The organism is Nocardia sp. NPDC003482 (assembly GCF_053588115.1).
In genome coordinates, this window is record NZ_JBSFPI010000002.1 from 343057 (window position 1) to 454668 (window position 111612).

Annotated in this window: 108 protein-coding genes, 4 tRNA genes, 1 other RNA gene and 1 riboswitch (2 of these 114 cut by a window edge); of the genes, 69 read left to right on the forward strand and 44 right to left on the reverse strand. The window is 69.4% G+C overall.

Going from position 1 to position 111612, the window contains the following annotated elements; genetic code table 11:
• A protein-coding gene (gene hisC / locus ACWDSJ_RS04715) for a histidinol-phosphate transaminase (protein ID WP_450029237.1) crosses the window boundary here: on the reverse strand, positions 1 to 115 show its start. It extends 959 nt beyond the left edge of the window; only the first 115 of its 1074 coding nucleotides appear in the window; its start codon is at positions 113 to 115; the stop codon falls past the left edge of the window.
• A 125-nt stretch (positions 116 to 240) separates the two neighbouring features.
• Here hisC and ACWDSJ_RS04720 point away from each other — a divergent pair, with 125 nt between their 5' ends.
• From ACWDSJ_RS04720 to ACWDSJ_RS04750, 7 genes are all read left to right on the forward strand, one after another.
• A complete protein-coding gene (locus ACWDSJ_RS04720; RefSeq protein WP_450029238.1) occupies positions 241 to 936 on the forward strand; it encodes a dienelactone hydrolase family protein in 696 nt (231 codons plus the stop codon).
• 86 nt (positions 937 to 1022) lie between these two features.
• A tRNA-Ser gene (locus ACWDSJ_RS04725) sits at positions 1023 to 1112 on the forward strand.
• A gap of 20 nt (positions 1113 to 1132) precedes the next feature.
• Positions 1133 to 1205, forward strand: a tRNA-Arg gene (locus ACWDSJ_RS04730).
• Positions 1206 to 1372: 167 nt separating this feature from the next.
• On the forward strand, positions 1373 to 2512 hold the full coding sequence (locus ACWDSJ_RS04735) for a DNA cytosine methyltransferase (protein ID WP_450029443.1): 1140 nt from the start codon (positions 1373 to 1375) through the stop codon (positions 2510 to 2512).
• Between the two features lie 30 nt (positions 2513 to 2542).
• Positions 2543 to 2959 (forward strand): very short patch repair endonuclease, encoded by a 417-nt coding sequence (locus ACWDSJ_RS04740; RefSeq protein WP_450029239.1) that lies wholly within the window; start codon positions 2543 to 2545, stop codon positions 2957 to 2959.
• A gap of 73 nt (positions 2960 to 3032) precedes the next feature.
• Complete coding sequence (locus ACWDSJ_RS04745) at positions 3033 to 3857, forward strand: DUF998 domain-containing protein (protein WP_450029240.1); 825 nt, start codon at positions 3033 to 3035, stop codon at positions 3855 to 3857.
• Between the two features lie 115 nt (positions 3858 to 3972).
• Positions 3973 to 4734, forward strand: a complete 762-nt coding sequence (locus tag ACWDSJ_RS04750) for a maleylpyruvate isomerase family mycothiol-dependent enzyme (RefSeq protein ID WP_450029241.1) — start codon at positions 3973 to 3975, stop codon at positions 4732 to 4734.
• A 9-nt stretch (positions 4735 to 4743) separates the two neighbouring features.
• Here the strand turns inward: ACWDSJ_RS04750 and ACWDSJ_RS04755 are convergent, their stop codons facing one another.
• On the reverse strand, positions 4744 to 5007 hold the full coding sequence (locus ACWDSJ_RS04755; protein WP_450029242.1) for a putative quinol monooxygenase: 264 nt from the start codon (positions 5005 to 5007) through the stop codon (positions 4744 to 4746).
• Between the two features lie 111 nt (positions 5008 to 5118).
• Between ACWDSJ_RS04755 and ACWDSJ_RS04760 the strand changes: the two genes are divergently transcribed.
• The 3 genes from ACWDSJ_RS04760 to ACWDSJ_RS04770 all read left to right on the forward strand — a co-directional run bounded on the left by ACWDSJ_RS04760 (position 5119) and on the right by ACWDSJ_RS04770 (position 9664).
• Positions 5119 to 6981, forward strand: coding sequence for an ABC transporter ATP-binding protein (locus tag ACWDSJ_RS04760; RefSeq protein WP_387358799.1), 1863 nt, complete (start codon positions 5119 to 5121; stop codon positions 6979 to 6981).
• Entirely contained in the window at positions 6935 to 8824 is a 1890-nt protein-coding gene (locus ACWDSJ_RS04765) for an ABC transporter ATP-binding protein (RefSeq protein ID WP_450029243.1), read from the forward strand. Before ACWDSJ_RS04760 ends, ACWDSJ_RS04765 begins: the two co-directional genes overlap by 47 nt.
• Positions 8825 to 9067: 243 nt before the next feature.
• Complete coding sequence (locus ACWDSJ_RS04770; RefSeq protein ID WP_387359203.1) at positions 9068 to 9664, forward strand: putative glycolipid-binding domain-containing protein; 597 nt, start codon at positions 9068 to 9070, stop codon at positions 9662 to 9664.
• 10 nt (positions 9665 to 9674) lie between these two features.
• Here the strand turns inward: ACWDSJ_RS04770 and ACWDSJ_RS04775 are convergent, their stop codons facing one another.
• On the reverse strand, positions 9675 to 10616 hold the full coding sequence (locus tag ACWDSJ_RS04775; RefSeq protein ID WP_450029244.1) for a prephenate dehydrogenase: 942 nt from the start codon (positions 10614 to 10616) through the stop codon (positions 9675 to 9677).
• 58 nt (positions 10617 to 10674) lie between these two features.
• On the opposite strand from ACWDSJ_RS04775, the gene ACWDSJ_RS04780 reads away from it, so the two are divergent.
• From ACWDSJ_RS04780 to ACWDSJ_RS04805, 6 genes are all read left to right on the forward strand, one after another.
• The gene (locus ACWDSJ_RS04780) at positions 10675 to 11211 is read left to right on the forward strand and encodes a tRNA adenosine deaminase-associated protein (RefSeq protein WP_387358805.1); all 537 of its coding nucleotides are present in this window, start codon (positions 10675 to 10677) and stop codon (positions 11209 to 11211) included.
• A 4-nt stretch (positions 11212 to 11215) separates the two neighbouring features.
• The gene (locus tag ACWDSJ_RS04785; RefSeq protein WP_450029245.1) at positions 11216 to 11671 is read left to right on the forward strand and encodes a nucleoside deaminase; all 456 of its coding nucleotides are present in this window, start codon (positions 11216 to 11218) and stop codon (positions 11669 to 11671) included.
• 46 nt (positions 11672 to 11717) lie between these two features.
• Positions 11718 to 11808 (forward strand) — tRNA-Ser (locus tag ACWDSJ_RS04790).
• Positions 11809 to 12157: 349 nt separating this feature from the next.
• The gene (locus ACWDSJ_RS04795) at positions 12158 to 12343 is read left to right on the forward strand and encodes a hypothetical protein (protein WP_450029246.1); all 186 of its coding nucleotides are present in this window, start codon (positions 12158 to 12160) and stop codon (positions 12341 to 12343) included.
• A gap of 204 nt (positions 12344 to 12547) precedes the next feature.
• The gene (locus tag ACWDSJ_RS04800) at positions 12548 to 13021 is read left to right on the forward strand and encodes a hypothetical protein (RefSeq protein WP_450029247.1); all 474 of its coding nucleotides are present in this window, start codon (positions 12548 to 12550) and stop codon (positions 13019 to 13021) included.
• Positions 13022 to 13123: 102 nt separating this feature from the next.
• On the forward strand, positions 13124 to 13540 hold the full coding sequence (locus ACWDSJ_RS04805; protein ID WP_450029248.1) for a hypothetical protein: 417 nt from the start codon (positions 13124 to 13126) through the stop codon (positions 13538 to 13540).
• A gap of 152 nt (positions 13541 to 13692) precedes the next feature.
• Here the strand turns inward: ACWDSJ_RS04805 and ACWDSJ_RS04810 are convergent, their stop codons facing one another.
• The 3 genes from ACWDSJ_RS04810 to ACWDSJ_RS04820 form a co-directional block, all read right to left on the reverse strand.
• Positions 13693 to 13959, reverse strand: coding sequence for a DUF6968 family protein (locus ACWDSJ_RS04810; RefSeq protein WP_450029249.1), 267 nt, complete (start codon positions 13957 to 13959; stop codon positions 13693 to 13695).
• Positions 13956 to 14264 carry a DUF6968 family protein gene (locus ACWDSJ_RS04815; protein ID WP_450029250.1) on the reverse strand — a complete coding sequence of 103 codons (309 nt, stop codon included), beginning with the start codon at positions 14262 to 14264 and terminating at the stop codon, positions 13956 to 13958. The genes ACWDSJ_RS04810 and ACWDSJ_RS04815 overlap by 4 nt, the downstream gene beginning before the upstream one ends.
• Before the next feature lie 205 nt (positions 14265 to 14469).
• Positions 14470 to 14658 carry a DUF6374 family protein gene (locus ACWDSJ_RS04820; RefSeq protein ID WP_387358813.1) on the reverse strand — a complete coding sequence of 63 codons (189 nt, stop codon included), beginning with the start codon at positions 14656 to 14658 and terminating at the stop codon, positions 14470 to 14472.
• Positions 14659 to 14767: 109 nt separating this feature from the next.
• Here ACWDSJ_RS04820 and ACWDSJ_RS04825 point away from each other — a divergent pair, with 109 nt between their 5' ends.
• Entirely contained in the window at positions 14768 to 15700 is a 933-nt protein-coding gene (locus ACWDSJ_RS04825; RefSeq protein ID WP_450029251.1) for an LLM class F420-dependent oxidoreductase, read from the forward strand.
• 16 nt (positions 15701 to 15716) lie between these two features.
• Here ACWDSJ_RS04825 and ACWDSJ_RS04830 read toward each other — a convergent pair whose 3' ends face one another.
• Both ACWDSJ_RS04830 and ACWDSJ_RS04835 read right to left on the reverse strand, forming a co-directional pair.
• A complete protein-coding gene (locus ACWDSJ_RS04830) occupies positions 15717 to 18017 on the reverse strand; it encodes an MMPL family transporter (RefSeq protein ID WP_450029252.1) in 2301 nt (766 codons plus the stop codon).
• A 356-nt stretch (positions 18018 to 18373) separates the two neighbouring features.
• A complete protein-coding gene (locus ACWDSJ_RS04835) occupies positions 18374 to 20731 on the reverse strand; it encodes an MMPL family transporter (RefSeq protein ID WP_387358819.1) in 2358 nt (785 codons plus the stop codon).
• Positions 20732 to 20934: 203 nt separating this feature from the next.
• Here ACWDSJ_RS04835 and ACWDSJ_RS04840 point away from each other — a divergent pair, with 203 nt between their 5' ends.
• From ACWDSJ_RS04840 to tgt, 5 genes are all read left to right on the forward strand, one after another.
• Positions 20935 to 21552, forward strand: a complete 618-nt coding sequence (locus ACWDSJ_RS04840; protein WP_450029253.1) for a TetR/AcrR family transcriptional regulator — start codon at positions 20935 to 20937, stop codon at positions 21550 to 21552.
• On the forward strand, positions 21536 to 22009 hold the full coding sequence (locus ACWDSJ_RS04845) for an RrF2 family transcriptional regulator (protein WP_387358823.1): 474 nt from the start codon (positions 21536 to 21538) through the stop codon (positions 22007 to 22009). The genes ACWDSJ_RS04840 and ACWDSJ_RS04845 overlap by 17 nt, the downstream gene beginning before the upstream one ends.
• Positions 22010 to 22073: 64 nt before the next feature.
• On the forward strand, positions 22074 to 23810 hold the full coding sequence (locus tag ACWDSJ_RS04850) for an ABC transporter ATP-binding protein (RefSeq protein ID WP_387358825.1): 1737 nt from the start codon (positions 22074 to 22076) through the stop codon (positions 23808 to 23810).
• Entirely contained in the window at positions 23807 to 25747 is a 1941-nt protein-coding gene (locus ACWDSJ_RS04855; protein ID WP_450029254.1) for an ABC transporter ATP-binding protein, read from the forward strand. Before ACWDSJ_RS04850 ends, ACWDSJ_RS04855 begins: the two co-directional genes overlap by 4 nt.
• A 491-nt stretch (positions 25748 to 26238) precedes the next feature.
• Positions 26239 to 27498, forward strand: coding sequence for a tRNA guanosine(34) transglycosylase Tgt (gene tgt / locus ACWDSJ_RS04860; RefSeq protein WP_450029255.1), 1260 nt, complete (start codon positions 26239 to 26241; stop codon positions 27496 to 27498).
• Between the two features lie 19 nt (positions 27499 to 27517).
• Here the strand turns inward: tgt and ACWDSJ_RS04865 are convergent, their stop codons facing one another.
• A complete protein-coding gene (locus tag ACWDSJ_RS04865) occupies positions 27518 to 28279 on the reverse strand; it encodes a queuosine precursor transporter (RefSeq protein ID WP_450029445.1) in 762 nt (253 codons plus the stop codon).
• 61 nt (positions 28280 to 28340) lie between these two features.
• On the opposite strand from ACWDSJ_RS04865, the gene ACWDSJ_RS04870 reads away from it, so the two are divergent.
• Positions 28341 to 28856: a DUF4190 domain-containing protein gene (locus ACWDSJ_RS04870; RefSeq protein ID WP_450029256.1), complete on the forward strand. Its 516-nt coding sequence runs from the start codon at positions 28341 to 28343 to the stop codon at positions 28854 to 28856.
• Positions 28857 to 28918: 62 nt separating this feature from the next.
• On the opposite strand, the gene ACWDSJ_RS04875 is transcribed toward ACWDSJ_RS04870, so the two are convergent.
• Genes ACWDSJ_RS04875 through ACWDSJ_RS04885 form a run of 3 tightly spaced genes read right to left on the reverse strand, consistent with a single transcriptional unit; the run spans position 28919 to position 31123 of the window.
• A complete protein-coding gene (locus ACWDSJ_RS04875) occupies positions 28919 to 29683 on the reverse strand; it encodes an RDD family protein (RefSeq protein WP_450029257.1) in 765 nt (254 codons plus the stop codon).
• Positions 29684 to 29732: 49 nt separating this feature from the next.
• A complete protein-coding gene (gluQRS, locus tag ACWDSJ_RS04880) occupies positions 29733 to 30650 on the reverse strand; it encodes a tRNA glutamyl-Q(34) synthetase GluQRS (protein ID WP_450029258.1) in 918 nt (305 codons plus the stop codon).
• A gap of 2 nt (positions 30651 to 30652) precedes the next feature.
• The gene (locus ACWDSJ_RS04885) at positions 30653 to 31123 is read right to left on the reverse strand and encodes a DUF309 domain-containing protein (protein WP_450029447.1); all 471 of its coding nucleotides are present in this window, start codon (positions 31121 to 31123) and stop codon (positions 30653 to 30655) included.
• Between the two features lie 353 nt (positions 31124 to 31476).
• On the opposite strand from ACWDSJ_RS04885, the gene ACWDSJ_RS04890 reads away from it, so the two are divergent.
• On the forward strand, positions 31477 to 31686 hold the full coding sequence (locus ACWDSJ_RS04890; RefSeq protein WP_450029259.1) for a DUF397 domain-containing protein: 210 nt from the start codon (positions 31477 to 31479) through the stop codon (positions 31684 to 31686).
• 274 nt (positions 31687 to 31960) lie between these two features.
• On the opposite strand, the gene qcrB is transcribed toward ACWDSJ_RS04890, so the two are convergent.
• Entirely contained in the window at positions 31961 to 33583 is a 1623-nt protein-coding gene (gene qcrB, locus ACWDSJ_RS04895) for a cytochrome bc1 complex cytochrome b subunit (RefSeq protein ID WP_450029260.1), read from the reverse strand.
• 120 nt (positions 33584 to 33703) lie between these two features.
• Here qcrB and ACWDSJ_RS04900 point away from each other — a divergent pair, with 120 nt between their 5' ends.
• Positions 33704 to 35044, forward strand: a complete 1341-nt coding sequence (locus ACWDSJ_RS04900) for a hypothetical protein (protein WP_450029261.1) — start codon at positions 33704 to 33706, stop codon at positions 35042 to 35044.
• Positions 35045 to 35095: 51 nt separating this feature from the next.
• Here the strand turns inward: ACWDSJ_RS04900 and ACWDSJ_RS04905 are convergent, their stop codons facing one another.
• From ACWDSJ_RS04905 to ACWDSJ_RS04920, 4 genes are all read right to left on the reverse strand, one after another.
• Positions 35096 to 35617, reverse strand: a complete 522-nt coding sequence (locus ACWDSJ_RS04905; RefSeq protein ID WP_450029262.1) for a hypothetical protein — start codon at positions 35615 to 35617, stop codon at positions 35096 to 35098.
• Positions 35618 to 35718: 101 nt separating this feature from the next.
• Positions 35719 to 36513: an immunity 49 family protein gene (locus ACWDSJ_RS04910; protein WP_387358845.1), complete on the reverse strand. Its 795-nt coding sequence runs from the start codon at positions 36511 to 36513 to the stop codon at positions 35719 to 35721.
• Between the two features lie 70 nt (positions 36514 to 36583).
• Positions 36584 to 36668: transfer RNA gene (locus ACWDSJ_RS04915), tRNA-Ser, on the reverse strand.
• Positions 36669 to 36721: 53 nt separating this feature from the next.
• Complete coding sequence (locus ACWDSJ_RS04920) at positions 36722 to 37672, reverse strand: hypothetical protein (protein ID WP_450029263.1); 951 nt, start codon at positions 37670 to 37672, stop codon at positions 36722 to 36724.
• 134 nt (positions 37673 to 37806) lie between these two features.
• Between ACWDSJ_RS04920 and ffs the strand changes: the two genes are divergently transcribed.
• Both ffs and ACWDSJ_RS04930 read left to right on the forward strand, forming a co-directional pair.
• Positions 37807 to 37901: signal recognition particle sRNA small type (gene ffs / locus ACWDSJ_RS04925), an RNA gene on the forward strand.
• Between the two features lie 104 nt (positions 37902 to 38005).
• Entirely contained in the window at positions 38006 to 39292 is a 1287-nt protein-coding gene (locus ACWDSJ_RS04930) for an aminotransferase class I/II-fold pyridoxal phosphate-dependent enzyme (RefSeq protein WP_450029264.1), read from the forward strand.
• Positions 39293 to 39335: 43 nt separating this feature from the next.
• Here the strand turns inward: ACWDSJ_RS04930 and ACWDSJ_RS04935 are convergent, their stop codons facing one another.
• Positions 39336 to 40151 carry a methyltransferase domain-containing protein gene (locus ACWDSJ_RS04935; protein WP_450029265.1) on the reverse strand — a complete coding sequence of 272 codons (816 nt, stop codon included), beginning with the start codon at positions 40149 to 40151 and terminating at the stop codon, positions 39336 to 39338.
• Positions 40152 to 40254: 103 nt separating this feature from the next.
• Here ACWDSJ_RS04935 and ACWDSJ_RS04940 point away from each other — a divergent pair, with 103 nt between their 5' ends.
• Entirely contained in the window at positions 40255 to 40830 is a 576-nt protein-coding gene (locus tag ACWDSJ_RS04940) for an HhH-GPD-type base excision DNA repair protein (protein ID WP_387358853.1), read from the forward strand.
• Here ACWDSJ_RS04940 and ACWDSJ_RS04945 read toward each other — a convergent pair whose 3' ends face one another.
• Positions 40831 to 41982 (reverse strand): LLM class flavin-dependent oxidoreductase, encoded by a 1152-nt coding sequence (locus ACWDSJ_RS04945; RefSeq protein ID WP_450029266.1) that lies wholly within the window; start codon positions 41980 to 41982, stop codon positions 40831 to 40833.
• Between the two features lie 169 nt (positions 41983 to 42151).
• Between ACWDSJ_RS04945 and ACWDSJ_RS04950 the strand changes: the two genes are divergently transcribed.
• Positions 42152 to 42856: a hypothetical protein gene (locus ACWDSJ_RS04950; protein ID WP_450029267.1), complete on the forward strand. Its 705-nt coding sequence runs from the start codon at positions 42152 to 42154 to the stop codon at positions 42854 to 42856.
• An 83-nt stretch (positions 42857 to 42939) separates the two neighbouring features.
• On the opposite strand, the gene ACWDSJ_RS04955 is transcribed toward ACWDSJ_RS04950, so the two are convergent.
• Positions 42940 to 43299, reverse strand: a complete 360-nt coding sequence (locus ACWDSJ_RS04955; protein ID WP_450029268.1) for an Rv2640c family ArsR-like transcriptional regulator — start codon at positions 43297 to 43299, stop codon at positions 42940 to 42942.
• A gap of 98 nt (positions 43300 to 43397) precedes the next feature.
• Here ACWDSJ_RS04955 and ACWDSJ_RS04960 point away from each other — a divergent pair, with 98 nt between their 5' ends.
• The 11 genes from ACWDSJ_RS04960 to ACWDSJ_RS05010 all read left to right on the forward strand — a co-directional run bounded on the left by ACWDSJ_RS04960 (position 43398) and on the right by ACWDSJ_RS05010 (position 52966).
• Positions 43398 to 43844 carry an ArsI/CadI family heavy metal resistance metalloenzyme gene (locus ACWDSJ_RS04960; RefSeq protein WP_450029269.1) on the forward strand — a complete coding sequence of 149 codons (447 nt, stop codon included), beginning with the start codon at positions 43398 to 43400 and terminating at the stop codon, positions 43842 to 43844.
• 56 nt (positions 43845 to 43900) lie between these two features.
• Entirely contained in the window at positions 43901 to 44275 is a 375-nt protein-coding gene (locus ACWDSJ_RS04965) for an ArsR/SmtB family transcription factor (protein WP_450029270.1), read from the forward strand.
• Complete coding sequence (arsB, locus tag ACWDSJ_RS04970; protein ID WP_450029271.1) at positions 44272 to 45315, forward strand: ACR3 family arsenite efflux transporter; 1044 nt, start codon at positions 44272 to 44274, stop codon at positions 45313 to 45315. The genes ACWDSJ_RS04965 and arsB overlap by 4 nt, the downstream gene beginning before the upstream one ends.
• Positions 45312 to 45743, forward strand: a complete 432-nt coding sequence (locus tag ACWDSJ_RS04975; protein ID WP_450029272.1) for an arsenate reductase ArsC — start codon at positions 45312 to 45314, stop codon at positions 45741 to 45743. Before arsB ends, ACWDSJ_RS04975 begins: the two co-directional genes overlap by 4 nt.
• Positions 45744 to 45774: 31 nt before the next feature.
• Positions 45775 to 46992, forward strand: a complete 1218-nt coding sequence (locus ACWDSJ_RS04980) for an acyl-CoA dehydrogenase family protein (RefSeq protein WP_450029273.1) — start codon at positions 45775 to 45777, stop codon at positions 46990 to 46992.
• Positions 46989 to 48419: an LLM class flavin-dependent oxidoreductase gene (locus tag ACWDSJ_RS04985; RefSeq protein WP_450029274.1), complete on the forward strand. Its 1431-nt coding sequence runs from the start codon at positions 46989 to 46991 to the stop codon at positions 48417 to 48419. The genes ACWDSJ_RS04980 and ACWDSJ_RS04985 overlap by 4 nt, the downstream gene beginning before the upstream one ends.
• Positions 48420 to 48489: 70 nt before the next feature.
• Positions 48490 to 49863, forward strand: a complete 1374-nt coding sequence (locus ACWDSJ_RS04990) for a styrene monooxygenase/indole monooxygenase family protein (protein WP_450029275.1) — start codon at positions 48490 to 48492, stop codon at positions 49861 to 49863.
• Between the two features lie 95 nt (positions 49864 to 49958).
• Positions 49959 to 51080 (forward strand): dimethylsulfone monooxygenase SfnG, encoded by a 1122-nt coding sequence (gene sfnG / locus ACWDSJ_RS04995; RefSeq protein WP_387358904.1) that lies wholly within the window; start codon positions 49959 to 49961, stop codon positions 51078 to 51080.
• Positions 51077 to 52288 (forward strand): SfnB family sulfur acquisition oxidoreductase, encoded by a 1212-nt coding sequence (locus tag ACWDSJ_RS05000; RefSeq protein WP_450029276.1) that lies wholly within the window; start codon positions 51077 to 51079, stop codon positions 52286 to 52288. Before sfnG ends, ACWDSJ_RS05000 begins: the two co-directional genes overlap by 4 nt.
• 14 nt (positions 52289 to 52302) lie before the next feature.
• Positions 52303 to 52821, forward strand: a complete 519-nt coding sequence (locus ACWDSJ_RS05005) for a flavin reductase family protein (RefSeq protein ID WP_450029277.1) — start codon at positions 52303 to 52305, stop codon at positions 52819 to 52821.
• Entirely contained in the window at positions 52808 to 52966 is a 159-nt protein-coding gene (locus ACWDSJ_RS05010; protein ID WP_387358908.1) for a hypothetical protein, read from the forward strand. The genes ACWDSJ_RS05005 and ACWDSJ_RS05010 overlap by 14 nt, the downstream gene beginning before the upstream one ends.
• A 1-nt stretch (position 52967) precedes the next feature.
• Here the strand turns inward: ACWDSJ_RS05010 and ACWDSJ_RS05015 are convergent, their stop codons facing one another.
• The gene (locus ACWDSJ_RS05015; protein ID WP_450029278.1) at positions 52968 to 53585 is read right to left on the reverse strand and encodes a hypothetical protein; all 618 of its coding nucleotides are present in this window, start codon (positions 53583 to 53585) and stop codon (positions 52968 to 52970) included.
• A 111-nt stretch (positions 53586 to 53696) separates the two neighbouring features.
• Entirely contained in the window at positions 53697 to 54293 is a 597-nt protein-coding gene (locus ACWDSJ_RS05020) for a hypothetical protein (RefSeq protein ID WP_450029279.1), read from the reverse strand.
• Between the two features lie 160 nt (positions 54294 to 54453).
• On the opposite strand from ACWDSJ_RS05020, the gene ACWDSJ_RS05025 reads away from it, so the two are divergent.
• Positions 54454 to 55089, forward strand: coding sequence for an LppU/SCO3897 family protein (locus tag ACWDSJ_RS05025; protein WP_387358913.1), 636 nt, complete (start codon positions 54454 to 54456; stop codon positions 55087 to 55089).
• On the opposite strand, the gene ACWDSJ_RS05030 is transcribed toward ACWDSJ_RS05025, so the two are convergent.
• The gene (locus tag ACWDSJ_RS05030; RefSeq protein ID WP_387358915.1) at positions 55047 to 55931 is read right to left on the reverse strand and encodes an SDR family oxidoreductase; all 885 of its coding nucleotides are present in this window, start codon (positions 55929 to 55931) and stop codon (positions 55047 to 55049) included. The genes ACWDSJ_RS05025 and ACWDSJ_RS05030 overlap by 43 nt on opposite strands.
• A 147-nt stretch (positions 55932 to 56078) precedes the next feature.
• Positions 56079 to 56172: riboswitch (SAM riboswitch) on the forward strand.
• A 12-nt stretch (positions 56173 to 56184) separates the two neighbouring features.
• On the opposite strand from ACWDSJ_RS05030, the gene ACWDSJ_RS05035 reads away from it, so the two are divergent.
• From ACWDSJ_RS05035 to ACWDSJ_RS05095, 13 genes are all read left to right on the forward strand, one after another.
• Positions 56185 to 57120 carry an amino acid ABC transporter permease gene (locus tag ACWDSJ_RS05035; protein ID WP_450029280.1) on the forward strand — a complete coding sequence of 312 codons (936 nt, stop codon included), beginning with the start codon at positions 56185 to 56187 and terminating at the stop codon, positions 57118 to 57120.
• Positions 57117 to 57881: an amino acid ABC transporter ATP-binding protein gene (locus ACWDSJ_RS05040; RefSeq protein WP_450029281.1), complete on the forward strand. Its 765-nt coding sequence runs from the start codon at positions 57117 to 57119 to the stop codon at positions 57879 to 57881. Before ACWDSJ_RS05035 ends, ACWDSJ_RS05040 begins: the two co-directional genes overlap by 4 nt.
• Positions 57882 to 57911: 30 nt before the next feature.
• The gene (locus ACWDSJ_RS05045; RefSeq protein ID WP_450029282.1) at positions 57912 to 58985 is read left to right on the forward strand and encodes an LLM class flavin-dependent oxidoreductase; all 1074 of its coding nucleotides are present in this window, start codon (positions 57912 to 57914) and stop codon (positions 58983 to 58985) included.
• Entirely contained in the window at positions 58982 to 60586 is a 1605-nt protein-coding gene (locus tag ACWDSJ_RS05050; protein WP_450029283.1) for an ABC transporter substrate-binding protein, read from the forward strand. Before ACWDSJ_RS05045 ends, ACWDSJ_RS05050 begins: the two co-directional genes overlap by 4 nt.
• A gap of 4 nt (positions 60587 to 60590) precedes the next feature.
• Positions 60591 to 61544 (forward strand): ABC transporter permease, encoded by a 954-nt coding sequence (locus ACWDSJ_RS05055; protein WP_450029284.1) that lies wholly within the window; start codon positions 60591 to 60593, stop codon positions 61542 to 61544.
• Complete coding sequence (locus tag ACWDSJ_RS05060) at positions 61541 to 62416, forward strand: ABC transporter permease (RefSeq protein WP_450029285.1); 876 nt, start codon at positions 61541 to 61543, stop codon at positions 62414 to 62416. Before ACWDSJ_RS05055 ends, ACWDSJ_RS05060 begins: the two co-directional genes overlap by 4 nt.
• A complete protein-coding gene (locus ACWDSJ_RS05065; RefSeq protein ID WP_450029286.1) occupies positions 62413 to 64029 on the forward strand; it encodes a dipeptide ABC transporter ATP-binding protein in 1617 nt (538 codons plus the stop codon). The genes ACWDSJ_RS05060 and ACWDSJ_RS05065 overlap by 4 nt, the downstream gene beginning before the upstream one ends.
• Positions 64030 to 65106: an LLM class flavin-dependent oxidoreductase gene (locus ACWDSJ_RS05070; protein WP_450029287.1), complete on the forward strand. Its 1077-nt coding sequence runs from the start codon at positions 64030 to 64032 to the stop codon at positions 65104 to 65106.
• Positions 65107 to 65114: 8 nt separating this feature from the next.
• Complete coding sequence (locus ACWDSJ_RS05075) at positions 65115 to 66479, forward strand: NtaA/DmoA family FMN-dependent monooxygenase (protein ID WP_450029288.1); 1365 nt, start codon at positions 65115 to 65117, stop codon at positions 66477 to 66479.
• Positions 66476 to 67282: a DUF1684 domain-containing protein gene (locus ACWDSJ_RS05080; protein ID WP_450029289.1), complete on the forward strand. Its 807-nt coding sequence runs from the start codon at positions 66476 to 66478 to the stop codon at positions 67280 to 67282. Before ACWDSJ_RS05075 ends, ACWDSJ_RS05080 begins: the two co-directional genes overlap by 4 nt.
• Positions 67279 to 68412, forward strand: coding sequence for an LLM class flavin-dependent oxidoreductase (locus ACWDSJ_RS05085; RefSeq protein ID WP_450029290.1), 1134 nt, complete (start codon positions 67279 to 67281; stop codon positions 68410 to 68412). Before ACWDSJ_RS05080 ends, ACWDSJ_RS05085 begins: the two co-directional genes overlap by 4 nt.
• 37 nt (positions 68413 to 68449) lie before the next feature.
• Positions 68450 to 68737, forward strand: a complete 288-nt coding sequence (locus ACWDSJ_RS05090) for a hypothetical protein (RefSeq protein WP_450029291.1) — start codon at positions 68450 to 68452, stop codon at positions 68735 to 68737.
• A gap of 444 nt (positions 68738 to 69181) precedes the next feature.
• On the forward strand, positions 69182 to 70351 hold the full coding sequence (locus ACWDSJ_RS05095; RefSeq protein WP_450029292.1) for a helix-turn-helix domain-containing protein: 1170 nt from the start codon (positions 69182 to 69184) through the stop codon (positions 70349 to 70351).
• Here the strand turns inward: ACWDSJ_RS05095 and ACWDSJ_RS05100 are convergent.
• Positions 70330 to 70989, reverse strand: a complete 660-nt coding sequence (locus ACWDSJ_RS05100; RefSeq protein WP_450029293.1) for an HAD family hydrolase — start codon at positions 70987 to 70989, stop codon at positions 70330 to 70332. The two genes, ACWDSJ_RS05095 and ACWDSJ_RS05100, sit on opposite strands and share 22 nt — an antisense overlap.
• A 93-nt stretch (positions 70990 to 71082) precedes the next feature.
• Between ACWDSJ_RS05100 and ACWDSJ_RS05105 the strand changes: the two genes are divergently transcribed.
• Both ACWDSJ_RS05105 and ACWDSJ_RS05110 read left to right on the forward strand, forming a co-directional pair.
• On the forward strand, positions 71083 to 71655 hold the full coding sequence (locus ACWDSJ_RS05105) for a dihydrofolate reductase family protein (protein ID WP_450029294.1): 573 nt from the start codon (positions 71083 to 71085) through the stop codon (positions 71653 to 71655).
• Positions 71656 to 71800: 145 nt separating this feature from the next.
• Entirely contained in the window at positions 71801 to 73234 is a 1434-nt protein-coding gene (locus tag ACWDSJ_RS05110) for a glyceraldehyde-3-phosphate dehydrogenase (protein ID WP_450029449.1), read from the forward strand.
• On the opposite strand, the gene ACWDSJ_RS05115 is transcribed toward ACWDSJ_RS05110, so the two are convergent.
• Genes ACWDSJ_RS05115 through ACWDSJ_RS05145 form a run of 7 tightly spaced genes read right to left on the reverse strand, consistent with a single transcriptional unit; the run spans position 73165 to position 80563 of the window.
• A complete protein-coding gene (locus ACWDSJ_RS05115) occupies positions 73165 to 73848 on the reverse strand; it encodes an alpha/beta fold hydrolase (protein WP_450029295.1) in 684 nt (227 codons plus the stop codon). The two genes, ACWDSJ_RS05110 and ACWDSJ_RS05115, sit on opposite strands and share 70 nt — an antisense overlap.
• Positions 73849 to 73854: 6 nt before the next feature.
• Positions 73855 to 76569, reverse strand: a complete 2715-nt coding sequence (locus tag ACWDSJ_RS05120) for a fumarate reductase/succinate dehydrogenase flavoprotein subunit (RefSeq protein WP_450029296.1) — start codon at positions 76567 to 76569, stop codon at positions 73855 to 73857.
• A 4-nt stretch (positions 76570 to 76573) separates the two neighbouring features.
• A complete protein-coding gene (locus ACWDSJ_RS05125) occupies positions 76574 to 77326 on the reverse strand; it encodes an ABC transporter ATP-binding protein (protein WP_450029297.1) in 753 nt (250 codons plus the stop codon).
• Positions 77323 to 78177, reverse strand: a complete 855-nt coding sequence (locus ACWDSJ_RS05130) for an ABC transporter permease (protein ID WP_450029298.1) — start codon at positions 78175 to 78177, stop codon at positions 77323 to 77325. Before ACWDSJ_RS05130 ends, ACWDSJ_RS05125 begins: the two co-directional genes overlap by 4 nt.
• Positions 78174 to 79541 (reverse strand): ABC transporter substrate-binding protein, encoded by a 1368-nt coding sequence (locus ACWDSJ_RS05135; RefSeq protein ID WP_450029299.1) that lies wholly within the window; start codon positions 79539 to 79541, stop codon positions 78174 to 78176. The genes ACWDSJ_RS05130 and ACWDSJ_RS05135 overlap by 4 nt, the downstream gene beginning before the upstream one ends.
• Before the next feature lie 29 nt (positions 79542 to 79570).
• On the reverse strand, positions 79571 to 79798 hold the full coding sequence (locus ACWDSJ_RS05140; RefSeq protein ID WP_280269230.1) for a 4Fe-4S dicluster domain-containing protein: 228 nt from the start codon (positions 79796 to 79798) through the stop codon (positions 79571 to 79573).
• On the reverse strand, positions 79799 to 80563 hold the full coding sequence (locus ACWDSJ_RS05145; protein ID WP_450029300.1) for a GntR family transcriptional regulator: 765 nt from the start codon (positions 80561 to 80563) through the stop codon (positions 79799 to 79801).
• A 481-nt stretch (positions 80564 to 81044) separates the two neighbouring features.
• On the opposite strand from ACWDSJ_RS05145, the gene ACWDSJ_RS05150 reads away from it, so the two are divergent.
• A complete protein-coding gene (locus ACWDSJ_RS05150) occupies positions 81045 to 82307 on the forward strand; it encodes an ROK family protein (protein WP_387358955.1) in 1263 nt (420 codons plus the stop codon).
• Positions 82308 to 82475: 168 nt separating this feature from the next.
• Here ACWDSJ_RS05150 and ACWDSJ_RS05155 read toward each other — a convergent pair whose 3' ends face one another.
• A complete protein-coding gene (locus tag ACWDSJ_RS05155) occupies positions 82476 to 83426 on the reverse strand; it encodes an FAD-dependent oxidoreductase (protein ID WP_450029301.1) in 951 nt (316 codons plus the stop codon).
• 96 nt (positions 83427 to 83522) lie between these two features.
• On the opposite strand from ACWDSJ_RS05155, the gene ACWDSJ_RS05160 reads away from it, so the two are divergent.
• Positions 83523 to 84077: a TetR/AcrR family transcriptional regulator gene (locus tag ACWDSJ_RS05160; protein WP_450029302.1), complete on the forward strand. Its 555-nt coding sequence runs from the start codon at positions 83523 to 83525 to the stop codon at positions 84075 to 84077.
• Here the strand turns inward: ACWDSJ_RS05160 and ACWDSJ_RS05165 are convergent.
• Positions 84074 to 85672, reverse strand: coding sequence for a DUF2207 family protein (locus tag ACWDSJ_RS05165; protein WP_450029303.1), 1599 nt, complete (start codon positions 85670 to 85672; stop codon positions 84074 to 84076). The two genes, ACWDSJ_RS05160 and ACWDSJ_RS05165, sit on opposite strands and share 4 nt — an antisense overlap.
• Before the next feature lie 77 nt (positions 85673 to 85749).
• On the opposite strand from ACWDSJ_RS05165, the gene ACWDSJ_RS05170 reads away from it, so the two are divergent.
• Positions 85750 to 86895, forward strand: coding sequence for a neutral zinc metallopeptidase (locus tag ACWDSJ_RS05170; RefSeq protein ID WP_450029304.1), 1146 nt, complete (start codon positions 85750 to 85752; stop codon positions 86893 to 86895).
• 231 nt (positions 86896 to 87126) lie between these two features.
• Positions 87127 to 88083 (forward strand): neutral zinc metallopeptidase, encoded by a 957-nt coding sequence (locus ACWDSJ_RS05175; RefSeq protein WP_450029305.1) that lies wholly within the window; start codon positions 87127 to 87129, stop codon positions 88081 to 88083.
• A gap of 1 nt (position 88084) precedes the next feature.
• On the opposite strand, the gene ACWDSJ_RS05180 is transcribed toward ACWDSJ_RS05175, so the two are convergent.
• From ACWDSJ_RS05180 to ACWDSJ_RS05195, 4 genes are all read right to left on the reverse strand, one after another.
• Positions 88085 to 88768, reverse strand: coding sequence for a TetR/AcrR family transcriptional regulator (locus ACWDSJ_RS05180; protein WP_450029306.1), 684 nt, complete (start codon positions 88766 to 88768; stop codon positions 88085 to 88087).
• The gene (locus ACWDSJ_RS05185) at positions 88765 to 90999 is read right to left on the reverse strand and encodes an MMPL family transporter (RefSeq protein WP_450029307.1); all 2235 of its coding nucleotides are present in this window, start codon (positions 90997 to 90999) and stop codon (positions 88765 to 88767) included. The genes ACWDSJ_RS05180 and ACWDSJ_RS05185 overlap by 4 nt, the downstream gene beginning before the upstream one ends.
• 88 nt (positions 91000 to 91087) lie before the next feature.
• Positions 91088 to 92380: an ammonium transporter gene (locus tag ACWDSJ_RS05190; RefSeq protein ID WP_450029308.1), complete on the reverse strand. Its 1293-nt coding sequence runs from the start codon at positions 92378 to 92380 to the stop codon at positions 91088 to 91090.
• Positions 92381 to 92428: 48 nt separating this feature from the next.
• Positions 92429 to 93253: a hypothetical protein gene (locus tag ACWDSJ_RS05195; RefSeq protein ID WP_450029309.1), complete on the reverse strand. Its 825-nt coding sequence runs from the start codon at positions 93251 to 93253 to the stop codon at positions 92429 to 92431.
• 420 nt (positions 93254 to 93673) lie between these two features.
• Here ACWDSJ_RS05195 and ACWDSJ_RS05200 point away from each other — a divergent pair, with 420 nt between their 5' ends.
• The 4 genes from ACWDSJ_RS05200 (at position 93674) to ACWDSJ_RS05215 (ending at position 103478) form a co-directional block, all read left to right on the forward strand.
• Positions 93674 to 96106 carry a DNA polymerase III subunit gamma and tau gene (locus tag ACWDSJ_RS05200; RefSeq protein ID WP_450029310.1) on the forward strand — a complete coding sequence of 811 codons (2433 nt, stop codon included), beginning with the start codon at positions 93674 to 93676 and terminating at the stop codon, positions 96104 to 96106.
• 233 nt (positions 96107 to 96339) lie between these two features.
• Positions 96340 to 97551, forward strand: coding sequence for an acetyl-CoA C-acetyltransferase (locus ACWDSJ_RS05205; protein ID WP_387358975.1), 1212 nt, complete (start codon positions 96340 to 96342; stop codon positions 97549 to 97551).
• A gap of 35 nt (positions 97552 to 97586) precedes the next feature.
• Positions 97587 to 99746, forward strand: coding sequence for a 3-hydroxyacyl-CoA dehydrogenase NAD-binding domain-containing protein (locus ACWDSJ_RS05210; RefSeq protein WP_387358977.1), 2160 nt, complete (start codon positions 97587 to 97589; stop codon positions 99744 to 99746).
• 168 nt (positions 99747 to 99914) lie between these two features.
• Positions 99915 to 103478, forward strand: coding sequence for a protein kinase domain-containing protein (locus tag ACWDSJ_RS05215; protein ID WP_450029314.1), 3564 nt, complete (start codon positions 99915 to 99917; stop codon positions 103476 to 103478).
• A 12-nt stretch (positions 103479 to 103490) separates the two neighbouring features.
• Here ACWDSJ_RS05215 and ACWDSJ_RS05220 read toward each other — a convergent pair whose 3' ends face one another.
• Both ACWDSJ_RS05220 and ACWDSJ_RS05225 read right to left on the reverse strand, forming a co-directional pair.
• On the reverse strand, positions 103491 to 104807 hold the full coding sequence (locus tag ACWDSJ_RS05220) for a class I SAM-dependent methyltransferase (RefSeq protein ID WP_450029316.1): 1317 nt from the start codon (positions 104805 to 104807) through the stop codon (positions 103491 to 103493).
• Positions 104804 to 106237, reverse strand: a complete 1434-nt coding sequence (locus ACWDSJ_RS05225) for an FAD-binding oxidoreductase (RefSeq protein WP_450029318.1) — start codon at positions 106235 to 106237, stop codon at positions 104804 to 104806. Before ACWDSJ_RS05225 ends, ACWDSJ_RS05220 begins: the two co-directional genes overlap by 4 nt.
• Positions 106238 to 106445: 208 nt before the next feature.
• On the opposite strand from ACWDSJ_RS05225, the gene ACWDSJ_RS05230 reads away from it, so the two are divergent.
• Positions 106446 to 106880: an SRPBCC family protein gene (locus ACWDSJ_RS05230; RefSeq protein ID WP_387358985.1), complete on the forward strand. Its 435-nt coding sequence runs from the start codon at positions 106446 to 106448 to the stop codon at positions 106878 to 106880.
• A 6-nt stretch (positions 106881 to 106886) separates the two neighbouring features.
• Here ACWDSJ_RS05230 and ACWDSJ_RS05235 read toward each other — a convergent pair whose 3' ends face one another.
• From ACWDSJ_RS05235 to ACWDSJ_RS05245, 3 genes are read right to left on the reverse strand one after another with little or no spacing between them, the layout of a single operon-like run.
• On the reverse strand, positions 106887 to 107234 hold the full coding sequence (locus ACWDSJ_RS05235; protein WP_450029320.1) for a VOC family protein: 348 nt from the start codon (positions 107232 to 107234) through the stop codon (positions 106887 to 106889).
• Positions 107235 to 107251: 17 nt separating this feature from the next.
• A complete protein-coding gene (locus tag ACWDSJ_RS05240; protein ID WP_450029322.1) occupies positions 107252 to 108064 on the reverse strand; it encodes a MerR family transcriptional regulator in 813 nt (270 codons plus the stop codon).
• A gap of 42 nt (positions 108065 to 108106) precedes the next feature.
• Positions 108107 to 108676, reverse strand: a complete 570-nt coding sequence (locus ACWDSJ_RS05245; RefSeq protein ID WP_450029324.1) for a hypothetical protein — start codon at positions 108674 to 108676, stop codon at positions 108107 to 108109.
• A 122-nt stretch (positions 108677 to 108798) separates the two neighbouring features.
• On the opposite strand from ACWDSJ_RS05245, the gene ACWDSJ_RS05250 reads away from it, so the two are divergent.
• From ACWDSJ_RS05250 to ACWDSJ_RS05260, 3 genes are read left to right on the forward strand one after another with little or no spacing between them, the layout of a single operon-like run.
• Entirely contained in the window at positions 108799 to 109134 is a 336-nt protein-coding gene (locus ACWDSJ_RS05250) for a YbaB/EbfC family nucleoid-associated protein (protein ID WP_387358993.1), read from the forward strand.
• Positions 109135 to 109146: 12 nt separating this feature from the next.
• The gene (recR, locus tag ACWDSJ_RS05255; protein WP_387358995.1) at positions 109147 to 109755 is read left to right on the forward strand and encodes a recombination mediator RecR; all 609 of its coding nucleotides are present in this window, start codon (positions 109147 to 109149) and stop codon (positions 109753 to 109755) included.
• Positions 109756 to 109773: 18 nt separating this feature from the next.
• Positions 109774 to 110391, forward strand: a complete 618-nt coding sequence (locus ACWDSJ_RS05260) for a LysE family translocator (RefSeq protein ID WP_450029326.1) — start codon at positions 109774 to 109776, stop codon at positions 110389 to 110391.
• Here the strand turns inward: ACWDSJ_RS05260 and ACWDSJ_RS05265 are convergent, their stop codons facing one another.
• Positions 110392 to 111036, reverse strand: a complete 645-nt coding sequence (locus tag ACWDSJ_RS05265; RefSeq protein WP_450029328.1) for a hypothetical protein — start codon at positions 111034 to 111036, stop codon at positions 110392 to 110394.
• On the reverse strand, positions 111033 to 111251 hold the full coding sequence (locus ACWDSJ_RS05270; RefSeq protein WP_387358999.1) for a hypothetical protein: 219 nt from the start codon (positions 111249 to 111251) through the stop codon (positions 111033 to 111035). The genes ACWDSJ_RS05265 and ACWDSJ_RS05270 overlap by 4 nt, the downstream gene beginning before the upstream one ends.
• Before the next feature lie 263 nt (positions 111252 to 111514).
• Here ACWDSJ_RS05270 and ACWDSJ_RS05275 point away from each other — a divergent pair, with 263 nt between their 5' ends.
• Positions 111515 to 111612, forward strand: partial view of a hypothetical protein gene (locus tag ACWDSJ_RS05275; RefSeq protein ID WP_450029330.1) — the 5' portion only. Its footprint extends 700 nt past the window's final position; 98 of the gene's 798 nt are visible here — the first part of the coding sequence; the start codon lies at positions 111515 to 111517; its stop codon lies beyond the right edge, outside the window.

Genomic DNA, 111612 nt, shown 5'->3' on the forward strand with positions numbered 1-111612 from the left:
TCGGCAACGGGCCCAGGGTGGTCTCGTTGCTGGCCAGTTTCACCGCGCCGGGATTGCTCCGGCCGGGGGTGTATGCCGGAATCGAGTCGAGGTCCGGGCGGATACGAGCGGTCACAGCAACCACCCTAGAACGTGCCGGAGGAACCGGATCAGAGTGTGGTCGCCGCCGGAAATTTTCCGTGGACCACCCCTCACATGCGACTTCTCCCGAAATTTATGAAGGCGAACTACCCTGAACGCATGTCGGGCCTCTACCGAGATCACGCGCCGGTGCGTTCCGCCGCGGCACCGGCTTCGGTCCCCATCACCGTGCACGAACCGGACGGTCCCGCGCGCGGCGGCATCGTCGTCCTGCACGAATCCCGGGAGTTCGCCGACGCATTGCTGGCCTTCATGCGGGCGCTCGCGGGGGAGGGCTGGATCGTGGTGGCGCCCAATCTGTTCCACCGCGACGGCCAGACCGCCGAGAAGGTGTTCGGCGACGAGCTGTTCGACGATTTCGACGCCTGTTTCGACTGGCTGATCCGCCGCGGCGTGATCGCCGACTGCGTGGGCGTGCTCGGTTTCGACTCCGCCGGAACGGCGGCCCTGCTGGTGGCGACCGACCGCCGGATCGGCGCCGCGGTGAGCGTGGCCGCGCCCGGCATCGCCGAACCGCTGACCGACCCGGCCACCGCGCTCGTGCGCGCCGCGCCGCGCCTGCAAGCGCCCTGGCTCGGGCTCTACGGCGAGTCGGACGCCGCCACGCCGCCGGAGGAGGTCGAGAGCCTGCGGGACGCCGCGGGCAGCGCGGCGGTCGCCACCCTCGTGGTCACCTATCCGGGTCTGCACCACCGCGCCGACGAACCGAATCTCGAGGCGCACGCCGACGACGACGGCACCGCGATCGACGCGCGCACGCGCATCTTCGACTGGTTCGACAGCCACCTGCGATGACCAGCCGTTTTGCTTGTTGAGCGGTCGATCTGTACTCTTGCGTCTCGGCGGTTCGAAAGGACCGGGCCCTCGACGAGAAGGCTCCAGGAGGCGTGCCAGAGCGGCCGAATGGGACTCACTGCTAATGAGTTGTCCCTTCACGGGGACCGGAGGTTCAAATCCTCTCGCCTCCGCCACACAACTGAACATTGATCTTGCGCCCGTAGCTCAACGGATAGAGCATCTGACTACGGATCAGAAGGTTGGGAGTTCGAGTCTCTCCGGGCGCGCCTCACCACTGTCCCCCCTCGGTCGAATCCGATGGGGGACAGTCGTTTTCGCGGAAAGTCCCGGTGTCGATCGCCACCGGCGGCCACCGGCTCGAGTAACGTGCTTGCGCGGGCGTCGCGGGCGCCCTTCGGACTCGGGCGAAAGGACAGGCGTGACGGGCGCGCGGATGGTCGGGCTGTTCGCCGGGATCGGCGGTCTCGAGCTCGGGCTGTCCGCGCACGGCTGGTCGACCGAATTGCTGTGCGAGATCGACCTCGGCGCGCGGGTCGTGCTCGGGGCGCGCTTCCCCGAGGTCGAATTGCACAGCGACGTCACCCGATTACGGGCGCTGCCGTCGGGCACCGAACTCGTCGCGGCCGGATTCCCCTGCCAGGATCTGTCCCAGGCCGGGCGGACCGCCGGAATCACCGGCGCCCGTTCCGGTTTGGTGGACGAGGTGTTCCGGCTGGTGCGCCGCCGCCGGGGTCCGCGCTGGCTGCTGATCGAGAACGTGCCGTTCATGCTGCAACTGGGTCGCGGGCAGGCCATGCGGCACATCACCACCGCGCTCGAGGAACTCGGGTACACCTGGGCCTACCGGGTCGTCGACGCGCGCGCGTTCGGCCTGCCGCAGCGGCGGCAGCGGGTGCTGATGCTGGCCTCGCGCACCGAGGATCCGCGCCCGGTGCTGTTCGGTCCCGACTCCGGGCCGCGCGCGGTCGGCGATCCCGGCGTCGACCCGTGCGGGTTCTACTGGACCGAGGGCGTGCGCGGGCTGGGCTGGGCGGTCAACGCGGTGCCCACGCTCAAGGGCGGATCCGGGCTGGGCATCGCGAGCCCGCCCGCGGTGCGCCTGCCCTCCGGCGAGATCGTCACCCCGGGCATCACCGATGCCGAACGGCTGCAAGGCTTTTCCCGGGACTGGACCGAACCGGCGGTGCGCGCGGCGGGCGTGCGGCCCGGGCACCGCTGGAAACTGGTGGGCAACGCGGTGAGCGTGCGGATGGCGTCCTGGGTGGGCGGCCGGTTGGCCGCGCCCGCCGACGATCCGCTGCCCGACGAGCTGCCCCTGTCCGGGCCCTGGCCCACCGCCGCCTGGGGCCGCGGCGGGCAGGCGTATCGCGTACCCGTCTCGACCTGGCCGGTGCACGAGCCGTACGAGGATCTGCGCTGGTTCCTCGACGACGCCCGCCTGCTGTCGGCGCGGGCCACCGCCGGATTCCTGCGCCGGGCGGCCCGGGGCAGCCTGCGCTTCCCGCCCGGGTTCCTCACCGACGTGGAGAATCATCTGCTGCGGATGGGAGGCTTTCCGCAGGAGGCCGCCTGAGCCTCGCCCGATCTCGACCCCAGGACGTGTATGAGCCCCGGACGACCGGCCACCGACGCGGCGACCAGCGCTCGGATGTCGCGGCAACGCCGGGTGGGCACCGCCCCGGAAACCGCGCTGCGCAAGGAGTTACACCGCCGCGGCCTGCGCTTCTTCGTCGACCGGGCGCCGCTGCCCGGCCTGCGCCGCCGCGCCGACCTGGTCTTCCCGCGCCGCAAGGTGGCCGTCTACGTGGACGGTTGCTTCTGGCACAGCTGCCCGCGGCACGCGACCCGGCCGAAGAACAACGCCGAGTGGTGGGCCGAGAAGCTGGCCGGGAACGTGGCCCGCGACCGCGACACCGACGCGCGGCTCACGGCCGCGGGCTGGGTGGTCGTCCGGGTGTGGGAGCACGAGAACGCGTCCGACGCGGCCGATCGGGTACAGGCGGTGATGTCGGGCCGATAGGCCATGATGGAAAGGGAGGAAACGGGCCGACCAGTCTCGGGTCGGTCGCCGCGACGCCTCAGGGACGAGGGCAATGACGTCGAGCGAGTACCACGGCGCGAGTGTGGCGGTCCTGCAGCGTCCGCTGCCGGATCGCGACCGCCCGCGGGTCCTGCGCTGGTGCATCGCGGCCGCGATCGCCCTGGCCGGCATCTGCTACTCGTCCTGGGTGCTGGAGTTCGTGTTGCCGCTGGGGTTGGATCCGGTCACGTCGTTCCTGAGCGAACTCGACGCCGAGGGCCGCCCGTATCGCTGGGTGTTCTCCGTCGCCGACACGGTCAGCGGGACGCTGGCGCTGCTCGCCGCGATCGGGGGGCTGTTCGCGTTCTCCCGGCGTCCGCTGTCCACCGTGGGCTGGGTGGCGCTGGGCTGCTTCGGGGCCGCGACGATCGCCGACGCGCAGTGGCCGCTGCGGCCGTGCTCGAACTGCGGCGGGGACAGCGGGCTGTTCCCGCAGCTGCATCAGGTCCACGCCCTGACCAGTACGTTGGCCGTGACGTCGATCTTCGTCGCGATGATCGGATTCAGCGTGGCGGCGTTCCGCTACCGGCGCTGGCCGATCCTGCGGCATTCGGGTTTGTGGATTCTCCTGCTGGGTTCGGCGGTCACCGCGTGGCTGCTCATCGCCGACAACCTGCCCGGCAACTACGCGCTCGGCGTCGCCCAGCGCATCCAGGTCGGCGCGATGTCGCTGTGGCTGATCGCGCTGGCCGTGCAGATCTGGGTCGCCGACCGCGCGCTCAACGACGCCGAATCCGCACCGCCACCAACGACTTCGGCGCGGCGGACGCGAGCGCCTCGGAGGCGGCCATGGCGGCGAACACCGCCAGCACCAGGGACAGGACGACAACTTCGATAACCGTGCTCATATCCCCACGATGGGCGCCGCGGCTGGCAGGGGTCCGTGGTGAAGATCGGAAAAACCTGAGAGTCCGTGGCGACCGCCGCCGTGCCCGTGGGTAATCTCGACATCCGTGACCAGCGACACGCCGGACGACCTGCTCGATACCGTCGCGGCGGCGACGCAACGCCTGACCGACGCGGTGGCCGCGCTCACCGACGCCGACGTGCCCGAACCCTCCCTGCTGCCCGGCTGGACCCGCGGCCATGTGCTCGCCCATCTGTCCCGCAACGCCGACGGCCTGCTGAACCTGCTGCTGTGGGCCCGCACCGGCATCGAAACCCCGCAGTACGCGAGCCAATTCCTGCGCGACTCCGATATCGAGGCGGGCGCACCCCGCCCGCTCGCCGAACAGCTCGACGACCTGCGCGTCACCGCCGACCGCTGGCTCGCCCTGGCCCGCGCCATGCCCGCCGACCGCTGGTCGGCACTCGTGCGCGCCCGCACCGGCAAACAGTTGCCCGCCGCGACGATCCCGTGGCTTCGCCTGCGCGAGATCGAGATTCACCACGTCGACCTCGCCATCGGTTACGGCCCGGCGGACTGGCCCGCCCCCTTCGTCGCCCGCATGCTCACCGAGGTCACCGCGGGCCTCGATCGCGCGACCGAGAACACCCGCCCCGCCGACGCCAAACCTATGACCTCGGATCCGGCCCATCCCGCCCCGGCGAGTTTCACGGTCCGGACCACCGACACCGGTTTCACCGCGACCGTCGGCACGGCCCCGGCGACCGAGATCAGCGGTCCGGCCGCGAGCGTGCTGGCCTGGCTGATCGGCCGCTCCCACGGGGGCGACCTGACCGGCGACCTGCCGCGGCTGCCCGCCTGGCTCTGACTCCGAACCTCAGTCCGGGCAGTCGAATTCGCGCACGTCCGCCGAGACGATCCGGGCGATGAAGAACTCACCCGGTCCCTCCCGGAAGGCGTCCAGCGCGGCGCGGCCGGTCCAGCGCTCGTAGACGTTCACCCGATCCGCCTCGAGCAGATCCGCGCCGAGCGCGTAATCCAGGCAGCCGTCCGCGGCCCGCGCGGCGGCCACCACCTCGTGGCACATCTCGAGATACCGCTCCCGGTCGAGGACGCGAAGATGCCCGGCGACGATCAGCATCCGGGCAGTGTACTGCCGCGAGGATCACCGGCGAGCCGGAAAATCGGTTGGCGGAAACCGGGACAGCTGGCAGCCTGGACTCATTCCGCGAACAACCGAGGGGGAACACTCATGTCTGTCGCCCTGGCGGGCGCCGCATCCGATTCGGAGGCCGACTGTACCCGGCCCGGCGCGCCGATCGATCCCGCGCCGACGGGTCCGCTGCGGCGGATGTGGCCCGATATCCGTTGGTACCGTTGGCCTTTGGCCATCAGCGCGGTGCTGTCCACGCTCGGGATGCTCGGTGACATCCTGTTGCCCGTGATCACCGGGCACATCGTCGACGGACCGGTGGCCCACCGCGATTTCGACGGCATCTGGGCGCCGATCGGCTGGTTGATCGCGCTGAGCGTCCTCACCACCTGGACGGCGTGGACCCGGCGCTGGATCATCGCCCGCCCGGCCGCGCTGCTCGAGGTCTCGTTGCGCGCGTCGCTGTTCCGGCGGTTGCAGATCCTGTCCGTGGGCGCGCACGACGGGATGGAGTCCGGACAGCTCACCTCGCGCGCCATCACCGACATGTCCACGCTGCGAAGGTATTTCGCGTTCGTGGCCCCGTCGCTGCTGTCGTTGATCATGGGGCTCGGCATCGGGCTCGGGGTGCTGTTCGCCTACAGCTGGCAGATCGGTCTGGTGCAGGCCGCCATCGGCGTGCCGCTGGTGCTGCTGTCGCTGCGGTTCGAGCAGGAGTACGGCCGCGCCTCGCGGCGGGCCCAGGACCAGTCGGGCGATCTCGCGACGACCGTGGAGGAGTCGGCGCAGGGCATCCGGGTGCTCAAGGCGTTCGGCCGGGGTCTGTGGTTCGGGCGGCGGTTCCGGCGCGAGGCGCTGGAGTTGCGCCGCCTCGAGATGGACAAGGTCCGGCTCGCCGCGCGGCTGTGGACCGCGCTGAACGTGCTGTCCGGCCTGGGCATCGCGGCCGCGCTGGCGATCGGCGGCTATCTGCTGGTGCATCAGGCGATGACGCTGGGCACGCTCGTCGCGGGCATCACGCTGGCCACCTTCCTGCAATGGCCGATCATGGGCCTGGGCTTCCTGCTGGCCGAACTGAACCACGCCCGCACCGCCGCCGAACGCTACTGGGAGATCCTCGACACCCCGGTCACCATCACCGATCCGGAGACCCCGGTGCCGTTGCCCCGGCCGCTGCGCGGCGAATTGCGGTTCGACAACGTGCGTTTCCGCTTCCCCGACGCCGAACGCGATCTGCTGCACGACGTTTCGCTGCGGATCCGGCCCGGCGAGACGGTCGCGATCGTCGGCGCCACCGGCAGCGGTAAATCCGCGCTGCTCGGCCTGGTGCCGCGCCTGTTCGACGTGAGCGCGGGCACGGTCACCGTCGACGGCGTGGACGTGCGCGACGTGTCGCTCGCCGAACTGCGCACGGCGGTGTCGGTGGCCTTCGAGGATCCGGTGCTGTTCTCGGCCAGCGTGCGCGAGAACATCACCCTCGGCTACCCCGACGCCACGGTCGAGCAGATCCGCGCGGCCCTCGACGTCGCCTGCGCCACCGAATTCGTCGACGAACTGCCGTGGGGCCTGCGCACCCGCATCGGCGAACAGGGCCTGAGCCTGTCCGGCGGCCAGCGGCAACGCCTGGCCCTGGCCCGCGCGGTGCTGAACCGGCAGCGGCACGCGGGCGGGCACCTCGTCGTCCTCGACGATCCGCTCTCCGCGCTCGACGTCAGCACCGAGGAGGTGGTCCAGGCCCGCCTGCACGCCGCGCTCGCGGGGGCGACGGTGCTGCTGGTGGCCCACCGCCCCTCGACCGCCGCCTGGGCCGACCGGGTGGCCGTGCTCGACGAGGGCCGCATCATCGCCGACGGCCCGCACGAACGACTGCTCGAAACCTGTTCCCGCTACCGCGAACTGATGGGAGGTGACCTCGATGACGCAAGCGCAACAAGCGAATTCGCCGCGGACGGACGACGCTGACGACGACGAGTGGCGCGGCGTCGCGGCCGAGGAGTCCGAGGCCACCGACGCGGTGAACCTCGCCCTCGCGGCCCGCTCCCGACGGCTGCTGTGGTCGCTGGTGCGGCCGTATCGGGTGGCGGCGCTGTGGTCGCTGGTGCTGATCGTGATCGACAACGCCGCCATGGTCTCCGCACCGCTGTTCGTCGCGCACGGCGTGGACACCGGTGTGCGTCGAGCGCTCGCGGGCGACTGGCTGCCGCTGACCGTCGCGGTCGCGGGCGCCACCGGCTGCACGCTGCTGGGCGGGGTGACCACCTTCCTGTTCCTGCGCATATCGGGCCGACTCAGCCAGCAGGTGCTGTTCGATCTGCGGCTGCGGGTGTTCACGCATGTGCAACGGCTGTCGATCGCCTTCCACGAGAACTACACCTCCGGCAAGATCGTCGCGCGGCTGACCAGCGATCTGGAATCGCTCGAGGATCTGCTCGAACGCGCCCTCAACGACGCGCTCAGCGCCGTGCTGTCGGTGGGCACCATCGCGGTCATCCTGCTGTGGCTCGACATCCCGCTGGCGCTGGTGGTGCTCGCGGGCTTCGTGCCGCTGGTGTACGTGACGCGCTGGGCGCAGCGGCGGCAGCGCGCCGGATACCGCCGCACCCGCGGTGCGATCGCCAAGGTGGTCGTGCACTTCGTGGAGACGATGGGCGGCATCCGCGCGGTGCAGACGTTCCGGCGCGAGGAGCGCAACGAGATCATCCTCGCCGACGAGGACGCCGAGTACCGGGCGGCGAACACGTCCGCGTTGCGCGGGATGGCCAACTACATCGGCCTGGTGCGGTTGATCAACAACGTGTCCACCGTGGTCATCCTGATCGTGGGCTCGTGGCGAGTCATCCACGGCCACACCGAGATCGGCGTGCTGGCGGCGTTCCTGCTGTACCTGCGGCAGTTCTACGGACCGCTGGACGAACTCGCGCAGGTGTTCAACTCCTACCAGTCCGCCGCGGCGGCGCTCGAGCGCGTCTCCGGTGTGCTCGAGGAGCGGCCGACCGTCGCCGAACCGGAGCGGCCCCGGCCGCTGGATCGCGCGCGCGGCGAATTGCGCCTGGAGACGGTGCGTTTCGAGTACCCGGCGCGAAAGACCCAGGGCGACAACGACGCCGAGACGGCCGCGAAGACCGTCCTGCCGACGTTCTCGCTCACCATCCCGGCGGGCCAGGTGGTCGCGCTGGTCGGGGCGACCGGCGCGGGCAAGTCCACGCTGGCCAAGCTGATCGCGCGGTTCTACGACCCCACCGGCGGCACGGTCCGGCTCGACGGCATGGATCTGCGCGACATCGCCGACGCCGACCTGCGCCGCAATGTGGCGATGGTGACCCAGGAGGCGTATCTGTTCTCCGGTTCGGTGGCCGACAACATCCGGCTGGGCAGGCCCGAGGCGACCGACGAACAGGTGTGGGCGGCCGCCCGCGCGGTCGGCCTGTACGACTTCGTCGACTCGCTGCCCGAGGGTTTCGACACCGATGTGCGCAAGCGCGGCGGCCGGCTGTCGGCCGGGCAACGCCAGCTGGTCGCGTTCGCCCGCGTCTTCCTCGCCGATCCGGCGGTGATCGTGCTGGACGAGGCGACCTCGAGCCTGGACATCCCCGGCGAACGGCAGGTGCAGCGCGCACTGGAGACGGTCCTGCGCGACCGCACCGCGGTCATCATCGCGCACCGCCTCTCGACGGTCGCCATCGCCGACCGCGTGCTCGTCCTCGAGGGCGGCCGCATCGTGGAGGACGGCACCCCCGCGGAACTCATCGCCGCCACGGGCCGATTCGCCACCCTGCACACCGCTTGGCGCGAATCGCTCGTCTGATGGCCCATCGCCGTGGGCCGTTGGCGTCGGATTCGGCCTCGGCGGGGCGCGGTTCGGTGCACGGCCATGCGTCGTTCCTGTGTCGGATTCGGCCTCGGCACGGCGCCGTTCGGTCCACGGCCATGCGTCGTTCGTGTGACGGATTCGCCCCCCAGCAAGGCGTTGCTCGGTCCACCGCCGCGAGTCGCTTACCGTAGAGGGGTGAGCAATCCAGCCCAGGGCAATACGACGGCCCCCCAGGAGATCGATCCGGGCGCGGACTCGGCGGCGGACGGGTCGCGCTGGCCGGCGATTCTCACCTGGCGGGCGCACAACGGCTCGCGGATGGAGTCGGTGCGAGTCATCCTGAGCGGCAACCGGATTCGCGCCTCCGGCCGGATCATCGCCGGGGAGTGCGCCGACCATCCCGCCTTCAGCGCGTCCTACGATCTCAGCACCGACGAGAACGGCACGACCAAACGGTTGTCGGTGCGCAGCACGGTCGCCGCGGGGGAGCGGCACGCCTCGATCGCCCGCGATCAGGAGAACTACTGGCTCATCGACGCCGGCGGCACCCACGTGCGGTCCACCTTCGGCGGCGCGCTCGACGTCGACGTCGTGCTGAGCCCGTTCTTCAACACACTGCCGATCCGCCGGTACGGGCTGGCGCACGACACCGAGGACGTGCACGTCCCGGTCGTCTACGTCCGCCTGCCCGACCTCCTGGTCCAGGAGGCCACCCTGACGTACTCGAGCGGGGCCAACGGCATTCACGTCCTGTCCCCGGTGTCGTCGGCGACGGTGACCGTGGATCCCGACGGATTCCTGCTGGACTATCCGGGCCTCGCCGAACGGATCTGAGACGCGCGGCTCAGTCGAGTTCGCGGAGGACCCCGCCGCGTTGCCCGGCCGCGCGCAGCCGCTCCAGCCAATCCTGGTCGCCGGGGCGGACATCCGTGATGTCCCAGCGGTCGAGCGTGTCGTAGCGATCGCGTTCGCTGTACCCGGCGTCGATCAGTTCGCCGAGGGTGCCGTCCGCGGCGAGGCGGTCCCGGGCGTCGGTGAGCAGGCGCAGGACGTCGTCGAGGGCGTCGAGCAGCGCGGTCGCGTTGGGTTCGCAGATGGCACGGACCAGATCGGGAGCGGTGGCGGCCACCCGGGTTCCGTCCCGGAAGGACCCCGCCGCCAAGCCGAGGGCCAGATCACCGCCGCCCGCGCCCGCGACCGACAGCGCCTCGGCCAGGACGTGCGGCAGATGCGAGACGCGGGCCACCGCGCGGTCGTGATCGTCGGCGGTCACCGGGACGACGACCGAACCGCAGTCCAGGGCGAGCCGGACCACCCGCGTCCACGGCTCCGCGCGCGTGCCCGGATCCACGCCGACCGCCCAGGCCGCGCTCCGGAACAACTCGGAAGACGATGCGGCCCAACCGGATTCGGCCGTACCCGCCATCGGATGCCCGCCCACGTAGCGGACGTCGAGCTCGTGTTCGCGCACGGTCGCGGCGACCGGGGCCTTCACGCTGATCACATCGGTCAGCGGGCACTCGGGCGCGAACTCCTTGATATCGGTCAGGATCGCGGCCAGCGCGGGCATCGGCACGCCGATCACGAGCAGTGCGTCGGCCGCGGCCGCCCGCCGCAGCACGGCCCCGATATCGCCGTCGACGTCGAAACCGTCGGCGCGCGCGGCGTTCACACCGGTTTCCGACCGGTTGTACCCCCACGCGTCGTAACCTGCCGCGGTGGCCGCCCGCAGCACCGATCCGCCGATCAAGCCCGTCCCCAGCACGCACACCGCAGACTTTTTCACCGCACCAGATTCGCATACGACTTCAACATTTCCGCTGAAGCCGACTACCGTTGCGGCCATGGCACAGCGCTCGAGCACCAACAGGGCGGCGTCGGACGAATACGACGACGTGGAAGGGTTCGCCGTGGCGGTCGTCCGAGAGGAAAGCAAGTGGCGCGTCAGCCCACTGAGCCCAGCCGCTCTGACGAATCTGTCGGCGGCCGAGGACGAACTGCGCGCGCTGCGCAGCACCGGGGCGGTGTTCGGATTGCTGGATGTCGACGACGAATTCTTCATCGTCCTGCGCCCGGCCCCGACCGGTAGCAGGCTGCTGCTCTCCGACGCGACCGCGGCGATCGACTACGACATCGCCGCCGAGGTCCTCGAGGCGCTGAACATCGAGATCCCCGACATCGACCCGGACGAACTCGACGACATCGAGCCCTGGGAGGAGGGCGACCTCGCGGTGCTCGCCGACCTCGGCCTCCCCGAGCCGGTGCTCAGCGTCATCCTCACCGAGACCGACCTGTACCCCGACGAGCAGCTCGGCATGATCGCCCAGCGCCTCGGCTTCGCCAACGAGTTCGCCGCGGTCCTGGACAAACTCCCGCGCTGACCCGGTGCTCTCCGACGAGGACCTGATCCGCGCCGCCCTGTCCGCGGCCGCGACCGCCGACCCCCGCGACGTCCCCGTGGGCGCCGTGGTCGTCGACGCCACCGGCCGCGAACTCGCCCGCGCCGCCAACGCCCGCGAGGCCACCGGCGACCCCACCGCCCACGCCGAAATCCTCGCCCTGCGCGCCGCCGCCGCGGCCCACGGCGACGGCTGGCGCCTGGAAGGCTGCACCCTCGCCGTAACCCTCGAGCCCTGCACCATGTGCGCGGGCGCCCTGGTCCTCGCCCGCATCGACCGCCTGATCTTCGGCGCCTGGGAACCCAAAACAGGCGCAGTAGGCTCCCTCTGGGACGTAGTCCGAGACCGCCGCCTCACCCACCGCCCCCAAGTCCGAGGCGGCATCCTGGAACCCACCTGCGCCGCCACCCTCCAATCCTTCTTCCACCCCCACCGCCCCTGACCCCTCGATTTCGAGTTCCCCGGGTAGTTCCGGTAAAGTCACCCGCGGTGGCGTGTCCGAGCGGCCTAAGGAGCACGCCTCGAAAGCGTGTGTGGGGTAACCCCCCACCGAGGGTTCAAATCCCTCCGCCACCGCCAGGAGCTCCCCACCTGCACATGCAGGTGGGGAGCTTTTTCGCAGGGCCCGAGACCTCGGCGACCGGCCGGAGTCACGGCGGCGATCGGCACTCGTTCGAGGCGGAAGTGACGCATTGGGCCCTGCCGTCTTTCGAACTCGCCCCCTTCGATCCCGTTGTGCCCGAGCGACACGCGCATCAAGACGAGGTTCGGCGCAGGTATAGGGGGACGAAGAAGAATTTGCTGGTGACAGCGACCTTGTCGGTGCTCGCTGATAGACCTGTAGTGCCTCATCCGCCTACGTCGAGAGCGAGAGGTGTGCATAATGGGAGCAGATGGCCGAGGAGACAGCGGGGAGGGCGCTACACACATGACCATCAAGATCGAGTACTCGACGCGCGACGAGCTTCGTCGCCGTCGTGAAGAGATTCTGCAACGCATCGGCATGAGCCGAAGCGAATTAGCTAAAATAGCGGATAATTATGCGCTTACTCCTGAAGAGTTGGCGGCCTGGGATGAAGTCCGCTCGGTCGAATTCCTGCTCGAGGATGCGTGAGTCATCGATCTGGAGGAACGAGCCAAGGGGTTTGCTCTCGATGTTTCCACGCGAGCTCTGCTCTGTCTCGAAGGGCAGCCGAATTCCGATGAGTTGACAGTCCAAGCCTCCCCCAATGGCGGCAGATATACTTTCAGCTACCAGCAAAGTATTCATGCGGTGGCCCGAGGCCCGGCGATAGGCCAGATGAGGTTACGCTTCGAGTTGACCCTCGATCGTGCGCAGCGCCACTTGGCGGTGCACAAGTCGACGTTCCAGTTACTGGATGAACGCGGTAAGAAGCCGATTCTACGTATCGAGTACGTTCGGGACGCACACAGCGTCCCTTGCTCGCATGTGCACGTTCATGCCGAAAGCGGCCTGTTCACATATCTTTTGGCGCAGACAGGCCATCCCGCCCCCGCAGCTGTCCAATCAATCCATGTCCCGACCGGCGGCGACCGTTTTCGCCCGTGCGTCGAAGATTTCATCGAATTCTTGATTCGTGAGTGTCGTCTGGCGGGACGTGACGACTGGGAGAGTGAAGTGGCCGCAGGACGGGAAGAGTGGCGAAAGATGCAGACGGCCGCCGCCGTTCGTGATCGTCCAGAGGTCGCGATCGCCGAATTGCGGAAGTTGGGTCTGACTGTCCTCGGCGCGCCCGCGCCGGATCGGCCACCCGCTCGCGATCGGTATTGAATTCGGAAGCGCTGGGCCTCGTCGCATCATTGGCTGTGGTAGTTCGCAAACGATTGATCAAATCGTCGGTAACACCGCGGCGGCGGGTGCGATCATCTGGGCGTGAAGTATATCGGCTGGGGGTTGCTGTTCCTGCTCGCGTGGCCCGTGTTCGTGATTGTGTGGCTTGTGGCGCCGGATACCCGGCCGCGGGTGGTGCAGCGGATCGTCGAGTTTGCCAAGGCTCATCCGAAAGGGTGCGCGTGGGGTGGGCTGGTGTTCGGCGTGCTCGCGTTCACCGGCGGTATCGCGGATGGCGTGAGCCCGGATCCTGCGGAGCCGTCCGGTAATCCGATTGGTGGGATCATTGTGTCCCTGGCGATCATTACAGGGTGCTCGTTCCTACTGCTGCGGTGGCGGTGGCGTGAGCGCCAGGCGCGCGACGCCGAGATTGCTGCCCGGGCGGACGCGCAGCATCAGGCGTATCTCGCTGGGGACGACTTCGGCGTCTACGGCACCAGGGACATGCCGCAGCTGTAGCCGGCCCGACCAGTGGAAAGGTGAGCCGATGCTCCGCACCGAGTTCACGACGACCCGGCCACACCCGAGCCGTGAAGTTCCGTCGTGACGGCTCCGGGGTGATGGGCGACAAGGGCCGCACTGGCCCGTAATGCATTTGGCCCGCTGCCGAGCTACGCCCCCGCGCCACCCTGGTCCTGCGGCCAGTCTCGCGGAATGCCAAGTATGGCGCTGACGCTGTGGATAGCCGACATCAGCGCGTGGACGTCATCGATCCCCTCGGCATACGCGTCGGCACGATCACCGATTCGATAGGGGCACAGGTGGATTGGTGGCCGTTCCGGGTCGGCGCGTGGGCGGCCGAGGGTGACGTCGACCGGACCCGAGGGGGTGGTTACGGTCCTGGTGCCCAGTGGTGGCCCGAACTCGCGAGCGTTCATCGCTCGTCCGGCGCTCTGCCCGGGCGCCGCGTGGGGAATCCGAGGTCGGAGCGGCCGAAGACGGTGTAGTGCGCGCCTCGGGCGTTGGCGCGCGCCAGGTCCTCACCGATACCGACCAATGCGGCGTAGACCGCGGCGAGCCCGTCGTGTCCGCGCACCACCTGGGTGTCGAAGCCGTCGATGCGGTAGGCGCACCGCCAGCCACCGGTTCCCGCGTCCGGGCGGGGGTCGGTGACCTCGATGCGCACTTCACGATCTCCGTCCTGGACGGTGCGTGTGACGACCACATCGGGCTCGTCGTTCAAGACAACCTCCTGCGACTCGAATTCGGTTGCGGGACAGCATCTATGTGAGCAACCTCGAAGACCGGCACCCACCCCCACCCCGCTCGGAAAGTGGGGCAGGACTGTCCACGGGGTGAGGGCGGGCCGGTCCTCATATCGAGCCTCCGATCCACTCGAACGCTGGGCAGGGGCGGTCGTCGGTGGTCGGGGCTCGACGAATGGGGGGTCAGGCGACCTCGGAGCCTCGGTGGGCGGTGAGTTCCGAGAAGACGTACAGGCCGTGGGCGACCTTGCCCGACAGGATGTTCAGTTGTTCGGCGTCGAGGGGAGAGCTGGTGGCTGCGGCGGTGGCGAGGTTGTCGCGGACCTCTTCGAGCCACAATTGCGCTAGGTGGATGTGGCGATCGGGGGGCATGGGGTCGACAGTACCGTAGTTCGAACATCAGTTCGAGAGATCGGGACTGGCGGGTTTCGGTCGCGGTCCGTCGCCGGATGGAACTATTGCGCGACTAACGTTGATGGGCGTGGAACTACGGATCTTCACCGAACCCCAGCAGGGCGCGAGCTACGAGGACCTCCTCCGGGTCGCCAAGGCCACCGAGGACGCGGGTTTCGACGCGTTCTTCCGATCGGACCACTATCTGAAGATGGGTGGCGTCTCCGGCCTGCCGGGGCCGACCGACGCCTGGATCACGCTGGCGGGCCTGGCCCGGGAGACCTCCCGCATCCGCCTGGGCACGCTGGTCACGGCCGCCACCTTCCGGCATCCGTCGGTGCTCGCCATCTCGGTGGCGCAGGTGGACCAGATGTCCGGCGGCAGAATCGATTTCGGCTTCGGCGCGGGCTGGTTCGCCGACGAGCACAGCGCCTACGGCATCCCGCTGCCGGAGGTGAGGGAGCGGTTCGACCGGTACGCCGAACAGCTCGAGATCATCACCGGCCTGTGGGAGACGCCGGAGGGTGAGACCTTCTCCTACCGGGGCGAGCACTACACCCTCATCGATTCCCCCGCGCTGCCCAAACCCGCGCAGCGCCCGCGCCCGCCGGTGATCATCGGCGGCGGCGGCAAGAAGCGCACCCCGGCCCTGGCCGCCCGCTTCGCCCAGGAGTTCAACCTCCCGTTCGTCGACTCCGCAACCGCCGCAACACAATTCGAGCGCGTGGCGCGGGCCGCCCGCGAGATCGATCGCGACCCCGGCGAGATCATCCGTTCCGCCGCCCAGGTCCTGTGCGTGGGCCGCGACGACGCCGAGGTCGCCCGCCGCGCCGCCGCCATCGGCCGCGAGGTCGAGGAACTGAAACGCAACGGCCTCGCGGGAACGCCCGGCGAGGTGGTCGACAAGATCTCCCGCTATCGGGAGGCGACCGACATCACCCGCCTCTACCTCCAGGTCCTCGACCTGTCCGACCTCGACCACCTGGAGCTGGTGGCCGCCGAGGTCGCACCGAAGCTGTAGCGCGGAGCGGGAAACCTCAACGCACCGAGACGGTTTCCCGCTCTCCCTCCCCGCGCAACTCCCGCAGCCGCGCCCCCTCCACATCGATATCGGGCACAATCGCGCTGAGCCACTTGGGAATCCACCAGGCCGTCCGTCCCATCAGCACCAGCAGCGACGGAATCAGCACCATCCGCACCAGGAACGCGTCGAACAACACGCCCGCCGCCAGCGCGAAGCCCATCGACTTGGCCGTGACGTCGGACTCCAGCAGGAACGACCCGAACACCGAGATCATGATGATCGCCGCCGAGGTCACCACCCGCGCCCCGTGGTGATACCCCCGGATCATCGCGTCCTTCGGCGACTTGCCGTGCACGAACTCCTCCCGCATGCGCGTCACCAGGAACACCTGATAGTCCATCGCGAGCCCGAACACCAAGCCGATCAACATGATCGGCAGGAAGCTCACGATCGGCCGCGGCTCCGAGATCAGCCCGAACGCGCCCTCCTGGAAGATCAGCACGGTCGCCCCGAACGTCGCCGCCATCGACAACAGGAACCCCAGCGCCGCGGTCAACGGCACCAGCACCGAGCGGAACACCGCGATCAGCAACAGGAACGCCGCGCCCGCCACGATCGCCAGATAGGGCACGATCTTGCTCAACAACGCGTGGTCGATATCCGCGTAGATCGCCGTGAGACCCGTGATCCCGTAGCTCATCCCGTACTGCGACCGTAGTCCGGCCTCGGCGTCGCGCGCGTGGCGCACCAGATCCTTGGTGGCCTGATCGTTGGGCCCGGTCTTGGGGACGGCCGTCAGCAGCGCGCCCTCGCCGTCCTGGCTGAACTGCGGTTCGGTCACGTAGTCCATGCCGTCGTAGCCGACGAGCTTGTCCCGCAAGGCGTTCACCGCCGCCTGCCGCCGGTCCGCCGGGACCTGATCGAGTTCGGCGACCACCTGCAACTTGCCGTTGAACCCCTCCCCGAAGCCCGCGGTCTGTAGATCGTAGGCCTTGCGGATAGTCGTCGACTTCGGCTGACTGTCCTCCCCGGGCAGGCCCAGTTGCAGATGCAGCGCGGGCGCGGCGAGCAATCCGAGCACCACGATGCTCAGCACCAGCGTCACCGCCGGGGCGCGCCCGATCACCCGCGCCACCCGCACACCGTTGGTGACGACCGAATCGTCCTCCGGATCGTGCTGGGCGATCACCGGCAATTTCGGTGTGAACAGCCACTTTCCGAACGCCCCGAGCAGCGCGGGCATCAAGGTGATCGCCGTCAGCACCGCGAACGCGGCCGCCACCGCGCCGCCCAGACCCATGAACGTCAGGAAGCGAATGTTCACGATGGCCAGCCCGACCAACGCGATGATCACCGTCGCCCCCGCGAACACCACCGCCGAACCGGCCGTCCCCAGCGCGGTGCCCGCGGCCTCCTCGCCCGAGGCGAGCACGGCCCGTTCGTGCCGGTACCGCGACACGATGAACAGCGCGTAGTCGATCGACAGCGCGATCCCGATCATGGACGCCAGGAACGTCGTGAAGCTCGGCACCGACAGGAACGAGGTGCCCAGGAAGATCACCGAGGTGGCCGCGCCGAGCCCGACCAGCGCGGTGACGATGGGCACGAACGCCGCCACGATCGCGCCGAACGCCACGATCATCACCACCAGCGCGACCGCCATGCCGATCAGCTCGGCCTTACCGCTGGGCTGGTCCTGCTTCATCGCGATCGTGCCGCTCACCTCGACGGTGAGCCCGGCGCGGCGGGCGTCGTCGGCGACGTCGTAGGCCGCGGTGCGGTCGGCGTCGGTGACGTCGGTGATCTCGGCGATGGTGAACGGAACACTAAGTACCGCAACCGAATCCGGATCGGTCTTGTTCAGCACGTTCAACGGCGCGCTGCTGCATTTGGAGACGAAGGCGCTGGTGGTCCGGTCGCCGGTGAGGCAGCCCAGCTGTTCGCTCGCGGCCACCGGGTCGACCAGCGGCTTGGCGTGATCGACGATCCCCAGTCCGCCGAGCTTGCCGACCAGCCCCTGGATCGCGGCGTGGTTCTCCGGATCGGTGAGCTTCTGCCCGGCGGGGGCGGCGATCACGTATGTGCCGGTGACCGCGCCGAATTCGAGTGACTGGGACATGCCCGGGAAGTGCCGGTCCAGGATCTCGGTGGCCCGCTCCGACGGCAGGTTCGGGATCGTGAAGTCGTTGGTCATCGGCTTCTGCAGCCGGTTTCCGAGCGTGGCCAGGATCAGGAACAGCAGGATCCAGACCGGCAGCACGATCCATTTCCGGCGGTAGGCGAACTTTCCCCACCGATACAGATACACCGACACGAGCGTCTCCTAGCGGTCGCGGGGTCGTGCTCGGAGAACAACACGTTCGAGTGTGCTGGGAATTCGCTACAAGATCAAGCAAATCGGGCCCTGCCGAAGAGCGTGGCAGGGCCTGAGGGTGGGAGAGAGTGTGGCAGGGCCTGAGGGTGGGAGAGAGCGTGGCAGCGCTCGATAGGGAAGTGAGCGTGGCAGGGGCCAAGGGGAAGGCAGGGCGGGAGGGCCGATGGGGAAGAGAGGGCGGTAGGGGCCCGATAGGGAAGAGGGGGCGACAGGGCCCGAAGGTGGAGGAGGCGTGGCAGGGCCGATGGGGAAGGGGGCCCGGGATCACATTCCCCAGGCCCCCGCGTCGCCCGAACTCAGCCCACCGACACCGGCTCCCGCTTGGAGTCCGCGTCGCGGGCGTGTTGCTGCAACTCGCGCAGCTTGCTGCCCTCGACGTCGATATCGGGCAGGATCCGGTCCAGCCACTTCGGCATCCACCACGCCCACTTGCCCAGCAGCACCAGCAGGGACGGGATCAGCACCATGCGGACGACGAAGGCGTCCAGCAGCACGCCCGCGGCGAGGGCGAAGCCCATCGACTTGGCGGTCACATCGGATTCCAGGATGAACCCGCCGAACACCGAGATCATGATGATCGCGGCCGAGGTGACCACGCGGGCGCCGTGGTGGTACCCGCTGACCACCGCGTCCTTGGGTGAGCGGCCGTGCTTGTACTCCTCGCGCATGCGGGTCACCAGGAACACCTGGTAGTCCATCGCCAGCCCGAACACCAGGCCGATCAGGATGATCGGCAGGAAGCTCACCAGCGGATGCGGATCGCTGATCAGGCCGAGCTTGCCCTCCTGGAAGATCAGCACGGTCGCGCCGAACGTCGCGGCCATCGACAGCAGGAAGCCGAGCGCGGCCGTGAGCGGCACCAGGATCGAGCGGAACACGAGCACCAGCAGCACGAACGCGGCCGCCGCGACGATCGCCATGTACGGCACGATCTTGCTGAGCAGCGCGTGCGACACGTCGGCGTAGATGGCCGTGGTGCCGGTGATGCCGTACTCCATGCCGTAGCGAGACTTGAAGTCCCCCTCGGCCTTTCGCGCGTTCTCCACCAGATCCTGGGTCGCGGCCTCGTTCGGACCGGTCTTCGGGACCGCGTTGAGCTGCGCGCCCGTACTGGCGGCGTAGTCGTTGGCCTTGGTCTGCGGATCGATCTTGTTGGTCTTCGCGGCGGTGACGTAGTCCATGCCGTCGTAGGAGGCCAGCCTCTCGCGCAGCGCGTCGACGGCCGACTGCCGTTCGGCGGCGGGCACATTCGACAGATCCGCGACCACCGTGAGGACGCCGTTGCTGCCCTCGCCGAACCCGGCGGTGCGCAGGTCGTACGCCTTGCGGATGGTCGAGGTCTTGGGCTGGCTGTCCTCCCCGGGCAGGCCCAGGCTCAGGCCCGCGGCGGGCGCGGCCAGCGCGCCGAGCAGCACGATGCTCAGCAGCAGCGTCACCGCGGGATAGCGCCCTATGAGGCGGCCGAAGCGCATCCCGTTGGTGACCGACTTCGGATCCTCCGGATCGTGCTTGGCGACCAGCGGCAGCTTCGGCTTGAACAGGTATTTGCCGAAGGCGCCCATCAGCGCGGGCAGCAGCGTCAGCGCCACCACGATGGCGAACGCCGCCGCGATCGCGCCGCCCAGCCCCATGAAGGTGAGGAAGCGGACATTCACGATGGCCAGCCCGCACAGCGCGATGATCACGGTCGCGCCCGCGAACACCACCGCCGAACCCGCCGTGCCGATCGCGACACCGGCCGCCTCCTCCGGCGAATCCTGAACGGCCAGTTCGTGTTTGTACCGCGAGACGATGAACAGCGCGTAGTCGATGGACAGCGCGATGCCGATCATCGACGCCAGGATCGTGGTGAAGCTCGGGATGTCGACCGCCGCGGTGCCCATCATGATCAGCGCCGAGGCCGCGCCCACGCCGACGATGCCGGTGAGGATCGGCACGAAGGCCGCGATGATCGCGCCGAAGGCCACCATCATCACGATGAACGCGACCGCGTAACCGATCATCTCGGCCTTACCGCTGGGCTGCATCTGCTTCTGCGCGATGGTGCCGCTCATCTCGACGGTGAGCCCGGCGTCGCGGGCGCTGTTCGCGACCGCGGTCGCCTCGTCGCGCTGCGCGTCGGTGACGTCGGTGAACTTGGCGATGGTGAACGGCACCTGCACGAAGGCCACGGTGTCGGGTTCGGCGCTGCCCTTGCCCAGCACGTTCAGCGGCGCGAGGCTGCACTTGGCGGGAAAGCCCGGGTCGGTGCGATCGGCGCCGAGACAGCCCATCGCCTCGGCCGCGGCGACCGGGCTGAGGATCTGGCCCTTGCTGTGATCGACGATGTCGAGGGCGTTGAGCTTCTGCACGAAGCCCTCGATCGCGGCCTTGTTCGCCGGATCGGTCAGCTTCTGGCCCGCGGGCGCGCCGATCACGTAGGTGCCGGTGACGGCGTCGAACTTGAAAGCCGCCGAGGCGCCCGGGAATTGGGCGTCGAGGATATCGGTCGCGCGTTGCGACGGCAGGTCCGGCAGATTGAAGTTGTCGCTCGTCGGCTTCTTCAGGCCGACGCCGACCGCGCCCAGCAACAGGAAGACGAGCAGCCAGACTGGTAGCACTATCCATTTCCGGCGGAACGCGAATCTGCCCCACCGGTAGAGGTATACGGACACGAGAAATCTCCTAGCCATCGCTGGGACATGCGCTGAATTCGAGCGTCGGAGACAGCACTTCACGGCCGCCCTGCACGCGGTCCGTCTCCAAAACGCTTTCTGCCTACCGTGCGGTAGGTAGACTACCGAGCGATAAGCGGAGGAACAACCTCGGTTCCGGGGGCGTCGCCCGCCCCGAACCCGGGTGATGAGAGGATCGGCCGATGAGTGTCCGAAGTGCTTCCGGAGCCGTTGTCGCAGGTGGAGGGACCAAGGACGCGATCAGAGACGCTGCGGTGCGGCTGTTTTCGAGCAAGGGATTCGAACAGACGAGCCTGCGCGAGGTCGCGGATGCGGTGGGAATCACAAAAGCCTCCCTCTACTATCACTACGCCTCGAAACTGGATCTGCTGCTCGCCATCATCGAGCCCGTTTTCGACGAGCTGAAGGAGGTCGTGGACGAGGCCGAGCCGATCGACCACACCCCGAATGCCGTGCGCGCGGTGCTCAGCCGGCAATTGCGCACGCTGTTGCGGCATCGGACCGCGGGCGCGATGTGCGTGCGCGACACCGTCGCGATCATCAACGCGATCGGCAACCGCTATCCGGACATGATCGATCTGCATCGGCGACTGGCCCGCTGGCTGGCCGGACCCGATCCGTCGGAGGAGGCGCAATTGCGGGCGGCCGCGGCGCTGGAGGTGCTGGGCACCGCGCTGTGGTCGAGGGATCTGGTGCCCGTCGCCGGTGACGAGCTGATCGAGCGCGTGCTGCTGGATTCCGCGCTCGGTGTGCTGGGCGCCGGCAACGCGGTCGGGAGCGGCTGTGCACATCTCGGCTAGGGTCGATTACGCGGTCCGGATCCTGCTGGAAATCGCTCGCGCGCAACCGGATTCGGTCAAGGCCGACGCGATCGCCACGGCCCAGTCCATCCCGCCCAAGATCCTCGAGTCCGCCGCCGCCGAACTGCGCCGCGCCGGACTGGTCACCAGCCGCCGCGGCCCCGACGGGGGCTACCGGCTGGCCCGGCCCGCCGCCGCCATCAGCGTGGCCGACGTGATCCGGGCCGTGGAGGGTCCGCTCGCCTCGGTGCGCGGGCAGCGGCCCGAGGACGTGCGTTACGCGGGCGCGGCCGAATCGCTGCAACCGGTGTGGATCGCGTTGCGGGTCAACATCCGCGCGGTGCTCGAGCGGGTGTCGATCGCCGACATCGCCTGGGACAAACTGCCGGACTTCGTCGCCGAGCTGACCAGCGATCCGGGCGCGTGGGCGCGGCGACCCCTGCCGGAGGGACCATGACACCCGACGACCCGGAGGAAATGAGGGCGACGCCGGTCACATCGAGACGGTAGCCTGCACGCATATGATGATCGGACTGCTGCGGCGCTTCCTCGCCCCCTATCGCACCCAGTTGCTGGGTGTCGTTGTGCTGCAACTCATCTCCGTCATCGCGATGCTGTATCTGCCCAGTCTCAACGCCGACATCATCGACAACGGCGTGACCAAGGGCGATATCGGCTACATCTGGTCCACCGGCGGCTGGATGCTGCTGGTCTCGGGCGTGCAGATCCTGGCCTCGTCGGTGTCGGTGTACTTCGGCGCGCTGGCGGCCATGGGCGCGGGCCGGGACATGCGCGCGGCGCTGCTGCACCGGGTGGGCACGTTCTCCGCGCGCGAGGTCGGCATCTTCGGCGCGCCCTCGCTGATCACGCGCAACACCAACGATGTCCAGCAGGTGCAGCTGCTCGTGGTGATGAGCGTGACCATTCTGGTGATGGCCCCGATCATGTGCGTCGGCGGCATCGTCATGGCGGTCCGGCAGGACGCCGGGCTGTCGTGGATCCTGCTGGTCGCGGTGCCGCTGCTGGCGCTGACCATGGCGTTGATCATCTCCCGCATGGTGCCCGGCTTCCGGCGCGTGCAGGAGCGCATCGATGCGGTGAATCGGGTGCTGCGCGAACAGATCACCGGCATCCGGGTGGTCCGGGCGTTCGTGCGGGAGCGGCTCGAGGCGTGGCGCTTCGGCGTCGCCAACTCCGAACTCACCGACGCGTCGCTGTACGTCGGGCGGCTGACCGCGCTGATGTTCCCGGCGGTCATGCTGATCAGCAATCTGACCACGGTCGCGGTGATCTGGTTCGGCGGGCACGCCATCGACGACGGGGCGATGCAGATCGGTTCGCTGACCGCGCTGCTGTCCTACATCATGCAGATCCTCATGGCCGTCATGATGGCCTCGTTCCTGGCCATGCTCGCCCCGCGCGCGGCCGTGTCGGCCGAGCGGATCGGCGAGGTGCTGGCCACCGAGACCTCGGTCGGCCCACCGCCGTTGCCGCGGTCGTTCACCGCCGATCCGGGCACGGTGGACGTCGCCTTCGCGGAGTTCAAGTTCCCGGGCGCGGAGAAACCCGTATTGCGCGGCATCCGCTTCCGCGCCGAACCGGGCACCACCACCGCGATCGTCGGCTCGACCGGATCGGGCAAGACCACGCTGATCAATCTGATCCCGCGGCTGATCGACGTCACCGACGGCGCGGTGTACGTCGGCGGCACCGACGTCCGCCATCTCGATCTGGATCTGCTGCGCTCGCAGATCGGCCTGGTGCCGCAGAAGGCGTACCTGTTCTCCGGCACGGTGGCCTCCAATCTGCGCTACGGCGATCCGGACGCCACCGACGCGGAGCTGTGGCGCTGCCTCGAGATCGCCCAGGCCGCCGATTTCGTCCGCGATATGCCGAAGGGGCTGGAAACCGAAGTGGCGCAAGGGGGTACGACGGTGTCGGGCGGGCAGCGTCAGCGGCTCGCGATCGCGCGGGCGCTGGTGCGCAAGCCCAAGATCTACCTGTTCGACGACTGTTTCTCCGCGCTCGACGTGGCCACCGACGCGCGGGTGCGCGACGCGCTGCGACCCGAGGTCGAGCAGGCCGCGGTGATCACGGTGGCGCAACGGGTTTCGACCATCCGCGAGGCGGATCAGATCGTGGTGCTCGAGGACGGGGAGATGGTCGGCCTGGGCACGCACGACCAGCTGCTGCGCGACTGCGCGGAGTATCGCGAGATCGTGGAATCGCAGTTCAGTCCCGAGGAGGCGGCTCGATGAGGCCGGGGATGCCGCCGGGCGCGCCCGACGCGAAGGCCAAGTCGTTCGGCCCGTCGCTGAAGCGGCTGCTGGCCCGGCTCGCGCCCGAAAAGGCTTATCTGGTGGCCATTTTCGTGCTGGCCACCACCTCGGTGGTGCTGACCGTGCTCGGGCCGCAGATCCTGGGCAAGGCGACCAACATCATCTTCGACGGCGTGGTCGGCAAGCAGTTGCCCGCCGGGCTGTCCAAGGAGCAGGCGATCGCCGCGCTGCGCGCGCAGGGACAGGACCGGCTGGCCGACATGCTCGGCGGGATGCACGTGATTCCCGGTGTGGGCGTGGACTTCTCGGCCGTGGGCCGGGTGCTGGTGCTGGTGCTCGTGCTGTATCTGGCGTCGGCGCTGTTCGGGTGGTTGCAGGCGTATCTGCTGATCTCGGTGATCAACCGGGCGATGAAGCGACTGCGCGCCGAGATCGAGGAGAAGATCCATCGGCTGCCGCTGCGCTACTTCGACTCGACCCCGCGCGGCGATGTGCTGTCGCGGGTGACCAACGACGTCGACAATGTCGCGCAGAGCATGCAGCAGACGCTGAGCCAGCTGGTCGTCTCGGTGCTGACCGTGATCGGCATTCTCGCCATGATGTTCTGGATCTCGTGGCTGTTGGCGATCATCGCGCTGCTGACGGTTCCGGTGGTGGTCGTCGTGACCGCGCAGATCGCCAAGCGTTCCAAACCGCACTTCGTGAACCAGTGGCGCTACACCGGTCTGGTGAACGCGCAGGTCGAGGAGGCGTACACCGGGCACGAGGTGGTCACCGCGTTCGGGCGCAACCGGGAGGTGGGCCAGGAGTTCGATCGGCGCAACGGGCGGCTCTACGAGTCGAGTTTCAAGGCGCAGTTCATCTCCGGACTGATCATGCCGGTGATCATGTTCGTGGGGAATCTGAACTACGTGCTGATCGCCGTCGTCGGCGGGTTGCGGGTGGCGTCGGGAAGTCTGTCGCTGGGTGAGGTGCAGGCGTTCATCCAGTACTCGCGGCAGTTCACCCAGCCGCTCACCCAGATCGGGTCGATGATCAACCTGCTGCAATCCGGGGTGGCCTCGGCCGAGCGGATCTTCGAGATCCTCGACGCCGAGGAGCAGGTGCCCGATCCCGAGGTGGAGGATCAGCGGCCGGTGGATCGGGGCCGGGTCGAATTCGACGCGGTGTCGTTCCGCTACGAGCCCGACAAGCCGGTGATCGAGGATCTGTCGCTGGTCGCCGAGCCGGGGCACGTGGTCGCGATCGTCGGCCCCACCGGCGCGGGCAAGACCACGCTGGTGAATCTGCTGGAACGGTTCTACGAGCTCGACTCCGGGACCATCAGCATCGACGGCGTGGACATCACCCGCATGACCCGGGATCGGCTGCGCTCCCGCATCGGCATGGTCCTCCAGGACACGTGGCTGTTCAGCGGGACCATCCGGGAGAACATCGCCTACGGCAACCCCAGCGCCACCGAGGAGGAGATCGTCGCCGCGGCCCGCGCCGCCTACGTCGACCGCTTCGTGCACGCCCTCCCGCACGGCTACGACACCGTCATCGACGAGGAGGGCGCGGGCGTCAGCGCGGGCGAGAAGCAGCTCATCACCATCGCCCGCGCCTTCCTCGCCAAGCCCACCATCCTCATCCTCGACGAGGCCACCAGCTCGGTCGACACCCGCACCGAACTCCTCGTCCAACAGGCCATGGCCGCCCTCCGCCGCGACCGCACCAGCTTCGTCATCGCCCACCGCCTCTCCACCATCCGCGACGCCGACCTCATAGTCGTCATGGACTCCGGCCACATAGTGGAAACCGGCACCCACACCCAACTCCTAACCCACCGCGGCCCCTACCACCGCCTCTACAACGCCCAATTCGTAGGCGCCGCAGTAGACCAGGACCTGGTAGACGAAAGCCCCGTCGACGCCTGACACCCCTCCCGCCCTCCACATGCCCGGCTCCGGCCTTCGTCTCCCGGCGCCAGCGCGTGTCCCCGGCCTCGGCTCTCGTGTCCCCGGCCCCGGCCCCGGCCCTTGTGTCCCCGGTCTCGGCCCTCGTCTCCTCGGCCTTGGCCCTTACGTCCCGGCCCCGTCCCCTCGTGTCCCGGCCCCGCCTTCTCAGGTTCCTGGCTCCCCGCCCCTCATGTCCCCTTGGCTGCCGCCTTCTCGGGTTCCTGACTCCCGCCCCCTCAGCCCCTCTGGCTGGCCGTCTCCTCAATCTCCCTCGCTACCGTTTCTTCATCTCCCTCGCTGCCGTTTCCTCAGGTTCCTGGCCGCCCTCACGTCTCCGGCGCCGCCCCTCATGTCTCTGGTTACCGCCCCCTCATGTCCCCGGCTGCCATCCCTCATGTCCCTGGCTCCCCGCCCCTCTTGTCCCTGCCCCCGGCGCGCCAGCGCCGGGGGCAGGGCGGCACTATGGCGGGGTGCCCGATCAGTCGTCGTTTGGATTCAGTGTCAGTACTCGGCTCGCGGGGCGGCACGGTCGCTCGGGGGTGATTCGTACGCCGCACGGGGAGATTCGGACGCCCGCGTTCGTTCCCGTGGGGACCAAGGCGACGGTCAAGGCGGTGGTGCCGGAGGCGATGAAAGAGCTTGGGGCGCAGGCGTTGCTGGCCAATGCCTATCATCTGTATCTGCAACCGGGGGCGGATATCGTGGACGAGGCCGGGGGGCTGGGGGCGTTCATGAACTGGGCGGGGCCGACGTTCACCGACAGCGGCGGCTTCCAGGTGATGTCGCTGGGGGTGGGGTTCAAGAAGGTGCTGGCCATGGAGGCCGTGGGGGTGCGCAGCGACGACGTGATCGCCGAGGGCAAGGAACGGCTGGCGGTCGTCGACGACGACGGGGTGACCTTCCGGTCGCATCTGGACGGGTCCCGGCACCGCTTCACCCCCGAGGTCTCGATGGGCATCCAGCACGAACTGGGCGCGGACGTCATGTTCGCCTTCGACGAGCTCACCACCCTCATGAACACCCGTGCCTACCAAGAGAATTCGCTGCGCCGCACGCACGAATGGGCCCAGCGCTGCGTCGACGAACACGAACGGCTCACCGCCGCCCGCGCGCATCGCCCCTATCAGGCCCTGTTCGCGGTGATCCAGGGCGCGCAGTACGAGGACCTGCGCCGCAAGGCATGCCGCGATCTCGACGCCATGCGCGGCGCGGGCGGCACCGGATTCGACGGCTACGGCATCGGCGGCGCGCTCGAGAAGCACAACCTCGGCACGATCGTGGGCTGGTGCTGCGACGAACTCCCCGAGGACAAGCCGCGCCACCTGCTGGGCATCAGCGAGCCCGAGGACCTCTTCGTCGCCGTCGAGAACGGGGCGGACACATTCGACTGCGTCAACCCGTCCCGCGTCGCCCGCAACGCGGCCATCTACCGGGCCACGGGCCGATTCAACGTGAACACCAGCCGTTTTCGCCGCGACTTCACCCCGCTGGACCCGGACTGCGACTGCTACACCTGCGCGAACTACACCCGCGCCTACATCCACCACCTGTTCAAGGCCAAGGAGATGCTCGCCTCGACACTGTGCACGATCCACAACGAACGGTTCACGGTCCGACTGGTCGACGACATCAGGGCGTCGATCGAGGGCGGCTACTTCGACGAGTTCAAGGCCGAGTTCCTGGGGAAGTGGCGGGGCCCCGGCGAAAAGCACGCCGGGGCACAGGGTTAGGGGACGCCGGGGCACAGGGTTACGAATACAGGGCAGGCTTTTCCAAAGGCGCGTAAGTACTCTCGCGCTTCTTCAGGTACGCGATTACCCGATAACTGATCGGCAGGATGAACACCTCCACCGAGGTCTTCCACACGAACCCGACGATCACATAGTTGATGAACGCCCCCCACGTATCGATCCCGATGGCCGTGGCCGCGATCGAGCAGAAGATCAGCGTGTCCCCGAACTCCCCGGCCACGGTCGACCCGAGCAGCCGCGCCCACAGATGCTTCTCCTTGGTGCGCTCCTTGATCAGCACCAGCGTCATCGAGTTGAGGAACTGCCCGACCACGTACCCGGCGAGCCCGGCCGCGACCAGCTGCGGCGTGGTGCCCACGACCGTGCGGAAGGCGTCCTGATTGCCGTAGAAGTCCGCCGCGGGCAAACCGATCGCGATCCAGAAGCAGACCACCATCAGCGCCAGCATGCCGAACCCGTAGTAGATCGTGCGCCGAGCCGCACGAAAGCCGTAGACCTCGCTCAGCACGTCGCCGATGACGTAGGCGAGGGGGAACAGGAAGAAGGCGGCGTCGGTGGTGATCGGCAGGACGTCGATCGGCCCCAGCGACAGATGTTCGCCGCGGAAGAACTGCACGCCCTTGGTCGCGCAGATGTTGGAGATCATCAAAGTGGCCGTGAACAGCGTCACGATCAGGGTGTACGGTCCCCCCGCGGCCTTGGCGAACGCTGCGTGTTCGGCCGCGGGGCGTCCAGGCCCCTCGACGTCGGGAGATTGCATGGTGTCACTCACGAGGTCTGGACGATACCGGCAGCGGCCCGCTGTGGAATAGGCTGTGACCATGACGAATCCCGGCGATTCCGACGAATGGTGGAAGCAGTACGGCGGCGAGGGTGTGTCGTCGGAGTCCGGGGGCCACGCTTCGGTGCCGCCGCCGACCCCGTCCGCACCGCCGCCCGGCCACTCGTCCGCACCGAGCTATCCGGCCCAGCCCATGACCCCGCCGCCGCAGCAGCACTACCCGAGCTACCCGCCGCAGCCGCAGCCGTCGTCGCTCTACGGTCAGCCCGGCTACGGCTACGCCGCCGCGGGCTACCAGCCCTACGGCTATCCCCAGCAGCGCGGCACCAACGGCATGGCCATCGGCGCGCTGATCGCCTCCCTCATCGGATTCGTCACCTGCGGACTGGGTTTCGTGGTCGGCCTCATCCTCGGCCCGATCGCCCTCAACCAGATCAAGCAGACCGGCCAGGAGGGTCGCGGCCTGGCGCTCGCGGGCATCTGGATCAGCGGCGTCGCCCTCGTCCTCGGTGTCCTGTGGTTCGTCTTCGTCATCGCCGTCGGCAGCACCAACTGAGTACGGGAACGAAACGGGGCGCACTCGAAACCGAGTGCGCCCCTTGATCTTTCGAGCGACGATCAGCCCTTGAGCACCTGCGTGCCGCCCGCGAACTTGTCGTGCCAGCCCTGCCCGTTCGGATCCTGGGAGATCGTCACGGCGATGTAGATGGCCAGACCCAGCGAGATCAGGCTGCCGATGCACGGCACGATCTGGGCCACCACCCACAGATTGCGCTTGAGCGAGCTCGCCTGGTCGGGCAGTCCGCCGTCCGGGCCCACCACCCGCATACCGAGCCACTTCTTGCCGAGCGTCCCGCCCTGCGAGCTCTCCATCAGCACGAAGTAGGCGAGGTTGGCGAGCGCGATGACCGCCGTCTCCACCAGCTGAATGCCGAAGCCACGGCCGAGGAAGATGAAGATGATCGCGATCGGCACCCCGATGAGCAGGCCGTCGATGAGGCGAGCCAGGAAGCGCATGCCCAGATCACCGGGCACCGCTCCGCCCGGCACACCCGGCTGCCCGCCGTAGGGCTGCTGCCCGTAGTTCTGCCCGCCCGGGTACGGCTGCTGACCCGGGTAGGGCTCCTGCCCGCCGCCGTAGGGCTGCTGCTGGCCGTAGGGCTGCTGTCCGTAGCCAGGGCCGCCCGGCTGCTGCCCGTACGGCGCGCCGCCGCTCGGATTCGGTTGCTGCCCATAGGGTTGCTGGCCACCGGCTGGGTACTGCTGCTGCCCGTAGGGCTGTTGCTGGCCGCCGCCGTACGGCTGGCCCTGCTGCGGGTACGGCTGGCCGTACGGCTGCCCGCCCTGCGGATACTGGTTGGGGTCGTACCCACCACTGGTCATCTGAAGTTCCTCGTGTGAAATGGTCGTAGTTTCGCGACGTCTGCGTACGTTACGGATTCCCGCCGGAATTCACCACGTCGAGCGGATCGAATGTCCATGGTTGTCCGGGTAACGATTCCGGGCGGAAACTGCCCAACAGCTCGACGGGCGTGTTCGCACGATAGCCGAGCGAGGCGGCGAGCAGTGCGACCACGTCGCCGGGAGTCTCGCCGAGCGCGAGCCGATCCGCGAGGGTGACCGCGCCGTCCCGCTTCGCCAGGCGCTTGCCCTCGCGGTTGAGCACGAGCGGCACGTGCGCGTACCGCGGCACCGAAAACCCCAGCAGCGTGGCCAGATACGCCTGCCGGGGCGTGGACGGCAACAGGTCGTCGCCGCGCACCACCTGATCGATGCCCTGATCCGCGTCGTCGACCACGACGGCGAGGTTGTACGCGGGGGTGCCGTCGCCCCGGCGCAACACGAAATCGTCCACCACACCGCGATATCGACCGTGCAGTTCGTCGACGATCTCGAATTCGGCTGTCCGCGAGCGCAATCGGAGCGCGGCGGGTCGGCCCTCGGCGCGCCGGGCCGCGCGCTCGGTCGCGGTCAGCGCGCGGCAGGTGCCGGGGTAGGCGCCCATCGGGCCGTGCGGCGCGCTCGCGGCCTGCTGGATCTCCCGCCGGGTGCAGAAGCATTCGTAGGTCAGCCCGGCCGCGGTCAGTTCGTCGATGACGGCGTGATGCCGGTCGATCCGCCGCGACTGCCACGTCACCGGCCCGTCCCAATCGAGTCCGATCGCGGCCAGGTCGGCCAGTTGCCGCTCGGCCGCGCCGGGCCGCACGCGGTCGAGGTCCTCGACGCGAATCCGGAAGGCGCGCCCGGTGGACCGGGCGAACAGCCAGGCCAGCAGCGCGGTGCGGAGGTTGCCCAGATGCAGATCGCCCGAGGGGCTGGGCGCGAAGCGGCCCGCGGCGTGATCGGTCATGTTCAGCCCCGTAGACGCGGACGCAAGCGCGCTTCATCGATTTCGCGGCCGGTGTCCAGTTCGTCCAGTAGTCCTTCGGCAAAATCCACCAGACCTGCGACATCGACGGCGTAGGGAGCAGGGCTTGCGGCCCGCAATCGGCCCACGGCACGGTCGAGGAGGGTCCGCGCGCCCTTCGGATTGCCGCGCTGGATGTGCGTCAGGCCGACGGCGAACTGGGCCAGACCCTGCCACAGCATTCGTTCGGCGAACGGCCCGTTCTTCCACGCCGCCTCGAGGACCTCGTGCGCGTGAAAGGCGTACCCGTCGTCGAGCAGTCGCTGCGCGAAGACCAGCGTCTCCTCGGGCGGCAGGTCCAGATCGTCCGGAATTCGCTCGACCCCGGGACTGCCCGGCGGCAGCGGCCTGCCCAGACGGTCGCGGGGACGGGCATTCCGGGCACGGCCGCCCTCGTCTCGATCGCGTTGCACCACGTAGCCCATGATCCACCCCGGTCGCGCCCGCGTGAAATGCGCTGTCCCCCATACCGAACGACAAAGTGAAATATTTCTAATTCGGAGTTTGCCGACATCGTCCTACCAATTAGTAGCAATAGGCTCGCAAACAATTGTCCGATTCGTTACTTGTGCGAGATCCAAGTTTGTGGAAGAAAACTAATCGATGCCGGATAGGCGAAACCTGCTAGGGTGCATACCGGGGGCAAACCCCATAGGTGCACTAAGTGGACGTGCACAGCGAATGCACAGTGCGCCTGCACCTTAGGCGCGATTCAGTACCAACGATGCCAGGAAATAATCGTTCTCGACGCAGCAAAGGAGTCAGTCCTGTGAAGGTTGATTACGAGGGTGCGCAGTGGCGCAAGAGCAGACATAGCGGGCCGGACGGGAACTGCGTGGAAGTGGCGTTCCTCCGGGACGGCAATGTCGCCGTGCGGGACACCAAGGACCGCGGCGCCGGACCCGTGCTGGCGTTCGCCCCCGGCGAATGGGACGCGTTCGTGTCCGGCGTGACCGAGGGGGAATTCCGGCGAGCCTGACCGCCCGACCGTAGTTTCGTCAAACCCGGCCCCGGGTCGCACGACTCGGGGCCTTCGCAGCTCCGCGCACCGCCTACTCCCACCCCCGCTGCCGACTTCACGACGCGGCAGAGGGATCTACTCCTCACCCGCCGCCCACTCCCCAACGCGGCCGAGCGATCTCCCCATCCGCTGCCCCCTCCGGGACGCGGCAAGGGGTCTACTTCCCACCAGCTGCCCACTTCGCGACGCGGCCGACCGGTCTACCGCCGACTCCGGGACACGGCCGAGGGGTCTACTCGCCACCCCGCTGTCGACTCCGCAGCGCGGCCAACTGCCGGTGCTCCTGATCTCGGTCCACCTCGCGCAGCTGCCGGTCCTCCTCGGCCGGATCGGCGAACAGGAAGCTGCCGTTGCCCGGCTTGCCCGACAGGCCCAGCCGGTTCATCTTCTTCGGCACCGCCGCCCCTTGGTATTCCAGCGGGATCGGATGGCCGTGCTCGTCGACCGGGCCCAGCGGCTGGTGCAGTTCGATGTACTCCCCGTGCGGCAGCCGCCGGATGATGCCGGTCTCGATGCCGTGCTCGAGCACCGCGCGATCGCTGCGCTGCAACGCGATACACAACCGGTAGGCCGCGGTATAGGCCAGCGGCGGGCCGAACAGCAGTGCGAGGCGGAACGCCCACGTCGTCGCGTTGAGCGAGATGTCGAACCGGTAGGCGATGATGTCGTTGACGCAGGCCAGGGTCAACACCACGTAGAACGTCAAGGCCATGGCGCCCACCGCCGTTCGCACCGGGACGTCGCGCGGGCGCTGCAACAGGTTGTGGTGCGCGTCGTCCTTGGTGAGCCGCTTCTCGATCCACGGATAGCCGATCAGCACCCCGAAGATGATCGGCATCATGACGGCCGCCGACACCGCGCCCGGAATCGTGTGCCCGAACAGGTAGCCCTCCCACGCCGGGAACAGGCGCAGCCAGCCGTCGGTCCACATCAGATAGAAGTCGGGCTGGGTGCCCGCCGACACCTGAGACGGGTTGTAGGGCCCCAGATTCCAGATCGGATTGATCTGGAGCACCCCGCCCATGACCGCCAGCACGCCGAGGGTGAACATAAAGAACGCGGTCTGATCGATGGAGAACACCGGCACGATGCGGTCGCCGATGACATTGCGCTCGGTGCGCGCGGGCCCCGGGAACTGGGTGTGCTTCTGATACCAGACCAGCGCGATGTGCGCCCCGATCAACGCCAGCATGATGCCCGGGAACAGCAGCACGTGCGCGATGTAGAGCCGCGGGATGATGATGTCGCCGGGGAAGTCGCCGCCGAACATCAACCAGTGCAACCAGGTTCCGATCAGCGGCATGCCGAGCGTGATGCCGGAGAACGCCGCCCGCAGTCCGGTGCCGGAGAGCAGATCGTCGGGCAGCGAGTAGCCGAAGAAGCCCTCGAACATCGCGATGATCAGCAGGATCGCCCCGATCACCCAGTTCGCCTCGCGGGGCCGCCGGAACGCGCCGGTGAAGAAGATCCGGCACAGGTGCACGATCGTCGAGGCCGCGAAAAGCAGTGCGGCCCAATGGTGTATCTGCCGCACGAACAGCCCGCCGCGCACGTCGAAGGAGATGCCCAGCGCCGATTCGTAGGCCCGCGACATGCTCACCCCGCGCAGCGGCTGATACGAGCCCTGGTAGACGACCTCGGTCATGGACGGATCGAAGAACAGCGTCAGATACACCCCCGACAGCAGCAGGATGACGAAGCTGAACAGGGCGATCTCACCGAGCAGGAACGACCAGTGCGTCGGGAACACCTTGTTGATGGATCTCTTGACGAAAGCGGCCGCGGTGTAGCGGCTGTCCATCGAATCGGCCTGCCGCGCAACGGTTCGACCGAGAGCACCGTTAGTAACTGCCATGGCAGTCACCCCCCAAACCGGGATTGGATCGGTATCTGCTACTACACACGGTAGCATTTCGGACATCCCGCCCGTAAGGCTTTGCGCCGGTTCGGGAGGCGGGACCGATAGGGTCGTCGGATGCACCGGATGTCCGCGCGGGACGCCACCCGATACTGGCTGTCGCGGCGGATGGGCAACGACCTGTTCCTGCTGTACTGCTTCGACGAGACCGGCCTGCCGACGGCGGAGCTGCGGGCGTGGGTGCTCGAGCGCGCGGCGCGGATACCCGACCTCCGGGTGCGGGTTCGCGAGCGCCGCTTCGCCTTTCCCGAGTGGGCGCCCCGCGCGGTGACGGACGATCAGGTGGTGGAGCACGCCGCGGGCCCCGGGTGGGCGGATCTCGTCGCGGTGCTGGAGAACGTGGTGGGGGAGACGTTGCGGGCCGATGAGCGGGCCTGGCGGTTGCATCTGATGCGCGAGGTGCGGGATGCGCCGCGCGGGTCCCAGCCCGCGACCCTGGCGGTATTGCAGCTGTCGCACGCGCTCGCCGACGGCCGCCGCGCCGCGGCCATCGCTCGGGAGCTGTTTTCCGCTTCCCCGCCAGCGGGTATCGACCCGGGCTCGGCGAGTGGTCTTCGCCCGTCTCTCCTCAGCTGGTTCAAAGACGTTGCGACGGAATCGATCTCGCTGGCGATACTTCCGATCGATCTCGGCCGCACCATGTTTCGCGGACTGGCCGCCGAACGGTCACGCCGGGAACTGGCCGAGCTGACCGCCCGCGGTGCGATTCCGGCGCCCGCCGCGCAGGTACCCCCGACACCGCTGAACCGCGGACCCGCGCCACGCGCGCACGCCGTGCGCATGCTGGTCCGCGACGACCTGCGGATACCGGGGCACACCGTGACGGTGACCGTCCTGACCGCCGTCGGCCCGGCCCTGGCGCGCTACCTCGGCACGGGAGACGCTCTCGCCGCGCAGGTGCCGATGGCGTCACCCGAACCGGACGGCGAGGCGCGCAACAACTATCGCGATCTCGCCGTGGAACTCGAAGCGGGCGAACCGGATCCGCGACGCCGCGCCGAGCTGATCGCCGCCACCCTCGCCCGGCGGCGCGCCCGCGCGCTGCATCCGCTGCTGACCGCGCCCGATCGCGTCACCGATGTCATCCCCGCCCCGATCCTGCGTCGCGATGTCGCGACCTATCCGCTGGACGCGGTACCCGAGACGCTCGGCGCGCACACGGTCGTCTCGAGTGTGTACCGCGGTCCCGCCGATCTCGCTCTCGCGGGCGGCGCGGTGCGTTTCACGGCGGGTTTCCCGGCGATCGGATCGGTCATGCACCTGACCCACGGGGTGCACGGGCTGGGCGACACCGTCACGGTGTCCGTGCACGCCGATCCCGCCGTGGTCGACGCCGACCGGTACGCCGCGCTGCTCGCCGACTCGCTCACCGAAGTCGTTGCGGCCCTTCGCGACTGACATGCCAGGTGCCCGGCGCCGCGCGCGCCTGGCACCCGAGACCGCCGCACCCTAGTTGAAGTGGACGGTCGAGATCGGAATCTGGCCGTTGGTGGCCGTCCCGTTCATGCACGGCCCGCCGAGCGGATAGGCGTCGACCGGACCCTGATCGATGTGCACCTCACCGCCCGCTCCCGGTCCGTCCAGGATCTCGAGGGTGTTGGTCACCGGCGGCGGGTTGTTGCCACCCGGCACGTGCCACTGCCCGGCCACCCGGCTGATCTGACCGTTGGCCCACGCCAGCGTGCCCTCCACCTGCCCGATGGCGTCGTTGCAGCTGCCGTTGCCGGTGAAGTTGGCGTGGAACTTGGTGTCGCCCGCGGGCGTACCCGCGCAATGCCCGATGTCCGCGTCGAAGTTCGCGTTCACCGGCACGGTCTGCATTCCCAGCGGGTTCGTCTCGAACCGCATCACACTCGCCGGGCACCAACCACCGATTCGTTCGGCGCCCGCCGGTTGTGCGGCCAGCAGCGCCGGCACGCTCACAGCGGCCACCACCGCGGAGACCGCACCGATTTTCTTGGCGATTGCCATATGAATCCTCTCCTTCTGGATCGACGTTGATCTGGTGGAGCGGAAGCCACTCATATCGTGGCGTCTCGTCGGTACCCGGGCATGCGGACGACAAACACGATTCAGGTATCGGACTCGTCCACCCAGGTGCCGAGCAACAGGTGTTTCGGGAGATAGTCGGATTCCACCTCGATCGGGAGGTCGGCCTCGCGGGCGAGGCAGGCCAGGCCCAGGACGGGGAGGGAGAGGACTCCGTCGAGGTCGTTGGCCTGGTCCTCGCTGACGGCCCAGTATTCGCGGTGCAGTTGGAGGGCGTCGATCAGGGCCTCGTTGAATTCGGCGGCGTTACGGCGAGTGAGGGCGTGGAAGAGGGTGATGGGCGGATAGAGCAGGAATTGGAGTAGGTCGCGGGGGGCGAGGGTGGCGATTTCGGGATAGGACAGGGCGATCGCGTTCTCCAATTGGGTGGCCCAGGGCTTTCCGAGCAGGAGGGCTTGCAGGGCCTCGATCCAATGGAAGACGAATTCGTCGGTGTCCGGGGTCGGCGAGCGCAACCAGTCCACCGGAATCTCGCAGAGCCGGATCAGGCGGCGGGCGTCGCGGCAGACGACGGCCAGCCAGAAGGCGGTCAGCCAGTTGTCCGGGGTGGTGTGGGCGCGCGGTCCGGAGACGGCGAACAGGGCGGAGCCGAGCCGCATCGCGCTCAGGATCGACTCCCAGGTCTCGGCCTCGGCGGCCCGCGGATCGATCAGGCAGCGGGCTTGGAGATGCGTCAAGGCGGCGTCGAAGGCCGCCTCGAGCCGGGCGGGGGAGCCTTCGAGCCGGTCGATCTGCTCGAGCAGCTCCGCCGCGAGGTCGTCGGCGACGCGCCGGTCGTCGGGGGCGGCTGCGATGTGCCGCGCAATCGTGAGCGTCATGTGTTCCTGTCGGGACCGAGACGGAAAACGCCTCCGACCGGGCACTGCCGGTCGGAGGCGTCCACCTCGGCGGAGGATAGGGGATTTGAACCCCTGAGGGCGTTAACCCAACCCGCGTTCCAGGCGAGCGCCATAGGCCACTAGGCGAATCCTCCGTCGAGCAATATACCCAATGGCGGCGGATGACTCGAAATTGGGCAGGTCAGGGTTACTTGTGCAGGCCCGCGAGCACCTTCTTGAGCTGGTCCTTGCAGGTGGTGGCGAGGTCGTCCTTGTCCGGTGCGGCCGTGGTCTGGATGGAGAACTTCACCTTGGCGGACATGTTGGAATCCAGGACCGCACAGGTGTAGTCGTAGTCCACGAAGCTGCTGTAGGACTGCTCGTAGGTGGCGTAGTAGGCCTGCTCGCCGAGCCCCGCGATGGCGCCGGAGGCCCGGCCGCTGCCGGTGGTCTTGGTGTCGTAGTCCTTCCAGCTGTTGAATTCCGGTGTGCCGTACTGGGATTGGAAGCTGACGTCGAGGGTCAGATCCGACCCCTGACTGCCGTACTTCCCGGCGCCGTCGTAGCTCGCCCGGCAATTGAGCGAACCACCGCCGAAGTCCTCGTGCGGCGCGCGTTCGGTGTGGGTGGGCTGGCCCTTCTGGTTCGGGGCCCACTTGCGCAGCACGGTCGGATCGACCAGCGTGCACGCGTTGGTCACGTTGGTCATCGCGTAGTTGCCGTCGATCTTCTTCTTGTCGGGCCCGACGACGGACTTCCCGCCGCCGTTGCTCGTCAGCGCCACCACGCCGATCACGACGCCGACGATGACGACCAGACCGACCACGCCCGCGATGATCCAGCCGGTGTTGCCGCCCTTGTTCGGTTGCGGGTACTGCGGATTCGGGTAGGCGGGCGGCGCGCCGTAGGGGGGCTGCGCGTACGGCTGCGGCGGATAGCTCGGCTGCGCGTAGGTCTGCTGCGCGGCCTGGTAGTTGTCGAAGCCCGCCCCCAGTACCGTCGGATCCGCGCCGGTGACCGGGCCCTGGTGGCCGCCCATGACGGTCGGCTCCGCTCCCGTGATCGGCGTGCCCGGGCTGGTGCTGGCCGGCGGCGTCGACCACCATTGGGTTTCGTTGCCGTGCCCGTTCTGCGGGTGGCCCGGGTTGGTTCCTGTCACTTGCTCATTCCTCCGGTCGTGGCGCGGAAGCCCCCTCGAAAATGTCCGACCGATCGTAACTACTCCGATCTCCCACGTCGCGGGGCGACCGTGGGGGGTGGCGACGCGCTCTCCCGCGGACCGCTACACTGGCCCACGGATCCCGCGCGGCGCGCATCCTGTGAACCCCCCCAGGGCCGGAAGGCAGCAAGGGTCAACGGGCTCTGCCGGGTGCGCGGGGTCCCCTATTCTCTCGCATCCCCGACTTGCCACCGAGTAACGTGGGCGGCTGGATCGCCGCCAGAAGCCGCGGTCCGCAAACCCTGTACCTCGCTGCTTGAAAGGCTGCTCAGGATGCCCCGGCAAACGCAGATCGGTTTGATGAGCCACGCGGAACTCGTGTCCGAACACGAGACGCAGACCGCGAACTACGAGACTCTGAAGACCGAGAAGCTCACGCTGGATCTCACCCGAGGTAAGCCCTCGCCCGAACAACTCGACCTGTCCCGGGAGTTACTCGACCTGCCCGGGGCCGACGACTTCCGCGACGCCAGCGGCACCGACTGCCGCAATTACGGTGGGCTGCACGGACTTCCGGAGCTGCGCGCGATCTTCGGCGAGTTGCTCGGCATTCCGGTGGACAACCTGCTGGCGGGCAACAACGCCAGCCTCGAACTCATGCACGACGTCATCGTCTACGCGATGCTGCACGGCACCGCCGACTCCGACCGCCGCTGGGTGGATCAGCCGGTGAAGTTCCTGTGCCCGTGCCCCGGCTACGACCGGCACTTCGCGATCACCGAATCGCTGGGCGTGGAGATGATTCCGATCGCCATGAACCACGACGGTCCCGACGTGGCCCGCATCGCCGAACTGGTCGCCGCCGATCCGGCGATCAAGGGCCTGTGGGCGGTGCCGAACTACTCCAATCCGACCGGCGTCACCTTCTCCGAAGAGGTTGTGCGCGAACTGGTCTCGATGCGGACCGCCGCACCGGACTTCCGCCTGTTCTGGGACAACGCCTACGCCGTGCACCCGCTGACCGACACCGCCGATCCGGTGCTCGACGTGCTGGGCCTGGCCGCCGCGGCCGGAAATCCCAACCGGCCCTTCGTCTTCGCGTCCACCTCGAAGATCACCTTCGCGGGCGGCGGCGTGAGTTTCATCGGCGGTTCCCGGACCAACCTGGACTGGTACCTGAAGCACGCCGCCAAGAAGAGCATCGGCCCCGACAAGATCAACCAGCTGCGGCACGTGCGCTTCTTCGGCGACGCCGAGGGCGTGCGCGCGCACATGCAGAAGCATCGCGCGGTGCTCGAGCCGAAATTCAAACTGGTGCTGCGTATTCTGGAGGAGCGCCTGGGCGCCTCCAAGATCGCCTCCTGGACCGAACCCAAGGGCGGCTACTTCATCAGCCTCGACGTCCTCGAGGGCACGGCCACCCGCGTGGTCGCGCTCGCCAAGGACGCGGGCATCGCCCTCACTCCCGCCGGTTCCGCCTTCCCGTACGGAAAGGACCCGGAGGACAAGAACATTCGCATCGCGCCGAGCTTCCCCGAGCTCCCCGACCTCGAGGCCGCCATGAACGGGCTGGCCACCTGCGTCCTGCTCGCGGCCACCGAGAAGTATCTGGGCGAGTAGGCGACACCTCGGAGTCCGGGGGTCCGCAAACCCCCGGACCCGTTCAGTTCGGCTTGTGCGCGGAGACCGCGAACATCGTCACCGACAGATGGATGTCGCCGCTGCGCGCCCCGGCGTCCAGCTCCGCGAGCAACGTCTCCCGCTGCTCCTCGGTGACGGCCCCGCGCGCGACGGCCATCGCGGAGATGCGGGCGAGCAGCGAACCCGCGCCGACGGCCCGGTCCTGCACCAGCGCGTGCGAGCCCACCTCGTCGATCACCAGCCCCGCCTGCGTGAGCAGACCCGGCAGGCGACGACCCGAGAACGGATTGGTGGTGTTGCCGATCAGGGTCTCGATGACCTCCCGCACGACGCCCCGGTCCCCGGGATGCACGATCGCGGTACCCCAATCGCTGTCCATCACCACCACGCGCCCCCCCGGCCGCAACACCCGGGCGATCTCCGCGGTCGCCCGCGCGGGCGAGGTCAGATGCTGGAACACCCGCTCGCACAACGCCGCGTCGTAGCTGTCGCTGCCGAGCGGCAGGTTGTAGGCGTCACCGGGCACGAAGCGCGCGGCCGATCCGGCCTCGGCGGCCCGGCGCTCGGCCGCGGCGAGCAGATTCGGATCCGGTTCCACCCCGATCGCGGTCCCGGCCGGACCCACCGCCTCGGCGAAGGCGATGACCTCCGACCCGGTGCCGGAGCCGATGTCCACCGCCCTCTCGCCGGGCCGCAGGGCCAAAGCCTCGTGGGCCCAGTGCCGCAACCGCCGGATACCGGGCAGCGCCGCTTGCAGATCACGAACGTCGATGAGCTGGTCCCGGCCGTCCCGATCGAAACGGTCCGGACGCAGACTCAGAGCCATGGGTTCGGGCATGGCCACACCATAACCGGGCCCGAACCCTACGGGCGCGTAGCACTGTGACATGTGTCACCGCCCGCCGTCGCGGGGGTCGAGCCCCCTCTGGGATGATCGGAGCATGGTGAGCCGCAAACTGTGCCTCGCGCAGGAGCCGCAGGCCGACGCCCTGCTGTCGAGCGACGACTTCGCGCTGTTGACGGGGATGCTGCTCGATCAGCAGTATCCGATGGAGCACGCGTTCCGGGGGCCGTGGAAGCTGGCCGAGCGGATGGGTGGATTCGATGTCCGCGCGATCGCGGAGGCCGATCCGGAGCGGTTCGAGGAGCTGGCCGCTACGCCGCCCGCCATCCATCGGTACGGGCGGTCGATGGCGCGGCGGGTGCAGGAGCTGGCCCGGTTCATCGTGGACCGCTACGACGGCAAGGCCGAGAACCTGTGGACCGCGGGCGATCCCGACGGCAAGGAGGTGCTGCGGCGGCTGCGCGAGCTGCCCGGCTTCGGCGACCAGAAGGCCCGCATCTTCCTCGCGCTGCTGGGCAAGCAACTCGGCGTCGACGCGCCGGGTTGGCGCGCGGCCGCGGGCGCCTACGGCGAGGAGGGTTCGCACCGCTCGGTCGCCGACGTCCGCGACGCCGAATCGCTGTCCCAGGTCCGGGAATTCAAGAAGCAGGCCAAGGCCGCCGCGAAGAAGTAGTCAGCTGCTGCTGGCGCTGGCGGTGGCGAAAGGCGTTGCCACGGTACGGTTTTCGCGCTGGTTCGCGGGCTGCCACAGGCCGCGGCGGCGCAGGATCGGCAGGACGCCCTCACCGAACCAGTACGCCTCCTCCACATGGGGATAACCCGAGAGGATGAAGTGCTTGATGCCCAGGCGCGAGTACTCGATCAGGCGTTCGGCGACCTCCTCGTGCGACCCGACCAGCGCGGTCCCCGCCCCGCCGCGGACCAGGCCGACGCCCGCCCACAGATTGGGCGCGATCTCCAGCCGTTCGGTGCTGCCGCCGTGCAGTTCGAGCATCCGGCGTTGCCCCTCGGATTCGCTCTGGGCCAGATTCGCCTGCACCCGAGCGATATCCGCGGGATCGACCGCCTCGAGCAGCCGGTCGGCCTCGGCCCACGCCTGCTCGGAGGTGTCGCGGGAGATGACGTGGATGCGTAGGCCGTAGTCGAGGATGCGGCCGTGGTCGACGGCCAGCTTGCGGATCCACTCCAGTTTGCGGCTCACCGCGAACAGGGGTTCGCCCCAGGTCAGATAGGTGTCGGCGAATCGCGCCGCCACCGGACCCGCCACCGGTGAGGAGCCGCCGAAGAAGATCGGCGGCAGCGGATCGGGCCGGTTGTTCAGCAGCGCGTCCTGCACGCGAATGTGCTTGCCCTCGAACGAGAACGGTTCATGCGCTCGCCACAGCTCACGAACCACGTGCAGGAATTCGCCGGTCCGTTCGTAGCGGGCGTCCTTGTCGAGGAAGTCGCCGTAGGCGCGCTGTTCGTGCGGCTCCCCGCCGGTCACCACATTGAGCAGCAGCCGCCCGCGCGAATGCCGCTGGAAGGTACCCGCCATCTGCGCGGCCAGCGTGGGGCTGACCAGTCCGGGCCGGAAGGCCACCAGGAATTTCAGGGTCTCGGTGGTCTCCACCAGCATGGCGGTCGTCAGCCAGGCGTCCTCGCACCACGCCCCCGTCGGGGTGAGCACGGCCTCGAAACCGTTCTCCTCGGCGGCCCCGGCGATCTGGTTGAGATAACGCAGCGACGCCGGTCGGTCGCCCGCCATGGACGTGCCGTGGCCTCCCGCGATGAGGTTGCGGGAGTCGCCGTAGGTGGGCAGGAACCAGTGGAACGACAGACTCATAGCCTGATGGTGGCCGCCGCGGATCGCCGAGTCACGGGTTCGAATCTGCCTGCATGGAACCCTCGTCGCCGTCCACCGCTTGCCCGACGCTTGCCGAACCGTCCGAAATGTCGTGTCCGGATGGAGGTTCGGAGCGCTCGCTCCCGATGATGAGGAAAAGCCTGTGAAGATGAGCAAATTCGGCGTGATCGCGGCCCTGGCGATCACGACGATCACGATCGGCGCGGGGACCGTGACCGCCGCGCCCGGCGCGCCCGCCGAGGACGGCGTGGTGAACTACCGGTCGACCGCGACCGAGAAGGACGTCACGATCACCACCGACTCCGGCTCGCTGAATGTCGAGGACGGCGTCTTCAAGATCAAGGCGGCCGACGGCACCACGGTCGCCGGGGCCGAATTGGGTTTCCGGGTGGACGATTTCGTGTTCCCGATCGCCGCCGAGATCCACGACCACACGGCCGTGCTGACCCCGCGGTTCGACACCGAGCACGCGGTCTACAAGCCGGTCGCCCTGCCCTACGAGGACGTCGCCCCCTGGAAGACCCCCTACGACCGTGAGCTGGCCGCCTGGAACCGCCTGACCAGCACCATCAGCGCGGGCGCCACGATCGGCACCCTGGTCGGCGGCATCGCGGGCGGCGCGGTGGGTTGCGTGCTCGGCGGCATCGCGGGCGCCACGGTCGCCTCGGCCGCCATCGTCGGCCTGTTCGGCGCCTTCATCCCGGCCGCCGCCATCGGCTGCCTCGGCGGCATCATCGCCGTCGGCGCGCTGGGCACCCTCGCGGGCCAGCTGCTGGTGACCGCCCCGGTCGCGATCCTCGCGGCGGTGCAGTACTTCACCACCATCAACCAGCCGTTCACTCCGGCCAAGTAGGTGGCGAAGACCCGGCAGTAAGTGTTCGCCGGGGGACCCCGACCCCGCCTGGATGCCGTGCCGGGCGGGGTCTCGTCATGTCATCAGCCGCAGCAGTTCGGGTCCAGCACCAGGCACAGCGCCGCGAGTGCGTCGCGGCGGGCGCGGTGGTAGGTGTTCATGCCGCGGCGTTCGGATTCGACCAGGCCCGCCTTGCGGAGTTGGCCGAGGTGGTGGCTGACGGTGGATTCGGCCAGGCCGACCGCGGCCGCCAGTTCGCCGCCGTTCGACTCCCCGGCCGGGCTGGTGAGCAGCAGGGACATCAGTTTCACGCGGACCGGATCGGCGATCGCCTTGAGCCGCAACGCGATCGAGAGCGCGGTGTCGTCGTCCACGGGTCCGGCGGCCACCGGCGCGCAGCAGACCGGGGCCGACATGTCGATCACGGGCAACGCCTTGGGCATGGCCCGACTCTACCGAATGCATTGACATATGTCGAAAAGGTGCGCAGACTCATGCCGTCACTTCTTCGACATATGTCGCACAACTGGAGGTCGGTCCCATGTCCCGTATCCAACTCGCCCTCGACGTCGACGACCTCGATCGGGCCGTCGAGTTCTATTCGACCCTGTTCGCCACCGAGCCCGCCAAGCGCAAGCCCGGCTACGCCAACTTCGCCATCACCGAGCCGCCGCTGAAACTCGTGCTCATCGAGAATCCGGGCCGCGGCGGGCACGTCAACCACCTGGGAGTGGAGGTGGACAACTCCGAACGGGTGCGCGCCGAGATCGCCCGGCTGTCGGACGCGGGCCTGTTCACCACGGAGCAGACCGCGACCACCTGCTGTTTCGCCACCCAGGACAAGGTGTGGGTGAACGGTCCCGACGCCGAGCGCTGGGAGGTCTACACCGTCCTCGCCGACGCCGAAACCTTCGATGGCACAACGCGACTCGACGACGCGGACGCTCTCCGAGCGTGCTGTGGAACCGGGGCGGGCGCGTGCTGCTGACTCGGATCGGGAAGGCGCCTCTTGCCTTCTGATTCGATATCGATCAATATCGATGCATGTCGAAATCGGATCTGCCGTCGCCGAGCGTGGCCACCGGATGCGCGGCCACGCCCGGCGTCCGGCCGCCGCTGACCGCCGAGGCCGCGATCGAGCTGGCCGCGGTCTTCAAGGCGCTGGCGGATCCGGTTCGGCTGCGGCTGTTGTCGGCGATCGCGGCGCGCGCGGACGGGGAGGCGTGCGTCTGCGATGTGTCGGCGGGCATCGATGTCAGCCAGCCCACGGTCTCCCATCATCTGAAGGTGTTGCGGGAGGCGGGGTTGCTGACCAGTGAGCGCCGCGCCTCCTGGGTGTACTACCGGGTGGTGCCCGAGGTGTTGTACCGGGTGTCGGATTCGCTTGCGGGACGGGCCGATACGGCGGCACGGACATGACCACGGTCACGGAGCGGCCGGTCGTCGCGAAACTGTCGGTGCTGGACCGGTTCCTGCCGGTGTGGATCGGCGCGGCCATGGCGGCGGGCCTGCTGTTGGGCAGCGCGATGCCCGGCCTCGGCGACGCGGTGAGCGCGATCCGGGTGGACGGGATCTCGCTGCCGATCGCCGTCGGCCTGCTGGTGATGATGTACCCGGTGCTCGCCCGGGTGCGGTACGACCGCCTCGGCGCGGTCACCGCCGACCGCGGGCTGCTGCTCGGCTCGCTCGTCCTCAACTGGCTCGTCGGCCCGGCCCTCATGTTCGCCCTCGCCTGGCTGCTGCTGCCCGACCTTCCCGAGTACCGCACCGGCCTGATCATCGTCGGCCTGGCGCGCTGCATCGCCATGGTCGTCATCTGGAACGACCTGGCGTGCGGCGACCGCGAGGCCGCGGCGGTCCTGGTCGCGGTCAACGCGATCTTCCAGGTCCTCATGTTCGCGGTGCTGGGCTGGTTCTATCTGTCCGTGCTGCCCGGCTGGCTCGGCCTGGACCGGACCACGATCGACGCCTCCCCGGGGCAGATCGCGAAATCGGTGCTGATCTTCCTCGGCATTCCGCTGCTGGCCGGGTACGCCACCCGCCGCCTCGGCGAAAAGGTCAGGGGCCGAACGTGGTACGAGGCGACGCTGCTTCCCCGCCTCGGCCCGTGGGCGCTGTACGGCCTGCTGTTCACGATCGTGATCCTGTTCGCGCTCCAAGGCGGCCGGATCACCGCGCACCCGGCCGATGTGGCCCGCATCGCCGTCCCGCTCCTGGCGTACTTCGCCCTCATGTGGTCCGGCGGCTATCTGCTCGGCGCGCTGTTGCGCCTCGGCTACGCCCGCACCACCACCTTGGCCTTCACCGCCGCGGGCAACAACTTCGAACTCGCGATAGCCGTCGCCATCGCCACCTACGGCGTCACCTCCGGCCAGGCCCTGGCCGGTGTCGTCGGCCCCCTCATCGAGGTCCCCGTACTCGTCGCCCTGGTGTACGTCTCCCTCGCCCTGCGCCGATGACCTCCGCCCACCACCGCCCCAGCGTGCTGTTCGTCTGCGTCCACAACGCCGGACGTTCCCAGATGGCCCAGGGCTTCCTCACCTCACTCGCGGGTGACCGCATCGAAGTGCGTTCGGCCGGAACCGAACCCGCCGACCGCGTCAACCCCGCCGCGATCGAGGCCATGGCGGAGGTGGGCATCGATATCACCGCGCAGACCCCGACGATCCTGACCCCCGATGCCGCCCGGACCTCCGATGTGGTCGTCACCATGGGCTGCGGCGACACCTGCCCCTACTTCCCGGGCGTCGACTATCGCGACTGGGTTCTCGACGACCCCGCCGGACTCGGCGTCGCGGCCGTACGGCCCATCCGGGATCGGATCCGGACCCTGGTCGAGGACCTCGTTCGGGAACTGAGTTCCGATCCGGCTGCGCCTAACCCGTGAGCTCACCGGCCCTCGCGAGCCATCGTCGGGTATGACCTCCACCACCGTACGGCCCGTCTCCGACGCGGACCTCGATGCCGTTTTCGTGCCCGTTTTCGATCGCATCGCCGCGGGTGCGGTCGAGCGTGAGATCGATCGCCGCCTGCCCTACGAGGAGGTCGGGTGGTTGCGGGAGGTGAGGTTCGGGGCGCTGCGGGTGCCCGTCGAATTCGGCGGCTACGGGGCGAGCGTGCGGCAGCTGTTCCGGCTGCTCATCGATCTCGCGGCGGCCGAGTCGAATCTGCCGCAGGCACTGCGGGTGCACTTCTCCTTCGTGGAGGACCAGTTGCTCGCCGAGCCGGGGGAGCGGCGCGAGCACTGGCTGCGGGCGGTGGCGGGGGGCACGCTGGTCGGCAACGCCATCACCGAACCGGGGGTGGGCGCGGTCGACCGGTATCGGACCCGGCTCACCCGCGACGGCGAGGGCTGGGTCCTCAACGGCACCAAGTACTACAGCACCGGATCGCTCTACGCCGATCACATCCTCGCCGCCGCCGACCGGGACGGGGAGCGGGTCGGCGTGCTGGTCGACGCCGACGCGCCGGGGGTGCGCCAGCACGACGACTGGGACGGCTTCGGCCAGCGCCTGACAGCAAGCGGCACAACGGAATTCACCGACGTCCGGGTGCCCGAGGACCGTATCCTCGGCCCGGGTTACGGCGCGCCCGGGGCCACCTACGCCACCGGCTACCTCCAGCTGGTCCAGCTCGCGGTCCTCGCCGGCATCGCCCAGCGCGCCGAACGCGATGCGCGCGAGTGGGTTTCGGCCCGCACCCGCGGCTACACCCACTCCGCCGCCGATCTGCCGCGCGAGGATCCGCTGGTGCAACAGGTGATCGGCCGCCTGTCCGCGGCGACGTTCTCCGCCCGCGCGACCGTGCTGGCCGTCGCCGACGTGCTCGACGAGGTGCTGGCCGCGGGGGCCACCGACGAAAAGGGCCTGAACGCGGTCGAACTCGCGGCCGCCCAGGCGCAGCTGTCGGTGATCGATACCGTGCTCGCCGCCACCACCCAGCTGTTCGAACTCGGCGGCGCGTCCATCGTCGCCGAACGCCTGCGCCTGGACCGGCATTGGCGCAACGCCCGCACCATCTCCGTCCACAACCCGGCCATCCAGAAGGCCAGGGCCATCGGCGATCACCTGCTCAACGGCGCGGAGCTCCCGTTCGCGTGGAGCGCGGGCCAGCGGAAGCCGCAGGTGGCGCGATGACGCGGCGCATCCGGTTCAACGCCTTCGACATGAACTGCGTCGCCCACCAGTCCCCGGGCCTGTGGCGGCACCCCGACGACCAGTCGCACCGCTACAAGGAACTGAGCTACTGGACCGAGCTGGCGAAACTGTTGGAGCGCGGGCGTTTCGACGGCATCTTCATCGCCGACGTGCTCGGCACCTACGACGTCTACGGCGGCAACGACATCGCCGCGCTGCGCCAGGGCGCACAGATCCCGGTCGCCGATCCGCTGCTGCTGGTGACCGCGATGGCCGCGGCCACCACCCACCTCGGCTTCGGCATCACCACCGGCACCGGCTTCGAACATCCCTATCCGTTCGCGCGGCGGCTGTCCACGCTGGACCACCTGACGAACGGCCGCATCGGCTGGAACGTCGTCACCGGCTATCTGCCCTCGGCCGCACGCAATTTCGGCGCGGCCGACCAACTCGACCACGACGAGCGCTACGACCAGGCCGACGAATACCTCGAGGTGCTCTACAAACTGTGGGAGGGCTCCTGGGAGGACGACGCCGTGGTCCGCGACGCCGAACGCGGCGTCTACGTCGACCCGGCGAAGGTGCACCACATCGGCCACCGCGGCACCCACTACACCGTCCCCGGCATCCACCTGCACGAACCGTCGCCGCAGCGCACCCCGGTGATCTACCAGGCCGGGGCGTCCCCGCGCGGCACCCGGTTCGCCGCCGAGAACGCCGAGGCCATCTTCGTCGGCGCGCCGTCGAAACGCGTGCTGGCCCAGACGGTCTCGCGCATCCGCGACGAACTCGAGCGCGCGGGCCGGGGCCGCTACGACGCCCGCGTCTACACCCTCGCCACGATCGTCACCGACGCCACCGACGAGGCCGCCCGGCGCAAGCACGAGGAGTATCTGTCCTACGCCAGCCCCGAGGGCGCGCTGGTGTTCATGTCCGGCTGGATGGGCATCGACCTGTCGCGCTACGACCTCGACGACCCGATCGGCGATGTGCAGAGCAACGCCATCCGCTCGGCCGTGGCGGCCTTCCAGGAATTCGACGACGACGGCCGCGAATGGACCGTGCGCGATATCGCCCGGTGGGGCGGAATCGGCGGTCTCGGACCGGTTTTCGTCGGTTCCGGCGCGACCGTCGCCGACACCTTGCAGGAATGGGTGGACGAAACCGACGTCGACGGTTTCAATCTCGCCTACGCCATCACGCCGGGCAGTTTCGAAGACATTGTGAAACACGTGATTCCGGTGCTGACCGAACGCGGTGCGTATCCGGCCGAACACACCCCCGGCACGCTGCGCAATGCCCTGTTCGGGAAGGGTGACCGGCTGCCGGACAACCATCGGGGCGCGAGATACCGACCGGGCGGGCCGGATTCGACGGTATTGCCGGATTCGGTCGCTCGTCCGAATTCCGTCGTGCCCGCGTCCTGACAATTCGCCGATCAATTCTCCGTGATTCCAACACTCGGGCCAGCACCGCATCGGAAGGACCATTTCGGTTATGACGCACGATAATTCGACTCGTACCGCCGCCGTCGTGGGAGCCGGACAGACCGGAGTCACGGCCGCCCTCGGACTGCTCGACGCGGGGTTCCAGGTGACCCTCTACAGCGATCGCGATCAGCGCGCCCTGCGCGACGACGTGCCCGCCACCGGCACCGCGCTCGGCTTCGGCGAGGCCCAGGCCGCCGAGGCCGCGCTCGGGCTGGACACCTACGCCGACCGCGCGCCCAACCACACCGGCCTGAGCGTGCGGATCGCCGGACCGGAGAACGCCGAATTGATCGGCTTCGACGGCGATTTCGACGGTTTCGTCGGCATCGCGGTCGACACCCGCCTCAAGGCCGACGAGCGGCTGACCGCGTTCCAGGAGCGCGGCGGCCGGTTCGTGGTCGAGGCCGTCGACCCGGCGAAGCTGGACGGCATCGCGGGCGCGCACGATCTGACGCTGGTCGCCACCGGGCGCGGCGGGCTGTCCGACCTGTTCGCGATCGACACCGAGCGCACCGTCTACGACTCCCCCCAGCGCAAGCTGCTCACCGTCACCGTGACCGGATTGGGTTACGGCCCAGAGGTTTTCGCGCACCGCAGCGCGCAGGGCGGGGCGCACAGCGGCTTCTCCATCTTCGCCGAGCAGGGCGAGGCGTGGTGGGGGCCCTACCTGCACAAGGACGCCGGGCCGACGTGGGCGTTCCTCGGCTGGGCGCGGCCCGGCACCGACTGGGACACCCGCTTCGCCGCCGCCGACTCCGCCGAGTCCGCGCATCGGATCGTGCAACAGCTCTACCGCGACTACATCGACTGGGATCTGCCCGAAGTCCTTGCCACCCGGACCATTTCGGAGGATCCGCACTCCTGGCTGAAGGGCGCGGTGCGCCCGGTGGTGCGGCACGGCGTCGGCACGACCGCGAGCGGACATCCGGTGGCCGCGATCGGCGACACCGCCATCGCCTACGACCCGATCGCCGGACAGGGCGCGCAGAGCGGCCTGGTCCAGGTCCAGCGGCTCGTCGCCGCGGCGGCGGCCCACGAGGGCGCGTTCGACGCCGACTGGCTGGGCGCCCGGTACGCCGAATTCCTCGCCTTCCGCGCGGACGCCGCGGCCAAGGCGACCCGATTGTTCCTGAGCGACCCCGAATTCGGCGATATTGGCAACCAGTTCTTCGCCACCGCCGCGGTCGATCGGCGGTTCGCCTCGGCGTTGGTGTCGCTGCTGCACCGGCCGCAGCCGTTCCTCGACATCCGCTCGGTGGCCGACGCCGCCGCCTACATCACCGAGATCACCGGGCAGGACGCGAACGAGCTGCTGGGCCGATTCCAGCCCGCGGGCCGGTTCGAACGCTCCCGCTTCGGCAGCGCGGTCGCCTCGGCCTGAGCCCTGCGATCGCGACGATTCAAACCCTCGTGCCGCGCCCGGTGTGCTGCTGAAGTGAGAACACGCACCGGGCGCGGCCTCGAACGGAGCAAGGGATGACGACCGAGAAAATCGCCGACCAGATCAAGTTCGCCTACTGGGTGCCCAATGTCAGTGGCGGCCTGGTCACCAGCACCATCGAACAGCGCACGAGCTGGGATTTCGAGTACAACAAGAAGCTCGCCCAGACCGCGGAGAACAACGGCTTCGACTACGCGCTGTCCCAGGTCCGCTACACCGCCTCCTACGGCGCGGAGTTCCAGCACGAGTCCACCTCGTTCAGCCTCGCGCTGCTCGGCGCGACCGAGCGGCTGAAGGTGATCGCGGCCGTGCACCCCGGCCTGTGGCATCCCGCGGTGCTGGCCAAGTTCGGCGCGACCGCCGACCACCTGTCCAACGGCCGGTTCGCCATCAATGTGGTGTCGGGCTGGTTCGCCGGGGAGTTCCGGGCGCTGGGTGAGCCGTGGCTCGAACACGACGAGCGCTACCGGCGCAGCGCGGAATTCCTCGAGGTGATCCGCAAGATCTGGACCGAGGACGAGGTGAACTTCGCCGGTGACTTCTACCGGATCCGGGACTTCACCCTGAAGCCCAAGCCGCTCAACACCCCCGAGCGGCCCAATCCCGAACTGTTCCAGGGCGGTAACTCCTCCGCCGCCCGCCGCAACGGCGGCCACTACGCCGACTGGTACTTCTCCAACGGCAAGGACTTCGACGGCGTCGACGAGCAGCTCCGCGACGTCCGCGCGGCGGCCCGCGAGCGGAACCGCGAGGTCAAGTTCGGGCTCAACGGGTTCATCATCGCCCGCGACACCGAGAAGGAGGCCCACGACACCCTGCGCGAGATCATCGCCAAGGCCGACAAGCCCGCGGTCGAGGGCTTCCGCGACGCGGTGCAGCAGGCCGGTCCGTCCACCCGCGACGGCAAGGGCATGTGGGCCGACTCCTCGTTCGAGGATCTGGTGCAGTACAACGACGGTTTCCGGACCCAGCTGATCGGCACCCCGGAACAGATCGCCGAGCGCATCGTGGCCTACCGCGATCGCGGCGTGGACCTGATCCTGGGCGGTTTCCTGCACTTCCAGGAGGAGATCGAATACTTCGGCGAGCGGGTGTTGCCGCTGGTGCGCGAGCTCGAGGCGCAGCGCGAACCGGTGGCGGCGGTGGCGGGACGATGACCGCCGTCGCGGCGGACCGCATCACCTCCGCCGAGCAGGCCCGCGAAGTGGCCGCCCGGTTGGCATCGGAGTTCTCCGCCGACGCCGCCGAGCGGGATCGGGTGCGCCGATTGCCTTTTCGCGAGGTGGAGCGGTTGGCGGCCAGCGGACTGCTGGCCGTCACCGTTCCGGCCGAGTTCGGCGGGGCCGATCTCGCGCCCGGCGCGGTGGCCGAGGTGGTGCGCGTCCTCGCGACCGCCGATCCGAACATCGCTCAGATCCCGCACAGCCATTTCGTGTACCTGAACCTGTTGCGGCTGGCCGGATCTCGCGGCCAGCGGCAGCGGTATTTCCCGCGCGTGCTCGACGGCGCGCGCATCGCCAACGCGCAGTCCGAGCGCGGCGGCGCGACCGTCGCCGAGGTGCGGACCACGCTGACCCCGCTCGGGGACAACCGGTTCCGCGTCGACGGCGAGAAGTTCTATTGCACCGGTTCGCTGTTCGCGGACCTGCTGGCCGTGCTCACCCGCCTCGACGACCAGGACGGCCGTAGCGGACTGCCACCGGGTGAGTACATCGCCTATCTGCCCGCCGACACCCCCGGCGTCGAGATCGTCGACGACTGGAACGCGCTGGGCCAGCGCACCACCGGCAGCGGCACCGTGCGGTTCGACGGGGTGATCGTCTCCGGCGATCAGCTCGTCGAGCGGTCCGGCGCGGTGCGCGCCCCCACCGCCTACGGCTCCTTCGCGCAGCTCCTGCACGCGGCCATCGACGCCGGCATCGCGCGCGGAGCGCTCACCGCCGCAACGGATTTCGTCCGGACCCACAGCCGTCCCTGGTTCGAGGCGGGTGTGGACCGGGCCGTCGACGATCCCCTGCTGATCCAGCGCTTCGGCGAGCTGTCGGTGTCGGTGACGACCGCCGAGGCCACCCTCGCCGCGGCCGGGCACGCCGTGGACCGGGCCGTGCGCGATCCCGGCCAGGTCGCGGCGGCCTCCCTGGCGGTCGCCTCGGCCAAGATCGTCGCCGACCGCGCGGCCACCGAGGTGTCCGCGGCTGTGTTCGAGGTGAGCGGAACCCGCAGCGCGGCAGCGGATCTCAATCTCGACCATTTCTGGCGCAACGCGCGCACGCACACCCTGCACGATCCGGTGCGCTGGAAGTTCCAGCACATCGGCCGCGCGGTCCTGCACGGCACGCCGCCGCCGCTGCACGGCGTCATCTGAGATCGGAGTGGAACATGTCCGAGCTGACCGAGATCCCCGCCGACGGCGCCGGTCTGCGCCGCGCGTTCGCGGCGTTCCCCAGCGGCGTGGTCGCGGTGTGCGCCGAAATCGACGGCACCGCACACGGATTGGCGGTGAGCACCTTCGTGCCGGTGTCGCTGGATCCGCCGCTGGTGTCGTTCTGCGTGCAGAACAGCTCGACCACCTGGCCGCGCCTGACCGCGGCCAGCCATCTGGGCCTGAGCCTGCTCGGGCTGGACCAGGAGGGCGCGGCCCGATCGCTGAGTTCGCGGGTGGGCGACCGGTTCTCGGGATTGGAGCTGCATCGCGGCAACGGGCACGCCCTGTTCGTGGGCGGCGCGTCGGCCTGGATCGAGGGCAGCGTGGAGACCCAGGTGCCCGCGGGTGACCATCAGGTCGTCATCCTGCGCATCCAGCGCCTGGCCACCCGCGCCGATGTGGACCCCCTGGTCTTCCACGGCAGCCGGTTCCGGCGGCTGCATCCGGAGGGGGCCGTGCATGGAGCGGCGTGAAACACCCTCGGCGCGTGCGGTTCTCGCCGAGGATCTGCGGCGCTGGGCCGAGAACTGGCGCGACTCGGCCGAATCCGGCTCCGGCCGCTGGTCGTGGGTGAACCTGGACTGGATCGGCAGCGTGATCGGCCCGGCCTCGCTCTGACTCACAGCGGGTGCGACGGCCGGAAGCACAACCGTCGTCGCCTGCCCGCGCTCGGGCTGGTGTGCTCGACCACCGCCGCGGCCAGCCCGCGCGCCTCGATGTCGTGGCGGCCCATGTCCTGGCTGAACCCGTCCAGGTGAATCAGCGTGTGCCGGATCAGCATCGGGGCCACATCGGGTGGTTCGGTGCAGGCCCGGCGATAGTCCGCCGCCGCGCGCGGATCCTCGGTGAGCGCGGCCAGCGCCCCGATCCGCACCCGCTGGGTGAGGCCCGACCAGACGCGGGCCTCCTCGGGGCCGCGGATCCGCCGCCAGCCGCCGCGGTAGTCCAGATCGCGGATGATGTCGTCGGCGGGTTTGCCCAGCCGCGTCTCGCACACCACCGCCCACAGCGCGCACAGCCAACTCAGCGCGCGCAGCGTGTGCAGCGGCTCGCGGCGCGTCCCGAGTTCCTCCTCGGCCTCGTCGTGGGTGTCCAGATTCACCCAGCGGAACACCAGCGACTCGACCTCGATCAGGAAGCCGCCGGGCAGATCCTCGACGTCGGGCCGCCCGATCCGTACCGCGCGGCCCGACACCAGATCCCGCAATTCGACCATGTCCGCATCAGCGGTCCGCACCCATCGGTGCGATTCCCTGGTCATTCGCAGGCCCCCAGGTCGGTACGTCCGGGCGCGATACCGCCCCCACGGATTGAGCCACGAATCCGACCGGCCCGCAAGCGTTCATTTTCAGGGCTGCCCGTTCAGCACGGCCGTGACCGCGTCCGCGAACGGCTGTCCGCCGGTGGCGTACGCCCCCGCGATCGCGCCCACGACCAGCCCGATCGGCCCGGTGATCAGACTGAAGAAGCCCAGTCCGAGAACGGTTCCGAGCAGCCCGCCCAGCACGCCGCCGACGACCAGCCCGACCACGTTGCGATTGATCTGATCGGTGAGCCGCGCCATCGAGTCCACCGGCTGCATCTCGCCGATCTCCTGCGGCGTCGCCCGCGGCTCGAGCCGGAGTTCGTGCCCGTCCTCGGAAACCCGCTGGGCCACATGGACGGTGGTGTTCGACATCCGATAGCTGAGCGGTACCTCGGCGCGCACCGCGCCCGTATCGTCGCGCAGGACGACCCGATCATCGGTGACCTCGAAGCGCCCGCCGCTCACCGTCGTGGTCGACACCCGCGACGCCTCGGTCAGGACGGTATGGTAGGCGATCCCGGATTCGGTTCCGGTGGCGGCGATTTCGCGAGCCGGCGGCTCGGCGTGAACCGTCCCCGCGCAGATTCCGAGTGCGGCGATGGTCGGGATAGTGCTGACGGCGTACGTGCCGAACCTCATCCAGTCGTTCCTTTCGCTCCAGCTGCATCGAGCCCGATGCGCACACACGGTTACCCACCCGGAACGCTGGTTATGCGAGGAGAAAATCAATCCGTTCACAACTCGACTGGGCGGTGCCGGGTGGTGTAAGCATTTCCTCGTTCGGGGAAAGGACGTGGGTGTGGCACGGCGACGGGTTCAGGCCGGTTTGAAGCTGGGCGGTTTCGTCCTCGGCGGCGCGCTGATGCTGGCGGCCCTGGGCGCCGTGGCCCTGTCGATGAGCGGCAAACCCGCTGAGCGCACGGCGAATCCGCGCGCCGCGGCGTCGTTCGCGCCCGTCCCGAGCGCCACCGGCGCGGCGCCGAGCCCGGATGTCACCGAGCCCGCGCCGCCCGCCGCGCCGCTGGTCCTCAACAAGGGCGCCGAGCAGGGCCTCCCGGGTTTGGATGTGGCCGTGGGCGATTGCGTCACGCTCGGTGAGAACACCGTCGAGAAGACCTCGTGCGCAGCGGGTTCCGGGTATCGCGTCGCGGATCGGGCCGCGGGCAACGCGCAGTGCCCGGCCGACGCCGATCGGACGTTCCCGCGCGCGCTGCCCGGCGGCGATCACGACAGCCTGTGCCTGGACGTCAACTGGGTGGTCGGCGGCTGCATGGATCTGACCGGGACCCCGCATCCGGTGGACTGCGCCGCGCCCGGCCGGGTGCGCGTGGTGGGCGTCAAGCAGGGCACCGCGGACGTGAACACCTGCTCGGCGTCGGATCGCGGCGTGGTCTACAGCCAGCGGCGATTCGTGGTCTGCGTGTCCTCGCGCTGAGGCGCGGCCGGAAGTAGTCGCGCGAAGCGGTCGTTCGCCGCGCGCATGACCCGTTCGTAGGGCCACGCCCACTTGCGGGCGAACCAGTACGCGATCCGGATGTCGGGGGAGGTGTGCACCAGGAAGCGGTTGTGCCGGATTCCGGCGAGGATCCGGTCGGCCACCTGTTCCGGCGTCGCCGCCCGGCCCACGAAGGCGTTGCGCAACTTGGCGATTCGCGGATCGTCCGGCGCGACGCCCACGATCTGCACGGTCTCGACCAGCGGGGTGCGCACCGCGCCCGGCACGACCAGGCTCACCCCGATGTCGTGCCGTTCCAGATCGAAGCGCAGCACCTCCGAGATCCCGCGCAGCCCGAATTTGGCCGCGCTGTAGGCCGCGTGCCAGGGCAGTGCGAGCAGGCCCGCCGCCGAGGACACGTTCACCAGATGCCCGCCCCGCCCGGCGCGCACCATCGGCGGCACGAACGCCTCGATGATGTGGATGGGCCCCATCAGATTCACCTCGACCATGGACCGCCAGTGCCGGTGTTCGAGGTTCTCCACCGTGCCCCAGGCGGAGATGCCCGCGATGTTCATGACCACGTCGAGGCTGCCGTGCTCGGCGTGCACCCGGTCCGCCCAGGCCGAGACGGCCGCGTGGTCGGTGATGTCCATCGGGTGGGCGTCGAGGACCTCGCCGCCGGAGGCGCGGATCAGCTCGACCGTCTCGGCGAGGCCGTCGGCGGCGATGTCGGTGAGCAGCACGCGCGCGCCCGCCCGCGCGGCGGCCACGGCCGTGGCCCGGCCGATGCCGCTGGCCGCCCCCGTGACGAGGCATTTCCGATCGGTCAGATCCCTCATGAACTCCCCTGGACGATGTGGAACCACACAGTTTTCCACACCCTAGCTATTACGAACATTGTTGTACACAGCGAGCGCTGCCAACAGTTCGACTCACGCTGATCGGGACGGCAGACACCCACCGCGTTCGTCCGTTAATTTCGAATCCACCCATCCAGAGCGGTTGAGAGACCTGGCTCGACGAGACCGCAGCAACCCCCCGGGAGCCGGGTGCGGGTGCTACCGCCAGGACCGATGGAGGATCGCGATTCCCATGACCACAGTGGCCGCTGTCGACTCCGTCCCCGACACCACCGAGGACGCCCTGCCGGTCGTGCGCACGCGACACCCCTGGCGCTGGCTGGTGGGCGCGGTCGCGCTGGTGCTGGTCGCCCAGTTCGCGCACGGGCTGATCACCAATCCCGGTTGGGACTGGTCCACGTTCGCCCGCTACTTCACCGCGCCGTCGGTGCTCGCGGCGCTGCGGCTGACCGTGGAGCTCACCTTCTGGGGCACGCTGTTCGGCTTCCTGCTCGGCATCTGGCTGGCCGTGGCGCGGCTGTCGAAAATCCCTGTGCTGCAGGTCATCGCGTGGGTGTACGTGTGGGCGTTCCGTTCCATCCCGCTGATCGTGCAGCTGTTGTTCTGGTTCAACATCGCCTATCTGTACAAGCGGATGTCGATCGGGATCCCGTTCGGCCCGGCGTTCTTCAGCTTCGACGTCAACGGCGTCCTCAGCGGATTCACCGCCGCCGTGATCGGGCTGGCGTTGCACCAGGCGGCCTACTCGGCCGAAATCATCCGCGCCGGAATCATTTCCGTGGATCCGGGCCAGCTGGAGGCGGCCAAATCGCTGGGCCTGCCGTGGCGGCGGCAGTTCTTCACCATCGTCGCCCCGCAGGCCATGCGCGGCATCCTGCCCAACGCGGCCAACGAGGTGATCAGCCTGTTCAAGGGCACCTCGATCGTGTCGGTGATGGCCATCGCGGAGCTGTTCTACCAGGTGCAGGTCGTCTACGGCCGCAACGGCCGGGTGGTGCCGCTGCTGATGGTGGCGACGGTCTGGTACATCGTGCTCACCAGCGTGCTGAGCGTCGCGCAGTACTACATCGAGCGCCACTTCGCCAAGGGCAGCCAACGCGAGCTGCCGCGCACGCCGTGGCAGCGGGTGCGCGCCAAGATCACCGAGATCACGGGGGAACGCCGGTGAGCGAGTACACGGTCGAATTACGCGGCGTGCGTAAACGTTTCGGGTCCGAGGAGGTGCTGCGCGGGATCGATCTCGCGGTGCGGCCCGGCGAGGTGACGGCGATCCTGGGCCCGTCGGGTTCGGGGAAGTCGACGCTGCTGCGGGTGGTCAATCACCTCGAGAAGGTCGACGCGGGCACGGTGCGGGTGGCCGGGGAGATGGTCGGCTACCGCCGCAAGGGCGCGAAACTGCACGAGCTGAGCGAGCGCGAGATCCTGCGGCAGCGGGCGCGCATCGGCTTCGTGTTCCAGAACTTCAATCTGTTCCCGCATCTGACGGTGCTGGAAAACGTTGCGCTGGCGCCGGTTTCGACGCAGCGGCGGCGCCGGTCCGAGGTCGAGGCCGAGGCGCTGGAACTGCTCGACCGGGTCGGGCTGGCGGACAAGGCCCGGGAGTATCCGCGGCGGCTGTCCGGCGGCCAGCAGCAGCGCGTGGCCATCGCGCGGGCGCTGGCCCTGCGCCCGCAGGTCGTGCTGTTCGACGAACCCACCTCGGCGCTGGATCCCGAACTGGTCGGCGAGGTGCTCGACGTCATCCGCGACCTCGCCCGGGACGGGGCCACCCTGGTCATCGTCACCCACGAGATTGGCTTCGCCCGCGAGGTCGCCGACACCGTGGTGCTGATGGACGCGGGCCGGATCGTGGAACAGGGTCCGCCCGCCCAGGTGCTGGACAACCCCACCCACGCCCGCACCCGAGCCTTCCTCGCCCATGTGCTCTAGCGGCCCCGCCGAGTTCGAAGGACACCGCGCGTGAAATTCCTGTTGCTGACTCTCATCACCCACCGGCCCGATCCGGTCACCGGCGCGGTCGAGACGCCCGCGCGGCGGCTGGGCCGGGTGGTCGAAAGCGCCCGGCTCGCCGAGGAACTCGGCTATGACGGCTTCGCCGTCGGTGAGCGGCACGAGGATCCGTTCATCTCGTCGTCGCCGCCGGTGGTGCTCAGCCACATCGCGGCGGTCACCTCGTCGCTGGCGCTGTTCACCGGCGTGACCACGCTGAGCCTGCTGGATCCGGTGCGCGCCTTCGAGGACTACTCGACCCTGGACAATCTGTCGGGCGGGCGGCTCGAGCTGATCATCGGCAAGGGCAACGGGGCCGCGCAGGCGCAGCTGTTCCATGTCACCACCGAGGATCAGTGGGATCGCAACCGCGAGGGCTACGACCTGTTCCGGCTGCTGTGGGCGAACGATTCGGTCACCTGGAGCGGTCGGTTCCGCCCGTCGCTGACCGCGGCCAAGGCGCTGCCGCGGCCGTTGCAGCCGCGGCTGCGCATCTGGCACGGCAGCGCGACCAGCCGCGAATCGATGGAATACGCCGCGGCGCACGGTGATCCGGTGTTCTCGGCCAACGTCACCTACCCGATCGAGCCGTACGCCGAGCTGATCGACCACTACCGCGAGCGCTGGGCCGCGCACGGTCACGATCCGGCCGCGGCGCTGGTGGGCGCGGGCACCGCCGGATTCCATGTGGCCCGTGACTCGCAGGACGCGGTGCGCGCGTACGAGCCGATCTTCCGGGCGCGGCTCGAGATCGCGCGAAAGCACAACCAGCCCATCGTCTTCGACACCGTCGAGGACTTCGTCGAGCGCAGTTCCGCGCTCATCGGCAGCCCGCAGCAGGTGCTCGACAAGGTCGAGCGCTATCACGAGCGGCTCGGCCACGAGGTGATCCACCTGTCCGCCGACGGCGACGGGTTCACCGACAAACAGCACCGCGAGAGCCTCGAGCTGTTCCAGGCCGAGGTCGCGCCCGAACTGCGCCGCCGCATCCCGAGCCGCCCGCTGGGCGCGCGGCGACATCTCACCGAAGGATCCACCCGATGAAACGACCCCTGGCCCTGCTCGGCGCTCTGGCCGCGACCGTCTCGCTGGCCGCGTGTGGCGCCGACTCCGCCGGAGGCGACGACGCCGGTCCGCCGCGGCCCGGTGGCACCCTGCGCTACGGCCTGTCCCAGGCGCCGACCTGCTCCGATCCCGCGCAGGCGGGGACCAATCAGACCATCTACGTGGCCCGCCAGATCGTCGACTCGCTGGTCGATCAGGATCCCGCCACCGGCAAGATCGTGCCGTGGCTCGCCGACTCCTGGACCGTGGGGCCCGACGCGCGCAGCTTCACCTTCCATCTGCGCGAGGGCGTCACCTTCAGCGACGGCACCCCGCTGACCGCCGACTCGGTGCGCAAGAACTTCGACGCGATCGTGCGCCTCGGCGGGGTCAAGGCGCCGCTGGGGGCCAGCTATCTGGCCGGATACACCGGCACCACGGTCGTGGACCCGCAGACCGCGCGCGTCGACTTCGCCGCGCCGAACGCCCAGTTCCTGCAGGCGGTCTCGACCCCGCAGCTGGGCATTCTCGCCGACGCCGACACCGCGAAGTCGGCCGACGAACGCTGCCTCGGCACGAATATCGGCAGCGGGCCGTTCACCTACGCCGAATACAAGCAGGGCGCCTCGGCGACCCTGGTGAAGCGGGCCGGATACCATTGGGGCTCGGCGGTTTTCGCGAACAAGGGCGAGGCGTATCTGGATCGCATCGTGTTCACCGTCATCCCGGAATCGGGCGTGCGCACCGGCAGCCTGTCCTCGGGACAGCTCGAGGCCGTGAGCGACGCGCTGCCGCAGGACGCCCCGCAGATCGAGGCGGCGGGCGGGAAGGTCCTCACCTTCGCGAATCCGGGCATCCCGTTCGGGTTGCAGCCCAATGTGACTCGCGGGCCGCTGCGCGATCCGGCGGTGCGCGCGGCGCTGCGCACCGCGATCGACCGCAAGGAACTGGTCGACACCGTCCTCGGTCCGCAGTTCAAGCCCGGCACCAGCACCCTCGCCAGCTCCACCCCCGGCTATGCCGACCTGTCGGATCAGCTGCGCCACGACCCCGAGGCCGCGCGCCGCGCCCTCGACGCGGCGGGCTGGGCGCCGGGTCCCGACGGCATTCGCGTCAAGGACGGGCAGCGGCTGTCGTTCGGGGTGCTGTTCAGCGCGGTGTTCGCCGGGAACCAGGCCATTCTCGAACTGGTGCAGCAGCAGGTGCGCGCGGTCGGCATCGAGCTGCGGCTGGAACTGGTGTCCGGCAACGAGGCGACCGCTCGCCAGAACAGCGGCGATTTCGACGTCACCTACTACAACACCACCCGCGCCGACGGCGACATCCTGCGCACCACCTTCGGGGTGGACCAGCGAAACCTCAACCGGCGCGGCCCGATTCCGCGACTGGACCAGGTGCTCACCGACGAACTCGCCGCCACCGATCCCGCCGCACGCGCCCAGCTGATCGGACAGGCGCAGCGGCTGGTGCTCGACGAGGGGCTGTGGATTCCCACGGTCGAGCTGTCCCAGGCGATCGGCGCCGCGAGCACCGTGGTGGATCTGAAGTTCGAGGCGTCGGGCCGGTTGCAGTTCCACGATGCCTGGTTGCGGGGACGGTGATCCGATGGCCCGCTATCTGATCGTCCGCGTGGCGCAGGCCGTGGCCGTGCTGTGGGCGGCGTTCACCGGCTCGTTCGCGGTGCTGTACCTGCTGCCCGGCGACCCGGTGGAACTGGCGGCCGGGGCCACGCCCGGCACCCCCGTCGATCCGGCCGCGATCGCCGAGATGCGGGCGCGCTACGGGCTGGATCAGCCGCTGTGGCAACAGTATTGGACCGCGCTCACGCACGCGCTGCGCGGCGATCTGGGCCGGTCGCTGACCACCGGCCAGACCGTCACCGGGGCGATCGCGGAGGCGCTGCCGTCCACGCTCGCGCTGGCCGCGCTGACGCTGGCCCTGGCGGTGGTGGTCGGCGGCGCGCTCGCCCTCGCCGCCTCCTACACCCGAAGGGCTTGGCTGCGCGGGCTTTTGACATCGCTGCCGCCGATCGGCGCGGCCGCGCCCACGTTCTGGGTCGGTTTGCTGCTGCTGCAACTGTTCTCGTTCCGGTTGCGGCTGTTCCCGGCCTTCGGCGGGGCGGGGCTGAAGGGCGTCGTGCTGCCCGCGGTGACGCTCGCGATTCCGGTGGGGGCGGTGATCGCGCAGGTGCTCTACAGCGGGCTCGCACAGACGTGGCGGCAGCCGTTCGTGGAGGTGGCCTTCGCCAAAGGCGCCTCGCGCCGGTGGATTCAGCTGCGGCACGTGCTGCGCCCGGCGGTCGCGCCCGCGCTGACCATCGCCGGGGTGTGGGTCGGCACGGTGCTGGCCGGATCGGTGGTCGTCGAGACCGTGTTCTCGCGCGCGGGCATCGGTCGGCTGACCCAGACCGCGGTGCTCAACCAGGACATTCCCGTCGTGCAGGGCATCGTCGTGCTCACCGCGGTGGCCTTCGTGCTGGTGAATCTCGCCGTGGACCTCGTTCTTCCCCTGCTCGATCCGAGGGTCGTGCGGGTCACCGGATCGGAGGCGAACAGATGACGGACGCGGCCGCGGCTTCCCCCGCCGACGTCACCCCGCTCGGCGTCCCCGCGTGGTCGAGTGTCGGAAAGACGCTGCGGGACAACATCTTTCTGGGCTCGGCGGTGCTGCTGCTGATCCTGGTGACCGGCTGGGCGGTGGTGCCGTCGCTGTTCGCGGGCCGCGATCCGCTGGTCGGGGTGCCCGCGGAGAAGTTGCGCGGGCCCAGCGCGCGGCACTGGTTCGGCACCGACAACCTCGGCCGCGACCTCTACACCCGGGTCGTGCACGCGGCGGCGCTGTCGCTGACCGCGACCGTGGCCGCGGTGCTGCTGGGTCTGGTGGTCGGATCGCTCATCGGCCTGGTCGCGGGTTCGCTGGGCGGCGTGGTCGATTCGGTGACCATGCGGATCGTCGATGTGCTGCTGTCGATTCCGGAGCTGCTGACCGCGCTGGCCCTGGTGACCGTGCTCGGCTTCGGCACCCGCAATGTCGCCGTCGCGGTGGGGGTCGCGCTGATCGCGCGGTTCGCGCGGGTGATGCGCGCGGAGGTGCTGCGGGTGCGGCGCGCGCCGTATGTGGAGGCGGCCTTCGCCGCGGGCGTGCGCTGGCCGACGGTGCTGGCCCGGCACATCCTGCGCAACGCCTACGCGCCCGTGGCCGCGCTGGCGGCGGTGGAGTTCGGGGTCGCGGTGCTGGCGGTCTCGTCGCTGAGCTTCCTCGGGTACGGCGCGGTGCCGCCGACGCCGGAATGGGGTTCGCTGATCTCCGAGGGCCGCAACTACCTCGCCACCGCGTGGTGGATGACCACATTGCCGGGTCTGGTGATCGTGGCGGTGGTGCTCGCCGCCCAGCGCATCGCCCGCGCCCTCGGACAGGACGGCGCCCGATGACCGCGCGGGGCACCGAACCGCTGCTGCGGATCACGGATCTGCGGGTCGAATATCCCGCCACGGTCGCCGTGCGCGGCGTCTCGCTCGAGGTCGCGCCGGGGGAGACCGTCGCGCTGGTCGGCGAATCCGGTTCGGGCAAGTCCACTCTCGCGCACGCCGTCATCGGACTGCTGCACGGCGGCGCGATCACCGGCGGCCGCGTCGACTTCGCGGGCGAACGGCTCGACGACGCCCCCGAACGCGCGCTGCGCCGAATCCGCGGCGCGCGTATCGGTTTCGTGCCGCAGGATCCCGGCACCTCGCTGAATCCGGTACTGCGCATCGGCGATCAGGTCGGCGAGGCGCTGCGGGTGCACGGCCGCGCCACCCGCCGCACCGCGTGGGCGCAGGCGGTGGCCATCCTGGACGAGGCCGGGCTGGACCGCCCGGAGCTGCGGGCCCGGCAGTATCCCCAGGACCTGTCCGGCGGACAGCGGCAGCGGGTGCTCATCGGCATCGCGCTGGCCTGCCGTCCCGAGTTGATCATCGCCGACGAGCCGACCAGCGCGCTCGACGTCACCGTGCAGCGCCGCATCCTCGACCATCTGGCCGCCCGCGCCGCCGAGGCCGGAACCGCCGTGCTGCTCATCACCCACGATCTGGGCGTGGCGGCCGATCGCGCCGACCGGATCGTGGTGCTGAAACAGGGCGAGATCGTCGAAACCGGCGACACCGCAACGATTCTCGGCGACCCACGGCACGCCTACACCCGGCGGCTGCTGGACGCCGCGCCGAGCCTGGACACCGCGCTGCGGCCCCCGCGCCCGCCCGCCGACGCCCCGTTGCTGTCGGCGACGGGCCTGCATCGGACCTTCCGGATCGGCCGCCCCGCCACCGTCACCGCCGTCGACGACGTATCGCTGCACGTCGATCGCGGGGAGACGCTGGCGCTGGTCGGTGAATCCGGGTCGGGTAAGACCACCACCGCCCGCATCCTGGCGCGGCTCGAGCGCGCGGACGCGGGCACGATCACCTTCGACGGCCACGATATCGGGCGGCTGCGCGGCGAGCGGCTGCGCGAACTGCGCCGCCGGATCCAGATCGTGTACCAGAACCCTTATGCCGCACTGAATCCCAAGCTCACCGTCGAGCAGATCGTCGCGGAACCGTTGGGCGCGTTCGGCGTCGGCGACCGGGCCGAGCGCCGCGCCCGCGTCGCCGAGCTGCTCGATCAGGTCGCGCTGCCCGCGGAGTACGGCCGCCGCCACCCGGCCGAACTGTCGGGCGGGCAGCGCCAGCGCGTCGCCATCGCCCGCGCGCTGGCCCTGCATCCGGATCTGGTGGTGCTCGACGAGCCGGTGTCGGCGCTGGACGTGTCGGTGCAGGCGCAGATCCTCGACCTGCTCGAGCGGCTCCAGACCGAACTGGGGCTGGCCTATCTGTTCATCACCCACGATCTGGCCGTGGTCCGGCGCATCGCGCACCGGGTGGCGGTGATGCACGGCGGCCGCGTCGTCGAGACCGCCACGACCACCGACCTGTTCCACCGGCCCGGCCACGACTACACCCGCGAACTGCTGTCGGCGATCCCGGGGGCCACCCGGACCGCGAACGCCATCGAAAGGACGGCCTGAATGTCGCAGCCGAATCCCCCGCTGCTCGGCATCGAATTGCCCGGCACCGGAACGCATCCCGCGTCCTGGCGGCGCGCCGACTCGCGGGCCGAGGAGTTGTTCACCGCCGAGTACTGGCTCGACGCGATCACCGCGGCCGACGCGGCGGGGCTGGATCTGGTCTTCCTGCCCGATTCGTTCGCATTGCAGGTCGAGGGCGCGGTGGGGCGGCTCGAGGCGGTCGGGATCGCCGCGCGGGCGGCCGCGGCGACGCATCGGATCGGGTTGATTCCCGAGGTACCCGTCACCCACACCGAACCGTTCCACGTGTCCAAGGCCATCGCGAGCCTGGACTTCGCCACCCACGGCCGGGCGGGCTGGGAGGTCGGCGTCTCGGCCGGGCAGGCCGGGCTGTTCGGCCGCAAGGGTGAACAGGACGCGCCGTCGCGGTGGCACGAGGCCGACGAGGTCGTGGAGGTGGTGACCCGGCTGTGGGACAGCTGGGAGGACGACGCGGAGATCCGCGACGAGACCACCGGGCGGTTCATCGATCGGGACAAGCTGCACTACATCGACTTCGCGGGCGACAACTTCTCGGTGAAGGGCCCGTCGATCACGCCGCGCCCGCCGCAGGGGCAGCCGCTGGTGGCGGTGCGCGCCGCGGACGCGCACAGCACCCGGGTCGCGGTCCACCGCGCCGACCTGATCCGCGTCGCCGCGACGGATCTGGACGAGGCCGCGCGCGTCCGCGGGGAACTGCGCGGCGCGATCGCCGCCGCCGGACGCGATCCGAACCTGGTGCGGGTGTTGCTCGACCTCGACGTGCACCTCGCCGAGACGCCGGAGGCGGCCGCCGCCGACCTCGACCGGCTCGAGGCGTGGACGCCCACCGCGTCGAACACGTTGCGGCACATCGGGACTCCCGCTTCCCTGCGGGCGCTGCTGGCCGAGGTCCGGACCGAGTGCGCGGGCGACGGCGTGGTGCTGCGGCCGCTGGCCGTGGCCGCGTTCGTGACCCGGCTCCCGGCGGTGGCCCCGACCCTGCGCGACCGGCTCGGCCTGCCGCGTCCGATCAACCGCTACGCGCTCACCGCCTGAGGACGGATATGCCGAACGACAAGGTACGCAAGCAGATTCACCTCGCCGCCCACTTCCCGGGCGTCAACAACACCACGGTCTGGAGCGATCCGGACTCGGGCAGTCAGATCGAGTTCGAGTCCTTCGCGCATCTGGCGCGGTCCGCCGAGCGCGCGCTGTTCGACTTCTTCTTCCTCGCCGAGGGGCTGCGGCTGCGCGAACACCGGGGGCGGATCCACGATCTGGACGTGGTGGGGCGGCCCGACACCTTCACGGTGCTCAACGCGCTCGCCGGGGTCACGGATCATCTCGGTCTGGCGGGGACGATCAACACCACCTTCAACGAGCCGTTCGAGCTGGCCAAGCAGTTCGCGACGCTGGATCACCTGTCCGGCGGGCGCGCGGCCTGGAACGCGGTCACCTCCTCGGACGCGTTCACCGGCGAGAACTTCCGGCGCGGCGGCTATCTCGACCACGCCGACCGCTACCGCCGCGCGGCGGAGATCGTCGACGCGACGCGGGCGCTGTGGGACAGCTGGCGGCCGGACGCGCTGGTGGTCGATCGGGAGCGCGGGGTGTTCGCGGCGCCCGCGCCGACGGTCCGGTTCACCAGCTCGCAGTTCGACATCGAGGGCCCGTTCGTGCTGCCGCGCAGCCCGCAGGGCTATCCCGTGCAGATCCAGGCCGGTGATTCCGACGAGGGCCGGGAGTTCGCCGCCGCCAAGGCCGACGCGATCTTCAGCCGCCACGGCGAACTCGAGGACGGGCAGCGTTTCTACACCGATGTGAAGTCCCGGCTCGCGAAATACGGTCGCGCCCGCGACGATCTGAAGATCCTGCCCGCCGCCACCTTCGTGCTCGGCGACAGCCCGGCCGACGCCGAGGAGCGGGCCCGGCACATCCGGTTGCAGCAGGTCGGCCCGCAGACCGCGATCGCCTTCCTCGAACAGGTCTGGGGCCGTAACCTTTCCGGCTACGACCCGGACGGCCCGCTGCCCGAGGTGGATCCGGTCGACAATGTGAACATCACCCGTGGCCGGGTCCGGCACGCCAAGGATCCGCGCGCGGTGGCCGACGCGTGGCGGGCGCGGGCCGAGGCGGAGAAGCTCAGCATCCGCGAGCTCATCATCGAGGTGACCGCCCGGCAGCAGTTCGTCGGCACGCCCGCCGCGGTGGCGGCGGAGATCGACCGCTATGTGCAGAGCGACGCGGCCGACGGTTTCGTCCTGGTTCCGCACATCACCCCGCACGGTCTCGACGAATTCGTCGACAAGGTCGTCCCGGAGTTGCAGGAACTGGGCAGCTTCCGGACCGAGTACACCGGCGCGACCCTGCGCGAACACCTGGGCCTGCGTCACCCCCATCGGAGCAGTGAAGGAGTACGGGCGTCATGACGGCTGTGACCACCGAATTCGAACAGCAGTGGCGGGCCTGGCACGCCGAGCGGGAGGCGTGGGCGCGCGAACCGCTGGGCTGGCTGAGCCTGACCGGACTGCACTGGCTGGGGGAGCGGGACGAGGTGGTGGACGGATTGCCGGGGCGCTGGCGGGGATCCGGGGACACGGTCGTCGTCACCGCGGAAGCCGCGGACGGTCTCGTCCTGGATGGTGAAACATTGTCCGGGACAACGGAACTCACGCCCGGTGAGGGCGCGCCCGGATTGCTCGTGCGGGTGGGGGAGCGGGCGGTGGAGGTGATCCGGCGGACCGGGTTGTTCGCGCTGCGGGTGCACGATCCGGCCGCGCCCACGCTGGCGGCGCTCACGGGAATCCCTGCGTACGAACCGGATTCGCGATGGGTGGTGCGGGGGACGTTCGCGCCCTACGCGGCCGTGCGCACCGTGACCACGGGAGCCGTGGTGGCGGGGCTGGAACATCATCATCCGGCCGCCGGGACCATCGCCTTCAGCCTCGACGGGGACGAGCATCGGCTCGTCGCCTTCGGTGACCCCGAGGCCGGGCTGCGGGTGCTGTTCACCGACGCCACCAGCGGCGTGACCACCTATCCCGGCGCGCGCGTCCTTTCCGTCGGCGTGCCCGACGCCGACGGCGGGGTGCGGCTGGACTTCAACCGCGCCCAGAATCTGCCCTGCGCGTTCACCGCCTTCGCCACCTGCCCCGTCGCACCCGCCGAGAACCGGCTGTCGATCGCGGTGGAAGCCGGTGAGCGCGACCCGCGTTCGGAGGTGACCCGATGACCGTCCCACTCTCGATTCTGGATCTGTCGCCCGTCAGCGCGGGTTCGACGCCGCAGCAGGCGCTGCGCAATACGATCGATCTGGCACAGCACGCGGAGGCGTGGGGGTATCGGCGCTTCTGGTTGGCCGAGCATCATTTCGTCCGTGTCGCCAGTTCCGCGACGACGACCCTGATCGGTCTGGTCGCCGCGGCCACGAAGACGATCCGGGTGGGTTCGGCCGCGGTGCAGCTGGGTCAGCACACCTCGGCCTCGGTCGTCGAGGCGTTCGGCACCATCGACGCGCTGTACCCCGGGCGCCTGGACCTCGGCCTCGGCCGCTCCGCCCACCGCCTCGCCCAGTTCCGCGCGGCCGGAACCAAACCGGTCCCGATCCCGCAGCGCCCCACCGAGGTTCGCGACGGCGTCGTCATCCCGCCGCCCTTCTCCCCCGGCCAGGTCCTCGACACCTCCCGCCTCGCCGCCACCTTCGAGGCCCTGCAACTCCCCGGCGCCCAATCCCTCGACTACACCGAACAGGTCGGCCAGATCCGCGACCTCCTCGCGGGCACCTACCGCGGCTCCGACGGCGTCCCCCTGCACGCCGTCCCCGGCGAGGGCGCCGACGTCGAGTTGTGGCTGTTCGGCAGCAGCGGCGGCGAAAGCGCCCAACTGGCCGGCCGCCTGGGCCTCCCCTTCGCCGCCAACTACCACGTCTCCCCCGGCACCATCCTGGAAACCGTCGCCGCCTACCGCGACTCCTTCCACCCCACCGACCACCACCCCCACCCCTACCTCGTCGTCTCCGCAGACGTAGTCGTAGCCGAAGACGAACCCAAGGCCAAACACCTCGCCTCCACCTACGGCCACTGGGTCTACAGCATCCGTAGCGGCGCCGGCGCCGCCGACTACCTGGACCCCGACACGGCCCCACCCCTGACCGACCAACAGGAACGCCTGGTCCGAGACCGCACCACGACCCAGTTCGTCGGAACACCCGCGAGCGTGGCGGCGCGGCTGCGTTCTCTCCAACAGCTCACGGGGGCAGACGAATTGGTGATCACCAGTGTTACTTATGACCATGAGGATCGGTTGAATTCGCATCGGTTGTTGGCGCAGGAGTGGGGGTTACAGCACGTCCGAGCGGCATGAGTCCCGACCCGGGCCCGCGATGAACCAGAGTCCCAACGTGGTGCTCGAGGCGACTGGAGTCACGTACTACTCACCGCAGGACGAGGCCGCGTTCTTCGGCTGGCTCGAAAAGATCGGCTGCATCGAGTCTTATCGAGGTCACTCGCGAACCCTGTACCTGACCATCGATCTCGACGCCGTCGATGAAGAGGACCTGCGTGAGCTCGTCGCGCTGTACACCCGATACAAGATCGACCTGAAGGAATTGCGCGCGTTGAACGCGACTCGTGTCGGTCAGTGGTTCAGTGACCCCGAGCGCTGGTGGCATGCGGAGGTCTTCGGGTAGGTACCGCGTCCGATCCGCCCGACCCTGACTCGCACCTACGCACCGACCCCCCCGAGCCTCGAACGCCCCCTGCCGAACCTCTTCGATCTCGACATAGACCCGATCGCCCACCCGAAGGTCGAAAAGATCGTTTCGATCGACAACGGAAAGGTGAAACCAGGCCAGCATCCCGCCCGCCCTCGCAACCACTCCGGTGCCCTTGCGAACATCCCACCGGTAAACCTCGGCGACCTCCACCCGGCCTCCTCCATACGATTCGGTCGGCCACCATCCTCCCATTCGACGATGGCTGAGCGCACTCGAATGGTTCGGCACGGCAACGACTTCCGTTCCAATATGGAGACTTCGCGAACACGAGAGGCGAGGTCCCCGAAACCCGTGTCGCGACTGCCGAGATCGATCTACCGTGGCCCCATCCACCGATGAGATGGGCGGCGACTCCGAATGGCGATCACGAAGTGGACGGGTGTGGAGGTCAAGACGATCCGCGTGGACGCACTGCGGGTCACGCAGCGAGAACTGGCCGAGATCTTGGGTGTCTCGGAAGGCGTTGTGCAGAAATGGGAACAGCGCGGGCCTACGATCACGCTGGCGGGTGCGTTCGCGGCGGCCATGGATACGGTTTATGAGCGTTTGACGGACGCTCAGCGTGATCGCCTCGGCCCGGCCATGCGACCCGAAACTCCTCGAGGTGGGAGTGACCAGCTCAGCAATGCCATCGCGGCGCGGATGCCAGTCCTCCGCCACGTGCTGGATCGTCACGATCTTCCAGAGGACGGTCCGGTCCGGAGGATCGACGAATTGGCGCAGACTGTCGAAGCCGTTGTGGAGTACCGGCTCAATTCGGACTATCTTCGCCTTCTCTGTGAACTGCCTTCGGTGTTGTCCGAACTGCACCGTGCGCGATCGAGTTTCAGTGGATTCGGTCAGGAGAGGGTGAATGCCCTGCTGGCGCAGGCGTATCGCGCGGCCGACGCGGTCGCCGACAAGTTCGGGTACGCCGATTTGTCGTCGCGAATCATCGACATGATGAGGGATGCGGCGAAACGGGCGGGCGACGAGGTGCTGCTTGCGGCATCCGCCTATGTACGTACGGAATTGTTCTTCCGAAGTCGTCAGCACTCCATGGGACGCAAACTGCTCGAGTTGGCGGCCGACGAAGTCGACCCGAGTCGTTCCGTCGGGGACGCCGCTGCCTTCGGTTCGCTGCACATGCGAGCCGCGGTGGTGGCGGCGCGGGATTTTCGGTCGGTAGAGGCGCGTGCGCATCTGAGCGAAGCCGATCGCATGGCTTCTCGGGTGCCTGAAAGCGTTTACGCCGGAACGGCTTTCGGCCCCGAGTCAGTGCGGATACATCGCGTCTCGCTCGCCGTGGAATTGGGCGATATCGGAGCCGCGCTTACCGAGGCTCGGGATTGGCGGCCGTCCGCCCAGCGGGTGCCTGCCGAGCGGTGTTCGCACTTCCATATCGACGTCGCCCGCGCGCACCTGCTGGGTGGTGATCACGAGGGTGCGATGGCGGCGTTGTATTCGGCGCGTTCGGTGGCGCCGCAGCATACGCACAGTCATCCGTTCGTGACGGACATGCTGGATCAGCTCGGGGGTTGGCGCTGAGACATCAGGAGGTCAGCCAGGTCTGTCAACGAGTCCACTACCCAGTCGGCCAGGTTGTCTCGGCGGACTTGGTCTGCCCACAGGTGTCCCCAGGGGCCGCGACGTACCAGGGCGCATTGGAGTCCTGCCGCGCGGGCGGGGATGAGGTCGTTGTCGCGGTGGTCGCCGACGTAGAGGATCCGGTGGCGGGGGCCGGGGGCGAAATCGGCCACGCGGTCGAAGAATTCATGGGCGGGTTTGGCTACGCCCCACTCTCCGGAGGTGGCGATGGCGTCGCAGGGGAGGGCCAGTCGGCGCAGTAGGTGGGCCGCGCGGGCGGTTTGGTTGCCCGCTATGCCGATCCAGAGGCCGGCGGATCGTAGGGCCGAGAGGGCTGGGCGGACGTCGGGGTAGAGGTCGGCTTCCGTTATCCGCTCGCCGTGACCGGCGGCTTCTCTACGCTCGCGCTCGTGGTTCAGGTCGAAGCCGGGACGGAAGTATTGAAAGGTGAACGCATTGTCGTGTCCGGCTGCGGTCACCGCGCCGAGGACCGCCGAGAAGGTGTGCCGGGGGACGCCGAGCCAGTCGGCCCAGGCGGCGAATTCGCGGGTGTCGTCGAGGAGGGTCTCGCCCACGTCGAACACGACCGAATGAATCATCGGTGTTCGAGTGTATGGAGCGGGCGGTGCGATTAGTTTCGCGCCCGGGTCCGGTCTACCTCTTCACAAGCGGCTGAATAAAGGAGACCCACCATGACCACCACCTACACCTTCGATGTCTTCATGAGTCTCGACGGGTTCGGCGCGGCCGGGGGTGACTGGAGCGGGTATTGGGGGAAGCAGGGGCCCGAGTTGCTCGATCATCGGCTGGCGTTGTACAGCCAGGAGCAGCGAGTTGTGTTGGGGGCCAACAGTTATCGGTTGTTTTCTCAGATGTTGACCGAGAACTCGCATGCGGGGGATGCTTGGGGTGAGGCGTTCTTCAATCTGCCCGCGACCGTGGTGTCCACCAGTCTGAGCGAGCCGCTCGAGTGGCCGGACGCCACGCTGGTGAGCGGGGATGCCGTCGATGTGGTGGCGAAGCTCAAGGAGGAGTCGAGTGTGCCGCTGATCTCGCACGGGTGCCTGTCGATGAATCGCGCCCTGATGGCGGCGGGGCTGGTCGATCGGGTGCAGGTGACGGTGTTCCCGGTGATCACGGGGCGGACGGGGGTCGATCCGATCTTCGGGGGCGCGGAGGACTTCGATCTCGAGCTGCTCGAGACCCGCACCCTCGACGGCCGCATCCAGGAACTCGTCTACCGCCCCACCCTGCACACCTCGTGACCGGACCTCACAGCGTCGCGGCCGCCGCCTGTGAATATTTCCGCACTGCCTAGCATCGTCACCACATCTCCCGACCCCCTGAGGACCTGTGGTGAACGACAACCATCTCGACAACTGGAACGCGCGTGAGGCCCTGGCGGAGGCGATGATTCCGATCATCGGGAGGCTGTATCGGGACAAGGGCGTGACCGTGCTGCTGCACAGCCGGTCCCTGGTGAACAAGTCCGTGATCAAGATCCTGCGCACGCACCGGTTCGCGCGGCAGATCGAGGGGGCGGAGCTGTCCATCGATCAGACGATGCCGTTCCTCGAGGCGCTCGCCGACCTGGATCTGGGACCCTGCAAGGTCGATCTCGGACGGCTGGTGATGGCCTACCGCGCCGACGATCGGGGCCTCACCATTCCCGAGTTCACCGCGGCCGTGCTGGCCGATGTCATCGACGGGAACAAGGCCGAACCGCAGGGGCCGCGCGACGTCGTGCTCTACGGGTTCGGCCGGATCGGGCGGCTGGTCGCCCGCCTGCTCATCGAGAAGGTCGGCTCGGGCAACGGGCTCAACCTGCGGGCCGTAGTGGTCCGCAAGGGCGGCGCGGGGGATCTCGCCAAACGCGCGTCGCTGCTGCGCCGGGACTCGGTGCACGGCCAGTTCGACGGAACCATCAAGGTCGACCCCGACAACGACACCATCATCGCCAACGGCACCGTCATCCGGTTCATCTACGCCGACGACCCGACGACGATCGACTACACCGAATACGGCATCTCCGACGCCATCCTCATCGACAACACCGGCAAATGGCGTGACCGCCAAGGACTTTCGCAACACCTGCGCCCCGGCATCGCCAAGGTCGTGCTGACCGCCCCCGGCAAGGGCGACGTCCCCAATGTCGTGCACGGCGTCAACCACCGCACCCTCGACCTGTCCGAGCGCGTCTACTCCTGCGCCTCGTGCACCACCAACGCCATCGTCCCGCCGCTGAAGGCCATGGAGGACGAGTACGGCATCGTGCGCGGCCACGTCGAGACCGTGCACTCGTTCACCAACGACCAGAACCTGCTCGACAACTTCCACAAGGCCGACCGCCGCGGCCGCAGCGCCCCGTTCAACCTGGTGCTCACCGAGACCGGCGCGGCCTCGGCGGTCGCCAAGGCCATGCCCGATTTCCGGGCCAAGATCACCGGCAACTCGATTCGCGTTCCCACACCGGATGTTTCGGTGGCGATCCTGAACCTCCAACTGCGCCGCGAGACCACCAAGGCCGAGGTGCTCGACTACCTGCGCCGGGTCTCGCTGTCCGGCCCGCTGAGCCGCAACCTCGACTACACCGCCGCCACCGACGTGGTCTCCAGCGATTTCATCGGCTCCCGCGCGGCCTCCATCGTCGACGCCAACGCCACCATCGTCGACGGCGACACCGCCATTCTGTACCTGTGGTACGACAACGAATTCGGCTACTCGTGCCAGGTCGTGCGCACGGTGCAGTACATCTCGGGCATCGAGTACCCGACCTATCCGGAGGAGATCGTCCCCAGCAGGATCTCCGTCATGAGCGCCGTCCCGTCGGCGAGCACATTGTGACCGGACTCCACGGCGTGCACCCGCCAGTCGGGGTCGGCGAGTAGACGCTCGTAGGTCGGGGTGAACGGGCTGCCGGGAAAACGCGTGGCGTACACGTAGTCCCGGCGGCGGAATCGGTGCTCGGCCCCGCTGAGCCGCACCCGTTGGACCAGCGAGGCCAGCGGGTGCGGGGTCGCGCGGGCGTCGAAGAACGGGAGCGGTTCGACGCCGAGACCGTCGGCCCCGGCGCCGTCGATGTACCACCGCCGCTGTTCGTCGTTGGTGAGCGACCAGGCGGAGTCCCCGTTCTCCGGGACGAACGCGTCCACGTAGACCAGGGCGTCGATCCGCTCCGGCGCCCGATCCGCGACCGCGCTCACGACCATCCCGGCGTAGCTGTGACCGACCAGGATCACGTCCTCGAGGCGCTCGTGGACGAGCAGCGAGAGCACGTCGTCGATGTGGGTGTCCAGGTTGATCGACCCGCCGATCAGGTGGGAGCGGTCGCCGAGCCCGGTCAGCGTGACCGCGTACGCCTGGTGGCCGTGGTCACGCAATCGCCGGGCCAGCGGCTCGAACCACCAGCCGCCGTGGCACGCGCCGGGAATCAGAACGAAGGTGCTCACCGTCGGCATTCTGCATCATGTGAGCGCCTTGCGGGCGTATGCGCGCACGTCGGCGTCCGAATCGTCCAGCGCCGCCGCCAATGCCGCGCGCGCTCCCGCGTCGCCCGGCCAGCCGCTGAGGGTGAGCACGGCGGCCTTGCGGACGTCCGGGTGCGGGTCGTCCAGCGCGGTGCGCAGCGGTTCCACGGCCGCCGCCGCGCCCGGCCCGGCCAGTCCGCGGGCCGCGCCCTCTCGCACCTGCCAGGCCGAATCCCGCAGCGCCGCACCGAGAATGGGCACGTCGCCGACGTCACCGAGTGCGGCGAGCGCCGCGAGCGCGGCCGCGCGCACCAGGGGATCGCGGTCGTCCACCAGGGCCCGGACGGTTTCCGCGCCGCCGCGCCCGACGGTGGCCAGACCCTTCGCCGCCGCCACCCGGACCTCGCGGTTCTCGTCGTGGGCCGCCGCGGTGAGCGCGGCCCAGTCGTCCACGGACACCAGCGCGTGCACGCCCGCGATCCGCACCCGGTGATCGGGGTCGACGACCGCCTTCCCGAACAGCTCCGCGTGCGCCGGATTCCGGTCCGCCGCGCGGGCGCCCAGGGCGCGCAGCAGATCCACCACCGCCGCCCGCACCTGCGGATCCGGCGATTCGGCGTGCCGCGCCAATTCCCCTGGTCCGGGCAGGATTTCGACCAGTTCCCGCAGCCCCGACACGGCGGCGCCGCGCACCGAGGCGGCGGGATCGCCCAGCGCGGTGACGAGCGCGTCGGCGAAACCGTCCGGGGTGCCCTCGGTGATGGTGGCCAGCGCCGTCACCCGCACGCGCGGATCGGGATCGTCCAGATACGACCGCAATTCGAGCAGATCGGGCGCGTCCAGCGACAACAACTGCGCGATGCGCGGTGCGGCCGCGGCGGCGTCGTTCTCGTCCGCGCGCGCCCGCGACCGGGACACGACCGCCGTCGCGCCGCCGGTGCGCGGCGGCCCGGTGACCAGCGCGGGTTCGGCGACCGCGAGCGGTGCGTTCCGCTCGGACGGAATATCGGCGAATTCCGGCACCGGCACGAAATACGGCGCCACGGGTCGCTTCAGGAACTCCATCTCCCCGGCCGCGGTCTTGCGCAGGTTCAGGTGGTAGCGCCAGTCGGCGTCCGCGCGTTCGGGCAGATCGGCGCGGGCGTGATAGAGACCCCAGCGGGATTCGGTGCGGGTCAGCGACGAACGGGCCGCCATCTCCGCGCAGTCGCGGATGAAACTCACCTCCGCGCACCGCATCAGCTCGTGCGGGGTGGCCGCGCCCATGACCTCGATCTCGGCCCGCATGCGCTCGAAGGTCTCCACCGCCAGCGACAGCTTGGTGGCCGTCTTCGGCGGGGCCACATAGTCATTGACGAAACGTCGCAGCTTGTACTCGACCTGCGGTTGCGGCGGGCCGTCGGGATTGCGCAACGGCCGGTAGATCAGCTCGTGCGCGGCGGCCAGCTGATCCTCCGGAAGCCCTTGCGGCGCGGCCACTTCCGTGAGCGTCGAGGCCGCGTGCGAGCCCGCGAGATCACCGTAGACGAACGCCCCGATCATGTAGTTGTGCGGCACGCACGCCAGATCTCCGGCGGCGTACAGACCGGGCACCGTCGTGCGCGCGTGCTCGTCCACCCACACCCCGGACGCGGAATGCCCACTGCATAAACCGATCTCGGAGATGTGCATCTCGATGTCGTGGGTGCGGTAGTCGTGCCCGCGGTTGGCGTGGAAGGTGCCGCGGGTGGGGCGCTCGGTGGTGTGCAGGATGCCCTCGAGGGCGTCGAGGGTCTCCTCGGGCAGATGCGAGACCTTCAGATAGATGGGCCCGCGGGCGGATTCGATCTCCCGCTTCACCTCGGCCATCATCTGACCGGACCAGTAGTCCGAATCCACGAACCGCTCGCCCTGGGCGTTGACCTGGTAGCCGCCGAACGGATTCGCGACATACGCGCAGGCCGGGCCGTTGTAATCCTTGATGAGCGGATTGATCTGGAAGCATTCGATACCCGACAGCTCCGCCCCGGCGTGATAGGCCATGGCGTAGCCGTCCCCGGCGTTGGTCGGATTCTCGTAGGTGCCGTACAGGTAGCCCGACGCCGGAAGTCCCAGCCGCCCACAGGGTCCGGTCGCGAGGATCACCGCCTTCGCGCCGACCGCCACGAATTCTCCGGTGCGCGTGTGCAATGCGGCCGCGCCGACCGCCCGGCCGCCGTCGGTGAGCACGCGCACGGGCATGAGGCGGTTCTCGATGCGGATGCGTTCGCGCATCTTCCGTTGCCGCAGCACGCGATACAGCGCCTTCTTGACGTCCTTGCCCTCCGGCATGGGCAGCACGTACGACCCGGACCGGTGCACGCGGCGCACCGCGTACTCGCCGTAGGCGTCCTTCTCGAACTTCACCCCGTACCGTTCCAGCCGTTGCACCATGGCGAAACCGCGGGTCGCGGTCTGATAGATGGTGCGCTGGTTGACGATTCCGTCGTTGGCGCGAGTGATCTCCGCGACGTAGTCCTCCGGTTCGGCCTTGCCGGGGATGACGGCGTTGTTGACCCCGTCCATCCCCATGGCCAGCGCCCCGGAGTGGCGGACGTGCGCCTTCTCCAGCAGCAGCACGTTCGCGCCCTGTTCGGCGGCCGTCAGCGCCGCCATCGTGCCCGCGGTGCCGCCCCCGATCACCAGCACATCGCAATCCATGCGGACGGTGTCGGCGAGTTCCGGTATCAGCATCGGCTCAGACCCCTGCCAGCTCGTCGGTATCGTGCAGTGCCGCAACGATTTCCGCGCGCAGGGCGGTGCGGTCCACGCCCGTCTCCCGCGCCCGCGGCACCTCCAGCAGCGCGCGCAGCGGCCGCCCGGGCCGCCCCAGCACCGCCACCCGGTCCCCGAGCAGCAGCGCCTCGTCCACATCGTGGGTCACGAACACCACCGTCGCCGGATGGGCGCGCAGGGTGTCGATGAGCAGCCGCTGCATGGTGGCGCGGGTGGGGGCGTCGAGCGCGCCGAACGGCTCGTCCATGAGCACCGCCCGCGGCGCGCCGGCCAGCCCGCGGGCCAGCTGGACGCGCTGGCGCATACCGCCGGACAGGCTCTTGGGCAGATAGTCGCCGAAACCGGTCAGGCCGACCTCCTCGATCCAGCGCACCGCCCGCTCGCGCCGCCCGGCCCGGGGATGACCCCGAAGCTTCAGCGCCAGTTCGATATTCGAGCGCACCGTGCGCCACGGCAGCAGGGCGTTGTCCTGGAAGACCATCGCGCGATCCCGCGACGGACCGGTGATCTCGGCGGTGTCGGCCAGCACCCGCCCCCCGCGCGGGGCCAGCAGTCCGGCCAGCGCGCGCAGCACGGTCGACTTGCCGCAGCCGGAGGGTCCGGTCAGCACCAGGATCTCGCCGGGATGGATGTCCAGCGACAGGTCCGAAACCACCGGCGCCGCATCGTAACCCAGCTCGATCGCGTCCAGGCGCAGCCGCATCGGTTCGCTCATTTCACCGTCTCCTGTGCGCGCGGCAGCCACCGGGTGACCCGCCGTCCGATCAGTTCCACCGCCGCCGAGGTGCCGAAGCCGAGCACGCCGATGGTGATGATGCCGACGAACACGCCCGGATAGTCCACGATCGTGTACGCCTGCCAGGTGCGATAGCCCACGCCGAGGCGGCCGGAGATCATCTCCGCCGACACCACGCAGATCCACGACACCCCGATGCCCACCGACAGTCCGCCGAACACGCCGGGCAGGCTGCCCGGCAGCACCACCCGGGTGAGCACGTCCCAGCGGCCGCCGCCCTGGGTGCGGATGGACTCCTCCCAGATGGTCGGCAGCGCGTGCACCGCGTGCCGGGTGCTCACCATGATCGGGAAGTAGGCGGCCAGGAACGTGATGAACACGATGCCCGCCTCGTCGTCGGGGAACAGCAGGATCGCCACCGGCACGATCGCGATGGCCGGGATCGGGCGCGCCAGCTCGGTCAGCGGCCCGAACACGTCGGCGAACAGCCGCGAACGGCCCAGCGCCACACCGGTCGCCACGCCCAGCAGCGCGGCGAGGCCGAAGCCGGTGAGGATGCGGATCAGCGACTGGCCGAGGTCGAGCCAGTAGGTGTCGGTGCCGAGCTGGCGCCCCAGCGCCCGCGCGATCTCGGTCACCGTCGGCAGCGTGTCGAAGCGCACCCACAGCCGAATGTCGTTGGCGGTCAACAATTGCCAGGCCAGCACCGCCGCCAGCACCGACGCCACCCGGATCGCCCGCGAGCGCAGCGCGCGCCCGTGCGACGCGCGGGGCGCGGTCGCGGCCTCCTCGGGCGCGACGACGTCGAGTCGCGCGACGGCCGTACTCATTTCGCCACCTCGCCCACGGCCTGCTCGAACGAGATCTGGTTCGCGCCCGGATGCGCGGCGAGGTATCGCTGCGCCGCCGCGGGCGTGGTGAACGGCAGGTACGCCGCCCCGTCGTGCACCCACAGCGCCTTGTCCGCGAACCAGCGGGTGCCCAGTTCGGTGTCGGAGATGTAGGCCGCGCGCACCTTCTGCCCGGCCGCCCGCGCCGCCTGCACCGCGCGCAGCAGGGCCGTGGGATCGGCGGCGGTGCGGGTGCCGTCCTGCCCGTCGAGCCACAGCTCGGCGGTGGCGGGCGCGGGCGCGAAGTTCGCCACGGCGGCGTCGTAGTTCGCGCCCCGGTCGGCGAACGCCTTGCGCAGCGCGGTGTCGTCGACGAACTTGTCGATGTCGAAGTCGGCGAAGTCGCCGATCGACTTCAGGTACGGCACATCGGCTTTGAACGCCTGGACGAGCTGCGGCTTCAGCGGCGTGTCGAAGGTGGTGCCGCCCGGACCGTTGTAGAGGTAGACCACCTCCGCGGGCAGCGAGGTCGCGTCGGCGACGATCTTCGCGGCCTCCAGCGGCTTGCCGGTGAGGAATTCGGTGGCGTCCAGCTGGGCCTGGAGGAACGCGTCGAGAACCTCCGGATGCCGGCTCGCGTAGTCGCGGCGGGCGACGACACCGTGGAAGGTCGGCACGTTCAGCTCCGCGCCGTCGTAGAGCAGCCGGGCCTTGTTCTGGAACACCAGCAGGCCGGGCCACGCGACGAACTGCGAAAGTCCCGCCACCTGACCGGATTCCAGCGCCGAGGAGCCGATCTGGGGTTGCTGGTTGAGCACCTCCACGCCCGATTTGGGATCGATTCCGGCGCGGGTCAGCGCCTGGCGCAGCGTGCCGTCGCCCGCCGAACCGACACTCGCCGAAACCTTCTGACCCGCAAGATCGTTCAGCGTTCTGGCGGGCGAATCCGGTGCGACGACGACCATGTTGAGCGCGCCCTTGGGCTGGTAGCCGGTCACCGACACCAGTTCGGTGCGGGAACGCTCGTTGGCCTGGGTGCGCGAGCCGTTGATCAGCAGCGGGTAGTCGCCCATCGAGCCGATATCGATCTTCTCGGCCACCATCTGCGCGGTGATCGGGGCGCCGGTGTCGTAGTCCTGCCACTCCACCTGGTACTTGTGGCCGCCGAGCCGGTTCAGTCGCTGTTCGAGAAAGCCCGTGGCGCGCAACAGGGTTCCCGCGGTGACGGTGTTGATGGTCTTGGACTGGTAGCCGACGACGACACGCACGGTGTCGCCGGACGCGGCCGACTCCAGGGAGCAGCCGGACGCGGCCAGGGCCACCAGGGCGGCCGTCGCGAGTATGCGGGCAGGGCGGTACTTCATGGGATTCCTCGGGTGACGACCACGCCGGGTCAGCGCAGCAGATAGGGCATGTTCACGGTGACGGCGCCGGTGGGACAGCGGGCCGCGCACGGGCCGCAGTACCAGCATTCGTCGACGTGCATGTAGGCCTTGCCGTTGTCGGGATTGATCGCCAGCGAGTCGAGCGGGCAGATCTCCACGCACAGGGTGCAGCCCTCGATACACAGGGATTCATCGATGGTCACCGGTACATCGGCGCGCTGGTTCACCAGGGCCATTCAGATCAGCCTCCAATCGTCGTCCGCGGGCCGGATCAGGTTGCCGCGCATGGTGATCCGGTCGCCGCGCATGCGGATGTACTCGAGGTCCACCGGGCGGTCGTCCTCCAGCCGGGTGAGCCGTTCGAGCAGCAGCAGGGCGCCGCCCTCGGGCATTTGCAGGGTCGCCGCGGAATGGGCGTCGGCGGTGATCGCCTCCAGGACCAGATCCGCCGAACCCAGGGGGCCGCCGCTGATGTCCTCGATGAGCGCGAACACGTCGTTGGTCTCGAGATCGCGGGCGATGACCTGTTCGCCGATGTCGGGGACCAGGTAGGTCATGTCCAGACTGAGCGGCAGATCGCCGAGGTAGCGCAGGCGTTCGATGTAGACGGCCTGCTCGCCGGGGCGGATGCGCAACCGGCGGGCCACCGCGGGCGGCGCGGCCACGAGGCGGGCGGCGCGCACCTCGTTGCGCACCTCGCCGTGGCCGCGCAGGGTCTCCTTCAGTCCGCGCAGCGCGTCCAGGCCGTGCTCGTATTTGCGCTGGGCCACATGGGTGCCCACCTTCGGGGCGCGCTCGATGAGGCCCTCGTCCTTGAGCAGGGCCAGCGCGTCGCGCACGGTGTTGCGGGAGACGTCGAATTCGGCGGTGAGCGCGGCCTCGGTGGGCAGCGCGTCGGCGAACGCGCCCGCGTGGATCTGCTGGCGCAGCACATCGGCCACCTGCCGGGCGCGGTCGGCGCGCCGGACGCCCGCGGCGCCGCGGATCGGATGCAGCGTCATTCGGGTCTCCCTCCGCCGTTCACCTGCGGTTCGAGACTCTAAGGGGGGTGGGTGAGCGGTCGGGGGGAGTCGCTTCCGGGTGGCAGGGGACGGGGCGGTTATCCGCCGCTCGGCCGTCGCGCGGGCCTGCCGCAACGATGCCGATCGCGGCTATTGCGCCACCCCGCGACCTGCCCGGAAAGTTATATTCACGGCGATCCCAATGGATGCGTACCGCCTGGTCTGGCGTCGAACAGACATGGGATGATAACTTTTGTGCATGTCCTCCAGCCGTCCGAACGCCGCACGGGTCACTTACATGACCGTTGCGCTCGGTGTGCGGCTGCCGCGGCAGCGGGAGCTGTGTTGTTCCCGCCCGCGCAGCTGAGAACCGCCCCTTGCCCTCATCCGGGCTGATCCGGGCCCATTCTCGCTGCCTTGTTGCTGCCCCTTTTCGGACATGTCCCGTGTGATCCTCGGGACGACAGCAAGGATTTCGCACATGACGAGCCCCACCCTCGAGCGATCGTCCAACGCCACCCTCCCCGCCCGGACCGCTCCCGCGCGTCCGGCCGTGCCGCCCGAACTCCGCATCGCCGACAATCCGGCGGCCGCGGTGTTGCGGGCGGCCACTCGCGGGCCGATCTTCCGCGACAATGCCGCCCAGACTACGGGATTGAGCATCGCGACCGTGAATCGCCAAGTGTCCGCGCTGCTTTCGGCCGGGCTGCTGCGGGAACGCGCCGATCTCACCGCCTCCGGCGCCGTCGGTCGGCCGCGGGTGCCCTTCGAGGTCGACACCGATTCCTACACCACCCTCGGCGTGCACATCGGCGCCAATGTGACCCGGATCGTCGCGGCCGATCTGGCCGGGCGCATCCTCGGCGGCCTCGAGATCGCCACCCCGCAGGCGGGGCAGGAGGCCGCGCTGACCATCATCGCGCGCAGCGCCAAGGCGTTCCTGGATCGGTTGCCGCGGCGGCGGCCGCTGTGGACCGGTGTGGCGCTGGCCGGGCGGGTCGATCCGTCCGGCGGCGTGGTCGATCATCCGCGGCTGGACTGGCAGGCCGCGCCGGTGGCCGCGATCTTCGGCGGGGTGCTGGACCTGCCGGTGTCGGTGGCCCCGCACGTGGAGGCGATGGCGGCGGCGGAGCTGCTGCTGAATCCGGCGACCGAGGAACGGCCCGGGTCCAGCCTCTACATCTACGCGCGGGAGACCGCGGGCATCGCGGTCACCCTGCACGATCGGGTGCACACGCCCGCCAACGGCCCCGGTTCCATCGCCCACCTGCCCACCGGCTCCGATATCGAGTGCTCGTGCGGCCGTCGCGGTTGCTTGGAGGTCACGATCGGCGAGGCCCCGCTGCTGGCCCGCGCCGTGCGCGCGGGCATCGTCCCCAAGCGCGAGGCCCCCCGCCGCCCCGTCATCGCCGACCTCTACCGCGCCGCCGAATCCGGCTCCGCCGAGGCCCGCGCCCTCCTCCTCGACCGCGCCGAAATCCTCGGCCGCACAGCCGCTCTCGTCCGCGACATGTTCAATCCCGACCGAGTCATCCTCGGCGGCCAGGCCTTCACCGGCTACCGCCCCGGAATGGACACCGTCGCAAAGGCATTCACCCACTCCACCACCCTCCCCCCAGCCGACCTCCGCATCAGCCGCTTCGGCAGCCGAGTCCAAGAACACGCCGCCGCCGTAACCTCCCTGAGCGTCTTCTACGCCGACCCCCTCTCCGCCATGCGCCGCTCCACCCGCAGCCCCCGCTAACCCTCGCCTCGTTCCTCGGCGAGGGACAGGTGGGGTGCCCGGCGGGGGGACGGGTGGGGTGCTCGGCGGGGGGACGGGTGGGGTGCTCGGCGAGTGCGCCATATCTACGGCGTTCCGTCCTTTGCGCCATATCGGCGGCGTTCCGCCTTTGTCCCCGCGTCGCGAGCGCTAGCGATTGGCGCGGGGGCGGGGGAGGTGGATTACCTTGTTGCGCAAGGTGATTCCGAGGGTGGTTTTGGGGACGAGGAATTTGGAGGTGAGGGGGAAGGCTCGTTGGCGGGGGGTGACGAGTTTGCGGTGGCGGTGTTCGTAGTGGGTGAGGGCGGTGGGGAGGTGGGGGGTGGATTTCAGGTGGTCCAGGTGGTCGGTGTAGATGCCCAGGTGGGGGGTGTAGGCGTCGACGATGAGGCGTTTGCGGTCCTCGGTGTCGCGCGGGGTGCGGTCGGTGGGGTGGTGGAAGATGAAGGAGGCCAGGGCTTTTCCGTTCGCGGGGTGGACGGCGAAGGCGTGGCGGGGGGTGTTGAGCATGACGACCTCGTGCTCGTCGTGCAGGGGACGGTCGACGGGGAAGGTGGCGACGTACATGCCCAGGGGGCGGACGTACTCGGATTCGGGACCGAAGGCCAGGCGGCGGACCGCGGAGTGCAGGCCGTCGGCCCCGACGACCAGGTCGAAATGCTCGGCGGCGCCGCGTTCGAACGTCACGTCCACCCCGTCCCCGGCGCGCGTCAGACCGGAAATCGAGTCGCCCCAGCGGATTTCGGCGTGTTCGGCGGCGGCCGAGAGCAGCGTGCCCGCGAGATCCGCGCGCGCCACCTCCACCTCCCGATCCCCGGCCGAACCCTGGAACGCCCGCATGTCCACCCGGGCCCGCTCCCGCCCCGACGGATCCACGAACACCATCCGCCGCACCTGTGAGGCAGCCTCGCGCAGCCGCGGCAGAACACCCATCCGCTCGACGATGTCGACGGCCGCGCCCTTGACGTCCACCGGATTCCCGCTCGACCGCTGCCCGGCCGCCCGCTCCACGACGGTCACCCGAAAGCCTTGCCGCCCGAGCCAATACGCCGCCGTGGACCCGGCGATCCCGGCCCCGGAGATCAGCACACTCTTGCCCATGATCCAGATCCTCTCCAGAAGTGGACGAATATCGTCCGCTTAAGTCACGGTACGCTATGCGGAAGCTTTTCGTCCACTTATCCTCCGGAGGTAGGGATGCGCGCCGACGCCCGCAGCAATCGCGATCAGATCCTGGCGGCCGCCCAGGTCGTGTTCCGGGAGCTGGGCGTGGATGTGCCGATGAAGGTGATCGCCGATCGCGCGGGCGTCGGGGTGGGCACGCTGTATCGCCGCTTCCCCGACCGGGATTCGCTGATCAGCGCCGCCGCTCACGAATATCTGGCGGGTCTGGCCCGGCTGGCCGAGACCGCGTGGCGGGAGGAGGGCGCGGCCTGGCCCGCGCTGTGCCGGTTCCTGCGCGAATGCGCCGAATTGCGGTTGGGCGCACTGGCTTCCGCGCTCGAACCGAATCTGCACGACGAGATCCGATCCGATCCGAACCTCACCGCCGTGCGCGCCCGGGTGGCCGACCTCGTCGAGCGGCTGACCACCCAGGCCCGTGCCGACGGCGACCTGCGTCCGGACGCCACCGCCGAGGACATCGCCCACCTGATGACCGTGCAGGTCTACGCCCATCCCCAAGGGCGGACCTACGGCGAGGCCGTCGCCCGCACGATGGAGATCGTCCTCGACGGCCTGCGGGCCCGCTAGGCGAACAGACCCTCGAGCGCGGTGATGAAGTACGGGAAGTGCCCGGCGAACCGGTGCAGATTCCGATCCCGCTCGAACCCGCCGAACCAGTACAGCCCCGGCTGCCGATCCGCCGACGGATCCAGATCGCGGAACGCGCGGATCCAATTGTCCGCGCGCCCACCGATGATCGTGAACGGCAGCGCCCGGGAGAACACCAGTTCCCGATCGCCCGGCGGAATCCGATCGGGCCGCAGTTCGTCCAGCCCGCGTTGCAACGCCCGCACCCGGCCGACGACCTCGCGCCCGGCCGCCGTGCGCACCGGCAGGTAGCGCGGCAGCAGCAGCGCCGCCACACCGCCGAGCGCGATGGCGACGCCGACCAGCGCGTGGCCGCCGGTGATCGCCAGCACGACGGTGGTCGCGACGCCGACCACCACCAGCGCGACGCCCAGCCAGAACGGCACGCCTCGCCGCGTGCGATCGACCAGCACACCGCGGTCGACGGCGGCGCTCACCAGCGCCGCCCGCACCGGCTCCCCGAGTGCCCGGCCGCGCAGTTCGCTCAGCGTCACCGCGTCGGTCCCGTCGGGCAGGACCGCGCGATACACCCGCTTCTCGTAGTCGCGCAGTTGGTCGTCGGCCGGATTGAGCCGCGCCACACGCCAATCCGAATCGCTGATCGGCTCGATCCGCACATAGCGCCGCACGGCCAGGTCCACGACGGTCGCGGCGAGATCGGCGGCGTCGGCGGATCCGTCCAGCAGCACCCCGGCCTCGCCCGGCAGCATACCCTCCGGGGAGGTAAATTCGACGCCATTGTCGTTCTGCCGCAAGGGATCCCACTGCTCGCGACCGACCAGCGCCGCCGCGTCCTGCCGCCGCGACCACGCCACGAAACCGGCGAGGGCGGCCAGCGCGGCCACCAGCACCCCGAACGCCACCAGGACGGGAACGGTGACGGCGAAGGGCCCCGAGGAACTTCCGTCGCGGATGTCGGCGTTCGGGGGAACGGTGCCCGGCGGAAGTTGCAGGGTCACGTCGAGCACGTCGCCGCGGTGCAGGCCCTCCTGGGCCAGGAACATCACCCCGTCGGGTTCGACCCGGACGTCGTTGCACTTCTTCGCCTGTCCCGGCGGCCCGATCGTGCAGTCGGCGATGCCCATGCGGTAGCTCGGGCTGATGATCGACGCGTCGATGGAGGAGACGTCGGCGTTGAGCACGCCCGTCCATTTGAACAACTGCGTGCCCGGCGCCTCGCTGACCACCCCGTGCACGGTGTACGCGAACGACGATTCGCCGGGCTGCGAGTCGAGGGTGAACCGGTCGCCCTCGGTCTTCGCCGTGCCCTGGCCGGTGGCCGATACGTCGGAGACGGTGAAACGTCGTTCGCCGCTGTCCCCCTGCGCGATTCGCAGCGGCAACACCATGTGGAACTGCCCGCCCGGCGGCACCTGAACCGTCTCGGAAACCTGGAGCAATCCGTCGTCGGTGAGCTTCAGATCCGCCGTGATCGCGGCCCCGTCCGCCGTCTGCGCCCGGGCGGGTAATCCCGCGAACATTCCGGCCAGCACGAGCACCAGAGCGCCCAGGGCGCCCCCCCGAAAGATCAGCATGGGGCCTTAGCTTAGACAGCTTGCTATTCTGCGTCAGCGGCTGTCGAGAACCAGAAAGAACCAGGGGGAGCGGGGGAGTGAGTCAACCACCCTACGGATACGGCCCGATTCCGCCCGGCGGTCGGCCGGGTCCGCCGTACGGGCCGCCGCCGGGTCATCGGCCCGCGCCGGGGTATCCGCCGCCGCCGGGTTATCCACCGGCGCAAGGATATCCGCCGGGGTATCCCCAGCCGCAGCCCTATCCGGGTTATCCCCAGGGGCCGGGTTATCAACAGCCCCGCGCGCCGTATCCGCAGGCGCCCTACGGTCCGCCGGGTCCGCCACCGCCGCCGCGCAAGGGTGGGGGCGGTCGTTTCGGCGGGGTGCTGGTGCTCGTCATCCTGATCGTGGTGGTCGGGCTGGTGCGCGTCGGCGTGCGCACGGGCGTGCACGCGGTGACCCACTCCGGGGGCCGGGCGGAGTACACCTACGGGCCGACGACCACCGGAAACGGTTCGGGCGCAACGGGTATCGCGGAGACCGGCGCCAATCCGCTGCTGGCCGATCCGGGTTCGCCGCTGAGCCCCGCGCGCTGCGCCTACGCGCCGTGGGGGACCCAGGTGGAGGTCGCGCGCGCGTTCTTCGAGAGCGCGGCGACCTGTCTCGAACAGGCGTGGCGGCCGGTGCTCACCGCCGCGAAACTGCCGTTCAGCAAGCCGAATCTGAAGGTCACCGCGAGCACCGCGGGCATCACCACGCCGTGCACCGGCAGCAGCAACAACTTCGCGGCCTTCTACTGCGGCGCGGATCAGACCATATACCTGCCGATCAGCCAGTTGCAGACCGAGATGTTCAAGGATCACTGGGAGATCTACCTGTCGGTGTTCTCCCACGAGTACGGGCATCACGTGCAGGCGCAGGCGGGCATCCTGGCCGCGGCCAACCGCCAGCGCCGCGACGCGGGCCCGAAGACGACCCAGGGCCTCGAGATCTCGCGGCGAATCGAGTTGCAGGCCAACTGTTTCGACGGCATGTTCCTGTCCTCCTCCGCGACCGGCGGTTCGCTGTCGCCGTCGCAGACCGGCAATGCCCGAGAGGACGCCTACGGCCGCGGCGACGCCCCCGGCGACATGCGCGACCACGGCACCGCCCGGCACATGGGCGACTGGTTCAGCACCGGCTTCGACCAGAACAAAACCGCCCAGTGCAACACCTTCACCGCCCCCGCGACCCAGGTGAGCTGACCCATGACCCAGCCGCCCTATCCGCCGTACGGCCCGGGTCCGGGGTATGGGCCACCGCCAGGGTACGGCCCGCCGCCCGGGTATGGCGCGCCCCGGGGTTACGGGCCGCCGCCCGGTCATCGTCCTCCTTACGGGCAGCCGTATCCGATTGCGCCGCAAGGCTTTCCACCGCTCCCTCCGGCGGGCTACGGGGCGTATCCGCCGAGGCGGCGGGGTGCGGGTGGGGTGGTCGTGACGATCTTCGCGGTGTTGACGGTGCTCGTGGTGGTGGGGGGACTGGTGGTCTTCGCGGGGGCGCGGACGCATCGGAATCTGGGCGGGGGGTATGTCGCGCCGAGTTTCACCTATACGCCGCCCACCTTCGAGAGCACGGCCGCGTATCCGACGGCGGAGACCACCACGACTCGTGCGGCCCCGACGACGCGCAATACCGCCGCGCGGCCGACGACCACGAAACCCGCGGGGCCGCAGCCGGTCGCGGCGACGGTGGACAATCCGTTGTTCCGGGATCCGGAGTCGGGGCTGATCAATATCTCGTGCGACTATCCGCGGTGGGGGGCGAATGTCGCCGCCGCCAAGGCGTTCTTCGAGGCGGCGCGCGATTGTCTGGATCAGATGTGGCGGCCGGTGCTGAAGGCGGCGAATCTGCCGTTCGCGACGCCGAATCTGAGCGTCACGGCCAGCGCCGCGGGCATCTCGACGCCGTGCACGGGCGACAACGCCAACTGGGCGGCGTTCTACTGCTCGGCGAACCAGACCATCTACATGCCGCTCGATCACGTGTTCATCAACGAGAACCCCAACGATTCGGTCATCTTCCTGGCCGTCTTCGCGCACGAATACGGTCACCACGTGCAGACGGTCGCCGGAATCATGGACAAGGCCCACCGCGACCGGTACGACGCGGGCACGAGAACCCCACGGGGACTGGAACTCTCGCGCCGTACCGAACTCGAGGCGCAGTGCTTCGGCGGCATGTTCATCGGCTCGTCCACCTTCGTCGGCACCATCGATCGCGATCAGATGCGGCGCACCGTCGACGACAACTACGGGCGCGGCGACAAAGCCGGGGACTCCCGCGACCACGGGTCCAAACAGAACTACGGCGACTGGTACGCGCACGGCGTGGAGAACAACCGCACCCAGAAGTGCAATACCTGGAACTCCCCGCCGAATTCGGTGTCCTGAGTCAATCGGCCTCGCGCAGACCCACCAGCCAGCGCACGGTCTCGTCGACGGTGGGATCGCCGCCCATGCTGTCGAGCACGGCCCGCCCGACGCACGCGGCGGCGAGCGCCTTGTCGGCGACGGTCTCCGGATCACCCCACGGCAGATCGGGTTTGGCGATCATGAGCGAGACGATGCCGTGCGCGCTCGCCCACATCTGCAACACCACCGGCAGCGGATCGCCCGCCGCCAGCACTCCGGCGTCCATGGCCTCGCGCACGGTCCGCGACATCCGCCGGAACACCGAACTCCCCAGCACCTGATCGACCGCGCGGGGCCGGTTGCGCGTCCCGCCCGCGGTCGCGATGCGGTACTGCCCGGGATGGTCCAGTGCGAAGCGCACATACGCCAGGCCCTGCGCCCGCATGCGTTCGATCGGGGAGACGTCGGGATCGGTGGCGGCGGCGATGGCGGCGTCGAGGTTCTCGAAGACCTGCGCCACGACGATATCGATCAGGGCGTCCTTGTCGGCGAAGTGCCGGTAGATCGAGGGCGCGCTGACCCCGACCCGTCGGCTCACCGCGCGGATGGATACGGCGTCGGCATTGCCGGTGTGCGCCAGCAACTCCCGGGTGGCCGCCAGGATCTCGTCGCGCAGCGCGGCGCCGCTGCCGCGCGCCGATCGGGGGCGGCGCCCGACGGTCATCGCCGTCCCGCCGGCTCCGGTTCGGGTACCTCGGCCTCCTCGCTCAGGCCGAACCGTTCGTGCCAGCGGGCCAGCGGGGCGGGCGCCCACCAGTTGAACGTGCCGAGCAGCCGCATGAGCGCGGGCACCAGCAGGCCGCGGATGACGGTGGCGTCGGCGAGCACGGTCAGCGTGAGACCCAGGCCGAAGGTCTGGATGAAGCTCACCTTCCCGAAGGCCATGGCGCCCAGCACGATCGCCATCAGCACCGCCGCCGCGGTCACGATGCGCCCGGTGCGCGCGACGCCGACCGCGACGGAACGCTCGTTGTCGGCCGGGGTGCGATCCGAGGCCAGCCACGTCTCCCGGATCCGGGAGAGCAGGAAGACCTCGTAGTCCATCGACATGCCGAAGGCCAGGCAGAACATCAGCACCGGCATGGTGGCCACCAGATAGCCGGTGGGGGTGAAGCCGATCAGATCGGCCAGATGGCCGTCCTGGAAGATCCACACCATCATGCCGAACATCGCGGTGAGCGAAAGACAGTTCAGCACCAGGGTTTTCAGCGGGAGGATCACACTGCCGGTGAACAGGAACAGCACCACGAACGTCGCCAGCGCGATCAGCGCCGCCACCAATGGGATTCGCGCGCCGAGGGAGTGCAGGCCGTCGACGTTCATCGCGCCCGCGCCGCCGAACAGCGCGGGCGCCGGGGCCGGGACCGCGCGCAGATGTTCGAGCTGATGTTTGCCGTCCTCCGAGAACGGGTCGAATTTCGTTGCGACCGTGAGGTATTGGCCCGCGTCGGTGAGCATCCCGGGCGGTGCGGGGGCGAGTCGATTCCCGGAGGTGTACACGCCCGCGTTGGACAGCACCGTCGAGACGCCCTCCACCTTGGACAGCGCCGCCGCGTAGGCGCCGGCGTCGTCGCGGTAGCCGGGCAGGACGACCGTGGCCGACATTCCGGCGTTCACGGCCGGGAACTGGCCGCGCAGTTCGTCGCCGACCAGGCGGCTGGTGGCGTTCGCGGGCAGCACGCGGTCGTCGGGATAGCCGAATTTGACGCCCAGGAACGGGGATCCGAGCGCGAGCAGGACCGCGGTGATCGCCAGCGCGACCGGCAGCGCGCGCCGCATGACCCAGGTGACCATGCGGTACCAGCCGGTCTGTTCGAGCGGGCCCGGCACCGGTTCGGGTCGGCGCAGCAGCCGGCGCAGCGGCACCCGCAGATTCCAGGCGTTGACCCGGTCGCCCAGCAGCACCAGCGCCGCGGGCAGCACCAGGATCGAGGCGATCGCGGCGGTGGCGACGACCGCGACGCCCGAGTAGGCGAACGACTTCAGGAAATACAGGTCGAACAGGCTCAGCACGGCCAGCGCGAGGGCCACGGTCAGCGCGGAGAACAGCACCGTGCGGCCCGCGGTCTGCACCGCCCGGATGGTGGCCGCTCGATGGTCGAGGCCGCGTTCGAGTTCCTCGCGGTAGCGGCTGACGATGAACAGGCTGTAGTCGATGGCGAGCGCGAGGCTCAGCGCGGTGGTCATGTTCAGCGCGTAGATCGACACGTCGGTGAACAGCGTGATCAGGCGCAGGATGGCGAGGGTGGTCGCGATGGCGAACAGGCCGACCGCCAGCGGCAGCGCCGCGGCGACCACGCTGCCAAACACCAGGATCAGCACCAGCGCGGTCAGCGGGATGGCTATGCCCTCGGCGACCTGAAGGTCCTTGGTGACCTGGGTGTTCACCTCGTGGTAGACGGCGGCCATGCCACCGGCGTACACGCTCACGCCCGGGGTGGCGCCGTCGAGGTCGGCGACGATCTGCCCGGCCGCCTTCTGCGCGGCGTCGTCACCGCCCTTCAGATACGCGACGACGAGCCCCTCCTTGCCGTCGGTGCTGCGCAGGACCGCGCGCACGGTCGGCGGGCTGGTCCAGTACGAGCGGACGCCGACGGCGTCGCCACGCGCTTGGAGCCGGTTGGCGATATCGGCCCCGGCCGCGCGGGCGGCGGGGGCGTCGACGCCCTGGTCCGAGCGGACGAGCAGCACGAAATTGGGTTGGGCGCCGTCGAATTCGTCGGCGAGAATCCTGGTGGCCCGGCTCGATTCGGCGCTGTCGGAGGTGAAGCCGCCGGACTTCAGGTGCGAGGTGGCGGTCGCGCCGAACGCGCCGCACGCCAGTGCCAGCGCCAGGGCCGCCAGCAGGATCGCGCGCGGATACAGGGTCGACAGCTGTGCGATTCGGGTGAGCATCGGCGGCCCCCAGCCGGTCGTCGAACGATAACGGCGTTAGGCTAACGCCGTTATCTCACGGCCCGGCACCTACCGCGGGCGGAGTTCGTCAGTGATCTCGCTCACTCTTGTGCTGATGTTGCCCGAACAGTCCGCGCGGCGCGTGCCCGTGCACGCCCTCCACGTAGGCGGTCTCGGCGTGCAGCGCGAAGTCGATGCCCGCCACCTCGTCCTCGGCGCTGACCCGGAAGCCGAGCACCCGGTCGATGAGCTTGCCCAGCACGAACGACACCGCGAAGGCGTAGGCCGCGACCGTCACCACGCCCACGGCCTGCTTGCCCAGCTGGGCCAGCCCGCCGCCGTAGAACAGCCCGCGCGCGCCGCCGGTCATCACCTCGTTGGCGAGCAATCCGATCAGCAGCGTGCCGATCACCCCGCCCGCGAAGTGCACGCCCACCACGTCGAGCGAATCGTCATAGCCCGCACGGAACTTCCAGCCCACCGCGAACGAGCACAGCACGCCCGCGACGAGGCCCACGATCAGCGCGCCCAGGGTGTTCACCGAACCGCAGGACGGGGTGATCGCGACCAGGCCCGCGACCGCGCCCGAGGCCGCGCCGAAGGTGGTCGGGCGGCCGTCACGAATCCGTTCCACCGCGAGCCAGCCCAACATGCCCAGGCAGCCCGCGACCAGCGTGTTGAGGAAGACCCCGGCTGCCGCCCCGTCGGGCCGCAGCTCCGATCCGGCGTTGAAACCGAACCAGCCGAACCACAGCAGGCCCGCGCCCAGCAGCACGAACGGCAGATTGTGCGGCCGCATCGCGTCGACCTTGAAACCGATCCGCGGCCCGAGCACCAGCGCCAGCGCGAGAGCCGAAGCGCCCGAGACGATCTCGACCACCAGACCGCCCGCGAAGTCCAGCGTCCCGAACGACGACAGCCAGCCGTTCGGGCCCCAAACCCAGTGCGCCACGGGCGAATACACCAGCAGCGCCCACAGCGGGACGAACACCATCCAGGCCGAGAACTTCGCGCGGTCGGCGATGGCCCCGCTCACCAGGGCCGCGGTGAGAATCGCGAAGGTCAGCTGGAAGGTGACATACAGCAGTTCGGGGACACCGTGGTGGATCGTGCCGGGATCGATGCCCGCGAGCGCGGTGTGGGCCAGGTTGCCGATCACGCCCCCGCCCGCGTCCTCGCCGAAGGCGAGCGTGTAGCCGAACAACAGCCAGGCCACGGTCACCAGCGGGATGGCGATGAAGCTCATCATCAGCATGTTCAGCACGCCGGTCGTGCGCACCATGCCGCCGTAGAAGATGGCGAGGCCGGGCGTCATGAGCAGCACCAGCGCGGTACTGGCCAGCACCCAGGCCGTCGCCGCGGGATCGAGGGTCGAGGGCACGGTAACTCCTTCCACGCGTGATCGCGTTGCAGAGAAGTTACCGAATGCTCACCGCTTCGCCTTGCGGGCCAGCGCCCGGAGCCCTCGTGGGCCGGGCACCGGGAGGTCGTCGCGCAGGGCCAGCCACTCGGCGGTCATCAGCCATTGCTGCTGGGCGCGGGCGTCGGCGGTGTCGTTGAACACGCGGCGGCCGCGATCGTCGCGCAGATCGTGGGCGAGCACCGACCAGCGCGGCGGACGGCCGTGTTCGCGTTCGTGGTCGGCGAGGAATTCGGCGATGAGCTTGCCGATCGTATTCACCGGCCGCAACGAGACCCGATTGCCGTATCGGTCCGCATGGAAACGCCTTCCCGCGCACAATGATCGGGGCGTCGCGTCGAATGCGATCCAGCCCGCGCGCTGGGCGCGTTCGATCAGCCACAGATGTTTGATCGCATTCGGGGGGATATCGCCCACGCGTTCGCGAATGAGCGCGCGGATCGGCTCGGCGAGCAGAATGTCGCGGCGCGTCGGGCCGATTCCGTGTTCGGCGCGGTAATCCTGGGTGAGGTTCGCCAGCACTCGCCCGAAATCCTCGATGCCGCGCTGGGCGCGGCGGCCCAGTCGTTCGATGCGCTCGGCCTCCTGGCGCATCTCGTTCTGCACGATGAGCGTGCGGATCGCCGCGAGGGTCGGCACCTGGCCGCGATCGAGGAGTTCGAGGATGGCGGCGGCGGTGGTCGGGTCGGCGGCGGCGGCGACCGGCAGGGAATCGCGATTGAGGGCGTAATCGCCCGGACTGATCGCGCGGCTGAGCAAACCGACGGCGGTGCGGTTTCCGGCGAAATCCGTATGGGCGAGCCAGGCGGCGGCGATGTCGTCACACGACGTCACTGTCGAGTTTCCTCCGGGAAAGTCGCGGGAGGGGCGGTCGGGAAGGTTGTGCCCCGGTCGGGATGAGGGACCGACCGGGGTCACCAACCTGATGAAGGTTTGGCTACCGAAGTTGCCGAGGACCACGGTAGCCAGCGGAATGCGAATTACGCCAACCGGTTGATGGAATCGTTACGTGGGGCAATTTCCCCGCTAACCGGGGAATTGGTCGGGAAAATATGGCCGAGGACGAGACGGGCTCGGTAAACGTCCGAATTTGGTTGTAGCTCGAATTCGAACCACCCCTGCATCGCCGTCCGGTTCGGGACGGGTGGGACTAACGGGCCCGAGGAATGATTGTGACGTGTATCACATGCGGGAGCGGGGGCCGGTGCGGCCAGCGCGTGACGGGCTGTCGGTGCGCGCCGGTACCCTCGGCGCGTGGCTCTGTACCGGAAGTACCGACCGGCAACGTTCGCAGAGGTGGTGGGGCAGGAGCACGTCACCGACCCGTTGAGCACCGCGCTCGACACCGGGCGGATCAGTCATGCCTACCTGTTCTCCGGCCCGCGCGGCTGCGGTAAGACCTCCTCCGCGCGCATCCTCGCGCGTTCGCTCAACTGCGAGCAGGGGCCGACCTCGCGGCCGTGCGGGGTGTGCTCCTCGTGCGTGGCGCTGGCGCCCGGCGGGCCGGGCAATCTCGACGTCATCGAACTGGACGCCGCGAGCCACGGCGGCGTGGACGACACCCGCGAACTGCGCGACCGGGCCTTCTACGCCCCGGCCGAATCGCGCTACCGCGTGTTCATCGTCGACGAGGCGCACATGGTCACCACGGCCGGATTCAACGCGCTGCTCAAGATCGTCGAGGAGCCGCCCGCCCATCTGATCTTCGTCTTCGCCACCACCGAGCCGGACAAGGTGCTGCCGACCATCCGCTCGCGCACCCATCACTACCCGTTCCGGCTGCTGCCCCCCGCCACCATGCGCGGACTGCTCGGCACGATCTGCGAACAGGAGGGTGTGCAGGTCGAGGAGGCGGTGTACCCCTTGGTGATTCGCGCGGGCGGCGGTTCCCCGCGCGACAGCCTCAGCGTGCTGGACCAGCTGCTGGCGGGCGCGGGGCCGGAGGGGGTCACCTATCAGCGGGCGCTGGCCCTGCTGGGCGTCACCGATATCGCGCTGATCGACGACGCGGTCGAGGCGCTGGCCGCCGACGACGGCGCGGCGCTGTTCGGCACGGTCGATCGGGTCGTCGAGGCCGGGCACGATCCCCGTCGCTTCGCCACCGATCTGCTCGAGCGCGTCCGCGACCTCATCCTGCTGCGCGCGGTCCCCGACGCCGTCGAGCGCAATCTGGTCACCGGGCCCGGCGACGTCCTCGACCGGATGCACGATCAGGCCCAGCGCATCGGCCCCGCGGCCCTGGCCCGCTACGCCGAACTCCTGCACGAGGGCCTCGGCGAGATGCGCGGCGCCACGGCCCCCCGCCTCCTGCTCGAGGTCGTCTGCGCCCGCATGCTCCTGCCCGCCGTCTCCGATGCCGAATCGGCCACGCTGCAACGGCTCGAGCGACTGGAACGCCGGGTGGAAGGGGGAGTCCCGCCCGCGCCCGCCACCCCGCAGGCCGCGCCCGCGCCCGCCGCTCCGGCCCAGCAGTCGGGTGGGTCCCGCCGCCGTGGCGCGGAGGCCCTGGCCGCCATCCGGGAGCATCGGGGCGGAAAGCCCGACGCGCCAACCACTTCCGACGAACCGGCTCCGGAGGCTCGGCCCGCCGGGGCGACGGCCGTGGGGCGGCAGCCGTCCACGGCGGGACAGGCGGCCGAGGCCGACCCGAATGCCGTTGCGCCCGAGGCGGTTTCGGATGCGAATGCCGCTCCCGCCGCGGCGGACGAGCGGCCCGCCGCCGCGCCTTCGGAACCGAACGACCCGACGCCGCAAGCGGTGTCGGACACTCCGGCCGACGCGGACCCGCGACCGGAGGTTCCGGTGCTCGGGGAGCAGCGGCCGCATCCGGCGCAGCGCGCTCAGGGCTTGGCCGGTAGCGGGCCGAGCGCTGACGAATCCGCGGAAAGCGCCGCGCCGCAACCCGATTCGGCGGAAACGGAAGACGAGCCCGAGCGGCCGGACGCCCCCGAGGTCGTCGAGGCCGACGCCCTGACGGTCGTGGCCGCGGGCGGCGACGACGCGCTGCTGCGGGAGATCGAGGCGAAGTGGGGGGAGATCCGGGCCAAGGTGCGCGAGTTCGGTGCCGCGGTGCACGCGTTGCTGTCCGGGGCCTCGGTGGCCCGGGTCGAGGGCGAGGTCATCGTGTTCGCGCATCAGCACGCGCCGCTGGCGCAGCGATTGTCGAATCCGAAGTACGTGGAGGCCGTGCAGGCGGCGATTCACGCGGTCGTCGGCCGGGAGCACGGCGTGCGCTGGGAGGCGGCGGGTGCGGCGCCCGCGCGCGGGCAGGCTGCTCCCGGGTCGCAACAGCGCACCCCTAGCGCGCCCGCGCGCGGCGGGCAGGAGGCGCCTAAGAACGCGGCCCGCTTCACCCGCCCGAGCCAGGCCCGGTCCGCGTCGCCCGAGGCCCAGCCCGCGCGCGCGGCCGAAACGGGCGCGGCCGAATCGGATTCGGGCACGCGGCAGGCGCCCCCGGACGACGACATCCCGCTCCCGGACGGACCGGACCTCCCGGACGACCCTGGACCCGAGGGCTACTCGCCGGTAGGTTATGTAGGTGTCCCACCCGCGTCGACGCCGGAGGAGGAGCGGGAGATGCTCGCGGAGTCGGCCCGCCCGGTTCCGGCGGGCGATCGCCGCGACCCCGATGAAATGGCGTTGGAGCTACTTCGAACTGAGCTGGGCGCCACAGCGCTCGACGGTTGACAGCCACCTGCCCGACCACGTTAAGTTAACCAGAGTTCGCATCCGGCGGTACACTACGGGTGCATCGGGCCGATGCCTGCCGCTTTTTGTACAGCGTTATGCGGTGCGAGCGACGGGCGAGGGCCGCCAACTGAACACGGACGGTCGGACTCCCACGAGCCGGTCGGCGAGGTTACCCGCGGCGGTACCGCACCCCACGGTGTCGGCGCACCCCAAGGAAGGAAAACTCCGATATGACCACAGAGGCCTACATTTACGAGGCCATCCGCACCCCGCGCGGCCGCAACAAGAAGGGCACGCTGCACTCGGTCAAGCCGATCGACCTGACCACCGGTCTGGTTCGGGAGCTGCGCAACCGCTTCCCCGATCTGGACGAGGAGCGCATTTCGGACGTCATCCTGGGTGTCGTGTCGCCGGTCGGTGACCAGGGCGCCGACATCGCCCGCACCACCGTGCTGACCTCGGGCCTGCCCGAGACCGTCGGCGGTACCCAGATCAACCGCTTCTGCGCGTCCGGCCTCGAGGCCGTCAACCTCGCCGCCCAGAAGGTCCGCTCCGGCTTCGAGGACCTGGTCATCGCCGGTGGCGTGGAGTCCATGTCGCGCGTGCCGATGGGTTCCGACGGCGGCGCGATGTTCGCGGACCCGTGGACCAACTACGAGAACTACATTGTGCCGCAGGGCATTTCGGCCGACCTGATCGCGACCATCGAGGGCTTCACCCGCGAGGACGTCGACGCCTACGCCGTGCGGTCGCAGGAGCGCGCGGCCGCGGCCTGGACCGGCGGCTACTTCACCAAGTCCGTGGTGCCCGTCAAGGACATCAACGGCCTGACCATCCTCGACCGGGACGAGCACATGCGCCCGGGCACCACCCTCGAGGATCTGGCCAAGCTGAACCCCTCGTTCGCCGGCATCGGCGAGATGGGCGGCTTCGACGCGGTGGCGCTGCAGAAGTACCACTTCGTCGAGAAGATCAACCACGTCCACCACGGCGGCAACAGCTCCGGCATCGTCGACGGCGCGGCGCTGGTCCTGGTCGGCAACGAGGAGGCCGGTAAGGCGTCCGGCCTGACCCCGCGCGCCCGCATCGTCGCGACCGGCATCAGCGGCGCCGACGCCACCATCATGCTCACCGGCCCGACCCCGGCCGCGCACAAGGCCCTGGCCAAGGCGGGTCTGTCGGTGGACGACATCGACCTGTTCGAGATCAACGAGGCGTTCGCGTCGGTCGTCCTGAAGTTCCAGAAGGACCTGAACATCCCGGACGAGAAGCTCAACGTCAACGGCGGCGCGATCGCCATGGGCCACCCGCTCGGCGCCACCGGCGCGATGATCACCGGCACCATGGTCGACGAGCTGGAGCGCCGCAATGCCCGCTACGCCCTGGTGACCCTGTGCATCGGCGGCGGCATGGGCGTGGCCACCATCATCGAGCGCGTCTGACGCCTGGCATCGGAATTCAGGAGAACCCAAAGACTATGACCGACAACATGATTGCCTGGGAGAAGGACGCCGACGGCATCGTCGTCCTGACCATGGACGACCCGAATCAGGGCGCCAACACCATGAACGAGCTCTACAAGAGCTCGATGCAGGCCACCGTCGAGCGCCTCGAGGCCGAGAAGGACGACATCACCGGTGTCGTCATCACCTCGGCCAAGAAGACCTTCTTCGCGGGCGGCGACCTGAAGAACATGATGAAGACCGGCCCCGAGGACGCGGCGGCCATCTTCGAGGAGCTGACCGTCATCAAGTCCGCGCTGCGCCGCCTGGAGCAGCTGGGCAAGCCGGTCGTCTCGGCGATCAACGGCGCGGCGCTCGGCGGCGGCCTGGAGATCACCCTGGCCACCCACCACCGCATCGCGGCCGACGTCAAGGGCCTCAAGATCGGCCTGCCCGAGGTGAAGCTGGGCCTGCTGCCCGCCGGCGGCGGCGTCACCCGCACCGTGCGCATGTTCGGCATCCAGAACGCCCTCATGCAGATCCTGTTGCAGGGCAACGAGTTCGACGCCAACAAGGCCAAGAGCATCGGCCTGGTCGACGAGGTCGTCGGTTCGGTCGAGGAGCTGGTCCCCGCGGCCAAGGCGTGGATCAAGGCCAACCCCGACAAGGGCGTGCAGCCCTGGGACGTCAAGGGCTACAAGATCCCCGGCGGCACCCCGTCCACCCCGGCGCTGGCCGCCAACCTCCCGGCCTTCCCGGCCAACCTGCGCAAGCAGCTCAAGGGCGCCAACATGCCCGCGCCGAAGAACATCATGGCCGCCGCGGTCGAGGGCGCCCAGGTGGACTTCGACAACGCGTCGCTGATCGAGTCCCGCTACTTCGTCAACCTGCTGACCGGCCCGGTCGCGAAGAACATGATCCAGGCGTTCTTCTTCGACCTGCAGTCGATCAACAACGGCGGGTCGCGGCCCAAGGACATCGCCAAGCGGGAGATCAAGAAGGTCGGCGTGCTGGGCGCGGGCATGATGGGCGCGGGGATCGCCTACGTGACCGCCAAGGCGGGCATCGAGGTCGTGCTCAAGGACGTCACCATCGAGGCGGCCGAGCGGGGCAAGGACTACTCGGTCAAGCTCGAGGAGAAGGCGCTCTCGCGCGGCAAGACCACCGAGGAGAAGTCCAAGGCGCTACTGGACCGCATCCACCCGACCGCCGATCCGGCCGACTTCAAGGGCGTCGACTTCGTCATCGAGGCCGTGTTCGAGAACCCGGAGCTCAAGGGCAAGGTCTTCCAGGAGATCGAGGACATCGTCGACGCCGACGCGCTGCTCGGCTCGAACACCTCGACCCTGCCGATCACCCTGCTCGCGAACAACGTGAAGCGGTCCGAGGACTTCATCGGCATCCACTTCTTCTCCCCGGTCGACAAGATGCCGCTGGTGGAGATCATCCGCGGCGAGAAGACCTCGGACGAGGCGCTGGCCCGCGTGTACGACTACACCCTCGCGATCCGCAAGACCCCGATCGTGGTCAACGACAGCCGCGGCTTCTACACCTCGCGCGTCATCGGCAAGTTCATCAACGAGGCGATCTCGATGCTCGCCGAGGGCATCGACCCGCAGACCATCGAGCAGGCCGGTCTGCAGGCGGGCTACCCGGCGGCGCCGCTGAAGCTGTCGGACGAGCTGAACTTCACCACCATGCAGAAGATCTACAAGGAGACCGCCGAGGCCCTGAAGGCCGCGGGCGCGGAGTCGCAGATCGACGCCGCCTCGCAGGCGACCGCCGAGATCCTCGACCGGATGGTGGGCGAGTTCGACCGCAAGGGCAAGCTGGGCGGCGCGGGCTTCTACGACTACGTGGACGGCAAGACCGCGGGCATCTGGTCCGAGCTGCGCTCGATCTTCAAGACCTCGACGGAGCTGCCCGAGGGCGTCACCTTCCAGGATCTGAAGGACCGCATGCTGTTCGCCGAGGCGATCGAGACCCAGAAGTGCTTCGACGAGGGTGTGCTGACCACCACCGCCGACGCCAACATCGGCTCGATCTTCGGCATCGGCTTCCCGGCCTGGACCGGTGGCACGCATCAGTTCATCGTGGGCTACCCCGGCGGCCAGGCGGGCTTCGTGGCCCGGGCCGACGAGCTGGCCGCGAAGTTCGGTCCGCGCTTCCAGGTGCCGGAGTCGCTGCGCAAGTAAGGTTCCCCGGCTCGGCCCGGACCAGGAAGTCGCTGGTCCGGGCCGTGCTGTGTCCGAAGGCGTTTCGGGCCCGCGACGCGGGTACGCCACGCCTGGAAATGGAATTTCGGACGCGTGCGTCCGGACCGCGCTACGTTGGAGTCAGCGCGGAACGTTCGAGGTGGTGCCATGAACCCACATACGGGCAAGGTCCGCGGCACCGAGACACACACCGACTCGAACACCCAGCGTCATCTGCCCCTCGGTATCGCCGACGAGCTCGAGGCGATGGGACTGTTCGATGCGGAGGAGATCGGACGCGGCGGCTTCGGGGTCGTCTATCGCTGTGCCCAGCGCGCCCTGGATCGCGTTGTCGCCGTGAAGGTCCTGTCCTCGGCGATCGACGAGGAGAGCCGTGAGCGATTCCTGCGCGAGGAACACGCCATGGGCCGGTTGTCCGGCCACCCCAATATCGTCGACATCCTGCAGGTCGACGTAACCGCGAGCGGGCTGCCGTTCATCGTCATGCCGTACGCCGCGCACGGGTCGCTGGAACGGCTCATCCGCGACCACGGCCCGTTGAGCTGGGCCGAGACCCTGCGGGTCGGGGTGAAACTCGCCGGGGCGATCGAGAGCGCGCACCGGGTGCACGTGCTGCACCGGGATGTGAAACCGGCCAACGTCCTGCTCAGCCGGTACGGCGAACCGCAGCTCACCGACTTCGGCATCGCCCGGATCCCGGGCGGGTTCCGCACCACCACCAGCATGATCACCGGATCGCCCGCGTTCACCGCGCCGGAGGTGCTGCGCGGCGAGGAGCCGACCCGGCACTCGGATGTGTACGGGCTCGGCGCGACGCTGTTCGCGCTGCTCACCGGTCATGCCGCGTTCGAGCGGCGGTCGGGGGAGAAGGTCGTGGCGCAGTTCCTGCGGATCGCCACCCAGCCGGTTCCGGATCTGCGCGAGCGGGACATTCCCGCCGATGTCGCCGAGGTCATCGAACGCGCCATGGCCCCGGAGCCGCGCGATCGCCCGGCCTCGGCCTTCGAACTCGGCGAGTCGCTGCGCGCGGTGCAGCGGGCGCACGATCAGATGCCCGACGAGATGGCGTTGCCGGATCCGCGGCTCGACGTCGACACCGACGATTCGGATTCGCCCGCGCCGCAAGGCAATTCGTCGGGACGGACCGGCTCGATGGTGGGCGGTCCGCGCTACACGGCGGCGCTGCGCCCGCCCGGGGAGGTCACGCCGTCGGGGCACAGCCTGCCGCCGACCCCGACCACCAAGTTCCGCCCGCCGACGCCGAGCCGCGAACCGGTGCCGCGGCCGCGCCTGCTGGAGGTGTTGCGCGCGGGCGGGCGGAGGCGGCTCACGGTCGTGCACGGGCCGGCCGGATTCGGCAAGAGCACCGTGGCGACGCAGTGGCGCAACGAATTGACCGAACGCGGAATCGCGGTGGCGTGGATCGGCATCGACCACGACGACGACAACGAGGTGTGGTTCCTCGCGCATCTGGTGCAGGCCATCCGGCGGGTGCGGCCCGAGATCGGCGCCGGGCTCGAACAGGTGCTGGAGGAGCGGCCGCCGGAGGCGGTCTCGTACGCGATCTCCACGCTCATCGACGAGATCCACGCGAGCGGGCGGCCGGTGGTCGTGGTGGTGGAGAACTGGGATCGAGTCACCGACGCGGGCGCGCACCGGGCCATGGACGCGTTGCTGGACAACGGATGTCATCATCTGCGGTTCGTGGTGACCACCCGCGAGCAGGGCGGGCTGCCGCTGAGCCGGATGCGGGTGCGCGACGAACTGGTCGAAATCGATTGCGAGGCATTGCGTCTCACGGTGCCGGAGACGCGCGAGATCCTGGTGGAGCACAACGGGTTCGAGCTCACCGACGCGCAGATCGAGCGGATCCACACCGCCGCCGACGGGTGGCCCGCGGCCATTCAGCTGGTGAGCCTGTCGCTGCGGCGCGGGGCCGATCCGGATCGGCTGATCGAGCAGCTGGCCGGGGGGAACCAGGCGATCCGGGAGTATCTGTCGGAGAACGTGTTCGACGCGCTCGAGCCGGGGTTGCTGGATTTCCTGATGGCCATCTCGGTGACCGAGCAGGTGAACGGGTCGCTGGCGGCGGCGTTGAGCGGGGAGTCCGATGCCGAGGCGCTGCTGGAGCAGGCCGAGCAGCGGGAGTTGTTCATCAGCCGGGTGGCCGACGATCCGGAGTGGTTCCGCATTCAGCCGCTGTTCGCCGAGCAGCTGCGCACCCGGCTCGAGCGGGTGCGGCCGGGGGCGCTGAAGGCGCAGCACCGCAAGGCCGCTCGCTGGTACGCCGAACATCAGCTGTTGCGCAAATCCGTCGATCACGCGTTGCTGGCCACGGATATGAAGCTGGCGCTGGATCTGGTCGAGAGCGGCGGCATGGACCTGATCGACACCTCGAAGCTGGCGACCCTGCTGGGCACGGTGTCGAAACTGCCGGTGCAGCACGTGACCTCGCGGTCGAAGCTGCTGATGGCGTTGGCGCGGGCCAATATCACGCTGCAACAGTCCGGGGCGGCGCGGACAGCGCTGGGACGGTTGACGAATATGCTGGCGCGCGGGGAGTCCAGCGATGCGGACGTGGTGCGGCAGCGGTGTCAGGCGGCGGTGCTGGGCGCGGCCGATCAGGTGGCGCGCGACCGCACCGACGGTGTGCTGGAACGGGTTTCGGACTGTCTGGAGCTGGCCGACGAACTGCCCGCGTGGACGGTGTCGACGGCGGCTAATCTGGTGTCGTTCGTGCGGTTGTGCGATTTCGATTTCGAGGGCGCCCGCGGGATGCAGCGGTGGGCCGCGCCCTATCACGCGCGGTCCAAGGATCCGCTGGGCATGGTGCTCGGGCTGCTCGGCGAGGGCGCGGCGGCCTACGAACAACTCGAGATCGCCACGGCCACGGACTGTTTCGAGCGGGCGTGGCAGACCGCGCGGGAACGCTCGGGTCCGCGCTCACACGCCGTGCGGGTGGCGGCGGCCATGCTCGGCGAGCTGACCTATCGGCGCGGCGATCTGGACGTCGCCGAACGCCTGCTCGACCAGAGCCATCAGCTGGTGGCGCGGGTCGGCCCCGTCGACTTCCTGATCACCACGTTCGTGATCGGTGCGCGCGTCAAGGCCGTGCGCGGCGACCTCCCCACCGCCGCCGCCCGCCTCGACGAGGGCGCCCGCATCGCCGCCGACCGCCGCCTCCCGCGCCTGGCCGCCCACCTCCGCGCCGAACGCCTGCGCCTGCACCTGCCCAGCGAATTCCCTTCCGCCCCAGCCGATCCCGCCCCCCGCCCGGTCCGCCACGTCACCGGCCCCGCCGCCCTCACCGCCGAGGCCGAGGAACTCGCCACCATCCGAGCCCTCCTGTCCCGCCCCCGGTACGGCTACGACCCCGCCGACGCCCCCCTCGGCACCGCCGACTCCGCCGTCAAACGAGCCCGCGCCCTGCACACCCGCATGACCGAACAACACCGCCCCCGAGCCGAACTCGACACCGCCCTCCTGCTCGCCGAATCCCTCTCCGCCGCGGGCTGGACCGGCGAAGCCATCGCCACCCTCACCCCCACCGTCCTCCACTGCGCCGAATTGTCCTGGCCCAGACCCCTTCTCGACGCGGGCCCCGGCGTCCTGGCCATCCTCCGCACCCTCCGCGACGAATTACCCTTCGGCACAGGCCAACCCGACGGGCCGCAGATCCCGAGGAATTTCCTGGTGAACCTGCTGGCGTAGTGGCCGGGTGGATCAGGCGCGCCACCAAGGCCGCAGTGGGACCGTCCACTCTTCCTTCGGGCCCAGTTTCATGCCCAGGACCTGGTGGAGTTGGACGACGTTGCGGTCGAAGCCGAGGCGGCTGCCGGCCATGTAGAGGCCCCAGACCTTGGCGGTGCCCTCGCCGGCTTCGGTGACGCAGGCGTCCCAGTTGGCGACGAGGTTCTTGCACCATTCGGCGAGGGTGAGGGCGTAGTGGGGGCGGAGGTTCTCCTCGTGGAAGACCTCGAGGCCGACGTTCTGGATCTCGGAGATGATGCGGCCGGAGCCGATGAGTTCGCCGTCGGGGAAGACGTAGCGGTCGATGAAGTCGCCCGCTCGGGTGGTGCGGGTGTTGTCGGGGCGGGTGATGCAGTGGTTCAGGAACAGGCCGCCGTCGCGGAGCTTGTTCTTGATGAAGGTGAAGTAGGCGGGGTAGTTGGCGACGCCGATGTGTTCGGTGAGGCCGATGGAGGACAGGGCGTCGAAGCCGGACTCGGGGACGTCGCGGTAGTCGGAGTGGCGGACCTCGGCGAGGTCGGACAGGCCCTCCTCGGCGATCTTGGCCTGCGCCCACTCGGCCTGTTCCTTGGACAGGGTGGCGCCGATGACCTTCACGCCGCGCTTGGCGGCGTAGCGCACCATTCCGCCCCAGCCGCAACCGATGTCGAGCAGGCGGTCGCCGGCCTTCAGGTTCAGCTTGTCGAAGACCAGGCGGTACTTGTTCTCCTGGGCCTGCTCGAGGGTCCAGCTCTCGTCCTCGTAGCACGCGCAGGTGTAGGTCATCGAGGGGCCGAGGACGTGCTCGTAGAAGGTGTTGGAGACGTCGTAGTGGTGGTGGATCGCCCCGGCGTCGCGGGCCTTGGAGTGCCGCAGGCCCTCCAGCGCTATGCGCCGCCAGCGCGGCAGCGTCTCCTGCGGCGGCGGGGCGATCGGCTTGAGCGCCTCCCAGCCGAGCGACCGCGCGATGGTCACCAGCGCGAGCGCCGACGGACGCCGGAACTTCAAATCGCTCATGGCGCGCAGGAATTCGTAGGGGTCGCCCGGATGGGTGCCCTCGGCGATCATGTCACCGGAGATGTAGGCCCGGGCCATGCCCAGGTCGCCGGGAGCGGTCGCGATGTAGTTGATGCCGCGCGGGGTCCGGATGTCCAGCCGGAACTTCGAATCGGCCGGGCCGGTGCTCGAACCGTCGTAGGCGGTGAACCGGATCGGCACCTCGCCCTCGACGAGCGTCTCGAAGATCTCCGCGATGCTGAGTTTGGTGCCCAACTCCGCGAGTACGTCGGAGCGGTCCTTGAACGTGGTCATTTGCGTTGCACCGCCTTCGAATACAAATCCAGCAAACGATGATCGGGGTCGTATCGTTTCTTCAGGTCGGGATAGACGTCGCCGCCGTAGAGCCGGTCGAACTCATCCTTGTCGTAGTACGCGTCGGAGTACAGCGACTTGTGCCCGTCGAGCTCGCTGACCTCGCGCTCGATGGCCCGGTTGGCCGCGCCCTCGGGCTGTCCCGGCACCGTCGGCACCGCCGACCAGAAACCGACATTGACGTAGTCGCGGCCGGGCTCGAGCGGGTACAGCGGCCACGGCCGCGCCACGCTCTCGTCACGCAATCGCAAGGGGCACAGCCACACCGGCTCGATCGGGATCTCGGTCAGGAACCATTCCAGGAAATCCGCGGTGCGCTCGATCGGCACCTCGATGTCCTGCACCACGCGCTCGCGCGGCGGATTCCCCTTGCGGGCCTCGAGCCGGTCCGCGATGTCGTACCTGTGATCCAGCGCCACGAGCTTCCAGTAGAAGCTGGACCGCCGATACCGGCGCGGCCAGAACCGGCGGATCGACGGATTCTGGGTGCCGAAGGCGCGCGAGCACCAGAACCAGTCGGTGTCCCAGCGCCACAGGTAGTCGTGGATGGTGAGCCGATCGCGCTTGGGCCGCGCGGAATCGTGCTGAATGGACCGGTAATAGACGTCCATCCCGGTGTAGTCGCTGACCGGGCCCGGCTCGTCGGTCTGGCGGCCCAGCACCAGATAGCTCTCGTCGGCGCTGAACACGACCCCGTCGAGATAGTCGACCCGCTCGCCGTCCCAGGCGCGCTCGGCGATGATCCGGCCCATCACGGCCTCGAGTTCGCGCAGGTCGTGGAAGCGCACGTGGCGCAGCGCCACATAGGGCGGCACGGGTTCCAGCTCGATCTTCAAACGCGTCGAATAGCCCAGCGTCCCATAGGAATTGGGGAAACCGCGGAACAGGTCGGCGTGCTCGCCGTCGGGCGTCGCGGTGACGATCTCGCCCGCGCCGGTGAGCACGTCGATCTCGAGCACCGACTCGTGCGGCAGGCCGTTGCGGAACGAGGTCGACTCGATGCCCAGGCCGGTGACCGCGCCGCCGAGGGTGATGGTCTTGAGCTGCGGGACCACCAGCGGGGCCAGGCCGTAGGGCAGGGTCGCGGCGACCAGATCCTCGTAGGTGGTCATGCCCGCGACGTCGGCGGTGCGCGCGTCGGGGTCGACGGCGATGACCCGGGTCAGACCCGAGACGTCCAGGCCGGGGGCGGTGTTCTTGGCCCGGGCGCGGAACAGGTTCGAGGTCTTCTTGGCCAGTCGGACATTCGCGTCGCGCGGAATCGCGCGATAACTCGCCAGCAGCCGATCCACCCCCGCCCGGTGCGCGGCGAATCCCGATTCGCGTGCGGCCGGTCCGCGTCCGGCCTTCCCCAACAGAGTGACTGCCACCCCCTGACGCTATATCGCACCGATTCGGGGGGCCACTGTGAGGGTACCTACGCGTCGGATTCTTCACCCATATGTTGCATAGCGTTCCGTTAGCTGGGACAGGCTTGCCGAGGTATGGGAAGACCCTGGTCAAGCGGTCGCGTCGGCGGCGTAGCATGACCCGGCGGCAGGGTATGTGGACACAGCCGAGTCGATCAAGGAGTTCACAGTGGGACAGGTCAACGCCTCCAGTTCGATCGTCGTTGCGGCGGATTCGCAGCGGACGCTCGAGGCGATCGCCGATTACGAGACCGTGCGGCCGCGCATTCTCACCGCGCACTATCGCGACTACAAGGTGCTCGAGGGCGGTAAGGGGGCGGGCACGGTGGCGGAGTGGACGTTGCAGGCCACCCAGAAGCGGTCCCGCAACGTGCACGCGGTCGTGTCGGTATCGGATTCGATGGTGACCGAACGGGATTCGAACTCGACCATGGTGACCACCTGGACGGTCACGCCGTCCGGCGCGGGGTCGCTGGTCACGGTCCGGACCAGCTGGAAGGGCGCCGGCGGTGTGGCCGGATTCTTCGAGGGCATCTTCGCGCCGTTGGGGCTGAAGAAGATTCAGGCCGAGGTGCTGGAGAACCTGAAGCGCGAACTGGCCTAGGCGCTGTCAGCCCTGCGCGACGTCGAAGAGGTTGCCCTCCGGATCGGCCAGCGTCGTCCAGCGCACGCCGTACTCGTCGAAGTCGCCGATGTGCCGGGCGCCCGCCGAGATCGCGCGGCGCACGGCCTCGGCCCGGTCCGGGGCGGTGAGGTCGAGGTGGACGACGTTCTTGCCCGGCGTCTTGTCGGGCACCCGCAGGAACATCAGCGTGGGCGTCTCGGCGGCGCGGTCGACGGTGGCGAAGAACTCGTTGGCGTCCGCGTCGACCTTGCGGTCCAACAGGTTCGCCCAGAATCCGGCGAGCGCGGCGGCGTCGGCGCAGTCGAAGACGATATTGGCGAGGGTGAGGGACATGGGTTGCCTTTCTCTGGTCACGGCCGGCCGATGGGCCAGCACACTTCGGTGAGGTAGGAGTTCTCCGTCGCGGTGTCGCCGGGGCCGACCAGGTAGATCTCCCGGATCGGTTCGTCCAGTGACGAATCGTGTTCGGCCACATGGCTACCCAGCGCGCCGTAGGTCCGGTCGAAGTCGACGAACGGGCCCGCGTGCACGGCGACGGCGAAGCGGCGGGCGGGCAGCTCGACGACCGTCGCGGGATCGAGGGCGGTCCGATCGGCCGCGGCGATCGGCACGAAGGCGCGCACCTCGCCGATCTCGTTCTCGAAGAACGCCGTCGAGTAGGTGGCCCCCGCGGGCCCGGCCGGTGCGATGCCGCGGGCCGCGAGGGTGCCGTACAGCGCCGGGAACGTCTCGCCGCACCAGCGGCCGCAGTCCGCGCGCGCCACCTGATCGCCGCGGGAGAGCGCGAAAAACGCCGCCGCGGAACGATATTCGACCTCGATGGGCGCGGCGGGCAGCAGCAGCGCCCGCAGCGAGGCGACCACGTCGCGGGTGCGCAGCAGCTGTTCCTCCATGCGGGTGAGGTGGGCGCGCAGCGCGGCGTCGCGGGCCGCCTGGTCGGGGGCGGCGAGCACCGCGCGGATCTCGGGCAGCGGCATGTCCAGTTCGCGCAGCCGCCGGATCAGATGCGCCTGCGCCACCTGGTCGGTCGAGTACCGCCGATATCCCGACGCGGGGTCGATCGCCGCCGGGGTCAGCAGCTCGACCTCGTGGTAGTAGCGCAGGGTCTTCACGCTCAGGTACGTGAGCCGCGCGAACTCGCCGATGGAGACTGTCGCCGTCATGTCTTCAGCGAACACCCTCCAGCGAGGGGAGGGTCAAGCGCCTTAGCGCGTGAGCACGAACGTCAGCAGCAGCGTGTTCTGGAAATAGCCGCGCCACCACGAGTATCCGAACCACACGCCCGGCGCGATCTCGCGGACCTCGTCCCAGATCTGCGGGGTGATCGAGGGGGCGTAGTCGAAGGCCCAGACCGGCTGGCCGTCGAGTTTGGAGGGCGCGACGTACACGTTCGCCGGGAAGCCCTCGATACCGGCGGGGGTGATGCGGTTCATCAGCCGGCCGCCGTCGGGACCGGTGTAGAAGTTCTTGCCGATCCAGAAGGGCGGGGCCACGGCCTGCATCACCGGCGGGCGGGTCACCCAGCCGTTGGTCGTGCCCGTGGGCATCGCGCCGGGCGCGGCGTCGCGGAAGATCTGGTCCTGCTGCTCCGGGGAGCAGCGGCTGCCCAGCGCCGCGACGGTGGCGGCCGGATTCGCGTCGTAGACGACACAGCCGCCGCCGTAGTCGGAATCGGCCCGGGCCGTCCCGGGGGCCAGGGCCACCGCCGCCGCCACCCCGGCGGGCGCCAGCACGTATACGAGGGATTTGCGAACAAGGTCACGGTATGTCTGCATCGCTGCCTCCACCGATCTCCCGACCCTCTGCCATGGTATTTCGCTATTGCCGGGTCGATAGGGTCCTAAACCCAACCGTGACTACGCTGGTACACAACCACTTCCCGAGGAGAGGACAGGCCGTGCAGCCAGGTGGAGAGTTCGATATGGGGGCGCTGCTCCAACAGGCCCAGCAGATGCAGCAGGCGGTGCTCGAGGCGCAGGAGGAGATCGCGGCCGCGGAGGTGCCGGGCGAGGCGGGCGGCGGTCTCGTGCGGGTGACCATCCGGGCCACCGGCGAGGTGCTCTCGCTGCGGATCGACCCCAAGGTCGTCGACCCCGAGGACGTGGACACGCTGCAGGATCTGGTGGTCGGCGCGCTCAACGACGCGATGAGCCGCGCCCAGCAGCTGGCCGCGGAGAAGTTCGGCCCGCTCGCGGGCGGCGGCGGCATCCCGGGCCTGCCGGGACTCGGATAGAGGCGGGAGCATTTGTACGAGGGTCCGGTTCAGGATCTGATCGACGAACTGGGCAAGCTGCCCGGCGTCGGTCCGAAGAGCGCCCAGCGCATCGCCTTTCATCTGCTGTCGGTGGAGCCGCCGGAGATCGACCGGCTCCAGGCCGCCCTGCAGAAGGTGCGCGACGGGGTGCGGTTCTGCGCGGTCTGCGGCACGGTCTCCGACGGTGAACTGTGCCGGATCTGCGCCGACCCCCGGCGCGACCGCACCATGATATGCGTGGTGGAGGAGCCCAAGGACGTCCAGGCCATCGAGCGCACCCGCGAGTTCCGCGGCCGCTATCACGTGCTCGGCGGCGCGCTCGATCCGCTGTCCGGCGTCGGACCCGATCAGCTGCGCATCCGAGATCTGTTGGCGCGCATCGGAAATCAGGACGACGGCGTGGACGTCACCGAGGTGATCATCGCGACCGACCCGAACACCGAGGGCGAGGCGACGGCCACCTATCTGGTCCGGATGCTGCGCGACTTCCCCGGCTTGAGCGTGACCCGGCTCGCCTCCGGCCTGCCGATGGGCGGCGACCTGGAATTCGCCGACGAGCTCACCCTCGGCCGGGCGTTGTCTGGGCGACGCGCGCTCTGAGCGGTTACTCTCCGCCTGATGAGCCTCGCTTATCTGTTGACGACACTCGTCGTCGTCGCCACCCCCGGTACGGGTGCGCTGTACACCCTCGCGGCCGGACTCCGCCGCGGTAGCCGGGCGAGCCTGGTCGCCGCGTTCGGTTGCACCCTCGGCATCGTGCCGCACATGGTCGCCGCGGTGACCGGGCTCGCGGCGCTGCTGAACACGAGCGCCGTCGCGTTCCAGACGCTGAAGTACCTGGGCGTGGCCTATCTGCTGTACATGGCCTGGATGACGCTGCGGGACAAGGGAACTCTCGCGGTCGCCGACGAGCGGACCGGTGCGCCGCCGTCGGTGCCGCGCGTGATCGGCGCGGCGGTGCTGCTGAATCTGCTCAATCCGAAGCTGACGATCTTCTTCCTCGCGTTCCTGCCGCAGTTCGTGAGTCTCGCCGAACCGCACGCGGTATTCCGGATGCTCGAGCTCAGCGCGGTGTTCATGCTGGTGACGTTCGTGGTGTTCGCGGGCTACGGCGTCTTCGCGGCGGCTCTCCGCACGCGGGTGATCGATCGGCCCGCGATCGGGGTGTGGGCGCGGCGGGTGTTCGGCGCGTCGTTTCTGGCGCTGGCGGGCCGGTTGGCGGTCACCAGCCAGTGATCACAGCTCGACGGGTTGCCAGGCGAGTGCATCGAAGCGGGTGCGGTCCGCGCGGGCCCAGTCCCAGACGAGGTCGGCGACCAGGGCGGAGTCGGGGGTGTGGGTGCCGAAGTGCCGGTCCGGGGAGCCGTCGCGGTATTCGAGGGTGTACTCGCCGGAGTCGTCGCGGTAGGTCTGGATGTAGTGCTGGGGGCCGCGTTCGGCGATGAGGTAGGGCGCGGGTGCGTCGAGGGCGGGGAGCCACAGGTCGAGCAGGGCGCGGGTGAGATAGGGGAATTCGCCCGCGCCGCCGTGGGTGACCGCGAGCGGGATGTGTCCGGCCGGATCGATGAGCCAGGCCAGCTGTGGATCGTAGAGCGCGTAGTCGCGCGGGGTGGCGAGCTCGAACAGCAGGGCGCGCAGGTGACCGATGGCGTCGTATTCGCTCGAAACATACAGGGCCGCACCGGTTTCCGCGCCGCCCGCCGGAGGGTCGGCGAGGAAGGCGTCCCGGTCGGGCAGGGCCGCGTTGCGGCGGTTCAGCTCGGCGGCGATCGCGGCGACCAGCTCCGCCTCCGGGCGGCCCTGCTGACCGGTCAGGTAGGCGTCGACCTCCTCGAGGGTGGTGGCGACGCCGGAGGGCAGCAGGACCTGGTCGTAACTCACCCGGCCAGGCTACGCGGATCCCGCGTCGGCTCCGTGACCGAGCAGCGGCAGCCGCCCGCCAGGTCGAAGCAGTCGACGACGAAGGCATGCCGGGTGTGGTCGTGGTCGGAACAGTCCGGCTCGGTGCATTCCACCGAGCGGTCGGAGTGCACGATCAGCGTGCCGTGGCAGTGATCGAGCGCGGCGTCGCAGGACAGACAGAGCCGAGCGGGCATGACACCTCCTGGGAGAACGTCCGCATTCGGTCTTACCATCACCGTCCGACAGGCCGGCGACGCACGCCGCGTGTCGCAGAGCGTGTCGGGATCGTACGACCCGGAAATGGTCGAGGCCCCGAAATGGAAGCATCGTGGCGAGGACTCGAAAACCGCCCGGTGCGCGTTGTCCGGTCCCGGGGCCGCTCGTAGGGTCGGGCCAGGGGTGGAATCACCGAAGTTCGCAATGTCCCGTTGGGGGGCCGAAACGCTTGGGAGACAGGATGATTGCCTACAGCTGGAAGGTCACGCGCATCGGGTCCGCCGGCGGGGAGCGGATCCTGGAGTCGGGGGAGGGGATGTTCGGCGTCGCCGAGCCCAC

What these genes read in the sequence shown, in the direction of transcription:
- ACWDSJ_RS04720 (WP_450029238.1), top strand. Translation starts at nt 241, where the DNA reads ATGTCGGGCCTCTACCGAGATCACGCGCCGGTGCGTTCCGCCGCGGCA.
- ACWDSJ_RS04735 (WP_450029443.1), top strand. Translation starts at nt 1,373, where the DNA reads ATGGTCGGGCTGTTCGCCGGGATCGGCGGTCTCGAGCTCGGGCTGTCC.
- ACWDSJ_RS04740 (WP_450029239.1), top strand. Translation starts at nt 2,543, where the DNA reads ATGAGCCCCGGACGACCGGCCACCGACGCGGCGACCAGCGCTCGGATG.
- ACWDSJ_RS04745 (WP_450029240.1), top strand. Translation starts at nt 3,033, where the DNA reads ATGACGTCGAGCGAGTACCACGGCGCGAGTGTGGCGGTCCTGCAGCGT.
- ACWDSJ_RS04755 (WP_450029242.1), bottom strand. Translation starts at nt 5,007, where the DNA reads ATGCTGATCGTCGCCGGGCATCTTCGCGTCCTCGACCGGGAGCGGTAT.
- ACWDSJ_RS04760 (WP_387358799.1), top strand. Translation starts at nt 5,119, where the DNA reads ATGTCTGTCGCCCTGGCGGGCGCCGCATCCGATTCGGAGGCCGACTGT.
- ACWDSJ_RS04765 (WP_450029243.1), top strand. Translation starts at nt 6,935, where the DNA reads ATGACGCAAGCGCAACAAGCGAATTCGCCGCGGACGGACGACGCTGAC.
- ACWDSJ_RS04780 (WP_387358805.1), top strand. Translation starts at nt 10,675, where the DNA reads ATGGCACAGCGCTCGAGCACCAACAGGGCGGCGTCGGACGAATACGAC.
- ACWDSJ_RS04795 (WP_450029246.1), top strand. Translation starts at nt 12,158, where the DNA reads ATGACCATCAAGATCGAGTACTCGACGCGCGACGAGCTTCGTCGCCGT.
- ACWDSJ_RS04810 (WP_450029249.1), bottom strand. Translation starts at nt 13,959, where the DNA reads ATGAACGCTCGCGAGTTCGGGCCACCACTGGGCACCAGGACCGTAACC.
- ACWDSJ_RS04820 (WP_387358813.1), bottom strand. Translation starts at nt 14,658, where the DNA reads ATGCCCCCCGATCGCCACATCCACCTAGCGCAATTGTGGCTCGAAGAG.
- ACWDSJ_RS04840 (WP_450029253.1), top strand. Translation starts at nt 20,935, where the DNA reads ATGAGTGTCCGAAGTGCTTCCGGAGCCGTTGTCGCAGGTGGAGGGACC.
- ACWDSJ_RS04850 (WP_387358825.1), top strand. Translation starts at nt 22,074, where the DNA reads ATGATGATCGGACTGCTGCGGCGCTTCCTCGCCCCCTATCGCACCCAG.
- ACWDSJ_RS04855 (WP_450029254.1), top strand. Translation starts at nt 23,807, where the DNA reads ATGAGGCCGGGGATGCCGCCGGGCGCGCCCGACGCGAAGGCCAAGTCG.
- ACWDSJ_RS04865 (WP_450029445.1), bottom strand. Translation starts at nt 28,279, where the DNA reads ATGCAATCTCCCGACGTCGAGGGGCCTGGACGCCCCGCGGCCGAACAC.
- ACWDSJ_RS04870 (WP_450029256.1), top strand. Translation starts at nt 28,341, where the DNA reads ATGACGAATCCCGGCGATTCCGACGAATGGTGGAAGCAGTACGGCGGC.
- ACWDSJ_RS04875 (WP_450029257.1), bottom strand. Translation starts at nt 29,683, where the DNA reads ATGACCAGTGGTGGGTACGACCCCAACCAGTATCCGCAGGGCGGGCAG.
- gluQRS (WP_450029258.1), bottom strand. Translation starts at nt 30,650, where the DNA reads ATGACCGATCACGCCGCGGGCCGCTTCGCGCCCAGCCCCTCGGGCGAT.
- qcrB (WP_450029260.1), bottom strand. Translation starts at nt 33,583, where the DNA reads ATGGCAGTTACTAACGGTGCTCTCGGTCGAACCGTTGCGCGGCAGGCC.
- ACWDSJ_RS04900 (WP_450029261.1), top strand. Translation starts at nt 33,704, where the DNA reads ATGCACCGGATGTCCGCGCGGGACGCCACCCGATACTGGCTGTCGCGG.
- ACWDSJ_RS04905 (WP_450029262.1), bottom strand. Translation starts at nt 35,617, where the DNA reads ATGGCAATCGCCAAGAAAATCGGTGCGGTCTCCGCGGTGGTGGCCGCT.
- ACWDSJ_RS04910 (WP_387358845.1), bottom strand. Translation starts at nt 36,513, where the DNA reads ATGACGCTCACGATTGCGCGGCACATCGCAGCCGCCCCCGACGACCGG.
- ACWDSJ_RS04930 (WP_450029264.1), top strand. Translation starts at nt 38,006, where the DNA reads ATGCCCCGGCAAACGCAGATCGGTTTGATGAGCCACGCGGAACTCGTG.
- ACWDSJ_RS04935 (WP_450029265.1), bottom strand. Translation starts at nt 40,151, where the DNA reads ATGCCCGAACCCATGGCTCTGAGTCTGCGTCCGGACCGTTTCGATCGG.
- ACWDSJ_RS04940 (WP_387358853.1), top strand. Translation starts at nt 40,255, where the DNA reads ATGGTGAGCCGCAAACTGTGCCTCGCGCAGGAGCCGCAGGCCGACGCC.
- ACWDSJ_RS04945 (WP_450029266.1), bottom strand. Translation starts at nt 41,982, where the DNA reads ATGAGTCTGTCGTTCCACTGGTTCCTGCCCACCTACGGCGACTCCCGC.
- ACWDSJ_RS04950 (WP_450029267.1), top strand. Translation starts at nt 42,152, where the DNA reads ATGAGCAAATTCGGCGTGATCGCGGCCCTGGCGATCACGACGATCACG.
- ACWDSJ_RS04955 (WP_450029268.1), bottom strand. Translation starts at nt 43,299, where the DNA reads ATGCCCAAGGCGTTGCCCGTGATCGACATGTCGGCCCCGGTCTGCTGC.
- ACWDSJ_RS04960 (WP_450029269.1), top strand. Translation starts at nt 43,398, where the DNA reads ATGTCCCGTATCCAACTCGCCCTCGACGTCGACGACCTCGATCGGGCC.
- ACWDSJ_RS04965 (WP_450029270.1), top strand. Translation starts at nt 43,901, where the DNA reads ATGTCGAAATCGGATCTGCCGTCGCCGAGCGTGGCCACCGGATGCGCG.
- arsB (WP_450029271.1), top strand. Translation starts at nt 44,272, where the DNA reads ATGACCACGGTCACGGAGCGGCCGGTCGTCGCGAAACTGTCGGTGCTG.
- ACWDSJ_RS04975 (WP_450029272.1), top strand. Translation starts at nt 45,312, where the DNA reads ATGACCTCCGCCCACCACCGCCCCAGCGTGCTGTTCGTCTGCGTCCAC.
- ACWDSJ_RS04980 (WP_450029273.1), top strand. Translation starts at nt 45,775, where the DNA reads ATGACCTCCACCACCGTACGGCCCGTCTCCGACGCGGACCTCGATGCC.
- ACWDSJ_RS04985 (WP_450029274.1), top strand. Translation starts at nt 46,989, where the DNA reads ATGACGCGGCGCATCCGGTTCAACGCCTTCGACATGAACTGCGTCGCC.
- ACWDSJ_RS04990 (WP_450029275.1), top strand. Translation starts at nt 48,490, where the DNA reads ATGACGCACGATAATTCGACTCGTACCGCCGCCGTCGTGGGAGCCGGA.
- sfnG (WP_387358904.1), top strand. Translation starts at nt 49,959, where the DNA reads ATGACGACCGAGAAAATCGCCGACCAGATCAAGTTCGCCTACTGGGTG.
- ACWDSJ_RS05000 (WP_450029276.1), top strand. Translation starts at nt 51,077, where the DNA reads ATGACCGCCGTCGCGGCGGACCGCATCACCTCCGCCGAGCAGGCCCGC.
- ACWDSJ_RS05005 (WP_450029277.1), top strand. Translation starts at nt 52,303, where the DNA reads ATGTCCGAGCTGACCGAGATCCCCGCCGACGGCGCCGGTCTGCGCCGC.
- ACWDSJ_RS05010 (WP_387358908.1), top strand. Translation starts at nt 52,808, where the DNA reads ATGGAGCGGCGTGAAACACCCTCGGCGCGTGCGGTTCTCGCCGAGGAT.
- ACWDSJ_RS05020 (WP_450029279.1), bottom strand. Translation starts at nt 54,293, where the DNA reads ATGAGGTTCGGCACGTACGCCGTCAGCACTATCCCGACCATCGCCGCA.
- ACWDSJ_RS05030 (WP_387358915.1), bottom strand. Translation starts at nt 55,931, where the DNA reads ATGAGGGATCTGACCGATCGGAAATGCCTCGTCACGGGGGCGGCCAGC.
- ACWDSJ_RS05035 (WP_450029280.1), top strand. Translation starts at nt 56,185, where the DNA reads ATGACCACAGTGGCCGCTGTCGACTCCGTCCCCGACACCACCGAGGAC.
- ACWDSJ_RS05050 (WP_450029283.1), top strand. Translation starts at nt 58,982, where the DNA reads ATGAAACGACCCCTGGCCCTGCTCGGCGCTCTGGCCGCGACCGTCTCG.
- ACWDSJ_RS05055 (WP_450029284.1), top strand. Translation starts at nt 60,591, where the DNA reads ATGGCCCGCTATCTGATCGTCCGCGTGGCGCAGGCCGTGGCCGTGCTG.
- ACWDSJ_RS05060 (WP_450029285.1), top strand. Translation starts at nt 61,541, where the DNA reads ATGACGGACGCGGCCGCGGCTTCCCCCGCCGACGTCACCCCGCTCGGC.
- ACWDSJ_RS05065 (WP_450029286.1), top strand. Translation starts at nt 62,413, where the DNA reads ATGACCGCGCGGGGCACCGAACCGCTGCTGCGGATCACGGATCTGCGG.
- ACWDSJ_RS05070 (WP_450029287.1), top strand. Translation starts at nt 64,030, where the DNA reads ATGTCGCAGCCGAATCCCCCGCTGCTCGGCATCGAATTGCCCGGCACC.
- ACWDSJ_RS05075 (WP_450029288.1), top strand. Translation starts at nt 65,115, where the DNA reads ATGCCGAACGACAAGGTACGCAAGCAGATTCACCTCGCCGCCCACTTC.
- ACWDSJ_RS05080 (WP_450029289.1), top strand. Translation starts at nt 66,476, where the DNA reads ATGACGGCTGTGACCACCGAATTCGAACAGCAGTGGCGGGCCTGGCAC.
- ACWDSJ_RS05085 (WP_450029290.1), top strand. Translation starts at nt 67,279, where the DNA reads ATGACCGTCCCACTCTCGATTCTGGATCTGTCGCCCGTCAGCGCGGGT.
- ACWDSJ_RS05095 (WP_450029292.1), top strand. Translation starts at nt 69,182, where the DNA reads ATGGCGATCACGAAGTGGACGGGTGTGGAGGTCAAGACGATCCGCGTG.
- ACWDSJ_RS05100 (WP_450029293.1), bottom strand. Translation starts at nt 70,989, where the DNA reads ATGATTCATTCGGTCGTGTTCGACGTGGGCGAGACCCTCCTCGACGAC.
- ACWDSJ_RS05105 (WP_450029294.1), top strand. Translation starts at nt 71,083, where the DNA reads ATGACCACCACCTACACCTTCGATGTCTTCATGAGTCTCGACGGGTTC.
- ACWDSJ_RS05110 (WP_450029449.1), top strand. Translation starts at nt 71,801, where the DNA reads ATGATTCCGATCATCGGGAGGCTGTATCGGGACAAGGGCGTGACCGTG.
- ACWDSJ_RS05115 (WP_450029295.1), bottom strand. Translation starts at nt 73,848, where the DNA reads ATGCCGACGGTGAGCACCTTCGTTCTGATTCCCGGCGCGTGCCACGGC.
- ACWDSJ_RS05120 (WP_450029296.1), bottom strand. Translation starts at nt 76,569, where the DNA reads ATGCTGATACCGGAACTCGCCGACACCGTCCGCATGGATTGCGATGTG.
- ACWDSJ_RS05125 (WP_450029297.1), bottom strand. Translation starts at nt 77,326, where the DNA reads ATGAGCGAACCGATGCGGCTGCGCCTGGACGCGATCGAGCTGGGTTAC.
- ACWDSJ_RS05130 (WP_450029298.1), bottom strand. Translation starts at nt 78,177, where the DNA reads ATGAGTACGGCCGTCGCGCGACTCGACGTCGTCGCGCCCGAGGAGGCC.
- ACWDSJ_RS05135 (WP_450029299.1), bottom strand. Translation starts at nt 79,541, where the DNA reads ATGAAGTACCGCCCTGCCCGCATACTCGCGACGGCCGCCCTGGTGGCC.
- ACWDSJ_RS05140 (WP_280269230.1), bottom strand. Translation starts at nt 79,798, where the DNA reads ATGGCCCTGGTGAACCAGCGCGCCGATGTACCGGTGACCATCGATGAA.
- ACWDSJ_RS05145 (WP_450029300.1), bottom strand. Translation starts at nt 80,563, where the DNA reads ATGACGCTGCATCCGATCCGCGGCGCCGCGGGCGTCCGGCGCGCCGAC.
- ACWDSJ_RS05150 (WP_387358955.1), top strand. Translation starts at nt 81,045, where the DNA reads ATGACGAGCCCCACCCTCGAGCGATCGTCCAACGCCACCCTCCCCGCC.
- ACWDSJ_RS05155 (WP_450029301.1), bottom strand. Translation starts at nt 83,426, where the DNA reads ATGGGCAAGAGTGTGCTGATCTCCGGGGCCGGGATCGCCGGGTCCACG.
- ACWDSJ_RS05160 (WP_450029302.1), top strand. Translation starts at nt 83,523, where the DNA reads ATGCGCGCCGACGCCCGCAGCAATCGCGATCAGATCCTGGCGGCCGCC.
- ACWDSJ_RS05165 (WP_450029303.1), bottom strand. Translation starts at nt 85,672, where the DNA reads ATGCTGATCTTTCGGGGGGGCGCCCTGGGCGCTCTGGTGCTCGTGCTG.
- ACWDSJ_RS05180 (WP_450029306.1), bottom strand. Translation starts at nt 88,768, where the DNA reads ATGACCGTCGGGCGCCGCCCCCGATCGGCGCGCGGCAGCGGCGCCGCG.
- ACWDSJ_RS05185 (WP_450029307.1), bottom strand. Translation starts at nt 90,999, where the DNA reads ATGCTCACCCGAATCGCACAGCTGTCGACCCTGTATCCGCGCGCGATC.
- ACWDSJ_RS05205 (WP_387358975.1), top strand. Translation starts at nt 96,340, where the DNA reads ATGACCACAGAGGCCTACATTTACGAGGCCATCCGCACCCCGCGCGGC.
- ACWDSJ_RS05210 (WP_387358977.1), top strand. Translation starts at nt 97,587, where the DNA reads ATGACCGACAACATGATTGCCTGGGAGAAGGACGCCGACGGCATCGTC.
- ACWDSJ_RS05215 (WP_450029314.1), top strand. Translation starts at nt 99,915, where the DNA reads ATGAACCCACATACGGGCAAGGTCCGCGGCACCGAGACACACACCGAC.
- ACWDSJ_RS05220 (WP_450029316.1), bottom strand. Translation starts at nt 104,807, where the DNA reads ATGACCACGTTCAAGGACCGCTCCGACGTACTCGCGGAGTTGGGCACC.
- ACWDSJ_RS05235 (WP_450029320.1), bottom strand. Translation starts at nt 107,234, where the DNA reads ATGTCCCTCACCCTCGCCAATATCGTCTTCGACTGCGCCGACGCCGCC.
- ACWDSJ_RS05240 (WP_450029322.1), bottom strand. Translation starts at nt 108,064, where the DNA reads ATGACGGCGACAGTCTCCATCGGCGAGTTCGCGCGGCTCACGTACCTG.
- ACWDSJ_RS05245 (WP_450029324.1), bottom strand. Translation starts at nt 108,676, where the DNA reads ATGCAGACATACCGTGACCTTGTTCGCAAATCCCTCGTATACGTGCTG.
- ACWDSJ_RS05260 (WP_450029326.1), top strand. Translation starts at nt 109,774, where the DNA reads ATGAGCCTCGCTTATCTGTTGACGACACTCGTCGTCGTCGCCACCCCC.
- ACWDSJ_RS05270 (WP_387358999.1), bottom strand. Translation starts at nt 111,251, where the DNA reads ATGCCCGCTCGGCTCTGTCTGTCCTGCGACGCCGCGCTCGATCACTGC.